The 111,800-nt window shown below is 62.8% G+C and carries 110 protein-coding genes and 1 tRNA gene (1 of these 111 cut by a window edge); 55 read left to right on the plus strand and 56 right to left on the minus strand.

Annotated features, from left to right (window positions below; translation table 11 throughout):
- The first annotated feature begins 62 nt into the window (after window positions 1-62).
- Both BLS48_RS04795 and BLS48_RS04805 read left to right on the plus strand, forming a co-directional pair.
- The gene (locus BLS48_RS04795) at window positions 63-335 is read left to right on the plus strand and encodes a DUF4242 domain-containing protein (RefSeq protein WP_091575858.1); all 273 of its coding nucleotides are present in this window, start codon (window positions 63-65) and stop codon (window positions 333-335) included.
- Between the two features lie 343 nt (window positions 336-678).
- Window positions 679-1,182, plus strand: coding sequence for a hypothetical protein (locus BLS48_RS04805; protein ID WP_091575860.1), 504 nt, complete (start codon window positions 679-681; stop codon window positions 1,180-1,182).
- Between the two features lie 191 nt (window positions 1,183-1,373).
- Here the strand turns inward: BLS48_RS04805 and msrA are convergent, their stop codons facing one another.
- From msrA to BLS48_RS04830, 5 genes are all read right to left on the minus strand, one after another.
- Window positions 1,374-2,111 (minus strand): peptide-methionine (S)-S-oxide reductase MsrA, encoded by a 738-nt coding sequence (msrA, locus tag BLS48_RS04810; protein ID WP_091575861.1) that lies wholly within the window; start codon window positions 2,109-2,111, stop codon window positions 1,374-1,376.
- 191 nt (window positions 2,112-2,302) lie between these two features.
- Window positions 2,303-2,617, minus strand: coding sequence for a hypothetical protein (locus tag BLS48_RS04815; RefSeq protein ID WP_091576214.1), 315 nt, complete (start codon window positions 2,615-2,617; stop codon window positions 2,303-2,305).
- Between the two features lie 99 nt (window positions 2,618-2,716).
- On the minus strand, window positions 2,717-3,424 hold the full coding sequence (locus BLS48_RS04820) for a DUF1223 domain-containing protein (protein ID WP_167364948.1): 708 nt from the start codon (window positions 3,422-3,424) through the stop codon (window positions 2,717-2,719).
- A gap of 257 nt (window positions 3,425-3,681) precedes the next feature.
- Window positions 3,682-4,071, minus strand: coding sequence for an endonuclease domain-containing protein (locus BLS48_RS04825; RefSeq protein ID WP_244529513.1), 390 nt, complete (start codon window positions 4,069-4,071; stop codon window positions 3,682-3,684).
- A gap of 120 nt (window positions 4,072-4,191) precedes the next feature.
- Entirely contained in the window at window positions 4,192-5,250 is a 1,059-nt protein-coding gene (locus BLS48_RS04830; protein ID WP_091575863.1) for a TadE/TadG family type IV pilus assembly protein, read from the minus strand.
- 277 nt (window positions 5,251-5,527) lie between these two features.
- Here BLS48_RS04830 and lepA point away from each other — a divergent pair, with 277 nt between their 5' ends.
- The gene (lepA, locus tag BLS48_RS04835) at window positions 5,528-7,333 is read left to right on the plus strand and encodes a translation elongation factor 4 (RefSeq protein WP_091575864.1); all 1,806 of its coding nucleotides are present in this window, start codon (window positions 5,528-5,530) and stop codon (window positions 7,331-7,333) included.
- Between the two features lie 167 nt (window positions 7,334-7,500).
- On the opposite strand, the gene BLS48_RS04840 is transcribed toward lepA, so the two are convergent.
- Entirely contained in the window at window positions 7,501-8,505 is a 1,005-nt protein-coding gene (locus BLS48_RS04840) for a P63C domain-containing protein (RefSeq protein ID WP_091575865.1), read from the minus strand.
- Between the two features lie 646 nt (window positions 8,506-9,151).
- On the opposite strand from BLS48_RS04840, the gene BLS48_RS35560 reads away from it, so the two are divergent.
- Complete coding sequence (locus tag BLS48_RS35560; protein WP_167364949.1) at window positions 9,152-9,667, plus strand: hypothetical protein; 516 nt, start codon at window positions 9,152-9,154, stop codon at window positions 9,665-9,667.
- 284 nt (window positions 9,668-9,951) lie between these two features.
- Here BLS48_RS35560 and BLS48_RS04855 read toward each other — a convergent pair whose 3' ends face one another.
- From BLS48_RS04855 to BLS48_RS04905, 10 genes are all read right to left on the minus strand, one after another.
- The gene (locus BLS48_RS04855) at window positions 9,952-11,592 is read right to left on the minus strand and encodes an ABC transporter substrate-binding protein (protein ID WP_091575866.1); all 1,641 of its coding nucleotides are present in this window, start codon (window positions 11,590-11,592) and stop codon (window positions 9,952-9,954) included.
- Window positions 11,593-12,050: 458 nt separating this feature from the next.
- Window positions 12,051-13,013 carry an alpha/beta hydrolase gene (locus tag BLS48_RS04860; protein WP_091575867.1) on the minus strand — a complete coding sequence of 321 codons (963 nt, stop codon included), beginning with the start codon at window positions 13,011-13,013 and terminating at the stop codon, window positions 12,051-12,053.
- A complete protein-coding gene (locus tag BLS48_RS04865) occupies window positions 13,010-13,690 on the minus strand; it encodes an isochorismatase family protein (RefSeq protein ID WP_091575868.1) in 681 nt (226 codons plus the stop codon). Before BLS48_RS04865 ends, BLS48_RS04860 begins: the two co-directional genes overlap by 4 nt.
- Window positions 13,687-14,982, minus strand: a complete 1,296-nt coding sequence (locus tag BLS48_RS04870; protein WP_091575869.1) for a M24 family metallopeptidase — start codon at window positions 14,980-14,982, stop codon at window positions 13,687-13,689. The genes BLS48_RS04865 and BLS48_RS04870 overlap by 4 nt, the downstream gene beginning before the upstream one ends.
- 244 nt (window positions 14,983-15,226) lie before the next feature.
- A complete protein-coding gene (locus tag BLS48_RS04875; protein ID WP_208604583.1) occupies window positions 15,227-15,580 on the minus strand; it encodes a hypothetical protein in 354 nt (117 codons plus the stop codon).
- Window positions 15,581-15,665: 85 nt separating this feature from the next.
- Window positions 15,666-16,634, minus strand: a complete 969-nt coding sequence (locus tag BLS48_RS04880; RefSeq protein WP_091575870.1) for a GlxA family transcriptional regulator — start codon at window positions 16,632-16,634, stop codon at window positions 15,666-15,668.
- A gap of 292 nt (window positions 16,635-16,926) precedes the next feature.
- On the minus strand, window positions 16,927-18,120 hold the full coding sequence (locus tag BLS48_RS04890) for a trans-sulfuration enzyme family protein (RefSeq protein ID WP_091575871.1): 1,194 nt from the start codon (window positions 18,118-18,120) through the stop codon (window positions 16,927-16,929).
- Complete coding sequence (locus BLS48_RS04895; RefSeq protein WP_091575872.1) at window positions 18,117-19,541, minus strand: pyridoxal-phosphate dependent enzyme; 1,425 nt, start codon at window positions 19,539-19,541, stop codon at window positions 18,117-18,119. Before BLS48_RS04895 ends, BLS48_RS04890 begins: the two co-directional genes overlap by 4 nt.
- 191 nt (window positions 19,542-19,732) lie before the next feature.
- The gene (locus tag BLS48_RS04900) at window positions 19,733-21,067 is read right to left on the minus strand and encodes an FAD/NAD(P)-binding protein (RefSeq protein ID WP_091575873.1); all 1,335 of its coding nucleotides are present in this window, start codon (window positions 21,065-21,067) and stop codon (window positions 19,733-19,735) included.
- Window positions 21,068-21,098: 31 nt separating this feature from the next.
- Window positions 21,099-21,602 carry an RrF2 family transcriptional regulator gene (locus BLS48_RS04905; protein ID WP_091575874.1) on the minus strand — a complete coding sequence of 168 codons (504 nt, stop codon included), beginning with the start codon at window positions 21,600-21,602 and terminating at the stop codon, window positions 21,099-21,101.
- Between the two features lie 130 nt (window positions 21,603-21,732).
- On the opposite strand from BLS48_RS04905, the gene BLS48_RS04910 reads away from it, so the two are divergent.
- On the plus strand, window positions 21,733-22,047 hold the full coding sequence (locus BLS48_RS04910; protein WP_091575875.1) for a hypothetical protein: 315 nt from the start codon (window positions 21,733-21,735) through the stop codon (window positions 22,045-22,047).
- A 160-nt stretch (window positions 22,048-22,207) separates the two neighbouring features.
- Here the strand turns inward: BLS48_RS04910 and BLS48_RS04915 are convergent, their stop codons facing one another.
- A complete protein-coding gene (locus tag BLS48_RS04915) occupies window positions 22,208-22,687 on the minus strand; it encodes a hypothetical protein (protein WP_143019388.1) in 480 nt (159 codons plus the stop codon).
- Between the two features lie 115 nt (window positions 22,688-22,802).
- Between BLS48_RS04915 and BLS48_RS04920 the strand changes: the two genes are divergently transcribed.
- On the plus strand, window positions 22,803-23,405 hold the full coding sequence (locus BLS48_RS04920; RefSeq protein ID WP_167364950.1) for a Crp/Fnr family transcriptional regulator: 603 nt from the start codon (window positions 22,803-22,805) through the stop codon (window positions 23,403-23,405).
- A 146-nt stretch (window positions 23,406-23,551) separates the two neighbouring features.
- Here BLS48_RS04920 and BLS48_RS35565 read toward each other — a convergent pair whose 3' ends face one another.
- Entirely contained in the window at window positions 23,552-23,737 is a 186-nt protein-coding gene (locus BLS48_RS35565) for a hypothetical protein (protein WP_091575878.1), read from the minus strand.
- A gap of 309 nt (window positions 23,738-24,046) precedes the next feature.
- Between BLS48_RS35565 and BLS48_RS04930 the strand changes: the two genes are divergently transcribed.
- From BLS48_RS04930 to BLS48_RS04945, 4 genes are all read left to right on the plus strand, one after another.
- A complete protein-coding gene (locus BLS48_RS04930; RefSeq protein WP_091575879.1) occupies window positions 24,047-24,415 on the plus strand; it encodes a septal ring lytic transglycosylase RlpA family protein in 369 nt (122 codons plus the stop codon).
- 231 nt (window positions 24,416-24,646) lie between these two features.
- Window positions 24,647-25,924, plus strand: coding sequence for a polyhydroxyalkanoate depolymerase (locus BLS48_RS04935; RefSeq protein ID WP_091575880.1), 1,278 nt, complete (start codon window positions 24,647-24,649; stop codon window positions 25,922-25,924).
- A gap of 305 nt (window positions 25,925-26,229) precedes the next feature.
- Window positions 26,230-26,847, plus strand: a complete 618-nt coding sequence (locus BLS48_RS04940) for a transglutaminase-like cysteine peptidase (protein ID WP_091575881.1) — start codon at window positions 26,230-26,232, stop codon at window positions 26,845-26,847.
- Window positions 26,848-27,161: 314 nt separating this feature from the next.
- A complete protein-coding gene (locus tag BLS48_RS04945; RefSeq protein ID WP_091575882.1) occupies window positions 27,162-27,416 on the plus strand; it encodes a hypothetical protein in 255 nt (84 codons plus the stop codon).
- A 92-nt stretch (window positions 27,417-27,508) separates the two neighbouring features.
- Here the strand turns inward: BLS48_RS04945 and BLS48_RS04950 are convergent, their stop codons facing one another.
- The 4 genes from BLS48_RS04950 to BLS48_RS04965 all read right to left on the minus strand — a co-directional run bounded on the left by BLS48_RS04950 (window position 27,509) and on the right by BLS48_RS04965 (window position 30,354).
- A complete protein-coding gene (locus BLS48_RS04950) occupies window positions 27,509-27,877 on the minus strand; it encodes a helix-turn-helix domain-containing protein (RefSeq protein ID WP_091575883.1) in 369 nt (122 codons plus the stop codon).
- Window positions 27,874-28,419: a Smr/MutS family protein gene (locus BLS48_RS04955; protein WP_091575884.1), complete on the minus strand. Its 546-nt coding sequence runs from the start codon at window positions 28,417-28,419 to the stop codon at window positions 27,874-27,876. The genes BLS48_RS04950 and BLS48_RS04955 overlap by 4 nt, the downstream gene beginning before the upstream one ends.
- Window positions 28,416-29,522 carry a murein transglycosylase A gene (gene mltA, locus BLS48_RS04960; protein ID WP_091575885.1) on the minus strand — a complete coding sequence of 369 codons (1,107 nt, stop codon included), beginning with the start codon at window positions 29,520-29,522 and terminating at the stop codon, window positions 28,416-28,418. The genes BLS48_RS04955 and mltA overlap by 4 nt, the downstream gene beginning before the upstream one ends.
- 127 nt (window positions 29,523-29,649) lie before the next feature.
- Entirely contained in the window at window positions 29,650-30,354 is a 705-nt protein-coding gene (locus BLS48_RS04965) for a Tim44/TimA family putative adaptor protein (RefSeq protein ID WP_091575886.1), read from the minus strand.
- Window positions 30,355-30,568: 214 nt separating this feature from the next.
- Between BLS48_RS04965 and BLS48_RS04970 the strand changes: the two genes are divergently transcribed.
- Together BLS48_RS04970 and secB are read left to right on the plus strand one after the other, a co-directional pair.
- On the plus strand, window positions 30,569-31,069 hold the full coding sequence (locus tag BLS48_RS04970) for an FxsA family protein (protein WP_091575887.1): 501 nt from the start codon (window positions 30,569-30,571) through the stop codon (window positions 31,067-31,069).
- Between the two features lie 124 nt (window positions 31,070-31,193).
- The gene (gene secB / locus BLS48_RS04975) at window positions 31,194-31,694 is read left to right on the plus strand and encodes a protein-export chaperone SecB (RefSeq protein WP_091575888.1); all 501 of its coding nucleotides are present in this window, start codon (window positions 31,194-31,196) and stop codon (window positions 31,692-31,694) included.
- Window positions 31,695-31,777: 83 nt separating this feature from the next.
- On the opposite strand, the gene dnaQ is transcribed toward secB, so the two are convergent.
- The 5 genes from dnaQ to BLS48_RS05000 all read right to left on the minus strand — a co-directional run bounded on the left by dnaQ (window position 31,778) and on the right by BLS48_RS05000 (window position 35,892).
- The gene (gene dnaQ, locus BLS48_RS04980; protein ID WP_091575889.1) at window positions 31,778-32,482 is read right to left on the minus strand and encodes a DNA polymerase III subunit epsilon; all 705 of its coding nucleotides are present in this window, start codon (window positions 32,480-32,482) and stop codon (window positions 31,778-31,780) included.
- 326 nt (window positions 32,483-32,808) lie between these two features.
- The gene (gene coaE, locus BLS48_RS04985) at window positions 32,809-33,402 is read right to left on the minus strand and encodes a dephospho-CoA kinase (RefSeq protein ID WP_091575890.1); all 594 of its coding nucleotides are present in this window, start codon (window positions 33,400-33,402) and stop codon (window positions 32,809-32,811) included.
- Entirely contained in the window at window positions 33,399-34,241 is an 843-nt protein-coding gene (locus BLS48_RS04990) for a shikimate dehydrogenase (protein ID WP_091575891.1), read from the minus strand. The genes coaE and BLS48_RS04990 overlap by 4 nt, the downstream gene beginning before the upstream one ends.
- Complete coding sequence (locus tag BLS48_RS04995) at window positions 34,234-34,833, minus strand: Maf-like protein (RefSeq protein ID WP_091575892.1); 600 nt, start codon at window positions 34,831-34,833, stop codon at window positions 34,234-34,236. Before BLS48_RS04995 ends, BLS48_RS04990 begins: the two co-directional genes overlap by 8 nt.
- A 237-nt stretch (window positions 34,834-35,070) precedes the next feature.
- Window positions 35,071-35,892, minus strand: coding sequence for a pyruvate, water dikinase regulatory protein (locus BLS48_RS05000; RefSeq protein WP_091575893.1), 822 nt, complete (start codon window positions 35,890-35,892; stop codon window positions 35,071-35,073).
- Between the two features lie 404 nt (window positions 35,893-36,296).
- On the opposite strand from BLS48_RS05000, the gene hemE reads away from it, so the two are divergent.
- The 3 genes from hemE (at window position 36,297) to rho (ending at window position 39,291) form a co-directional block, all read left to right on the plus strand.
- Window positions 36,297-37,328 carry a uroporphyrinogen decarboxylase gene (gene hemE / locus BLS48_RS05005; protein ID WP_091575894.1) on the plus strand — a complete coding sequence of 344 codons (1,032 nt, stop codon included), beginning with the start codon at window positions 36,297-36,299 and terminating at the stop codon, window positions 37,326-37,328.
- The gene (hemJ, locus tag BLS48_RS05010) at window positions 37,328-37,864 is read left to right on the plus strand and encodes a protoporphyrinogen oxidase HemJ (protein WP_091575895.1); all 537 of its coding nucleotides are present in this window, start codon (window positions 37,328-37,330) and stop codon (window positions 37,862-37,864) included. The genes hemE and hemJ overlap by 1 nt, the downstream gene beginning before the upstream one ends.
- Window positions 37,865-38,025: 161 nt before the next feature.
- Window positions 38,026-39,291, plus strand: a complete 1,266-nt coding sequence (gene rho / locus BLS48_RS05015) for a transcription termination factor Rho (RefSeq protein ID WP_082525387.1) — start codon at window positions 38,026-38,028, stop codon at window positions 39,289-39,291.
- Window positions 39,292-39,462: 171 nt separating this feature from the next.
- Here the strand turns inward: rho and BLS48_RS05020 are convergent, their stop codons facing one another.
- On the minus strand, window positions 39,463-41,481 hold the full coding sequence (locus BLS48_RS05020; RefSeq protein WP_091575896.1) for a thioredoxin domain-containing protein: 2,019 nt from the start codon (window positions 41,479-41,481) through the stop codon (window positions 39,463-39,465).
- Between the two features lie 57 nt (window positions 41,482-41,538).
- Between BLS48_RS05020 and mnmE the strand changes: the two genes are divergently transcribed.
- The 7 genes from mnmE to BLS48_RS05055 all read left to right on the plus strand — a co-directional run bounded on the left by mnmE (window position 41,539) and on the right by BLS48_RS05055 (window position 49,198).
- Window positions 41,539-42,870 (plus strand): tRNA uridine-5-carboxymethylaminomethyl(34) synthesis GTPase MnmE, encoded by a 1,332-nt coding sequence (gene mnmE / locus BLS48_RS05025; protein WP_091575897.1) that lies wholly within the window; start codon window positions 41,539-41,541, stop codon window positions 42,868-42,870.
- A gap of 195 nt (window positions 42,871-43,065) precedes the next feature.
- Window positions 43,066-44,937: a tRNA uridine-5-carboxymethylaminomethyl(34) synthesis enzyme MnmG gene (gene mnmG, locus BLS48_RS05030; RefSeq protein WP_091575898.1), complete on the plus strand. Its 1,872-nt coding sequence runs from the start codon at window positions 43,066-43,068 to the stop codon at window positions 44,935-44,937.
- Entirely contained in the window at window positions 44,934-45,566 is a 633-nt protein-coding gene (gene rsmG, locus BLS48_RS05035) for a 16S rRNA (guanine(527)-N(7))-methyltransferase RsmG (RefSeq protein ID WP_091575899.1), read from the plus strand. The genes mnmG and rsmG overlap by 4 nt, the downstream gene beginning before the upstream one ends.
- A 42-nt stretch (window positions 45,567-45,608) precedes the next feature.
- Complete coding sequence (locus BLS48_RS05040) at window positions 45,609-46,409, plus strand: ParA family protein (RefSeq protein ID WP_091575900.1); 801 nt, start codon at window positions 45,609-45,611, stop codon at window positions 46,407-46,409.
- A 65-nt stretch (window positions 46,410-46,474) separates the two neighbouring features.
- Window positions 46,475-47,362, plus strand: coding sequence for a ParB/RepB/Spo0J family partition protein (locus BLS48_RS05045; RefSeq protein ID WP_091575901.1), 888 nt, complete (start codon window positions 46,475-46,477; stop codon window positions 47,360-47,362).
- Between the two features lie 388 nt (window positions 47,363-47,750).
- Complete coding sequence (locus tag BLS48_RS05050) at window positions 47,751-48,377, plus strand: DUF1326 domain-containing protein (RefSeq protein ID WP_091575902.1); 627 nt, start codon at window positions 47,751-47,753, stop codon at window positions 48,375-48,377.
- Window positions 48,378-48,409: 32 nt separating this feature from the next.
- Window positions 48,410-49,198 carry a DUF2182 domain-containing protein gene (locus tag BLS48_RS05055; protein WP_091575903.1) on the plus strand — a complete coding sequence of 263 codons (789 nt, stop codon included), beginning with the start codon at window positions 48,410-48,412 and terminating at the stop codon, window positions 49,196-49,198.
- A gap of 45 nt (window positions 49,199-49,243) precedes the next feature.
- Here the strand turns inward: BLS48_RS05055 and holA are convergent, their stop codons facing one another.
- Window positions 49,244-50,287 (minus strand): DNA polymerase III subunit delta, encoded by a 1,044-nt coding sequence (holA, locus tag BLS48_RS05060; RefSeq protein WP_091575904.1) that lies wholly within the window; start codon window positions 50,285-50,287, stop codon window positions 49,244-49,246.
- A 390-nt stretch (window positions 50,288-50,677) separates the two neighbouring features.
- Here holA and BLS48_RS05065 point away from each other — a divergent pair, with 390 nt between their 5' ends.
- The 4 genes from BLS48_RS05065 (at window position 50,678) to lpdA (ending at window position 55,905) form a co-directional block, all read left to right on the plus strand.
- Window positions 50,678-51,910, plus strand: coding sequence for a 3-methyl-2-oxobutanoate dehydrogenase (2-methylpropanoyl-transferring) subunit alpha (locus BLS48_RS05065; protein ID WP_091576217.1), 1,233 nt, complete (start codon window positions 50,678-50,680; stop codon window positions 51,908-51,910).
- Between the two features lie 3 nt (window positions 51,911-51,913).
- The gene (locus tag BLS48_RS05070; protein WP_091575905.1) at window positions 51,914-52,927 is read left to right on the plus strand and encodes an alpha-ketoacid dehydrogenase subunit beta; all 1,014 of its coding nucleotides are present in this window, start codon (window positions 51,914-51,916) and stop codon (window positions 52,925-52,927) included.
- Between the two features lies 1 nt (window position 52,928).
- Window positions 52,929-54,257, plus strand: a complete 1,329-nt coding sequence (locus BLS48_RS05075; protein ID WP_091575906.1) for a dihydrolipoamide acetyltransferase family protein — start codon at window positions 52,929-52,931, stop codon at window positions 54,255-54,257.
- A gap of 238 nt (window positions 54,258-54,495) precedes the next feature.
- Window positions 54,496-55,905, plus strand: coding sequence for a dihydrolipoyl dehydrogenase (lpdA, locus tag BLS48_RS05085; protein ID WP_091575908.1), 1,410 nt, complete (start codon window positions 54,496-54,498; stop codon window positions 55,903-55,905).
- A 165-nt stretch (window positions 55,906-56,070) separates the two neighbouring features.
- Here lpdA and BLS48_RS05090 read toward each other — a convergent pair whose 3' ends face one another.
- Entirely contained in the window at window positions 56,071-57,174 is a 1,104-nt protein-coding gene (locus BLS48_RS05090; protein WP_091575909.1) for a saccharopine dehydrogenase family protein, read from the minus strand.
- Window positions 57,175-57,377: 203 nt separating this feature from the next.
- Here BLS48_RS05090 and BLS48_RS05095 point away from each other — a divergent pair, with 203 nt between their 5' ends.
- Complete coding sequence (locus tag BLS48_RS05095) at window positions 57,378-57,806, plus strand: Lrp/AsnC family transcriptional regulator (RefSeq protein WP_091576218.1); 429 nt, start codon at window positions 57,378-57,380, stop codon at window positions 57,804-57,806.
- 429 nt (window positions 57,807-58,235) lie between these two features.
- Here the strand turns inward: BLS48_RS05095 and BLS48_RS05100 are convergent, their stop codons facing one another.
- From BLS48_RS05100 to BLS48_RS05110, 3 genes are all read right to left on the minus strand, one after another.
- Complete coding sequence (locus BLS48_RS05100; RefSeq protein WP_091575910.1) at window positions 58,236-59,606, minus strand: HAMP domain-containing sensor histidine kinase; 1,371 nt, start codon at window positions 59,604-59,606, stop codon at window positions 58,236-58,238.
- Window positions 59,603-60,286 (minus strand): winged helix-turn-helix domain-containing protein, encoded by a 684-nt coding sequence (locus BLS48_RS05105; RefSeq protein WP_091575911.1) that lies wholly within the window; start codon window positions 60,284-60,286, stop codon window positions 59,603-59,605. Before BLS48_RS05105 ends, BLS48_RS05100 begins: the two co-directional genes overlap by 4 nt.
- Window positions 60,287-60,419: 133 nt before the next feature.
- Window positions 60,420-61,214: a COG4705 family protein gene (locus tag BLS48_RS05110; protein WP_091575912.1), complete on the minus strand. Its 795-nt coding sequence runs from the start codon at window positions 61,212-61,214 to the stop codon at window positions 60,420-60,422.
- Between the two features lie 296 nt (window positions 61,215-61,510).
- Here BLS48_RS05110 and BLS48_RS05115 point away from each other — a divergent pair, with 296 nt between their 5' ends.
- Entirely contained in the window at window positions 61,511-62,146 is a 636-nt protein-coding gene (locus BLS48_RS05115) for a methyltransferase family protein (protein WP_091575913.1), read from the plus strand.
- Window positions 62,147-62,157: 11 nt separating this feature from the next.
- On the opposite strand, the gene BLS48_RS05120 is transcribed toward BLS48_RS05115, so the two are convergent.
- The 3 genes from BLS48_RS05120 to BLS48_RS05130 all read right to left on the minus strand — a co-directional run bounded on the left by BLS48_RS05120 (window position 62,158) and on the right by BLS48_RS05130 (window position 63,770).
- Window positions 62,158-62,370: a hypothetical protein gene (locus BLS48_RS05120; RefSeq protein ID WP_091575914.1), complete on the minus strand. Its 213-nt coding sequence runs from the start codon at window positions 62,368-62,370 to the stop codon at window positions 62,158-62,160.
- Window positions 62,367-63,122, minus strand: a complete 756-nt coding sequence (locus BLS48_RS05125) for a COG4280 domain-containing protein (RefSeq protein WP_091575915.1) — start codon at window positions 63,120-63,122, stop codon at window positions 62,367-62,369. Before BLS48_RS05125 ends, BLS48_RS05120 begins: the two co-directional genes overlap by 4 nt.
- Window positions 63,123-63,284: 162 nt before the next feature.
- Complete coding sequence (locus BLS48_RS05130) at window positions 63,285-63,770, minus strand: hypothetical protein (RefSeq protein WP_091575916.1); 486 nt, start codon at window positions 63,768-63,770, stop codon at window positions 63,285-63,287.
- A 183-nt stretch (window positions 63,771-63,953) separates the two neighbouring features.
- On the opposite strand from BLS48_RS05130, the gene BLS48_RS05135 reads away from it, so the two are divergent.
- Complete coding sequence (locus BLS48_RS05135; protein ID WP_208604584.1) at window positions 63,954-64,355, plus strand: RidA family protein; 402 nt, start codon at window positions 63,954-63,956, stop codon at window positions 64,353-64,355.
- Between the two features lie 28 nt (window positions 64,356-64,383).
- Window positions 64,384-65,619 (plus strand): amidohydrolase/deacetylase family metallohydrolase, encoded by a 1,236-nt coding sequence (locus BLS48_RS05140; RefSeq protein WP_091576219.1) that lies wholly within the window; start codon window positions 64,384-64,386, stop codon window positions 65,617-65,619.
- Between the two features lie 17 nt (window positions 65,620-65,636).
- On the opposite strand, the gene BLS48_RS05145 is transcribed toward BLS48_RS05140, so the two are convergent.
- The 4 genes from BLS48_RS05145 to BLS48_RS05160 form a co-directional block, all read right to left on the minus strand.
- Entirely contained in the window at window positions 65,637-66,074 is a 438-nt protein-coding gene (locus tag BLS48_RS05145; RefSeq protein ID WP_167364951.1) for a CatB-related O-acetyltransferase, read from the minus strand.
- A gap of 445 nt (window positions 66,075-66,519) precedes the next feature.
- Window positions 66,520-68,340, minus strand: coding sequence for a flavin-containing monooxygenase (locus tag BLS48_RS05150; protein ID WP_091575919.1), 1,821 nt, complete (start codon window positions 68,338-68,340; stop codon window positions 66,520-66,522).
- 112 nt (window positions 68,341-68,452) lie between these two features.
- Window positions 68,453-69,397 (minus strand): MurR/RpiR family transcriptional regulator, encoded by a 945-nt coding sequence (locus BLS48_RS05155; protein ID WP_091575920.1) that lies wholly within the window; start codon window positions 69,395-69,397, stop codon window positions 68,453-68,455.
- A gap of 167 nt (window positions 69,398-69,564) precedes the next feature.
- Window positions 69,565-70,809, minus strand: a complete 1,245-nt coding sequence (locus BLS48_RS05160; RefSeq protein WP_091575921.1) for a M24 family metallopeptidase — start codon at window positions 70,807-70,809, stop codon at window positions 69,565-69,567.
- Window positions 70,810-71,003: 194 nt separating this feature from the next.
- Here BLS48_RS05160 and BLS48_RS05165 point away from each other — a divergent pair, with 194 nt between their 5' ends.
- A complete protein-coding gene (locus tag BLS48_RS05165) occupies window positions 71,004-71,735 on the plus strand; it encodes a class I SAM-dependent methyltransferase (RefSeq protein ID WP_091575922.1) in 732 nt (243 codons plus the stop codon).
- A 322-nt stretch (window positions 71,736-72,057) separates the two neighbouring features.
- Here the strand turns inward: BLS48_RS05165 and BLS48_RS05170 are convergent, their stop codons facing one another.
- Window positions 72,058-72,681 (minus strand): hypothetical protein, encoded by a 624-nt coding sequence (locus BLS48_RS05170; protein ID WP_091575923.1) that lies wholly within the window; start codon window positions 72,679-72,681, stop codon window positions 72,058-72,060.
- A gap of 120 nt (window positions 72,682-72,801) precedes the next feature.
- Here BLS48_RS05170 and BLS48_RS05175 point away from each other — a divergent pair, with 120 nt between their 5' ends.
- The 4 genes from BLS48_RS05175 (at window position 72,802) to BLS48_RS05190 (ending at window position 79,794) form a co-directional block, all read left to right on the plus strand.
- Window positions 72,802-73,842 carry an adenylosuccinate synthetase gene (locus BLS48_RS05175; protein WP_091575924.1) on the plus strand — a complete coding sequence of 347 codons (1,041 nt, stop codon included), beginning with the start codon at window positions 72,802-72,804 and terminating at the stop codon, window positions 73,840-73,842.
- Window positions 73,839-74,876 (plus strand): dCTP deaminase/dUTPase family protein, encoded by a 1,038-nt coding sequence (locus BLS48_RS05180; protein ID WP_091575925.1) that lies wholly within the window; start codon window positions 73,839-73,841, stop codon window positions 74,874-74,876. Before BLS48_RS05175 ends, BLS48_RS05180 begins: the two co-directional genes overlap by 4 nt.
- Window positions 74,877-74,971: 95 nt before the next feature.
- Entirely contained in the window at window positions 74,972-77,734 is a 2,763-nt protein-coding gene (locus BLS48_RS05185; RefSeq protein WP_091575926.1) for a class I SAM-dependent DNA methyltransferase, read from the plus strand.
- Window positions 77,731-79,794 carry a DEAD/DEAH box helicase gene (locus tag BLS48_RS05190; RefSeq protein ID WP_091575927.1) on the plus strand — a complete coding sequence of 688 codons (2,064 nt, stop codon included), beginning with the start codon at window positions 77,731-77,733 and terminating at the stop codon, window positions 79,792-79,794. The genes BLS48_RS05185 and BLS48_RS05190 overlap by 4 nt, the downstream gene beginning before the upstream one ends.
- Here the strand turns inward: BLS48_RS05190 and BLS48_RS36120 are convergent.
- Complete coding sequence (locus BLS48_RS36120) at window positions 79,769-79,924, minus strand: hypothetical protein (protein ID WP_244529514.1); 156 nt, start codon at window positions 79,922-79,924, stop codon at window positions 79,769-79,771. The two genes, BLS48_RS05190 and BLS48_RS36120, sit on opposite strands and share 26 nt — an antisense overlap.
- A gap of 54 nt (window positions 79,925-79,978) precedes the next feature.
- On the opposite strand from BLS48_RS36120, the gene BLS48_RS05195 reads away from it, so the two are divergent.
- The 7 genes from BLS48_RS05195 to BLS48_RS35570 all read left to right on the plus strand — a co-directional run bounded on the left by BLS48_RS05195 (window position 79,979) and on the right by BLS48_RS35570 (window position 86,155).
- Complete coding sequence (locus BLS48_RS05195; RefSeq protein ID WP_244529515.1) at window positions 79,979-80,974, plus strand: GIY-YIG nuclease family protein; 996 nt, start codon at window positions 79,979-79,981, stop codon at window positions 80,972-80,974.
- A gap of 466 nt (window positions 80,975-81,440) precedes the next feature.
- A complete protein-coding gene (locus BLS48_RS34840; protein ID WP_143019390.1) occupies window positions 81,441-81,674 on the plus strand; it encodes a MerR family transcriptional regulator in 234 nt (77 codons plus the stop codon).
- A complete protein-coding gene (locus BLS48_RS05200; RefSeq protein ID WP_091575929.1) occupies window positions 81,671-81,871 on the plus strand; it encodes a hypothetical protein in 201 nt (66 codons plus the stop codon). The genes BLS48_RS34840 and BLS48_RS05200 overlap by 4 nt, the downstream gene beginning before the upstream one ends.
- Complete coding sequence (locus BLS48_RS05205) at window positions 81,871-82,398, plus strand: bifunctional DNA primase/polymerase (RefSeq protein WP_091575930.1); 528 nt, start codon at window positions 81,871-81,873, stop codon at window positions 82,396-82,398. The genes BLS48_RS05200 and BLS48_RS05205 overlap by 1 nt, the downstream gene beginning before the upstream one ends.
- Window positions 82,399-82,400: 2 nt before the next feature.
- Window positions 82,401-84,149: a hypothetical protein gene (locus BLS48_RS05210; RefSeq protein ID WP_091575931.1), complete on the plus strand. Its 1,749-nt coding sequence runs from the start codon at window positions 82,401-82,403 to the stop codon at window positions 84,147-84,149.
- Between the two features lie 346 nt (window positions 84,150-84,495).
- Window positions 84,496-85,776: a tyrosine-type recombinase/integrase gene (locus tag BLS48_RS05215; protein ID WP_091575932.1), complete on the plus strand. Its 1,281-nt coding sequence runs from the start codon at window positions 84,496-84,498 to the stop codon at window positions 85,774-85,776.
- Between the two features lie 217 nt (window positions 85,777-85,993).
- Window positions 85,994-86,155 carry a hypothetical protein gene (locus BLS48_RS35570; protein WP_167364952.1) on the plus strand — a complete coding sequence of 54 codons (162 nt, stop codon included), beginning with the start codon at window positions 85,994-85,996 and terminating at the stop codon, window positions 86,153-86,155.
- A 197-nt stretch (window positions 86,156-86,352) separates the two neighbouring features.
- Here BLS48_RS35570 and BLS48_RS05220 read toward each other — a convergent pair whose 3' ends face one another.
- The gene (locus BLS48_RS05220) at window positions 86,353-86,916 is read right to left on the minus strand and encodes a hypothetical protein (RefSeq protein WP_143019391.1); all 564 of its coding nucleotides are present in this window, start codon (window positions 86,914-86,916) and stop codon (window positions 86,353-86,355) included.
- A gap of 40 nt (window positions 86,917-86,956) precedes the next feature.
- Complete coding sequence (locus tag BLS48_RS05225) at window positions 86,957-87,709, minus strand: hypothetical protein (RefSeq protein WP_143019392.1); 753 nt, start codon at window positions 87,707-87,709, stop codon at window positions 86,957-86,959.
- Window positions 87,710-87,789: 80 nt separating this feature from the next.
- Here BLS48_RS05225 and BLS48_RS05230 point away from each other — a divergent pair, with 80 nt between their 5' ends.
- Both BLS48_RS05230 and BLS48_RS05235 read left to right on the plus strand, forming a co-directional pair.
- Entirely contained in the window at window positions 87,790-88,116 is a 327-nt protein-coding gene (locus BLS48_RS05230) for a helix-turn-helix domain-containing protein (protein ID WP_091575935.1), read from the plus strand.
- 88 nt (window positions 88,117-88,204) lie between these two features.
- Entirely contained in the window at window positions 88,205-90,493 is a 2,289-nt protein-coding gene (locus BLS48_RS05235) for an ATP-binding protein (protein ID WP_091575936.1), read from the plus strand.
- Between the two features lie 177 nt (window positions 90,494-90,670).
- On the opposite strand, the gene BLS48_RS05240 is transcribed toward BLS48_RS05235, so the two are convergent.
- Window positions 90,671-90,745: transfer RNA gene (locus tag BLS48_RS05240), tRNA-Gly, on the minus strand.
- A gap of 220 nt (window positions 90,746-90,965) precedes the next feature.
- Here BLS48_RS05240 and BLS48_RS05245 point away from each other — a divergent pair.
- The 4 genes from BLS48_RS05245 to BLS48_RS05260 all read left to right on the plus strand — a co-directional run bounded on the left by BLS48_RS05245 (window position 90,966) and on the right by BLS48_RS05260 (window position 93,666).
- Window positions 90,966-91,463 carry a prolyl-tRNA synthetase associated domain-containing protein gene (locus BLS48_RS05245; protein ID WP_091575937.1) on the plus strand — a complete coding sequence of 166 codons (498 nt, stop codon included), beginning with the start codon at window positions 90,966-90,968 and terminating at the stop codon, window positions 91,461-91,463.
- Between the two features lie 84 nt (window positions 91,464-91,547).
- Window positions 91,548-92,549, plus strand: a complete 1,002-nt coding sequence (gene trxA, locus BLS48_RS05250) for a thioredoxin (protein WP_091576220.1) — start codon at window positions 91,548-91,550, stop codon at window positions 92,547-92,549.
- A gap of 96 nt (window positions 92,550-92,645) precedes the next feature.
- Window positions 92,646-93,317, plus strand: coding sequence for an LON peptidase substrate-binding domain-containing protein (locus tag BLS48_RS05255; RefSeq protein ID WP_091575938.1), 672 nt, complete (start codon window positions 92,646-92,648; stop codon window positions 93,315-93,317).
- Window positions 93,318-93,423: 106 nt separating this feature from the next.
- A complete protein-coding gene (locus BLS48_RS05260) occupies window positions 93,424-93,666 on the plus strand; it encodes a Trm112 family protein (RefSeq protein ID WP_091575939.1) in 243 nt (80 codons plus the stop codon).
- A 319-nt stretch (window positions 93,667-93,985) separates the two neighbouring features.
- Here BLS48_RS05260 and BLS48_RS05265 read toward each other — a convergent pair whose 3' ends face one another.
- From BLS48_RS05265 to BLS48_RS36125, 3 genes are read right to left on the minus strand one after another with little or no spacing between them, the layout of a single operon-like run.
- Window positions 93,986-97,336, minus strand: a complete 3,351-nt coding sequence (locus BLS48_RS05265) for an error-prone DNA polymerase (RefSeq protein WP_091575940.1) — start codon at window positions 97,334-97,336, stop codon at window positions 93,986-93,988.
- A complete protein-coding gene (locus tag BLS48_RS05270; RefSeq protein WP_244529516.1) occupies window positions 97,333-98,808 on the minus strand; it encodes a DUF6504 family protein in 1,476 nt (491 codons plus the stop codon). Before BLS48_RS05270 ends, BLS48_RS05265 begins: the two co-directional genes overlap by 4 nt.
- A complete protein-coding gene (locus BLS48_RS36125; RefSeq protein WP_091575941.1) occupies window positions 98,750-99,802 on the minus strand; it encodes an ImuA family protein in 1,053 nt (350 codons plus the stop codon). Before BLS48_RS36125 ends, BLS48_RS05270 begins: the two co-directional genes overlap by 59 nt.
- Window positions 99,803-99,984: 182 nt before the next feature.
- On the opposite strand from BLS48_RS36125, the gene BLS48_RS05280 reads away from it, so the two are divergent.
- Entirely contained in the window at window positions 99,985-100,407 is a 423-nt protein-coding gene (locus tag BLS48_RS05280; protein WP_091575942.1) for a metallopeptidase family protein, read from the plus strand.
- A 35-nt stretch (window positions 100,408-100,442) separates the two neighbouring features.
- Here BLS48_RS05280 and BLS48_RS05285 read toward each other — a convergent pair whose 3' ends face one another.
- Window positions 100,443-100,649, minus strand: a complete 207-nt coding sequence (locus BLS48_RS05285; RefSeq protein ID WP_091575943.1) for a DUF1737 domain-containing protein — start codon at window positions 100,647-100,649, stop codon at window positions 100,443-100,445.
- 100 nt (window positions 100,650-100,749) lie between these two features.
- Window positions 100,750-101,640 (minus strand): HpcH/HpaI aldolase/citrate lyase family protein, encoded by an 891-nt coding sequence (locus BLS48_RS05290; RefSeq protein ID WP_167364954.1) that lies wholly within the window; start codon window positions 101,638-101,640, stop codon window positions 100,750-100,752.
- A gap of 542 nt (window positions 101,641-102,182) precedes the next feature.
- On the opposite strand from BLS48_RS05290, the gene BLS48_RS05295 reads away from it, so the two are divergent.
- The 4 genes from BLS48_RS05295 (at window position 102,183) to BLS48_RS05310 (ending at window position 107,270) form a co-directional block, all read left to right on the plus strand.
- Entirely contained in the window at window positions 102,183-103,733 is a 1,551-nt protein-coding gene (locus BLS48_RS05295; RefSeq protein ID WP_091575945.1) for a DUF4153 domain-containing protein, read from the plus strand.
- 3 nt (window positions 103,734-103,736) lie between these two features.
- Window positions 103,737-104,429, plus strand: a complete 693-nt coding sequence (locus tag BLS48_RS05300) for a response regulator transcription factor (protein ID WP_091575946.1) — start codon at window positions 103,737-103,739, stop codon at window positions 104,427-104,429.
- Window positions 104,420-106,033 carry an ATP-binding protein gene (locus BLS48_RS05305; RefSeq protein ID WP_091575947.1) on the plus strand — a complete coding sequence of 538 codons (1,614 nt, stop codon included), beginning with the start codon at window positions 104,420-104,422 and terminating at the stop codon, window positions 106,031-106,033. The genes BLS48_RS05300 and BLS48_RS05305 overlap by 10 nt, the downstream gene beginning before the upstream one ends.
- Before the next feature lie 70 nt (window positions 106,034-106,103).
- Window positions 106,104-107,270 carry an NAD(P)/FAD-dependent oxidoreductase gene (locus BLS48_RS05310; protein WP_091576222.1) on the plus strand — a complete coding sequence of 389 codons (1,167 nt, stop codon included), beginning with the start codon at window positions 106,104-106,106 and terminating at the stop codon, window positions 107,268-107,270.
- A gap of 168 nt (window positions 107,271-107,438) precedes the next feature.
- On the opposite strand, the gene BLS48_RS05315 is transcribed toward BLS48_RS05310, so the two are convergent.
- The 6 genes from BLS48_RS05315 to BLS48_RS05340 all read right to left on the minus strand — a co-directional run bounded on the left by BLS48_RS05315 (window position 107,439) and on the right by BLS48_RS05340 (window position 110,549).
- A complete protein-coding gene (locus BLS48_RS05315) occupies window positions 107,439-108,170 on the minus strand; it encodes a DUF72 domain-containing protein (protein WP_091575948.1) in 732 nt (243 codons plus the stop codon).
- An 84-nt stretch (window positions 108,171-108,254) separates the two neighbouring features.
- A complete protein-coding gene (locus BLS48_RS05320; RefSeq protein ID WP_091575949.1) occupies window positions 108,255-108,689 on the minus strand; it encodes an SRPBCC family protein in 435 nt (144 codons plus the stop codon).
- 38 nt (window positions 108,690-108,727) lie between these two features.
- Window positions 108,728-109,219 carry an SRPBCC family protein gene (locus BLS48_RS05325; RefSeq protein WP_091575950.1) on the minus strand — a complete coding sequence of 164 codons (492 nt, stop codon included), beginning with the start codon at window positions 109,217-109,219 and terminating at the stop codon, window positions 108,728-108,730.
- A 44-nt stretch (window positions 109,220-109,263) separates the two neighbouring features.
- Entirely contained in the window at window positions 109,264-109,710 is a 447-nt protein-coding gene (locus tag BLS48_RS05330) for an SRPBCC family protein (RefSeq protein ID WP_091575951.1), read from the minus strand.
- Window positions 109,710-110,021 carry an ArsR/SmtB family transcription factor gene (locus BLS48_RS05335; RefSeq protein ID WP_208604591.1) on the minus strand — a complete coding sequence of 104 codons (312 nt, stop codon included), beginning with the start codon at window positions 110,019-110,021 and terminating at the stop codon, window positions 109,710-109,712. Before BLS48_RS05335 ends, BLS48_RS05330 begins: the two co-directional genes overlap by 1 nt.
- A gap of 102 nt (window positions 110,022-110,123) precedes the next feature.
- Window positions 110,124-110,549, minus strand: coding sequence for a GNAT family N-acetyltransferase (locus tag BLS48_RS05340; protein WP_091576223.1), 426 nt, complete (start codon window positions 110,547-110,549; stop codon window positions 110,124-110,126).
- A gap of 153 nt (window positions 110,550-110,702) precedes the next feature.
- Here BLS48_RS05340 and leuD point away from each other — a divergent pair, with 153 nt between their 5' ends.
- Both leuD and BLS48_RS05350 read left to right on the plus strand, forming a co-directional pair.
- Window positions 110,703-111,308, plus strand: a complete 606-nt coding sequence (gene leuD / locus BLS48_RS05345; protein WP_091575953.1) for a 3-isopropylmalate dehydratase small subunit — start codon at window positions 110,703-110,705, stop codon at window positions 111,306-111,308.
- A gap of 72 nt (window positions 111,309-111,380) precedes the next feature.
- Window positions 111,381-111,800: the 5' portion of a hypothetical protein gene (locus BLS48_RS05350; protein WP_091575954.1), read on the plus strand. The gene runs 504 nt beyond the window's last position; only the first 420 of its 924 coding nucleotides appear in the window; it begins with the start codon at window positions 111,381-111,383; the stop codon falls past the right edge of the window.

Here is a 111,800-nt window from a genome sequence, read left to right on the forward strand (position 1 = left end):
CGTGATCTTTGTCCGGCCGCGCTCGGATCGAGCGTGAATCACTGGAAAAAGGAGACCGACTCATGCCCCGTTACCTGGTTGAACGCACATTTCCGGATGGCCTCGTCGTTCCGATCAACGATGCCGGCGTCGATGCGATGAACGGCGTCATCACGCGCAATGCCGAGAAGGGAGTGACCTGGGTGCAGTCCTTCGTGTCGCCCGACAAGAAGCACAGTTTCTGCATCTACGATGGGCCCTCGCCCGAAGCCATCCGCAGCACCGCCCAGAAAAACTCGCTGCCTGTCGACAAGATCACGGAGGTGCGGGTCCTTGACCCTTACTTTTATCGTTGATGCCCTCCATGACCATCAAACGGTCCTTGGCGGCGATGGCGGCTTTTCTGACGACCCGTCCAGCGAGGTGCTGGCGGCTTCGAGACCAGTCGGACGAGGCCCGTTACTGGGCCGGGTTCTCCGGCGAATTGCCTCTGTGCTGTTCCCATCATTGCGCAAGAGCCGGCGCCGGTTGCCTCCGCAGGACGACTATCTGAGACGCGACGTCGGCCTGCCGGAGCTCGAGGAGCTGCCGCAATACTGGGACTTCACCCGGTCGGGCCGCTGATGCGTGCGGCCCAGGTCCGACTTCGCGGCGGGGCGGCTCGCCGCTCCCGCGCGCCATCAACAACGAGGAGAGAACATGAACATCCATCTGTGGACCAAGCACCTTATCAACCTGTCGATCTTGTCGATGGCGGCGACGGCCGCCAATGCCGGTGATGCCGGCTCGCTGGATGCGAAGGTGCGTGCCGCCAACGGCCGCTTCGAGAACGTGGCGATGGCCACGGCCGAGGGCTATGCACCGATCCCTTGCGCCAGCGGCATCACCGGCGGCGCCATGGGCATCCACTATGTCAACGCCGGCTATCTCAAGGACGATGCGGTCGACCTCGCCAAGCCCGAGGCTGTCATGTACGAGCCGATGGCCGACGGAAAGCTCAAGCTGGTGGCGGTCGAATACATCACGTCGAAAGGCCCGGCGTCGCTGGAAGGGCAGCTGTTCAACTTCAACAGCGCCCCCAACCGCTACGGCCTCGGCCCGTTCTATGAACTGCATGTCTGGGCCTGGAAGAAGAACCCGACCGGCACCTTCGCCGACATGAACCCGAACGTGTCGTGCGACGCGATGACGATGGGCGACTGATCCCGATTGCCGGCACTGCGCCGGCCTTCGCTCTGGTGTGCGGCGACCCCGAACGTCTTCACACCAGACCCCGCGGCCGATAGGCGCCAGTTCATCTACTGGGCTGGGGCGGGCTGGATGCCGGTCGGTACCGGGGCGCGCGCGGGGAGCTTCGGCTCTCCGCGCAAACATCCAGATCCAGGGTCTGGACCCTAGTTGCTGGCCGACAGCACCAGGACCGGCTTCTCGCTGTAGAGCTTGGGGAAGAGCTGCTTCAGGTTCGCCACCTTGGGCAGGTCGTTGTAGACGATGTAGGGATAGGTCGGGTTCAGGGTCAGGAAATCCTGATGGTAATCCTCGGCCGGATAGAAGGTCTTGCCGGTCTCGAGCGTGGTGACGATCGGCTTCGGGAACACCCTGGCCTGGTCGAGCTGGGCGATGTAGCTCTGCGCAATCTTCTTCTGCGCGTCGTTTTCGGCAAAGATCGTCGAACGGTACTGGGTGCCGCTGTCCGGCCCCTGGTAGTTCAGCTGCGTCGGATTGTGGGCGACCGAGAAATAGACCTGCAGCAGCTGGCCATAGGTGACAACGGACGGGTCGTAGGTGATCTCGACGGATTCGGCGTGCCCGGTGCGGCCGCTGCCGACCGTCTCGTAGACGGCGGTGTCCTTGGCTCCGCCGGTATAGCCGGAAACGGCCTTGCTGACGCCCTTGACGTGCTGGAAGACGCCCTGCACGCCCCAGAAGCAGCCGCCGGCGAAGATCGCCTTTTCGCTGCCCGGGGTTGCCTTCTCGTCCATCGCCGGCGGCGGGATGACCACCGCGTCCTCGGCCGAGATCGCCGGCGTCTGCCAGAAGGCGGCGCCAGCGGCGGCCAGCACGAACGCGGCGAGCGCGCCTTTGAAAAAGTTCGACGACTGTCTGACGGCTGGTTGTTGTATGTCGGTCATGGCTGAACTCCTGTGACGTCCATCGTGTGGAGTCTATTGGATGAGATAGGATTGTGCGACAGGCGAGTTGCGGCCGACGCCTCAATTTCACGTGCGCCCGTCAATCGGTCCAGACTTGCCGGCCTGGGCCGGAAGGGACTGTCCCCGGCTGGACAGGGAGCCCGCCAGGGACAGCCGGCCACGGACCAATCTCAGTTGGCCGGGGCCATCGCGTCAGCCGCCGGCTTCATCGCATCAGCCGCAGGCTTCATGGCGTCCGCCGCGGGCTTCATGGCGTCAGCGGCCGGCTTCATGGCGTCGGCGGCCGGGGCCATCGCGTTTGTGGCCATCGGGTCGGCGGGCTTCATGGCGTCGGTGGCGGGCTTCATCGCATCGGTCGCCATGGCGTCCGCCGGCTTCATCGCATCGGTGGCGTCGTCGGCGCGGGCGATGCCGCCGGCAAACAGCGCCGTCGAGCACAGAGCGAAAGCGAGCGCCGGCAGCGTCAGGCGGGAAAGAACGGTCATGATGGTCTCCTGGTGGGTTGATGGCGCGCCTTCCAGGCGGCCGGGTGCTTGCGGCGCCGCTCGTGCGGCGTTGCGCAATCTCTTGTCGAAGCGTGATTTCTAGTTGGTGGCGGCGGCCAGGATCGGCCCGCCGCCGGGCGACTGGACGAGCACCGCGGTGCTGAGGCCATCCGAAGCCGCCGGCAGGTTCAGCGCCATGGCGTCGCCGGTCCAGCTGCCGAGCTTCTTCAGCGAATGGACGACATTGGCATGCGGCAGCGTGCGGCCGGTGTTTTCGCCGCGCGCCACCGGCACCTGGACGACGCCCTTGGTGTAGCGCACCAGCCAGACATCGGCCTTGCCGCCCGGGGCCGAGCCGGCGCCGATGCTGATCTTGCCGCTGTCGAGCGACAGCGATGGGCCCTTGGCGCGGCCGGCGCTCGAGATCAGATGCTGGATTTCGCCGGGCGCGGCGCCGACGGCATCGGCATGACCGTTGACCACCACTTGTGGGGTGAACGGTCCGTCATGACCGAGCGATGGCTCGTAGCTCACCTGGCGCTGGGTGAATTCCTGCTTGCCGAACGTGTCCTTCCAGCCGAGGTAATCCCAGTAGGTGACGTTGAAGGACAGCGCCAGCACGCCGGGCTGGTCCTTGACCTTGATCAGGTTGGCATTGGCGGGCGGGCAGGACGAGCAGCCCTGGCTGGTGAACAGCTCGACCACGGTGAGCGGCTGGGCGGCGGCGGCACCGAGCGACGCGGCGAGCGCTCCCAGGCCGAACATTGCGATGAGAAGCTTGCTGCGCTTGGCTTGATATCCCGACATTGGCTGGCTCCGTGGGCGGCGCCTGGATGCGCCGGTCATGTCCCCACTTCGTCGTCGCCACGGAGTTCGTTACAGCGCTCACCGGTTTGTGATCGTCGCCTTCCCTTCTCCCCTTGTGGGAGAAGGTGTCGCCGAAGGCGACGGATGAGGGGTGTTCCAGGGAACGCTAACGCCTCATTCCTTCCAGCACCCCTCATCCGTCTTGGCGCTGCGCGCCAATCCACCTTCTCCCACAAGGGGAGAAGGGAAGGGCGCCCCTATCGCCAAGGCTGCAGATTTGTATCCCGTACATAGGCGATGATCGTGTCGCAGACGGCGTTCAAGTCTTTCAGGACATCATCATTCCAAAAACGCAGAACGCGAAAGCCCTTCGCCTCCAGCTCGGCCTTGCGGATTCGATCGGACTCGGACCCCGCATGCTGGCTGCCATCAATCTCGATGATCAGCCCAGCTTCGAGACAAACGAAATCGGCAATGTATTTTCCGAAGGGAATCTGGCGCCGAAATTTTGTCCGGTCGAGCCTGCGATCACGCAGTTCATGCCAAAGCTTGTTTTCCGCTTCCGTCATTTCACGCCGGAGCGAACGGGCAAAGCTACGTTTGACTGGGGGGAACGGGTTGATGCGGCATGGCGTCAGATTAGCCAACCGTTTGTGCTCCGTCCAGCACCCCTCATCCGCCGAGCTTCGCTCGCCCACCGCCCTGGGCGAGTCACGGGCCTCGCCCACCCTTCTGGCCTCACAAGGGCGAGAAGAAGCGGGCTGCGCTTACTGCGTCAGCACCGTGTTGGAAGGCCGCTGGTTGAAGTCGCACTTGCCGTTCACGGTGTAGAAGAAGTCGGCATTGGAGACCGGCGCCGGCACCGGATTGCCGCCGTCTTCCCAGGCCTGATAGCTCGGGATGCCACAGGGCACGATGCTGAAGATGTCGACGATCTGGCCGGTCGCGGTCTCGGTCAGGCTGTTCGCGCTCACCCCGTTATAGAGCCTGTTGGAGGTGGCCGGGTCATTCGACATGAGCTTTTTAGGATTGCCTGATGGCACGTCCATCTGCAGATAGAGGCCGTTCATCTGACTGACGTCTATGACCGCGCCGGTGCCATTGGACGGATACATAGTATCGACACAGTAATATTTCGTGCCACTCGCATCGGTCTTGAGCGTCACCCCATTGGGCGGATTTTTACCGACGGTGCAGACCTGCTTCTGGACCATCGTGGTGACGTCTTGGCCGCCCGAATTGGTGATGGTGTTCACGATGGTGGTGCCGTAGCCTTTGGGATCTTTAGTGTTGCCATATGTATAGTCGATCGTCATCAGCGGCTTGGCCACGCTCGCTCCGAATTGCGTGCCGTAGAGCGTCATCTTCTTGTTCCAGTAACCTGACACCCCGGTGACCTTGAAGGTGGTCTGCACCAGCGCCGGCGTCTTGGTCACCGCCGACGCGACGGCGACTGGCACGTTGTCGATCCTGGCGATCTTCATGAAAACGGTCGGCATGGCGAAGCTTGCCGTGGCTTGCGCGGTGGCGGTGCCGTTGGCGCTGACCACGAAGCTTTTCAGCGTCGCGGTGCCCTCTCCACCGTTGGCGACGAAGGCATTCTGCAGCGTCACCTGGCGCTGCGGCAGCGTCGAGCTCGTGTCCATCGTGGTGATCGCCAGGATCCCGGCATCGAGCGCCGCCTGCATGTTCGACCTGGTCTGGACCGCCGACGTATAGTCGACCGAGAAACCGACGGCGGTGAGCAGCGGGATCATGCTGAGAATGAGTATCGGCGCGAGCGAGCCGCTCCGCGAGCGCAGAAAATCGCTTGCAAACCTTGGCATCTATGTTCCTCGACAGCGTAACATTAGGCTAAATTAGCATACCGGAGGCAAACTATGCCCTAAAGGGATGGATCAAAGTTTAAGAACTTCCAAGTTTGTCGGGCCGATCCTTGCCTGATGTCGTCGGGCTTTGAAAAATGTGCCGGCCGCCTGAAGCCAGCGGCTTGTGGGCCGTGCCGGGACCCGCACCGCTTACCCAGGCAGCGGGCTACGCCGCTTGCCCCGGTGGCGGCTGTGCCGCTTGCCGCAGCAACCCGCCCCTGCTAAAGCGCGCGACATGAGCACGCCCCTCGACCACATCCGAAATTTCTCCATCGTCGCCCATATCGACCATGGCAAATCCACGCTTGCCGACCGGCTGATCCAGTCCACCGGCGGGCTGGAGCTGCGCGACATGAAGGAGCAGGTGCTGGACTCGATGGACATCGAGCGCGAGCGCGGCATCACCATCAAGGCGCAGACGGTGCGGCTGAAGTACCACGCCAACAATGGCGAGGACTATATCCTCAACCTCATCGACACGCCCGGACACGTCGACTTCGCCTATGAAGTGTCGCGCTCGCTGGCCGCCTGCGAGGGCTCGCTGCTGGTCGTCGACGCGAGCCAGGGCGTCGAGGCGCAGACGCTGGCCAATGTCTACCAGGCCATCGACAACAACCACGAGATCGTCGTGGTGCTGAACAAGGTCGACCTGCCGGCGGCCGAGCCCGAGCGTATCCGCGAACAGGTCGAGGAGGTGATCGGCATCGACGCCTCCAACGCCGTGCTGATCTCGGCCAAGACCGGACTTGGCATTCCCGACGTGCTGGAGGCGATCGTCCACCAATTGCCGCCGCCGCGCGAAGGCGACGCGACCGCGCCCTTGAAGGCGATGCTGGTCGACAGCTGGTACGACGCCTATCTCGGCGTCATCGTGCTGGTGCGCATCATCGACGGCGTGCTGAAGAAGGGCCAGACCATCCGCATGATGGGCACCGGCGCCAAATACCTGGTCGAGCGCACCGGCGTGTTCACGCCCGCCCGCATCAATGTCGACGAACTCGGCCCCGGCGAGTTCGGCTTCTTCACCGGCTCGATCAAGGAAGTGGCCGACACCCGCGTCGGCGACACCATCACCGAGGACAGGCGCCCGACCGCCAAGGCGCTGCCCGGCTTCAAGCCGGCGCAGCCTGTGGTGTTCTGCGGCCTGTTCCCGGTCGACGCCGCCGATTTCGAGGATCTGCGCGCCGCCGTCGGCAAATTGCGCCTCAACGACGCTTCCTTCTCCTATGAAATGGAAACAAGTGCGGCGCTCGGCTTCGGCTATCGCTGCGGCTTCCTCGGCCTGCTGCATCTCGAAATCATCCAGGAGCGGCTGGAGCGCGAGTTCAACCTCGACCTGATCGCCACCGCGCCATCGGTCGTCTACCGTCTGCTGCTCACTGACGGCTCGATGAAGGAGCTGCACAACCCGGCCGACATGCCCGACGTGGTCAAGATCTCCGCCATCGAGGAGCCGTGGATCCGCGCCACGATCCTGACCCCCGACGACTATCTCGGCGGCATATTGAAACTCTGCCAGGACCGGCGCGGCATCCAGGCCGACCTCTCCTATGTCGGCAAGCGTGCCATGCTGACCTACGATTTGCCGCTCAACGAGGTCGTGTTCGACTTCTACGACCGGCTGAAGTCGATCTCCAAGGGCTACGCCTCGTTCGACTACCATTTGACCGACTACAAGGAAGGCGACCTGGTGAAGATGTCGATCCTGGTCAACGAGGAGCCGGTCGACGCGCTGTCGATGCTGGTGCACCGCACGGCGGCGGAAAAGCGCGGCCGGCAGATGTGCGAGAAGCTGAAGGAGCTGATCCCGCACCATCTGTTCAAGATCCCGATCCAGGCCGCGATCGGCGGCAAGGTCATCGCCCGCGAAACCATCTCGGCGCTGCGCAAGGATGTCACCGCCAAATGCTACGGCGGCGACGTCTCGCGCAAGCGCAAGCTGCTGGACAAGCAGAAAGAAGGCAAGAAGCGGATGAGGCAATTCGGCAAGGTGGATATCCCGCAGGAGGCGTTTATCCAGGCGCTTAAGATGGGGGATTGAGAAGCCGGTCGGGCGTCCGCGCGCAGCGCGGCGCCGAGACATCGATCCGGTGGATCGATGTCAGGCTTCGAAAGCGGGGGAGCTGCCGGAGGCAGCGGGCCCCCCGCCAGCGCGGCGCTGAAGCTGCGCGGTGAAGACCGGTTGCCAGAAAAGCGGTGGAGTAACCGCTAAAGTCCCTCGCTGCCAAAATCCATCGCTATCGTCTCGCCATAGCGAGGATGGATTTTATCCAAGTTTCTTTTGAACTCCTCGTAATTCGAGCTTAGGCGCATAATTGTCGTCACAGATGCCAGATGCTCGCGCAACTTCGGGTGGCCCATATCCGGGGTTAGCTTCCTATGCATGTGATGCTTGCGACGCCCGGACGGCAGCTTAGGGGTTGTGTTGCGCAGTTCTTCCCTAATGCCCGGCGCTAGACGGTCGTAGATAATGTCATTTGTCAGGTGGCCGAAATACTGTGGGCGCTTAACCGTCTCGCGCGGGAAATCCAAATTGCGAAGGCGGAAAAGCTGCTCATAGAACACGTTGGGGAACGTGGGAACCCAAGGCTGCAATTCCTTCGCAATGAACTTTTCCAGAATTTTTGCAAGGGCATCGGCAGCGCGATCTCGCTGATACCCGGTAGCCTCATCAACGAGCGCGACGATGCCGATCGTGGCGAGGCCACGCATCAGAATGTCGGCCTGGGTGGCGATATGTTTCTGGTTGCCGGTCAATTCGTCCGCATCTCTGGCTTTCAGGTAGACTTCACAGACTTGCGGCAGCATCTCTGCTCGGTAACCGAACGCCTTTTGACCAGACGGAAGTCTGAATTCAATCTGACTAGACGTCACGTACAAGTCATTGGGAATAAATGGCTTTAAGTTCTTGGCGGTCAAAAAAGCAGGCAAGTTGACGTCGGCATCATAGAAGCCACGTCCCTTAGCCTGCCTCGATCTGCCAAGCGCTCGCATCATATCGCTTTGAGTGAGTACCCGGATGCCGTTTTCAAGAACGGCGCATGACAGGTGGGCATCGCCTACCTCGATTTCGCCGGTGTAGGTGGCCGCTGGGAGGTCTTTGTTCCATCGGTTATCGGCTGCGCGCTTCGCAATCTCGCTTCTCTCCGTAGGAGTCAGAGAATTGGCCCGCGCTCTGGCAGCTTCTGCTTTCTTGGGGTCTTTGTCGGTCACTGAAAATCCTCGTGCTTGCATGTCGGTTGTGCAAGCATATGCTTGCACCTGTGATTCTGCAAGCATGGATAATTCATATGACAACCTCCTTGACATTCCCACGAGAAGCGCCGCGCATTGACATCGCGCTCATACCTGCGCCATTGAACCCCGGCCATTGGGGGCCAAGGGGAACATCCATGAAAAAGATCTATGCAAAGCCGACGCTGAACAGGCGCGAGAAGCTTTCGGCCGTGACGGCTATTGCGTGTCCAGTGTCGCAGCCCTGCGATTAAGGGCATGCACTGCGAGGCCCGCCCCGGCGGGGCGGGCTTTTTCGTTGCTACAATGCGAGAGCGCCTTCTGCAACTCTTGCAAGACCAGTCCGCACCCAACCCTGAGTTGGTTGATCGTGCGGCATCCGAGCGGTAGAAAAGTCGTGCGGCGGACCTTAATCAGTTCGCCAGTGGCCGGCGCGGGCTCAGGCAACTGCCCTCACCGGCATTCGCGCCGGCCATTTCCCCGCACCCCTGAGTTGCCGGATCGGCCCGGGAGGGCGGATCGCCCGAGGCGACCCTCCGCCGCTTGCCGCCTCGCGCTTTCGACACCGGCTTTGAGAACACCCCGCCGTGGAGTATCCTCCGCTCCGGCTTTGGGGGGATTTCAAATGCGTTCCAATCCTCTGGACATCGTCGCCGCGACCGGCCTCGCCATCGGCGGCGCTTTCGGGCTTGCCGGCACCTTCGTGGGCAGCGACGCGCTGCGCGAAACGCTGTGGACGATCGACGGCGTGGCGCTGGTGGTGGCGACCGCGCTGCTGACGATGAAGTACCAGCGGCTGGGCAATGACGGCATAGCTGCCGGGTTCCTGACCTTCCTGGCGGGCGAAAGCCTGCTGCTCGCCGGCAATGCGGCGGGGCTCGAGGCCAGCGTGCCCTCCTATGTCGGCGGCATCTCGCTATGGGCGGCGGCGCTGGTCCTAGTCAGCGCGCCAAAAACCTTCGCTATGTGGATGCGGCTCACCGCGCTCATCGCCGCCCTGCTGTTTGTCGTCTCGGCTTGCATGATCCTGTGGGGCGCGCCCTTGCTGCCGACCTCGTCGCCGCTGCCCGCCGCCGGCTATCCGTTCCTGGTGCTGACCTTCATCGGCTGGATCTGGACGCTGTTGAGGCCTGGGCGGTGAGCGGGTCGAAATTTGCAACAGGAAGACCAGCGTTGGCGCTGCCCCTCACCTGCCTGCCGGCATCCTCTCCCCGTATAGTGACGGGGAGAGGGGCGCTGTCTTCGATGGGTTCGCCAGTTGTCGACGTCGCAAGGTAGGCATGGGCGTTGCGGCCAGCCCTTTCTCCCCGTCACCATACGGGGAGAAATGCCCGGCAGGGCAATGAGGGGCGGCGCTGACCTACGATAGGTCGGCGTCGTCGAGCTTGTATTCTCAATCCTCACCCGGCTTTGGACGGAGAAGCCTCAGCTCTCGATCCACACCTTCTCGAAATGCTGCTCGAGCGCCTGGTGCTGTTCGCAGCCTTCGATGCCCTTGCGGTAGGTGCGGAAGACCGAGCGCCAGTAGGGCTGGATGATGATGCCGCTATCGCGCAAATTCTGTTCGATCTTGGCCATGATCTCCTTGCGCGCCTTGGCGTCGGGCATGGCCAGCGCCTTGTCGAGCAGTTCGTCGAACTCCTTGTTGGCGTAGGCGCTCTCGTTCCAGGCGGCGCCCGACTTGTAGGCGAGCGCCAGCACCTGGACGCCGAGCGGGCGGCCGAGCCATTCGGTGCAGGAGAAGGGGTATTTGCTCCAGTCGTTCCAGAAGGTGGCGGCCGGCAGCACGGTGCGCTTGATCTTCAGCCCGGCCTCGCGCATCTGCGCGGCAATCGCGTCGCCGGTGCTCTTCTGCCATTCGACATCGACCGAGATGAGGTCGAATTCGTGGTCGGCCTTGCCGGCCTCGCCGATCAGTTTCTTCGCCGCATCCACGTCGCGCCTGGCCGGGCCGATATCGGCATATTCGGGGTGCATGGGGCCGACATGGTGGTTGTCGGCGGGCTTGCCGCGGCCATCGAGGCCGAGCTTCAGCACGGCGGCATTGTCGACGGCGAGCTGGGCGGCACGGCGCACCTTGACGTCGTCATAGGGCGCGTTGCCGACATTGAAGCGGGCGACGATGGTGGAGCCGGTGGCGATCTCGGAATTGATCAGCCCCATCTTGTCGGTCTGCGAGACGGCGTCGGAGGCGGTCTCGTGGTCGGTGTCGATCTCGCCGGATTCGAAGGCCGACAGCATGGCGTTGGGGTCGGAGCCGTAATCGACCCATTTGATGCCGTCGAGCCAGAATTCGCCCTTCCACCACGGTCTGTCCTTGCGCTTCACCTCGGCGCCGGTCTCGGCATCCCAGCTGACCAGCTCGCAAGGGCCGGTGGTGATGGCCAGCGCCTTCTTGGGGTCCGCCTCGCCGTCATAGGAGCGGTGCATGATCAGCGCCGGATAGTCGGCCATGCCGGCGATCAGCGAAATGTCGGGTTTGGGCAGATTGAGCTTGATGGTGAAGTCGTCGACCTTCTGGATGCCGCCGTCGACCACCTTCTTGGTGTCGGCATTGACCAGCGCGCCCATGCGCGCGGCGACCGAATTGCCGGCGACGCCGGCCTCGCACCAGCGGGTGAGGTTGTGGATGACATCGTCGGCGTTGAAGGCATCGCCGTTCGACCAGGTGATGCCCTTGCGCACATGCAGGGTGAGTGTCCTGGCGTCGTCGCTGGGTTCCCAGCTTTCGAGCAGCCAGGGCTCGAAGGAGAAGTCGGTGTTCCAGCGCACCAGATATTCGTTGCAGTGGCGGGCGACGTTGGACATTTCGACGCCGTCGAAGGTGCGCGGATCCTTGAAGCCCTTGACGTTCATGGCGACGCGCAAGGTGCCGCCGCGCTTGGGCTCGGCGGCGCGGGCAGGGGTGGTGCCGAGGCCGCCCAGCGCCAGCGCGCCGGCGGCGCTGACGCCGAGGCCGGCCATCAGAGCGAGATATTCGCGGCGGCTGATGCCGCCCTTCCTGAAATCATCGGCGACGGGCCTGGCTTTCGGGTGCAGTTTCCGGTCGGTCAGCATGAACTTCATCGTCGTTCCCTCTTGTTGGTGCATGCCGCCCAAAAGTGCGCAGCGGTTTTGGGACAACGGCATGCACGAAAAAAGTCTCGCCCCGGCCAATCGACGAATGCAGGGCGGACGCGACCGCCGGGGCGCCATTGCCTGAGGCGATGATAGGGCGGGGTGCCGCAGCGGAGTGTTCGGTTTTCCGCAGTTCTTGTGCGGTGCTCCGCAGGGGGGTTCCACTCAGCAAACATCGGGAAAATGGCGAAGGCGGAAGCGACAGCCAATCTCCCCCCAAGTGGGGGAGATGTCCGGCAGGACAGAAGGGGGCGCTGTCCCGCCGACCTCTCAGTCAATTCCAGCTGCGGTCTCAAACGGATTTTCGGGTGATCAGAGGATCGAAGGTCGGCAATCCGTCACGCCCCCCTCTGCCCTGCCGGGCATCTCCCCCACAAGGGGGGAGATTGGCGCTCCCTCGTTGGCCCTCAATAAGGCCACTCACCCTTGCCCAGCGCTCCAACCGCCGCCACGATCCGCGCGAAAGCCTCCGCCGCGGCCGGCACCGTGGCGCGGGCGCGCAGGAAGCTGTGCACGAGGCGGGGTTGCTCGTGCCACCATGCCTTGCCGCCGGCGGCAACAATGCGGTCGCGATAGGTCTCGCCATCCGACGACAGCGGGTCGCATTCGGCCGTGATGATCACCGTTGGCGGCAGGCCGGAGAAATCGGTGTCGCGCAACGGCAAGAAGGTCGGATCGTCCGGCGACTGCCGCCTGGCCGACCGCACGTCGCGGTAGAAGGCGATGTCGCCGACGGAGAGCAGCGGGGCTTCGGCGTGCTCGATGTACGAGCCGGTGGTCTCGTCGCCGCCGAGTTCGGGATAGATCAGCACCTGGCCGATCGCTGCACGGGGATGATGGCGTGTCGCCTGCGCCACCGCCGCGGCGAGGTTGCCGCCGGCGCTTTCGCCGCACAGCACGAGCGGCAGGCCGGTGGTCGCCGCCGCCCACTCGAAGGCGGCCAGCGCGTCGTCGAAGGCGGCGGGGTGGAGATGTTCCGGAGCCAGCCGGTAGTCGACCGACAGCACGTCGAAACCGGTGCCGGCGCAGAGCTCGGCGCAGATGTCGTCATGGCTGTCGAGCCCGCCGAGGATGAAGCCGCCACCGTGGAAATAGACCACCAGCGCCGGCGCAGCCTTGCCGGCGCGCTGGTAGCGGCGGACCGGGATGCCGTGATCCGAGGCGGCAATCAGGCCGTCGCTGGCCGTGACCCCGGGCGGGCGGCCCTGATGGAAGGCCCGGCACATCCTGTCGTAGACTTCGCGCTGCCTGTCGATAGGCAGGGCGGTGATTTCGGGCGGATACCAGGCATTGACCGCGTCGATATAGGCCCACAGAGCGGGGTCGAGCCGGGTTTCGTATTTGCCGCGAGTCCTGCTTTCGGCCGTCATAGATCAGCGTAGAGCGCGGCCGCGTTGTCGAAGGTGAAGCGCAGCGGCACCGAGCCCTCGACCTGCCAGGCGGTGACGGTCTCGCCGGCCAGCAGCCGGCAGGCGCCGTCGGTGTCGGTGACGGCGCCGCCATAGAGCCGGTTGGCGAGGTTGAGGATGCCGGTCTGGTGCATGGCCGCGCTGCCGCTGCCGCAGGCGTCCTTGACCAGCAGCACGCGAAAGCCCCTGCCTACGGCATCCTTGACCGACGCGTCGATGCAGGCCTCGGTCCAGACGCCGGCGATGACCAGCCATTCGATCCCCCGCGCCTTGAGCTGATCGGCCGCCGGACCGGTGCGGAAAGCGCTGGCCTCGGCCTTGATCAGCAGCGCCTCGCCATCGACTGGCGCCACCTCATGGCAGATCCGCGTCAACGGATCGCTCTTGTCGGAGAAGGCCGACTTGCCGTCGGCACCCACCGGATGAAAAGGCCGGTCCTGGCTGTCGAGATCGACGATGTAGGCCCAGTGACAGAGCGGCACATGGTTTTGCCGCGCCGCCGCCTGCAGGCGCTGGACGTTGGCGAGGATGCCGGCAAAGCCCTCGACCAGATAGCGCTTGTCCTGCCGGTGTTCCTCCTGCAGGTCGATGAACACCCCGGCCACCGTGCCGCGCTTGATGGAGATGGGGGCCTTCATGCAAGAAACTCATCCTCATAGGGAAAGCGCGACAGAAGCTCTGTACCCGTCTCGGTGATCAGGATCTCGTCCTCCAGCTTGACGCCCTCGCGGCCACCCTTCTCGCCGATATAGCTTTCGACGCTCACCACCATGCCTGGCACGATATGGCCGTCGCGGCCATAGGTCTCGTAGTCCATGGCATGCGCGATGAACGGTGTCTCGCCATGCATGCCGACGCCGTGCATCACCGACGTGTAGCGCTGGTCGACGAAGCGGTCCGGGATCTTCCACGCCTTTTCGGCGATCTCGCGGAAGGCCATGCCGGGTTTGACGATTCCGATGTTGTGCTGAACCTGGTCGTGCGCCATGCGGTAGAGCGACTTCTGGTAGGGCGTCGGCTTGCCCGGCCCGCAGCGGAAGGTGCGCGAGAAATCCGAATAATAGCCGTAGCAGCCGATGGTGTCGGTATCGAGCGCCAGCAATTCGCCGGGCCGGATCTTGCGGCCGCTGGCCTCGTTGAACCACGGATTGGTGCGCTGGCCGGAGGTCAGCAGCCGCGTCTCGATGAACTCGCCGCCCTGGCGGATGACCTCGCCATACATGATGGCGAACAGGTCGTTTTCGGAAACGCCGGGCTTGATCGCCTCGCGCACCGCATAGACGGCGGCTTCAGCGCCGGCCATCGACACCTGCAGGCATTTGACCTCTTCGGGCGTCTTCACCGCCCGCACCGCCAGGATCTCGCCCTGGCAATCCCGCACCTCGCAGCCGCGCTTTTCCAAGGCGAGCGCCTGCAGATGGCTGCAGCGGTCGAGCCCGAGCTTCATCGAGCCGCCGCCATGCTGCTTCAAAAGTTCGGCGATCTCGTCGGCGAAGGGGCCGGCGGTCTCGTCGTCGCGCCCTGAGACCGACGACCAGACCAGCTTGGAAGGCCGCGCCTCGTCGATCGTGTCGAGCACCATCGAGACATGGTAGCTCTGCGGATATTCGAACAGAACGATCGGGCCGACAGTGGGGATGAAGAAATAGCGGGTCGAGTTGCGCAGGAAATAGCCGAACATGTTGCGCGAGCCGGTGGCGTAGCGCTGGTTGTAAGGGTCGAACAGCACGACGCCGCCATAGCCGGCCTCGCGCATCCAGCCGCGCAGTTTGGCCAGCCGTCCCTTGCGCAAGGCATCCGCATCAATGAAGGACGGCTCGGTGTCCGACAGCCACATGCCGCCGGCCGGATCGGCCGCCGCGGGGTGGCGCATGCGGTCCTTGAAGTCGACATCTTCGGTGCTGTCGGGGTCGAATACGACGATGCTCATGGGTGCTTGGCCTTGGGTCTGGTTGCGAGGTCGGAGCATGGCGCAGGAGGGACGGCAGCATTGTGCGGAAAACCGCGTGTGTTGTGCCGGATGCCGCTGCACCCTAGGCCAGAGCCCATCAGCCGAACGATCGGTTCGGCCCATGGCAGACAGTCATCGGAACTGCCTCGCATGAAGGTAGAGCGATAGTTCGCGCGCGTGCCGACCCCAATGAAAGAAGTGAAGCCGGAAGAACCAATGCGCGTCATGAGGCCCTATGGTCCGCCAGCCAGACCACCTGACGCATCTCCAAGGTCAGGTCCGCTAGGTCATCGATTGCGTCGCCCATCATCGCTGCATCCTCTCGTGATGCAGTCGGGTCGGAAACTGGATAGTGGCCGTGATCCGGAAAGCGGCGCGCCACTTCCTCATAAAGCGTTGCTCCGTCGAACCTGGGCGCCTTCAAATCCGTGTCCGAGGGGCCTGCGTCAGGCGTGTGATGGTAAGCGAACACAAGCCGGTCCAATGCCTCGAGGAGCGCCTCGTCGCTCGGAGCCTCCCCGCCCCAGACAACGGTGAGAAAGTGCCGGGCTGCTTCTATCGCTGGTGACTTGTCCATCAACGAACGCTTGCATGGTGCGCTAGTTCATTCAATGTCTGCTTTCCACCCATCTCAGCCGTCGGGGGCAAACAGCTAGATTGTCCTAATGCCTTCGCGCCAGTTTCGGCGGATGGCCATGCTCCTCGCGAAAAGCCCGGGCAAAGCTCGACATCGAGGCAAAGCCGCAGGCCAGCGCCACGTCGCGCACGGCAAGCGTCGAATGCGCCAGCAGATCGGCGGCGCGTTTCAGCCGCAGCCGCCGGTAATAGCCATTGGGCGAGATGGCGAGTTCGGAGCGGAAGGAGCGTTCGAGCTTGTCGGACGACACGCCGAGCCGCGCCGTCAGCTCGGCCATGCCGAGCCGCTCCTCGACCGCATCCTCCATGATGGCGATGGCCGACAGCACCAGCTCGTTCTGGACGCCGGTGCGCAGGCGCAGCGGCATCAGCTTGCGGTCCACGCTCGATCGCAGCGGGCTGTGCACGAACCATTCGGCGACGCCGGCGGCAAGCTCGGCGCCGTAATCATTGGTGATGATCTCCAGCATCATGTCGAGGCTGCCGACGCCGCCGGCCGAGGTGAAGCGCTTGCGGTCGATGACATAGAGGTCGCGCCGCAGTTCGATGTTGGGGAAGGCCTCGGTGAAGGCGGCCTGGCTGGTCCAGTGCAAGGTGCAGGCATGGCCGTCGAGCAGGCCAGCGCGGGCGAGGAAGAAGGCGGCATCGGCCACCGCGCCGATATGGGCGCCATTGCGCAGGCTGCGGCGGATCCAGCTTGCCGCGTCCTCGGCGACGAGATGATCGGCATCGCCGCCCGAGCAGACGACGATGCGGTCGACCTTCGGCGCGTCCTCGGCATAGAAGCCCGGCTGGATGACGACGCCGTTCGATGCCTCGACCGGACCCTGGGTCGCGCCGACGATGATCCAGCGGTAGCACTGCCGCTTCGCCAGGACATTGGCGGCGCGCAGCGGCTCGATGACGGAACTGAACGCCATCATCGGAAAGCCGGGGAACACCAGCACCGCGAAGGTGAGGGGCTCGGTGGGCTTTGGGGGTTCGCGCGTGGCCATGGCGCTACAATTCGGGCGAATGGGGTTTGGGGTCAATTGGGCCGGTGATCCATATCACCAGATGTCAGCGCTGCCCCTCACCTGCCTGCCGGCATCCTCTCCCCGTATAGGGACGGGGAGAGGGGTGCTGTTGTCGACGCTTTCGCCAATCGCAAGCGTTGCAAGAAAAGCGGCGAGGCCACGGCCAGCTACTTTCTCCCCGTCCCTATACGGGGAGAAATGCCCGGCAGGGGAATGAGGGGCGGCGCCAGCTTCGGCGATTGCCAATATCGGCGGGAGCGATACCGTCCCCTCAACCCCCCAGCGCCTGCTCCAGATCGGCGATCAGGTCATCGCCATCCTCGATCCCCGCCGACAACCGCACCAGCGAATCGGAAATGCCGATCTCGGCGCGCTTCTCGGCCGGAATGGAGCCATGCGTCATCAGCGCCGGATGCTCGATCAGGCTCTCCACACCGCCGAGGCTTTCGGCGAGCGTGAACAGCTGCGTGCGTTCGAGGAAGCGTTTTGTCCCGGCAAGGTCGCGGTCGAGCACGGCGGTGATCATGCCGCCGAAGGCATGCATCTGCTGGACGGCGATGGCGTGCTGCGGGTGGCTGGCGAGGCCGGGATAGATGACGCGGCGCACATCCTTGCGGCCTTCCAGCCATTGCGCGATTTTCAGCCCATTGGCGGAATGGCGCTCCATCCTGAGCGCCAGCGTCTTCAGGCCGCGCAGGGCGAGAAAACTGTCGAACGGGCCCGAGATGGCGCCGATGGCGTTCTGCAGGAATTTCAGCTGGGCGGCCAAATCCTTGTTGTCGCCGACCACGGCGACGCCGCCGACCATGTCGGAATGGCCGTTGAGGTACTTGGTCGTCGAATGGACGACGATGTCGATGCCAAGCTCCAGCGGCCGCTGCAGGTAGGGGCTGCAGAACGTGTTGTCGGCGACCGTGAGCACACCCTTGCGCCTGGCCAGGGCGGCGACGCCTTCAAGGTCGACGATGCGCAGCAGCGGGTTGGTCGGCGTCTCGACCCAGAGCAGTTTCGTCTCCGGCCGGATCGCCGCCTCGACGGCGGCAAGGTCGGTGAAGTCGACAAAGCTGACCTGGAGGCCCGCCGAGCGTTTGCGCACCCGCTCCATCAGCCGGAAGGAGCCGCCATAGATGTCGTCGGTGGCGACGATGTGGGCGCCGGAATCGAGCAGCTCGAGCACGGTGGCGATCGACGCCAGGCCGGAAGCAAAGGCAAAGGCGGCCGAGCCGCTTTCGAGGTCGGCCACGGCGCGCTCGAAGGCAAAGCGGGTCGGGTTCTGGCTGCGGGCATATTCGAAACCCTTGTGCACGCCGGGCGACTGCTGGCCGTAGGTCGAGGTGGCATAGATCGGCACCATCACCGCGCCGGTCAGCGGGTCGTGGCTCTGGCCGCCATGGATGGTGCGGGTCGAGAAGGCCAGGCGGTTCTTGCCTGTTGATGGGCCGGATGGCGGTGTGCTGCTGGTCATCGTGCGCGCCTCAAATGGTTGATCAGGTCGATGCGGGTTATCAGGCCGACGAACTCGTCGCCGTCGAAGATGATGGCGACCTCGTTGCGGTCGAACACCGGCAGCAGTGCGTCCAGCGTCTGGCTGGCCTGCAGCGTGTGCAAATTGGAGGTCATCGCGGTGCGCACCGGGCCGTTGAAACGCTCCCAGCGGCCGTCATAGGGACCGTCGACCTTGGCCAGGATATCGCTTTCGTCGACGATGCCGACCAGCTTGCCATTGTCGAGCACCGGCAGCTGCGAAACATCGGAGCGGCGCATGCGGCCATAGGCATTGAGCAGGCTTTCGTCAGGCCCGACAAAAACGGTGTCGCCGGTACGGTGCGAGCGCATCACCAGGTCGCGCAGATCGCCATGCTGTTCGTGCTCGGCCAGTCCCTGCTCGGCCAGCCAGAAATCATCGAACACCTTCGACAGATATTTGTTGCCGCTGTCGCAGACGAAGGTGACGACCCGCTTTGGCACGGTCTGTTCGCGGCAATAGCGCAAGGCGGCCGACAGCAGCGTGCCTGACGACGAGCCGGCGAGAATGCCTTCCTTCGACAGGAGATCGCGGACCGCCAGCATGCTCTGCTTGTCCGATATGGAATAGGCCTTCTTGACCAGCGACAGATCGGCATTGGGCGGCACGAAATCCTCGCCTATGCCTTCCACCGTCCAGCTGCCGGCCTCTTCCATCTTGCCGGTCTTGATCAACGGCGCCAGCACCGAGCCGACCGGATCGGCGAGCACCATTTCGGTCTTGGGCGATACTTTCGCGAAGTAGCGACCGAGCCCGGTCAGCGTGCCGCCGGAGCCGACGCCGACGACCACCGCGTCGACATCGCCGTCGAGCTGGGCGAAGATTTCCGGGCCGGTGGTGGTTTCATGCGCCAGCGGGTTGGCCGGATTGGCGAACTGGTTGGCATAGAAGGCGCCGGGTATTTCGGCAGCGATCTTCTCGGCCATGTCCTGGTAATATTCGGCATGGCCCTTGCCGACATCGGAGCGCGTCATGCGCACCTCGGCGCCCAGCGCGCGCAGGTGCTGGATCTTCTCGCGCGACATCTTGTCGGGCACGACGAGCACGATGCGATACCCCTTGGGGATGCCAACCTGCGCGAGGCCGAGGCCGGTATTGCCGGCGGTCGCCTCGACGATGGTGCCGCCTGGCCTGAGCTTGCCCTGTTTCTCGGCGGCGGCGATCATCGACAGCGCGATGCGGTCCTTGATCGAGCCGCCGGGGTTCTGGCTTTCGAGCTTGATGAACAGCCGGCACTTGCCGGTGTCGAACCTGGTCAGCTCGACCACCGGCGTCTGGCCGATCAGGTCGAGAACCGACTTATAGGGCGGACGCAGGCGCGACGACGCGCTCTCGGGTGCGGCGATCTTGCGCTCGCTCATATCGATGCTCCATGATCAAGCGACCGCCTCGGGGCAGAGCGGCAGCGTATCCTCTTTTCCAGTCCTTTACAGTCGGAAAGAAGATAGATCGTACCAATCAACCGGCCAGATGAGGAATGAAATTCCGGCTTGTGGCTGGGGTCTCAACCTAAACGCTACTGCCGCACTCCGTCACACCGGCATCAATGCCTTCACCCCAGCAGCTGCTTGCTCAGCCTGGCGCATTGAACGCGGATGTCGGGAATGGCGTCGATCTCGAAGAAGGTGCCGCGCGTCAGCGGGCCGACCGCCAGGAGCTTGGCCGAAGCGCTCCCGTCGCCGGCGATGATCTCGCAATTGGCTGACACATCGAGGCCGATGCGAAGGGGATCCGGCCGTGCCAGGCCGCGATCGACCAGCGAGCGCACCACGCTGTTCGACGAGGTCGAGATGTCCCTGACAATGCCGGAGCAATCATAGATGCGGGCGACGTCGAATGTCTCGAGGCGCTGCGTGTGGCGCGACTGGACCTCCACGGTGAACCCGTCAGCCGCGATGATGCCGACGACGCGCCCGGCGACCAGGCGGATGCGGCCGGACTGCACCGCCTCGGTCACGCGGGCGTAGACTTCGGGCGCCATGCGATGGCGGTGAATATCCCACCAGGCCTTGGTATGCTCGACGAAGCGGCGCTTGGCCGAGGATGGCCAGTTCTGCCAGATCTTCTGGTTGAACGGCCGCAGGCCGTCGACGACGTCGCGCCAGTCGATGCCGGCCTTCTGGTTTTCCCTGATCAGGTCGCGGAACCAGCCGACGAAATAGGAAAGCTGGGTGCCGAGCGGAATGTCGGCGACATCGAGCTTGATCGGATTGCCCTTGCGGTGCGGCGAGGGCAGCAGGCCGCGCCGGGATACCGCGATGATGTCGCCGCGATGGCCACGCTGCTCCAGGGAAAGGAATGCGTCGACCATGCTGAGACCCGTGCCCAGCACCATGACGCGGCTGTCGGGGGGCAGCGCCGTGTCGGCCTCCGAGCCCATCCGGATCGCGTGCCCTTGCGCCGACTCCTCGTCGTGGCCGGTGGCCAGCACGGCGAGATGGGCGACGACGCTGGTGCCGTTGGCGAGAGCGACTTCGACGCCCGATGCGGTGGGCGTGATGGAGAGGCTTTCCTCGCGGATCAGGCGAAGCCGACCCGTCGCTTGTTCGCGCACCTCGAGATCGTCCAGCAACTCCCCGAGATAGCGGGCGTAGACGCCGCGCGGCGCATAGACCGGCGCCTGTTCCGGGGTGGCCAGGCCGCGCTCCAGCAGCCAGCGCCAGAAATTGCCGGGATCGTCGGCATAGGCGCTCATGCCGGCCGCGCTGACATTGAGAACATGCGCCGAGAGCAGCGTCGAATAGGCGATGCCCTGGCCGAAATGCGGGCGCTTCTCGATCAGCGTGACGCGCAGATCGGGGTTGGGCGATTTCAGCAGATGCGCGGCCAGCACGACGCCGCTGGCGCCGCCGCCGACAATGATGATGGAGTTCGCGCGCCCGGTCATGCGCAGGACAGCCTTGTGCGAAACGCCGGCGTCAGGCCTGGAGTTTCACCAGGACCGGAAGGGCGTCCATGCCGCTCGCGACCGGCAGGTCGTCGATGTCCCGCGCGACCGCAAGGTCGTCGATGACGATATCGCGCATTTCGGCGAGGCTGCGCTGATCGAGCACCTCGGCGATCGCCTGCCGGACCTCGAGCATCAGATGTCGGACTTGGCATGTCGCCTCGCTGCAGTCTTCACAGCGCTGGTACTGGGTGCGGCTGGCGCAGGGAATGGGTGCCAGCGGCCCGTCGAGGACACGCACGACATGGCCGACCTTGACCTCGTCGGCCGGCCGGGCCAGGCGATAGCCGCCATCCTTGCCCTTGCGGCTCTGGACGAAGCCGGCATTGCGCAGCTCGCCCAGGATGGCGTCGAGGAATTTCTTCGGGATGTTGTTGCCCGTCGCGATGTCGTTGACGAAAGCGAGCTGGCCGGCCGGCAATTGCGCGAGGTGCACAAGCGCCTTGAGGCCGTATTTGCCCTTTTTTGTGAGCATGAAATCAAAATTTCTCTGTCATGCGACGGTGTGGAACCATCGGCGCCAAAACAGCTGGCGCTCCGGGATTTCCTCGCGATCAGGCTGTCATCATAGATAAATTCTAGCGACATTATCTACAAGCCGAGAAATGTTCATTTTTGTTTCGTTTTCAAGCCGCCGCGGCCAATTCGACACATCTCTGTGGCGTTGGGAGCACGAGGGGCCGCTGCACAAGCAGCACCGCAGCCGCGTCACCATCGGCCAGATCGAGGCCGGCGGCGACCGGGAATGCGCCGAGACGTTGTGTTCCGCAGGCAGGCCGGAGGTTGCCGACCGTGAGGTGATTCATCGTCGTTCTCACTCCCTAATGTCTATAAGAATACTATTCTTAATGCCGAACACATGGAAGCTCATTCCAATTCGTGGGCTGACAATGCACGAATTCACCGAATTTGTGAGGTGATGGAGAAAAGCCGTAGAGCGAGGATCGCTGTCGCCTATCCAGCTCTCTGCCGCACTACCTGTTGCAGAGATGGTCACTGTCAGTCGTTAAATCCGGTCTGCAAACCTCACGCACGCGACCTTTCCAGCAAACCGTTTCGACCGGGAGGGATCGGTCCGTGTCAGAGATGGGGGTTTTCGCCGCGCGCGATCATCAGGTGGTGCTGCTGGTGATGCATGCCCTGCGCCATGAGCCCAAAGAACCCAAGGCCGCGCAGTTTGGCGGCATCCTTGGCCGGCGGCCACACGGTCAGGGATGCGCCATCTTCGATATCGGAAGCCTCGAAACGCCAACCGTCGACCTCGTTCATCGCCGCCGCATGGGCCTTCACCATCCGGCGCACGGAATCCCGAACGGCTCCCGAACCTGTGACCAGGAAGCGGGTTCCGCCCGCGACCGGCTCGCTCTTCACATCGGCGGCCAACGTAACCGCGTTCATGTCGACGAGATGCGCACGCAGGGCGTCGATGTCCACTTTGGACCAGTCTGTATCGGGATCAGCCTCGAGGATGGCTACGATTTCCTGGATCGCCGCGAACGCGCCTTGACCCGGCTCCGTCGGGACCGAAGCGCCGGCGGCTTGCGCGCCCATCATCTGCATATGCTGCATCATCGTCTTGTGGTCCATTCCACCTGTCTGGGCTTGCTGGGCGCAGGCCACGGAGGGGATCAGGCAGACGGCGAGGGCGAGGGCGCGTATCATGGCAATTGCTCCGTTGGCGGAGCATGCTTGCCACAGCCCCGAGCAACGCTACATGATTGAAATCATGTCGCCCCCGCTAATTGCCCTGCTCGACCGTCTGGAAGGCCGCGAGATCGAGTTCGCGGCGGGAGCACCGGTATTTCATCTGGGTGATCCCGTCCGGTTCATTCACGTCGTGCGGTCTGGCGTTGTTCATCTGGTCAGGCATCAGGACAACGGCTCGGCCCTGATCCTTCAACGCGCGGGTCCAAATTCCATCCTGGCCGAAGCCTCGTTGCATTCAGCCTCCTACCATTGCGCGGCCCAGGCGGAGATTGCTGCCGTGACCTGGGCCATTCCACGCGCCGGCCTGCTCGCCCGGATCGAGAACGACACCGAGCTGACGATCGCTTGGGCGCGCCATCTCGCACACGAGGTCCAGCAGGCGCGGCTGCAGTCGGAGATCCTGTCACTCAAGACAGTCGCGGCCCGCCTTGACGCGTGGGTTTCCTGGCATGGGAGCTTTCCCGCCAGAGGACATTGGTCGACGCTGGCCCATGAAATAGGTGTCAGCCCCGAGGCGCTCTACCGTGAGATCGCATTGCGCCGGAGGCAGGACGCGGTGACGATCATTTGATCGCGCCATCGGTAAGATGCGGCTCATTGCATCGATCACGCCATTGAACGCCCTGCTGCTTTCGGCCTGGTCAGGTTCGTTTCTTCCTGGCTCGTGGAGGACTGGCGCGGCAACGGCAGGCAGGTCGATGTCGAACGAACGGTTCCTTACGTCCGAGAGCGGTTCGCCCACGCCAGCCCGGCAAGGCCGACCAGCATGGTGACGATGCCGATATAGAGCCATTGCGACTGGCCGGTCATGAAGCTGCCGCCGACAACGCCGATGCCTTGCAGCGACCACAGCGCGCCAATGGCAAGGACGATCAAGGCCAGCAGATTTTTGGTCAGTCTCACTGTCCGATATCCCTTCTCAAGTCGATCTTTTGCGGCGCCATGGTCGCGATGAAAGAGCCAAAGGAAGCGGCTCGCGCGCGCTGACTTCTACTTGGATATCAGCGCTCGATCTTGTCAAACAAATCTCGGATATCGGCTCGAAGATCATGATGAATTGATCATCGCGCCCCGGAATATCACTAACAGACTGTTACCCAGTGACTCCAAACGTGTGCCTTCGCCACGGAACCGCCAGATGCTTGCCGCATTTCCCGCCTTATTCGCTACCTAACGGCTGGGGTCTGTCAAAAACGGAGTCATCCCCCAAATATGAAGAACACAAAACAAACCGCGCTTGTCGCGGTAACGATCGCTGCTGGTCTGATGGTCGGCGCCTCCGCCTCTTCGGCAACCGCCGCCGCCGGCCAGTGCGGCCGCGCCTCGTGGTATGCCCTGCATTCCAGGACCGCCTCTGGGGAGCGCATGAACCCTTCGGCCTTGACCGCCGCCCACCGCACCCTGCCTTTCGGCACCAAGCTTCGGGTGACCAACCAGAACAACGGCCGCAGCGTCATCGTGCGCATCAACGACCGCGGCCCGTTCATCAAGGGGCGCGTGCTCGACCTGTCGAAGGGTGCCGCCGGCCAACTCGGCTTCATCGGCTCCGGCCACACCGCCGTCTGCATGGCGCGCGTTTGATGTCCCGTGTGTCCGGCGCGAAGGTCGGACACATTTGTTACACACTTCGCAACGCACATTGAGCCGGCTGCGCCGTTCGAGGCGGTTTTTCAACGCTTTGGACGAAAGAACCATTGGTCACGCGACGTGACGTATTGCGTCGCAGCAATTAGTTGTTAACCTCGCCGCGAGAGATTCAAGGCTCGGCGCTGCCCGTCGTCCCTTCGGTCGCAGGCAGCAGCGGGGTTCTCGATGTTCTACCAGCTCTATGAAATGAACCACGCCGCCATGCAGCCCGCGCGCCTCTACGCCGACGCGGTGCGGATGTTCTACTCCAATCCGCTCAATCCGGTTTCCCATACGGCCTGGGGTCGTTCGATCGCAGCGACCGCCGAATTGTTCGAGCGCACGACGCGCCGCTACGGCAAGCCGACGTTCGGCCTCGACAAGACGGTGGTCGACTGGAAGAGCGTCGAGGTCACCGAAAAGACCGTCTGGTCGCGGCCGTTCTGCAATCTCGTCCGCTTCGAACGCGCAGTGCCCGCCGGGCGCCGACCGGATCCGAAGCTGCTGATCGTGGCGCCGATGTCGGGCCACTACGCGACGCTGCTGCGCGGCACGGCCGAGGCGATGCTGCCCCATGCCGACGTGCACATCACCGACTGGGTCGATGCCCGCATGGTGCCGCTGGCGGACGGCAGTTTCGATCTCGACGACTATATCGACTACATCATCGACATGCTGCACACGCTGGGGCCCGACACGCATGTGATGGCCGTGTGCCAGCCTTCCGTGCCGGTGCTTGCCGCCGTTGCGCTGATGGAAACGCGCGGCGACCCCTTCGTTCCCTCGACGATGACCTTGATGGGCGGACCGATCGACACCCGCCGCAACCCGACCGCCGTGAACCTCTTGGCCGAGGAAAAGGGCATCGACTGGTTCCGCGACAACGTCATCATGAACGCGCCCTGGCCGGTGCCTGGTTTCGGCCGCGAGGTCTATCCGGGCTTCCTGCAGCTTTCCGGCTTCATGAGCATGAATCTCGACCGCCACATCATCGCCCACAAGGACTTCTTCATGCACCTGGTGAAGCATGATGGCGACAATGCCGTGAAGCACCGCGATTTCTACGACGAATACCTCGCGGTGATGGATCTGACGGCGGAATTCTACCTGCAGACCGTCGACACCGTCTTCGTGCGCCATGCCTTGCCGAAGGGCGAGATGACGCATCGCGGCACCAGGATCGACCCGTCGGAGATCCGCAATGTCGCGCTGTTCACGGTCGAGGGCGAGAACGATGACATATCAGGCCTTGGCCAGACCAAGGCGGCACATGATTTGTGCCCCAACATCCCCGCCGACAGGCACGCCCACTACATGCAGCCGGCGGTCGGCCACTACGGCGTGTTCAACGGCTCGCGCTTCCGCTCCGAGATCGTGCCGCGCATCGTCGACTTCATCACCAGCTATGGCCGACAGAACCGCGTTGCGGTGAAACCGAAGCTGGTCCGCACCGCCAAAAAATAATGCGTCGCCCAGAGCAGGACCAAGGTCCCGACCCGATGGTTCGCGGCGGTTCGGGACAAGACTGCGTAATACAAAAGGCTTAAACCGCGTCGACCGACGCGGTTCCAAAGCGACGCGTTCTAAGTAGGACGGCGGCAATCCGACCCATTTGGCCGCCAGAATGAGGGTGGCGGCCGATTCTGTTGCACAATAGACGCTATCCTGCCCCTCGGGTAACCATGCTCGCAATCCGCCCGTCGTCGTAATTGACACGGACTGTCAATCGCCCTTAACCTTTCGTTAATAACAAAGGGCGAGCGGGGACAATGATTTCCTCACCAATGGCACGAAGGCTGCGCCTGTGCGTGGTAGCCGGGCTGGTAGCAACGGGAGGCTGGGTGGCACCAGCTTTGGCGGCTGACGCAATGGCGACGGGGGGGCTGACCTCGCAGCCGATTGGCCACTATGATTTCTGCAAGCTCAATCCGGGCGAATGCTCGATCCGCCCGACCAATCTCGCGCCCACCCCGATGACCGATGGGCTGATGCGCAAGCTGATCAGCATCACCGCCAAGGTCAACGCCGCCGTCAAGCCGATGAGCGACATGGAAATCTACGGCAAGGACGAGGTCTGGGCCTATCCCGACAAGGGCGTCGGCGACTGCGAAGACTATGTGCTGGAAAAGCGGCGCGAGCTTTCGCACATGAGCATCTCGCTTGCCGATCTGCTGATCACCGTGGTGCGCAAGCCCGACGGCGAGGGCCACGCGGTGCTGACGGTGCGCACCGACAAGGGCGACTATGTGCTCGATAATCTGACCGACAAGGTCAAGCCGTGGGACCAGACCGGTTATCGCTTCCTCAAGCGGCAGGCGATCGACAACACCGGTCGCTGGGTTTCGATCCGAGGCGGCCAGCAAGTGCTGGTCGGCGCGGTACAGTAAACACAGGCGCGACGTATTCGAAGCACGATCACGCGTCGTCAGCTACTTTCGATAGATACCGGAACTCGGCGCTGCCCTTCATTGTCCTGCCGGACATCTCTCCCCGTTTAACGGGGAGAACTGTTACCCATGTATCCGGTTCAAAGTATTACCCACCTATCGGCTGAACACCGGCAGGCGGATGAGGGGCAGCGCGACGCCGCGAGCTCCGTACTTCGTGCCTTCCAACAATTTCGCGCCCCTCCATGAACCATTTCCGTTCGCCCGGCGACACACAGCCGTGGACGACAGAAACCCAACCATGGAGACTTCAGATGACTGCTTTTCTGCGAAATGCCCTTCTCGCCGCCGCGGCCGTGTCGGCCCTGACCGGATCCGCTCTGGCTGACCAGACCGTCACGAGCTGCGCCAAGACCACGCTCAATGATCTGTGGAGCGGCCGCTGCTGCAGCGCAGCCGGCGCATCGGACTGCCTGGGCGGTGGAAACGGTGGCCGCGACCATCACGACAATGGCGGCCCGAGCACCAACGGCGGCGGAAACAATGGCGGCACGGCCGGCAAGCCGTGATCTCATTGCTGCTGACCGCCGGCGGGCTCTTCAGGTGAGGTGAACGCCGGCGCCAGCAGGATAACTCGCGCCGTCTGGCGCAGACCGCCAGATTACGGCCGGCTGGCCAGCGCCGCGCGGATCGACGCGGTGATGCGGCGAAGCTCCGCCTCGTCGAGTTTTTCGATGTTCTCGGCCAGGAGATTGGCAAGCTCGGTGGCGGCGGGATTCAGACCCGACGTGTCGAGCTTAACGCGGGGGTGCGAGGCCTCGGCCAGCCGCGCCAGTTCCTCGGCGTCATCCCAGATGATGTTGAAATAGCCGATGATCTTCTGAATCAGCGTCCAGGTCGGCGCACCGCGCCGGCCATGTTCCAGCGCCGACAGATAGGCGGCGCTGACGCCGATCGCCGCCGCCATGTCCTTCTGGTTGACACCGCGCTCGCTGCGTAGCGCGCGCAGCTTCTCGCCGAAGGGGGTCATGACCGCACCCGCCGCAAGCGGACATAGAGCGCGCCCGAGCCACCATGGTTGCGCGCGGCATGGTCATGGCTGGAGACCAGCGGCCGGAAGGCGGGCGTCGACAGCCAGGCCGGGACCGCGCGCCGCAGCACCCCGTCGCCGCCCGAGGACGAGCCCTTGCCGGTGATGACCAGCACATAGCGGATGCCGCCGGCATGGGCGCGGTGCAGGAACGAAAACAGCAGCGAATAGGCTTCGTCCTGGGTCAGGCCGTGCAGATCGACGCGGCCCTCGATCGGCAGCCGGCCTTTCGACAGTTTGTCCAGGGTCGGCTCGTCGAGCGCGTGCGCGACATGCTGCGCCTTCGGCTTCGCCGCTCCGGCCGGAGCGCCGGCGAGCGGCGCTGGTTGCGGCGGCGTGTGCCTGGTCTCGGCGCCGATGTCGGGAATATCGACGGCTGTCCTGCCCTTCAGCGGCTTGGCCGTGCGCGCCACCAGGTTCCACAGAACCCGGTCGTCCTCGCTTAGCTTGGCTTCGCTCGGCCTGTCTTGGCGCCAGGTCATCGATTCGAACCCGAAACGAGCGCGCGCGGCACCAGCGCGTGAAAGCCCGCCGCATTGCGCACCACGCCGGCGATCTCTCCGGCCGCGTCGCCCGAACCGGCGAACAGGTCGCCACGCGCCGGCCCGGTAATGGCCGAGCCGGTGTCCTGCGCGATCATCAGGCGCCGGAACGGTTTTCCGTCGAAAGCGGTCAGCGACGGAGCGTCGATATGGAACGGCGTACCGAATGTGTGCAGCAGGCGGTCGACGGCGATGGAGCGGCCCGGCGTCAGCGGCACCTTGGCGGCGGCTATCGGGCCAAGGGTCGCATCGTCGACATCCGCCTCGCGGAAGAAGATATAGGAGCGGTTCTGCCAGAGGATTTCATCGACGCGGCCGGGATGCGCCTTGAACCAGGCGCGGATCGACTGCATCGTCACCCTTTCGAGCGGAATCTCGCCAATCTCGCTCAGGATCTTGCCGGGCCCGGTGAAGCGCTGGCCGGATTTGGCCGCGTAGGTGACGCGGCGAAGCCGGCCATCGGTCATGTTCAGCCGCGCCGCGCCCTGCACGTGAATGAAGAAGGCATCGACCTTGTCTGCCAACCAGGCGATCTCCAGCCCCTTACCCGCAAGCGCGCCGCGCTCGATCTCGCCACGGTCGGGATATTCGACCGGCCCGTCCGGCGTCTGGCGCGCAAAAGCGAGATAGGGATCCATTCCATGCGGCCGGTTGGTGTCGTCGATATCGACGAGATCGGCCGGACGCGACAGCAGCGGCACGCAGAAGTGCAGGGTTTGCACCGGCGACGCCTCGATTTCGGGTTCGTAGAAGCCGGTGACGAGGCCGGCGCCACCGTTCTCGGCGCGGACATGCACGGGCAGGAAGTGGCGCTCGAAGAAGGCACGGGCCTGCGACCGATTCGCCAGCGAAACAATGCGGGCCTCGGTGTAGGCGTCGGCGAAGGCGTTGAAATCGATACCGAGCGAACCGCTGCGATAGGGTTTGGTCAGGACATGAAAGGCGGAGCGGCGGAAGGCCACGAAGGCCGCGAGATGGTCGTCATCGCCCCACCCCGGGAGCTCCTCAAACGATTTTCCGACAAGGAGAGGCGATAGCGACACTGGAGCCGGCCTTTACCTAAAGCGCGTCGTGCTTGAAGAGAGTCATGCGACGCGCTTCGGATCCTGGGTTTGATGCCTGTCGTTGTCCCAAAACTGCTTCGCACTTTTGGGCGACATGCATCGGGGCTCAGTCTTCTTCCTCGGTGGCGACCAGCTTCCAGTTCGGATCGCGCGAGCGCGTGTCGCGGGCGAAGGTCCAGACATCCTTGACCTCGGCGACGGTTTCCGGGTCGCCGTCGATGACGGCGCCGGCCTTGTCGCGGGTCGCCGAGATCAGCTCGCTGATGATGCGCAGCGTGACATGCGCCTCGCCACCCTTCATCTCGGCCGAGACGATGTCGGCCTTGTCGATGCCGACGAAGGAGGACTGGATCTTTTCCGCCTTGGCCTCGCGTTCGCCGATGGCGGCGACGAAGCCGTCATAGACCTCGCGCGACAACAGGTTCTTCAGCGTCTTGCGATCGCCGTCGGCATAGGCCATGACGATCATCTCATAGGCCATCTTGGCGCCATCGACGAAGCCCTTGGGATCGAAGGACGGATCGTTGTCCTTGATCGTGCGCAGGCCCTTGTTGAGATCGCTGTCGGGCTTGGCGAAGGCGTCGATCGCCGCATAGGTGTCGGCCGCCGGCTCGCCCGGCAACCGCTTGCGCGGCAGCGAAACGACATTTTCGGATTTCTGAGCGGCGTCCTTGTCGCCGCGGGCCGCGGTATAGGGGTCGAAGGGCGGCCGTTCACTGCCGGTACGACGGCCCAGCACATTGCGCAGCTGGAAAAAGATGACCACCGCCGCAATCAGGAAGAAAATCGTGCCGAAGTCGAAGAATCCCATATCTTCCGCCAATCAATCCCTGCCTTTTGGCCGGACCGTCCGGCCAAGGAGCCGCGGTCGCATAGCGTTCAACATTCAAAGCATATAGAACGCAAGGCGCAATCATTCAAATCAAAGGCAGGCATACCTATCTAACAGGCCCAGTGCCAGCGGCGATTGCTCGCCGGCGGCCAAAACATCGAAACGGCCAAACGATCGGAAGGGTTGGCAAGACTTGCGTATTTCATTCCTTCCTCTTTTTCTCCTCGCGCTTCCGCTCCTGGAAATCGCCGGCTTCGTGGTTGTCGGTCGCGAGATCGGCGCGCTGGCGACAGTCGGGCTGGTGCTGGCGTCTGGCATCGCCGGCACGATGCTGCTCAGGCACCAGGGTTTAAGCGTCATGACGCGAATCCGCGCCGAGATGGATGCCGGCCGCGATCCCAGCCGCCAGCTTGCCCATGGCGCCATGATCGTGGTCGCGTCGATCCTTTTGATCATCCCCGGCTTCATCACGGATATTATCGGCCTGCTCTTGTTCCTGCCGCCGGTGCGCGACCTTGCCTGGCGCACGTTCAAGGGCCGCATCGTCGTGGCCACCAATTTCACCACCGGGGGCTTTAGCGGCCGGCGGCGCGACAGGGTCATCGATCTCGAGGACGGCGATTATTCGCGCGAGGACGATTTGAAGCGCGGTCCCGACCACAACTCGCCCTGGCGGCGCCTGAAGGACGATTGAGGCAGCGGCTTTCTCGGGCCCCACAAGCAAGGCGGCAAACCTTGTCTTGTCATGCCGGCCATGGTAGCGAACGCCCGATTTCAATTCGGTCAGCGATGCTGCCCAGGTAAAAGGACAACGGCTCATGGCCAGCAAAGATGACGCGCCGGACGGCGCAGCCAACGGAAACGGCAGTGCGGCGCAGCCGTCGCTCAACGTTCTGGCCCAGTATGTGAAGGATCTTTCCTTCGAAAGCCCCGGCGCGCCGAATTCGCTGCGCGGCCGCGACAAGGCGCCCGGCATCGCCATCAACGTCAATGTCAATGCCAATCCGCTCTCCGACAAGCAGTTCGACGTCAACCTGACGCTGAACGCCAAAGCTTCCTTCGACCAGGAAGTGCTGTTCAATGTCGAGCTGGTCTATGGCGGCGTGTTCGCGATCAGCGGCTTCCCGCAGGAACACATGCTGCCGATCCTGTTCATCGAATGCCCGCGCCTGCTGTTCCCTTTCGCCAGGCAGATCATCGCCGAGGCGACGCGCAATGGCGGCTTCCCGCCGCTGATGCTCGACCCGATCGATTTCGCGCAGATGTTCCAGCAGAAGCTGGCCGAGGACCAGGCCGCCACCAAGGTCAAGGTGAGCTGATCCTGCCTTGCAGAATTCACGAAAGACCCGGCCTCGCGCCGGGTTTTTTGTTTTGAGATGTCGGCGGGACGCTGCGGCGGAAATCAGCCAGCCGTAACCTTCAACCAAAGCGCCTTTTCGCCTAGCGCTGCGACCATGCCGGCGTGAGCGTCGCGCTCGGCGTCGGTCAGGCGGGGTGGCAATGGCGCCGGGCGTTGGCTTATCGTGATTTCGATCTGGCGGACATTCTCCCTGCCCTGGGCGGGCGCGGTGGCGCTGTCGAGGACGAGCGCCGCCTGCTTGCCGCCGATCAGCTCGATATAGACCTCGGCCAGCAGTTCGGAATCGAGCAGGGCGCCATGCTTGGTGCGCCTCGTGTTGTCGATGCCGTAGCGCCGGCAGAGCGCGTCGAGCGAATTGGGGCCCATCGGATGCTTGCGGCGCGCCAGTGCCAGCGTGTCGACGACAAGACCGTTGTCGATGACCGGGTGGCCCAGCCGGCCGAATTCGACATTGAGGAAGCCGATGTCGAAGGTGGCGTTGTGGGCGACCAGCTTGGCGCCGTCGATGAAGGCCAGCCACTCCTCGGCAATCTCGGCAAAGGTCGGCTTGCCGACGAGGTCCGCCGCGCTGATGCCGTGCACGGCCTGCGCTTCAGCGTGGATCGGGCGGCCTTGCGGATTGATATAGTGGTGGAAGGTGCGGCCGGTCGGGAAGCGGTTGACCAGCTCGACGCCGCCAAGCTCGATCACGCGGTCGTCGCGCGAATCGAGGCCGGTGGTTTCGGTATCGAAGATGATCTCGCGCATCGAATCAGTCTGCTCCTGGGAGCAGAATCATGAGACCGGAACAAAATGGCAATGGAAAACGACGATGGCCAGGGCAATCACTACAGGTTTGCGCTGCCCCTCATCGCCCTGCCGGGCACTTCTCCCCGTATAGTGACGGGGAGAAGGGAGCTGGCCGCAACTTCGGCGCTCTCTCTGCAACGCTGGAGATTAGCGAAATCCTTTGCGAAGTCGTCCTTCTCCCCGTCACTATACGGGGAGAAGATGCCGGTAGGCAGATGAGGGGCAGCGCCAGCGGCAACAGTTGGCCGATTAGCATTGCCTAAAGCGAAGGCCTGCCGACAGTGTTAGTGGCCCGGCTTGCCTATCAGTTCCGCAACGATGGCTTTGACGGCAGCGCGAGCGGCCTCGAGACCTTGTCCGGTGTCGATGATGAAATCGGCAAGCCTGCGCTTTTCGGCGTCCGGAACCTGCTTGGCCAGGATCGATGCCAGTTTTTCTTCGCTCATGCCGGGCCGGGCCAGCACGCGGGTGCGCTGGATCTCGGCCGAAGCGGTGACGACGACGACCTTGTCGACGCGGTCGCGGCCGCCGGTTTCGAACAGCAACGGGATGTCGAGGACCGCCAATGGTGCGCCGGCGGCGCGATGCCTGGCCAGAAAGGCATCAGCATCGGCGCGCACCAGTGGATGGATGATGGCCTCGAGCCGCTTCAGCGCGGCGGCATCGCCGAGCACCCGCCGGGCCAGCTCCGTGCGGTCGACCACACCGGAAACGGTCGTGCCGGGAAAGGCCGCCTCGACCAGCGGCGCGGCCTTGCCGGCATAGAGGCGGTGCACCGTCTCGTCGGAATCGTGGACAGGCACGCCGGCCTCGGCGAACATCTTCGCCGTCGTCGACTTGCCCATGCCGATCGAGCCGGTGAGACCAAGCACGATCATGCCTTCGGCACCAGATCGGCGACGATGATCGCGCGGAGTTCAGCCGTAACCTGCGGCCTGATGCCGAACCAGCGCTCGAAACCGGGCACGGCCTGATGGAGCAGCATGCCGAGACCGTCGACCGTCTTCAGGCCGCGCGCTCGGGCCGCGGCAAGCAACGGCGTCTCCAGGGGTACGTAGACAATGTCGGTGACGATCGCCTGGTCGGGCAGTCTGGAGGGATCGGCGGACAGGCCTTCATTGCCATACATGCCGAGCGCCGTGGCGTTGACCAGCAAGCCGGCGCCCGTCAAGAGTTCGTTCGTCGCCTCCGGGCCATGGGCGGTAACACCGGCGCCGAAGCGATCGCACAATTCCTGTGCCCGCGCGAGGGTCCGATTGACGATGCGGATATCGCCAACGCCACGCTGCTTCAGCGCATGGATGATCGCGCGGGACGCGCCGCCGGCGCCAAGCACCACGGCTGGACCATTGGTCGCCCAGCCCGGTGCGTGGTCATCCAGATTGGCGGCGAAGCCGTGAGCGTCGGTGTTGCCGCCCCACAAGGTGCCGTCCTCGAACCAAAGCGTGTTGACGGCGCCGATCTGCTCGGCGGCGTCATCACGGCGGGCGACCTGAGCGAAGGCGGCCTCCTTGTGGGGAATGGTGACATTGCCGCCTCGATAGCCATTTTTCCAAAGCGTCGCCAGGAATTCGGGAAAATCTTGCGGCGCCACGTCGATCGCCTCATAGCTGCCGTCAATGCCATGTTTCGCCAGCCAGTGGCCGTGGATCTTCGGCGATCGGGAATGCTTGATCGGGTGGCCAGTGACGAAGGCCTTTTTCGTCGCTTCAGCCATCGATCGCTCCCAGCGTGCGCAGTTCGGCCAGCAGCGGCAGCAATGGCAGGCCGACAATGGTGAAATGATCGCCTTCGATCTTGTCGAACAGCTGGATACCTTCGCCCTCGACCTGATAGGCGCCAACGCTGGACAGCGCCTTGGCGCCGACGCGGGCCAGATGGCGGCCGATGAAAGCGGGGTCGAGCTTGCGCATGGTCAGGCTGGCGATGCCGACATGCCGCCACAGCACCGCGCCGTCGCGGACCAGCACGGCAGCGCTGTTCAGCTGATGGGTCTTTCCCGACAGCGCCAAGAGATGACGGCGCGCACCCTCCATGTCGGCCGGCTTGTGGAACACTTCGTCGCCGAGCGACAGCGTCTGGTCGCAGCCGAGTACCAGCGCGCCAGGCTTGCGCGCGCTCACTTCAGTGGCCTTGGCCTCGGCCAACACCAGGGCGACGTCCTCGGGGGAGACGCCGCTGCCCTGCAAGGGCGCCTCGAGCGCGCGCTCGTCGACTTCGGCCGGAACCGCCTCGACGTCGACGCCGGCATTGGCGAGCATCGCCTTGCGGAACGGGCTGCCCGAAGCGAGGATGATTTTCTCTGTCATGTTTTTCGCACCCGATTCCGACACGCACCAGGGTGTGCCGGATTCAACCACCCTGTAGGCGGTCGTAGCCAAGTTCCGATCTCAGTGCTGCCCCTCATCTGCCTGCCGGCATCTTCTCCCCGTGAAGAACGGGGAGAAGGGACTGGCTGCTACGTTGGCGCCCCCCTCTCCCCGTTTTTACGGGGAGAGGGTAAGGGTGAGGGGCAGCGCCGACGCCCAATACGATTTGTTCGGCATCTATCTCGTCTTCCCCCTCAGGGCAACGATCGCCGCCGCCGTTTCCTCGATCGACCGGCGGCTGACATCGATCATCGGCCAGCCATGCCGCGTGCAGATCTGGCGGGCATAGGCGAGCTCTTCGGCGATGGCGGCGCGGTCCACATAATCGGTTGCCTCGTAGGAACTGCTGTTGCCGAGGACACGGTTCTGGCGGACATGCGAGATGCGCTCGGCGGTGGCGATCAGCCCGACGATCAACGGCCGCTTGGCGTTGACGAGGCTTTCCGGCACCGGCACGCCGAGCACGATCGGAATGTTGGCGGTCTTGATGCCGCGATTGGCGAGGTAGATGCTGGTCGGCGTCTTCGACGTGCGCGAGATGCCGACCAGCACGATATCGGCATCCTCCATGTTGGCCGGCAGCTGACCGTCATCGTGTTCCATGGTGAAGTTGAGCGCATCGATGCGGCGAAAATATTCGGCGTCGAGAACATGCTGGGCGCCGACGCGCCGGCCGGCCGGCGTGCCGAGATAGGACTGAAACACGGTCAGCACCGGCTCCAGCACGGACACACAGGGCAGGCCCATGGTGGCGCAGCGCTCGTCGATGCCGCGCGCCAGCTTCTGGTCGACGACCGTATAGAGGATGATGCCCGGCTCCTCCTCGATGTCCTCGAACACCTTCGCCACCTGCTTTTCGGTGCGGATGAGCGGGTAGATGTGCTCGATGGCGCGCGCGTCCTTGTACTGCGCGGAAGCCGCCCGGCCAGCGGCGAGCAGCGTCTCGCCGGTCGCATCCGAAATCAGGTGCAGGTGGAAGAAGCTCTGGGGTTTGTTCACAGGGGGTCACTCCAGGCTGTGGGCTTGTGTGGATAAGGTCGGACAAAAAGACGGGTCGGTCGGAGGCGACTGTATCAGATGGCAGTTTGTCCACAATTCGATGTGCTGCTGGCTTCGTCGAGCGGCTGGGGACAAGTCTGGGGACGGCTTGTCTTGCCTTTCGGATGTCCACAGGGGGATCTTTCCCCGGCGCGTCCTAACGCCTTGACTCCAGTGGTGGATTCCCAGCCTTCCCCAGAACCCTACAATCCGGCGAGCGAAGCGCGCGACAATATGCTTGCTGGCATTTTTCGGGTTAAAGCGGGACAGGTGACAACCACCACAACCAACAGACTCTTAGAATCAGAAGAATCTTAGATATAAGAATATTTGATTATAGAGAGGCTTGGAGAAGCGAGCGCTCGATGCCCCAGAACCGGATCATGTTGGACGTCCTGAAGGGCAAGACGGTGTTTCCGCCTCCGCTCTGGATGATGCGTCAGGCGGGACGCTATCTGCCGGAGTATCGTGAGACGCGCAGGCGGGCCGGTTCGTTCCTCGACCTCTGCTACGATCCCGACCTTGCCGTCGAAGTGACGCTGCAGCCAATCGATCGCTTCGGCTTCGATGCGTCGATCCTGTTCTCGGATATCCTCGTCGTTCCGCATGCGCTTGGCCGCGACGTGCGCTTCGAGGAGGGGCGCGGGCCCCTGTTGACGCCGATCACGGTGGCCGAGATTATGGCTCTGGAGAGCAAAACGTTTCACGTGAATCTCGAACCTGTCTACGAGACGGTTCGGCGATTGCGGGTAAAACTTCCCGACGAAACAACACTCATCGGCTTCTGCGGCGCGCCATGGACGGTGGCGACCTACATGATCGCTGGCCATGGCACGCCTGACCAGGCGCCGGCGCGGCTGTTCGCCTATCGCGAGCCGGCGGCGTTTCAACATCTCTTGAAGGTGCTCGCCGATCATTCGGCTGCCTATCTGATTCGTCAGATCGAGGCCGGGGCCGATGTGGTGCAGATTTTCGATTCCTGGGCCGGCGTGCTCGACGATGCGTCGTTCGACCAGTTTTGCGTTTGGCCGGTGGCCGAGATCGTCAGGCAAGTGCGCGCCATCCATCCCGATGTTCCGATCATCGGTTTTCCCAAGGGTGCCGGCGCTCGCTACCGGACCTATCGCCAGAAGACCGGGGTAACGGCCCTGGGGATCGACTGGACGGTGCCCCTGACGGCGGCGAAGGATTTGCAGCGCTCGGGTGCGGTCCAGGGCAACCTCGATCCCTTGCGGCTCGTGGCTGGCGGCAAAGCCCTGTCAGACGGTGTCGAGGCGATCCTGAAGGTGTTGGGAGATGGGCCGCTAATTTTCAATCTTGGTCACGGCATCACCCCGGAAACGCCGATCGCGCATGTCGAGGCAATGGTGAAACTGGTGCGGAGCGCGACACGCTGATGACCGAGATGAACAATACGAACAGCACCGGCCAGGCGATGATGCGCATGACGGTCAGCCTCGCCGTCCTGGTTGCCCTCACAGCACTTTTGTTTTTCGCCGCGCCCGACAGTTTCTATCCATGGGCGAAGGCGATCCATATCCTGGCCGTCATCTCGTGGATGGCGGGCATGCTCTATCTGCCACGGTTGCTGGTCTACCACGCCGATGCCCAGAAGGGTTCGGTGCAGTCGGAGACCTTCAAGGTGATGGAGCGGCGCCTGCTGCGCGGCATCATCAATCCGGCGATGATCGTCACCTGGATGTTCGGGCTGTGGCTTGCCTGGAAAGGCTTTGGTTTCCAGGGCGGTTGGCTGCACGCCAAGATAGGTGCCGTGCTTCTGCTGTCGGCCGTCCACGGCTATCTGGCCGGCGCGGTGCGCAAATTCGCCGAGGACCGGAACGAAAAACCGGCACGGCACTGGCGAATCGTCAACGAGATCCCCACATTGCTGATGATTGCCATTGTGATCCTGGTTGTGGTCAAGCCGTTCTAAGCCTTTGTCAGGCTCGTAAAACGCAGCTTGCTCTTTCACCCGACCGACGATAAAAGACGGGTCTTCCTTCCCGTCATGCGCCGCCCGTCATTGCTTTCGGCCGCGCCCGGCATTTGTCGCATCCCGCCGATATTTCCCCAAAGCTTACTCAGAGTCCGTCTATGCAAGAAATGAAACTCGCCGAGTTCAAGAACAAGAAACCACCAGAGCTGATCGCTTATGCCGAATCGCTCGAGGTCGAAAACGCCAGCGTCATGCGCAAGCAGGAGCTGATGTTCGCGATCCTGAAGAAGCTGGCCGCCCAGGATGTCGAGATCATCGGTGACGGCGTGGTCGAAGTGCTTCAGGACGGTTTTGGCTTCCTGCGCTCGGCCAACGCCAACTACCTGCCGGGTCCCGACGACATCTATATTTCGCCGTCGCAGATCAGGCGCTTTTCGCTGAAGACCGGCGACACGGTCGAAGGGCCGATCCGTAGCCCGAAAGAGGGCGAGCGCTATTTCGCGCTGCTCAAGGTCAACACGATCAATTTCGACGATCCGGAAAAGATCCGCCACAAGATCCATTTCGACAATCTGACGCCGCTCTATCCAACGTCGCGGCTGAAGATGGAAATGGAGGTTCCGACCTCCAAGGACATCTCGGCCCGCGTCATCGACCTGGTGGCGCCGCTCGGCAAGGGCCAGCGCGCCTTGATCGTGGCGCAGCCGCGCACCGGCAAGACGGTGCTGCTGCAGAACATCGCCCACTCGATCACCACCAACCACCCCGAATGCTATCTGATCGTGCTTTTGATCGACGAGCGGCCGGAGGAAGTGACCGACATGCAGCGCTCCGTGAAGGGCGAGGTCGTCTCCTCGACCTTCGACGAACCGGCGGTGCGCCACGTGCAAGTCGCTGAAATGGTCATCGAGAAGGCCAAGCGCCTGGTCGAACATGGCCGCGACGTCGTCATCCTGCTCGATTCGATCACCCGCCTCGGCCGTGCCTACAACACCGTGGTGCCGTCATCCGGCAAGGTGCTGACCGGCGGTGTCGACGCCAACGCGCTGCAGCGGCCGAAGCGCTTCTTCGGTGCTGCCCGCAACATCGAGGAAGGCGGCTCGCTGACCATCATCGCCACGGCGCTGATCGATACCGGCAGCCGCATGGACGAAGTCATCTTCGAAGAGTTCAAGGGCACCGGCAATTCGGAAATCGTGCTCGACCGCAAGGTGGCCGACAAGCGCATCTACCCGGCCATGGACATATTGAAGTCCGGTACCCGCAAGGAGGACCTGCTGGTGCCGCGTCAGGACCTGCAGAAGATCTTCGTGCTGCGCCGTATCCTGGCGCCGATGGGAACAACCGATGCGATCGAGTTCCTGATCGACAAGCTCAAGCAGACCAAGACCAACGCCGACTTCTTCGATTCCATGAACACGTAACGGTTTGTCCGGGACGTTCCGGTCTATGCATTGAACCCCATTCCGGGAAACCGGGGTGGGGTTTTTCGTTGCCTGGGATCAGGTCGCATTCTCGATGCCAGGCGGACGGGGACTATTTCTTCAAACAGCGTTGCCTTCGGAATCGCCTGCGGAAGCCGAAGCAACCTGACGCTATTGGCGGCGCAGAAGGCGGTCGAGCTCTTCGGGATCCGTCACGACGGGCAGGCAGACCTGACCAGTGCATAGCCAGGCGCCGGCCTTGTCGGTCGGCGGCAGGATACCGCCGGGCAGCAAGGGTCGATTCGCTTCCGAACCGATCGATACAACGATGTCGATACGCCGGGGGTCCGGGCTTCGATTCGCAACCGGAACAAGTATCGACTGCGTCGGATCATCTATCAGCACAAGCTTCAGCGGCTCGATTACCAAAGCGCAGGCGTTGACGATGCCGGCTTGACCATAGCTCTGCTGCGCCGCGCGACCAGCCGCGTGCTCGGCGACTTTCCAGGCTCTTTCCTGCAGGTCAAGATTGCCGGTGATTGACGCCAGCCGGACCATTGCCTCGATGATCTGGCTGGTTGCCGAGGAGATAGCCTCGTCGACATCGCCCCGGATGCGGATCGGCACGTCGGTGCTGTCTGAAGCCGTCAGATAATAACCGGTCTTCTCGGCGTCGGCGTGCCATTGGTCGAGCTGCTCGATGAACTGGCCAGCCTGATCGACATAGCTCCAATCGCCGGTGGCTTCGAACAGCGAGATCGCCGCGTTGGTCATGGCAGCGTAGTCACTGGACAAAGCAGGGAACAATTTCCTGGCGCCGAGCATCGAATGCGGCAAGCGGTCGCCTCGCTTGGCGGCGCTGATATGGGCGAAGGCCTTTGCTGCCGCGTCGATCCAGTCGCGCCGCGCCAGCGACCGACCGGCCTCGGCAAGGGCCGCGATCATCAGGCCGTTCCAGTCGGTCAGGGTCTTGGCGTCGCGGCCTGGCCTGACCCGTTGTTCTCTCACCGCGAGAAGCTTGGCCTTGAGCGGCATGAGCCGTTCACCTTCGGCCACACTTTGTGTTTGCTGGGACCGGCTTTGATGGACAATCGGCTTGCCTTCCCAGCCATGCGGGCTGGAGAGGGTGAAGTATTTGAAAAACAAGACAGAATCGTCACCAAGGACAGCTTCGATCTCCTGGCTGTCCCAGGTGTAGAAAAGTCCCTCCTCGCCATCGCTATCGGCGTCGAGGCTGGCGGCAAAGGCGCCGCCGTCGACGCGCATTTCACGCAGCAGCCATTCAACCGTCTCTTCGATTCGTATCCGGAACAAATCATTGCCTCTTGCGGCATAGGCCCAGTTGCACAAACGGATGAGCTGGGCGTTGTCGTAGAGCATCTTCTCGAAATGCGGCACCAGCCACTCGGCGTCGGTCGAGTAGCGGCTGAGCCCGCCGCCAATGTGGTCGTAGATGCCGCCGCTCAGCATCTGTTCGAGGCTGATGAGGACGTCGTCGCGATGCGTGGCGTTGCCGTCCCGCAGCCAGGACAGCCAAAGTGTGAGCATGAATGGCGCGTTCGGGAATTTCGGCGCGCCGCGCAGGCCGCCGAGATCGCGATCGACCATGCCGTCGATCCCACTGGCCAGCTTTGCCAGCGTATCGCGATCAAGCTCCGTCGCTGCATGCGCGCCGGCGAGCCGCGCCCCAACATGCGTGGTCAGCCCGTCGGCGCTCTGGTTCAGACTGGCTCTCTTCTCGCGCCAGGCCTTGTCGACTGCTTCCATCACCTGGACAAAGCCCGGGCGGCCGTAGCGCGGGTCGCGCGGAAAGTAGGTTCCACCCCAGAACGGCTTGCCGTCCGGCGTCAGGAACATGGTCAGCGGCCAGCCGCCTTGCTCGCCCATCGAGGTGAGCGCCGCCATGTAGATCTGGTCGATGTCGGGGCGCTCTTCGCGATCCACCTTGATATTGACGAACAGGCGGTTCATGACGGCGGCGACGTCGTCATTCTCGAAGCTCTCGTGCGCCATGACGTGGCACCAATGGCAGGCGGCATAGCCGACGGAGAGCAGGATCGGCCTGTCCAGGGCCTTTGCCTCCTCGAGCGAAGCCGGCGACCAGGCCCGCCAGTGCACGGGGTTGCCGCTGTGCTGCTGCAAATAGGGGCTGGCCTCGTCGGCAAGCAGGTTTTGTGCGGGCAATGTCACATCGGCAACTCGGTTCGCAATGGGGCGGAAGCTAGGGCGGTTCGATAGAGCGGGCAAATGATTTCAAGGGATTCGATCGTTGCGCTGTCGAGCGGCCGGCTACCCGCCGGCGTTGCCGTCATTCGCATTTCCGGCCCGCAGACTCGATTCGTAGTCGAAACGATCTGTGGCGGCATGGTTAAGGACCGCGCGGCGGTTCTGCGCAGACTGCGGGCGCCCGACGGAACCGTGCTCGACAGTGGCCTGGTTGTCTTCTTCCCTGGCCCCGCGAGTTTCACCGGCGAGGATGTGGCGGAGTTCCATGTCCATGGCGGGCGGGCCGTGGTGGCCAGGATGCTGGAGACGATCGCCGGTTTTGACGGCGTCAGGCACGCGGAACCCGGCGAATTCACGCGTCGCGCCTTCCTCAACGGCAAGGTTGACCTGGTTGAAACGGAAGCGCTGGCGGATCTCGTCAACGCCGAAACCGAGGCGCAGCGGCGCTTCGCGATCCAGAATGCCGAGGGCGCCCAGAGCGAGCTCTATCTCGGCTGGCGGCGGCGGCTGATCCATGCCCGCGCGATGATCGAGGCTGAGATCGATTTTGCCGACGAGGACGATGTTCCGGGTTCCGTTTCGGATACGGTCTGGTCTGACGTCCGGATGATGATCGCCGAGATTGACCGCCACATCGCCGGATTTCGAGCTGCCGAAATCATCCGCGACGGGTTCGAGGTGGTTATTCTGGGAGCGCCCAATGCCGGCAAGTCGAGTCTGTTCAACACTTTGGCGCGGCGGGATGCAGCTATAGTAACGGATGAGCCAGGCACGACGCGGGATTTGCTCGAGGTGACGCTGGATCTCCAGGGCCTGCGCGTCCGGCTGACGGACACGGCCGGGCTGCGCGATGCGCCGGGCAGGATCGAGGCGATTGGTATCGAGAAGGCGAGAGCCAAGGCGGATCGTGCCGATCTTTTGCTGTTGCTCCAAGACTTGGCGGATCCCAGGGATGTCGGTCCCATGCCGGCCGCTATACCGGCCTTGCGGGTTGGCACCAAGCTCGACCTGTTGGAGGGGCAGGCGGCCGCGGATGCGGCTGGAAACTATGATCTTGTCATTTCAGTCTTAGGGGGGATTGGCGTCGAGGCACTGCTCGCGGAGATCGGCCAACGCGCCGCCGGCGCGGCGGGCAGCGCCGGCGATATTCTGCCGTCGCGCCTGCGCCATATTGAATTGCTCGGCGAAACGAACCGCCATCTGCTTCGCGCGACCAGCGACCAGGCCGTCGGGCAAGAACTGCGCGCCGAGGAGTTGCGGCTCGCCGCCGACCGTCTTGGCCGGATCGTTGGCGCCGTCGATGTCGAGGACCTCCTCGACGTCATCTTCTCGCAGTTCTGTATCGGGAAATGACTCACGTGAAACATCCGCTCGCCCGAAGACGCGTTTGGATGACTCACGTGAAACATTGGGGCGGATCGCGACTCACGTGAAACATAGAGACGAGCCACGACGCTGTTTCACGTGAAACGATGCGCCGAGTTTTCTTGACAGCACGGTCTCGCGAGGACATGTGTCGATCGAATCTTTGAGTCCGGGATATTTGGAATGACCGATCACTATGATGTGGTTGTGGTGGGCGGCGGCCACGCGGGTTGCGAGGCGGCCAGTGCCGCCGCGCGCGCTGGCGCGAGGACCGCGCTGGTGACGCTGCGCTTCGACACGATCGGTGTGATGTCCTGCAATCCGGCGATCGGTGGGCTCGGCAAGGGCCATCTGGTTCGCGAGATCGACGCCATGGACGGCCTGATGGGCCGGGTGGCGGATGCCGCCGGCATCCAGTTCCGCTTGCTGAACCGCCGCAAGGGGCCTGCGGTGCGCGGCCCCCGCACGCAGGCCGACAGGAAGCTCTATCGCCTTGCCATGCAAGCAGCGATTCGGCAGCAGAACGATCTCGACGTTGTTGAAGGCGAGGTTCTCGATTTTGAAATCGACGAGGGCCGAATCGCTGCTGTTCTGCTTGCCGGTGGCCGCAGGTTGGCCTGCGGTGCGGTGGTCCTGACCACCGGAACCTTCCTGCGCGGGCTCATTCATATTGGCGAGAAGAAGATTGTCGCCGGCCGCATGAATGAGCAAGCCAGCGTTGGCCTGTCGGCAACGATGACACGGGTCGGTTTCAAGCTCGGTCGGTTGAAGACCGGCACACCGCCCCGGCTCGACGGGCGCACCATCGATTGGGCATCGCTGGAGAGCCAGGCGGCGGATGAGGATCCGGTGCCGTTCTCGCTGATGACTGATCGTATCGAGACGCCGCAGATCGATTGCGGCATCACCCGCACCACTGCGGCCACGCATGACCTGATCCGCGCCAATCTTAACCGGTCGGCCATGTATTCCGGCTCGATCGAGGGCGTGGGACCGCGCTATTGCCCGTCGATCGAGGACAAGATCGTCAAATTCGGCGACAGGGACGGGCACCAGATCTTCCTGGAGCCGGAAGGGCTGGATGACGACACCGTCTACCCCAACGGCATCTCGACCTCGCTGCCCGAGGATGTGCAGCTCGGTATCCTGAAAACCATTCCCGGACTTGAACGCGCTGTCATGCTGCAGCCCGGCTATGCCATCGAGTATGATCATGTCGATCCGCGCGAACTGCATCAGACGCTCGAGACGAAGCGCGTTGGTGGCCTCTTTCTTGCCGGACAGATCAACGGCACGACTGGCTACGAGGAAGCGGCTGGGCAGGGCTTGCTTGCCGGCCTCAATGCGGCGCGGCGTGCGTCAGGCGGCGAGCAGGTCGTGCTCAGCCGCACCGAGGCCTATATCGGCGTGATGGTCGACGACCTGACCAGCCGTGGCATCAGCGAGCCCTACCGGATGTTCACCTCGCGGGCCGAGTTCCGGCTGTCGCTGCGCGCCGACAATGCGGACGAGCGGCTGACGCCTCTCGCCGCGAAGCTGGGAATTGCGTCGGCGCAACGAATGCAGCGCTACGGCGACATGATGCAGCGGCTCGACGCAGCGCGGGAGCTGTCCCTGGCGCTGGCCATGACCCCCAATGAGGCGGCACGTCACGGGTTGGAAATCAACCGCGACGGCGTTCGCCGCTCGGGCTACGAATTGCTGGCCTATCCCAATGTCGACGTCGCCTGGCTGGCCAGCGTGGACCCGAAATTCGCGGCGATCGACCCCAAGACGGCGGAGCGCCTCGAAACGGAAGCGAAATATTCGGTCTATCTCGATCGACAGAAGACGGACGTCGCACAGATCCGGCATGAAGAGAGCCGGTTGATTCCCGAGACCGTCGACTTTGCCGGTGTGCCGGGGCTGTCTAACGAGCTGAAGCAGAAGATGCAGGCGCGGCGGCCGCGCTCCATCGCCGATGCCCAGCGCATGGAGGGCATGACGCCAGCGGCGCTGGCGATCATTGTCGCGCATGTCCGACATCAGGAGAATGCACAGAGGGACGTTGCGTGAGCTCTTTCTCCTGGAAGAGCCTGCAGGACGTGGCAGGCCCGGTTTCACGTGAAACATTCGATCGCCTGGTGGCGTTCGAGCAGATGTTCCAGAAGTGGAACCGCAGCATCAATCTCGTCGCGCAGTCGACATCCGGAGATGTCTGGCAGCGCCACATCCTGGACAGTGCGCAGCTCGGGCGCATAGAGCCTTCCGCCACGCGCTGGGTCGATCTGGGTTCGGGCGGCGGATTTCCGGGCCTTGTCATGGCCTTCCTGCTGGCCGAACGTGACGACGCCAGCATCGATCTGGTTGAAAGCAACCGCAAGAAGGCATCCTTCCTGCAGGCCGTCGTCGGCCAGTTCAACCTGCCGGCGCGGGTCGTGGCGCGTCGCATCGATGATAGCCATGAGCTTGTTTCGACACCACAAATCGTCACAGCGCGGGCGTTGGCCCCACTTTCGACCTTGCTGGACCTGTCGGCGCCATGGCTGACATCAGGCGCGCGCGGGCTGTTCCACAAAGGCCGGGATTACCGCGCCGAAGTGCAAGAAAGCGTTCACCGATGGTCCTTCGATCTGGTAGAACATCCAAGCGTGACCGACGCTGGCGGCGTCATCCTTGAGCTGTCCAACTTGCGGCCTGTCTGATTTTTGCTTGGCGACCTCGATATGAATTTCTGGCATAGACCCATGATGAAAAATGGCCCCCGAATCATCACCGTAGCCAACCAGAAAGGTGGCGTCGGCAAGACGACCACCGCCATCAATCTGGCCACGGCGCTGGCGGCAATCGGCGAAAAGGTGCTGATCGTCGATCTCGATCCGCAAGGCAATGCCAGCACCGGCCTCGGCATCGACCGCAAGGATCGGACGGTCTCGTCCTATGACGTGCTGACGGGTGAGCTGGAGCTGGAAGCGGCAGCCATCCCGACCGCCGTGCCGGGTCTGTCGATCGTGCCATCGACGCTCGACCTGCTCGGCATCGAAATGGAGATCGCGTCGGCGCCGGACCGGGTCCTGCGGTTGCGCAACGCCTTGCGTGCCGCTTCGGCGCGTTCGGCCGGCTTCGGCTATGTGCTGATCGACTGCCCGCCGTCGCTCAACCTTCTGACGCTTAATTCGATGGCCGCGGCCGATTCTGTGCTGGTGCCGCTGCAATGCGAGTTCTTCGCGCTCGAAGGCCTCTCCCAGTTGCTGGAAACCGTCGAGCAGGTTCGCCGTTCGATCAATCCGGATCTCACCATCCAGGGCATCGTGCTGACCATGTATGACGGCCGCAACAATCTCGCCAACCAGGTGGTGCAGGATGTCCGCGCCCATATGGGCGACAAGGTCTACGAGACCATCATTCCGCGCAATGTGCGGGTGTCCGAGGCGCCGTCCTACGGCAAGCCGGCGATCCTGTACGACCTCAAATGCTCGGGCAGCCAGGCCTATCTGCAACTGGCATCGGAAGTGATCCGTCGCGAGCGTAAATTGCGCGCAGCTTGATTAGGCTGGATGCATAGACCAAAAAGCCGATTCGATACCGAAACGATCCGGGACCTGGAATAAAGATGAGCGAAGACCCTTCGAGAAAAAGACTGGGCCGCGGGCTGGCAGCGCTGATCGGCGAGATCGATCGCCCGATGGCACCGGAAAAGCCTGGTATGAGCGCCGACGGCAAGGTGCCGATCGAGTTCCTGAGCCCCAATCCGAAAAATCCGCGCCGGCATTTCGGCGACGCCGAACTGACCGATCTGGCGCAGTCGATCCGCGAACACGGCATCGTGCAGCCGGTGGTGGCGCGGCCATCGCCGACCCAGGCCGGCCGCTATGAGATCATTGCCGGCGAGCGGCGCTGGCGGGCGGCGCAGCGCGCCGGGCTGAGCGAGATCCCGGTCATCATCCGCGAGGTTAACGACCGCACGGCGCTCGAGCTGGCGATCATCGAGAACGTCCAGCGCACCGACCTCAACGCGGTCGAGGAAGCGCTCGGCTACCAGCAGCTGATCGACGAGCACGGCTACACCCAGGCCGATCTCGGCCAGGTGATCGGCAAGAGCCGCAGCCATGTCGCCAACACGCTGCGGCTGCTGAAGCTGCCGGACGTGATCCGCGACATGCTGGTCGACGGTGCGCTGTCGGCGGGCCATGCCCGCACACTGGTGACGGCGGAGGATCCGGCCGGACTTGCCAAGCGCATCGTCGAAGAAGGACTTTCGGTGCGCCAGGCCGAGGCGCTGGCACAGATGCCGGCCGGCCCGACGCCCGCCAAGGCCAAGTCCGCGCCGAGCGCGCCGGACAAGGATGCCGATACACTGGCGCTGGAAAAGCTGATGACCGACACGCTCGGCATGATCGTGACGATCGAGCACAAGGATCGCGGCGGCGTGCTGCGGGTGAGCTACCGGACGCTGGACCAGCTCGACGAGCTCTGCCGGCGGCTGAAGGACGAGCAGTAGGCAATGTATTTAGCCGGCAAATTATCTCTGGACTTGAGATCAAGTATGACCGATTGAAGCTGTTTGGCATTCGCATGAGAACACGATAGAGGGCTGGCTTGCTGCCGGCCCTTCTGCTTTTCCGGCGCTGGCGACAGGCGAAAACGGTCGAGCTTCCAATCTCCCCAAAAGCACCCAAAGGGCGGGATCGCTCATCACCGCCGCTTTCGACTGTCGCCAGGCCCTGGCGCTCGCGACTTGACAGTACCGGGCAACGGCGTAACCTAAATTAGATATGGCTTAAATTCTCTGCCCAGCGTGCCGATCAGTCGCGGCGAGGGCTATTTGCCAATGGCACCGCCTCGCCAAAGCGATATGCCGACGCGCCTGACGCAAGTGGGAGGTGCAAATGGCAGTCCGTTGGCAATTGTCCGGAAGTTACTTCGAAAATTGTAGCTGCGATGTCGTATGTCCTTGCCTGCTGTCCACCAACGCGCAGTTGACATCGAAACCGACGAAAGGCGTTTGCGACGTCGGATTGGTCTTTCATGTCGATAATGGCAATTACGGCGACGTTCGATTGGATGGGCTCAGTGTCGTGATGGTTGCTCACACGCCGGGTCCGATGGCGAACGGCAATTGGACGGCCGCAGCCTATATCGACGAACGGGCCGATGACGGGCAAACAGAGGCGCTAGGTGCCATCTTCACTGGCGCCGCGGGAGGCCCCATGGCGGTGTTGGCACCGATGATTGGCACGAATCTCGGTGCCAGGAAGGTACCGATAAGCTACCGGATAGACGGCAAGAAACGTTCGGCGGAGATTGCGGGCGTCATGCAGATGGCGGTCGAGCCGCTGCCGACAATGCGCGAGGACGGGCAGATGTGGGCGGCCACCGGCCATCCTGTCAATCCCGACTGGCTCGCCCTGGCAATGGGGGCGGAAGGAAGTACATTCAGCGACCATGGCATGAGCTGGGACAATTCCCGCCGAAACGGACATTACGCGCCGATCAATTGGTCCGGCCAGCACTAGCCGTTGGCCGTACAGTGGGAACGTAGTCGTCCATGGCGCCGACGTTGCAGCGAAACATCATTCTCGCGCTGCTGATCGCTATCGCCGCGGCGGCGTGGACCCTGCTTATCTGGCAGCAGATGGGCATGGACGCGGACATGCGCATGGAAATGTACTCACTCACCATGGGCATGAAGGCGCCGATGTTTCTTGCCGTCTGGTTGATCATGATGATTGCCATGATGTTTCCGACGGCCGCGCCCATGATCCTGACGTTTCACCAGGTCCAGGCCGGCAAACAGGGCCGGGGCGAGACCTTTGTCTCGAGCTGGGTGTTCGTAGCCGGCTACATGCTGGTTTGGGGCGTGACGGGCGTTGTCGCCTTTGCCGGTGCGGCGGGTGCGGAGACGCTTGCCGGGCATGTGGGATTGTCCATGGCGACGGCCGCGCGCATTGGCGGCGCACTGCTGATGATTGGGGGCGCCTATCAACTCTCCCCACTGAAAGATCTGTGTCTGGCCAAATGCCGCACGCCGATTGGCTTCATCCTGACCTCATGGCGCGATGGTTACTGGGGCGCGGTTCGCATGGGCCTGGAGCATGGACTTTTTTGCCTGGGCTGCTGCTGGCTTTTGTTTCTCGCCCTCTTTCCACTCGGGATCATGAACGTCGCCGCAATGGCCGTGGTCACCTTGCTAATCTTTGCGGAAAAGACCCTCCCGTCAGGAGAGGGGATCGCAAAGGCCTCGGGTGTCGCTCTGCTCCTCTATGGCGCGGCGGTGCTGGTCTTTCCACGGGCGCTGCCAACCTTCCAGCCGGTGGGCGCCATGATCATGAATTGACCAATGGAGGCAGCGCCCGGCGCCGAAAAGGGAAGGATCGCTCTCCTACCGCTGCGCCAGCCGGCTGCTTTCCACCGCAATACCGAGCAGCGCCTGCCTTGCCAGTGCCACCGAAAGGTCCGGCCGTCGCCGCGTCTGCAGCACGGCGGTCTGCAAACGAGTCAGGGCGCGGCCGAGCGCTTCGCTGCTCCAGCGCTCCAGCGCTTTCTCCACCAGCTTACGCCGCGAGAAGAACACCGGCGGACGGGCGGCGGCGACGACGGATGCCGCGTTGCGGCCACCCGAATCCATTTGGCCGCGCATGGCCTGGACTTGCTGCAGCTGCCGCATCGCGGATGAAAGGACCAGGAAGGGCGGGCCACCGGACTGGCAATGGCGGGTGAAGGCGGCGTCGAAGTCGCCGACCTTGCCTTCGAGAAGCGCGTCGACCGCGTCGTCGAAGGACGCGCCGGACACGTCACCCGACATGGCCTTGACCTCTTCCAGCCCGATATCCTTCTGGCCATGGGCATAGAGGATGAGCTTCTCGATTTCGCCGCGCGAGGCCAGCCGGTCGCCGCCCAGATTGCGGCGCAGCGCCTGTCGCGCCTCCATGGTCATCGACATGCCGGCCTTGCGCAGTTCATCGTCGATGACCGCGTCGATATCCCTGGCTTCATCGGCATAGCAAGGCAGGGCCATGGCGTTGTCCGCCGCTTCGACGACAGCGCGCAGCCCGACGCCCTTCTTGAGATCGCCGGCCTCGATCACGATGATGGCGTCGCGCGGCGGTTCGGCGGTGAGCGCCTTGACGTCGTCGGCCAGCGCCTTCTGGCCGCTGGCGTTACGCACCCACAGCAGGCGCCGCTCCGAAAACATCGGCACGGTGCGCGCCTCGTCGAGCAGGCGGCCCTCGTCGCGGTCAACCTCCGAGCCTTCCAGCCGGACCACCGAGAACGGATCGTCGAGCGGCAGGCCGGTTTTTTCGGCAAAGGCCTTTGCGCGCTCGGCGACCAGCCCGCGGTCGGGGCCGTAGAGCAGGACGATCGAGATGCGTGTGTCAGGCTTCGCGAGCCACGAATCGACCTCGAAAGCTTTCTTCTGTGCCATGGCTGCTGGTTAGCATGACGCGGGGTTGGAGTGAACGGCTTCCATCCTGCGTTCCTCTTCCCCGATCGACGGGAGAGGAAAGGCGCGAATTCGCCAACCTTGGCGCCCTTCCTCTCCTTCCGGAGGTGTGAAAGTGAGGGCGAGGAACCCAGGCCTTGCAACCAATCACCTTATCTGACCGGAAACCTTGCTCAACCTTGCGCCTAATTGCGCGCCTCCCGCCAACATCGACAAGAAATTTCGCGGACATATCTTCATCTTGTGCACGGGAGGCTGCATCGGCCGGTGCGGCCGGGACCGAAGCCCGAAGGCTTGCCCGACGAATTCGCACTGGTCTGGCCGCGCGGATATGCAAATATCCGCCCCAGGCAACATTGGAGGACAAAGGTCATGACCGATGCTGGAATGTTGCGTTTTCACGTTCCGGAACCGGAGGTGCGGCCGGGCGGAACGCCTGACTTTTCCAATGTGACCGTCCCGAAGGCCGGCTCGGTGCCGCGCCCGGAGATCGATGTCGATCCGCGCACGATCCGCGACCTCGCCTTCTCGATCATCCGGGTGCTGAACCGCAACGGCGAAGCCGTCGGCCCGTGGGCGGGGTTGCTTTCCGATGACGAGTTGTTGGCTGGCCTTCGCCACATGATGACGCTCAGAACCTTCGACGCCCGCATGCAGATGGCGCAGCGCCAGGGCAAGACGTCGTTCTACATGCAGCATCTGGGCGAAGAGGCGGTGAGCTGCGCCTTCCGCAAGGCGCTTAGCCCGGGCGACATGAACTTCCCCACCTACCGCCAAGCCGGCCTGCTCATCGCCGACGACTATCCGATGGTCACGATGATGAACCAGATCTATTCGAACGAGGCCGACCCGCTGAAGGGCAGGCAATTGCCGGTCATGTACTCGTCGAAGGAGCACGGCTTCTTCTCGATCTCCGGCAATCTGGCGACGCAGTACATCCAGGCGGTCGGCTGGGCGATGGCTTCGGCGATCTCGAACGATTCGCGCATCGCCGCCGGCTGGATCGGCGACGGCTCGACCGCCGAGTCCGACTTCCATTCGGCGCTGGTGTTTGCCTCCACCTACAAGGCGCCCGTGGTGCTCAATGTCGTCAACAACCAGTGGGCGATCTCGACCTTCCAGGGCATCGCGCGCGGCGGCTCCGGCACCTTCGCCGCGCGAGGGCTCGGCTTCGGCATCCCGTCGCTGCGCGTCGACGGCAACGATTATCTTGCCGTCCATGCGGTGGCCAAATGGGCGGTGACCAGGGCGCGCAGCAATCTCGGGCCGACGCTGGTCGAATATGTCACCTATCGCGCCGGCGCGCATTCGAGTTCGGATGATCCTTCGGCCTACCGGCCGAAAACCGAATCCGACGCATGGCCGCTCGGCGATCCGATCGTGCGGCTGAAGAACCATCTCATCCGGCTCGGCGTCTGGTCGGACGAGCGCCACGCGCAGGCCGAGGCGGAAATCCTCGACACGGTGATCGCGGCGCAGAAGGAAGCCGAAAGCCACGGCACGCTGCATGCCGGCGGCAAGCCGTCGACGCGCGACATGTTCGAGGGCCTCTATGCCGAGATGCCGCCGCATCTGCGGCGCCAGCGCCAGCAGGCGGGAGTCTGAGCCATGCCAAGACGGACCATGATCGAGGCAATCCGCGACGCCATGGATGTGTCGATGGGACGTGACGACAAAGTCGTCGTGTACGGCGAGGATGTCGGCTTCTTCGGCGGCGTCTTCCGCTGCACGCAGGGACTGCAGGCCAAATACGGCAAGAGCCGTTGCTTCGATGCGCCGATCAACGAATCCGGCATTGTCGGCTCGGCCATCGGCATGGCCGCCTACGGGCTGAAGCCCTGCGTGGAAATACAGTTTGCCGACTACATGTATCCGGCCTACGACCAGCTGACCCAGGAAGCGGCCCGGCTGCGCTACCGCTCGAACGGCGATTTCACCTGTCCGATCGTGGTGCGGATGCCGACCGGCGGTGGCATCTTCGGCGGCCAGACGCACAGCCAGAGTCCGGAAGCGCTGTTCACCCATGTGTCGGGGTTGAAGACCGTGGTGCCGTCCAACCCACATGATGCCAAGGGGTTGCTCATCGCCGCGATCGAGGATCCGGACCCGGTGATCTTCCTCGAGCCCAAGCGGCTCTACAACGGCCCCTTCGACGGCCATCACGACCGGCCGGTGACGCCATGGTCGAAGCATGAGCTCGGCGAGGTCGCCGACGGCCACTACACGATACCGCTCGGCAAGGCCGCGATCCGCAGGACGGGCTCTGCCATCACCGTGCTCGCCTATGGCACCATGGTCTATGTCGCGCAGGCCGCCGTCGAGGAGACCGGTATCGATGCCGAGATCATCGATCTGAGAACCCTGCTGCCCCTCGATCTCGATACCATCGTGGCGTCGGTCAAGAAGACCGGGCGCTGCGTCATCGTGCACGAGGCGACGCTGACCTCCGGCTTCGGCGCCGAGCTGTCGGCGCTGGTGCAAGAGAACTGTTTCTACCATCTGGAGGCGCCGGTGGCGCGGGTCGCCGGCTGGGACACACCTTATCCGCATGCGCAGGAGTGGGACTATTTCCCCGGTCCCGCCCGGGTTGGCCGCGCTCTGCTTGAAACCATGGAGGCCTGAGATGGGCGAGCACGTCATCAAGCTGCCCGATGTCGGCGAAGGCGTCGCCGAAGCGGAGCTCGTCGAGTGGCATGTCAAGGTCGGCGATATCGTGCGCGAGGACACCGTGCTCGCCGCCGTCATGACCGACAAGGCAACAGTCGAAATTCCATCGCCCGTCGATGGCCAAATCCTGTGGCTGGGCGCCGAGATCGGCGACACGGTGTCGATCGGCTCGCCCATCGTGCGGTTGAAGGTGGCGGGCGAGGGCAATGCGAAGCCGCAGAGCGGCGGCGAGGTGGAAGCGGTGGCCGCCGAAGCTACGGCGAGACTCCCGACGCCGAAGCCCGAAGCCGTTGCGCCAACCGCGAGGACTGCGCCAAAAACCAGCGCAACGGACGTGAAGCCGGCTGCGGCCGTTGTGAAAAACGCGCAGCAGCCTTCCGTCTCCGGCGCGCCGCGTCTGGAGGGTGAGAAACCGCTGGCGTCGCCGGCTGTGCGCCTGCGCGCAAAAGAGGCTGGCATCGATCTCAGGCAGGTTGCAGGGACCGGCCCAGCCGGCCGCATAAGCCACGAGGACATCGAGGCCTATCTGGCCCGCGGTCCGCAAGTCGCCAAGGCCCCCGGCCTTGCCCGCAACGACACGGTAGAGGACATCAAGGTGGTCGGGCTCCGGCGCAAGATCGCCGAGAGGATGACGCTGTCCAAATCGCGCATCCCGCACATCACCTATGTCGAGGAGATCGACGTTACCGCGCTGGAAGACCTGCGCGCCGCGCTCAACAAGGAAAAGCGCGCGGACAAGGGGGCGGAAAGACCGAAGCTGACGTTGCTGCCGTTCCTGATGCGGGCGATGGTCAAGGCAATCGCTGACCAGCCCAATCTCAATTCGCTGTTCGACGACGAGGCCGGCATCATCCACCAGCATGGCGGCATCCATATCGGCATTGCCGCGCAGACGCCGTCGGGGCTGGTGGTGCCGGTGGTCAAGCATGCCGAGGCGCGCGACATCTGGGACTGCGGCGCCGAGGTTATCAGGCTTGCCGAGGCGGCCAAGTCCGGCACGGCGACCCGCGACGAGCTGTCCGGCTCGACCATCACCATCACTTCGCTTGGTGCCATGGGCGGCGTGGCGACGACACCGGTAATCAATCATCCGGAAGTGGCGATCATCGGTGTCAACAAGATGATGGTACGGCCGGTGTGGGACGGCACGCAGTTCATCCCACGCAAGATGATGAACCTGTCCTCCAGCTTCGACCATCGCGTCATCGACGGCTGGAACGCTGCCGTCTTCATCCAGCGCATCAAGACGCTGCTGGAAACGCCAGCGCTGATTTTCGTGGATTGAGGGTGATGGAGTTGATCAAGAGGAAGTTGCCGGCGCTGGTGTGTGGGCTCCCCCTTCTCCCCTTGTGGGAGAAGGTGTCGCCGGAGGCGACGGATGAGGGGTGTTCCAGGGAATGCCAACGCCTCACTTCGGTGGAACACCCCTCATCCGTCTCGGCGCTATCGCCCCGATCCACCTTCCCCCACAAGGGGGAAAGGAAAAGGCGCGTCGCGGCCTTCGCCGAAGGGGAGCAGTCGTCATGAAAGAAATCTCCTGCAAGCTGCTCGTCATCGGCGCCGGTCCCGGCGGCTATGTCTGCGCCATCCGTGCCGGCCAGCTCGGCATCGACACGGTGATCGTCGAGGCCGGCAAGCCTGGCGGCACCTGCCTCAATGTCGGCTGCATTCCGTCCAAGGCCCTGATCCACGCGGCGGAAGAGTTCGAGAAGGTATCGCACATGGCCGGCGGCAACAGCCCGCTCGGCATCTCGGTCTCGGCACCCGTGCTCGACCTTGCCAGAACCGTGGCCTGGAAGGATGGCATCGTCAGCCGGCTCAACAGCGGCGTGGCGGGCCTGCTCAAGAAGGCCAGGGTGAAGACCGTTCAGGGCTGGGCGACGTTCCGCGATGGCAAGACCGTCGAGGTCGAGACCGAGATCGGCATGCAAGTGATCCGCGCCGAGACGATCGTGATCGCCACCGGTTCGGCGCCGGTCGAACTGCCGTCCCTGCCGTTTGGCGGACCGGTGATTTCATCCACCGAGACCCTGGCGCTTAGCGAGGTGCCGAAAAGGCTCGCCGTCGTCGGCGGTGGCTATATCGGCCTCGAACTCGGCATGGCCTTCGCAAAAATGGGTGCCAAGGTGACCGTGGTCGAGGCCTTGCCGCGGGTGCTGGCGCAGTACGACGCCGAGCTTACCCGGCCTGTGGTCAAGCGCCTGGCCGAACTCGGCATCGAGGTGATGCTAGGTGCCAAGGCCAAGGGCCTGTCGACCCAGGGACAAGCGGGCAAAGGCGACGCGCTGCTGGTCGAGACATCGGACGGCAAGAGCGCCAAGGTGGCCGCCGACAAGATCCTGGTGACGGTCGGCCGCAAACCGGTGACCGAAGGCTGGGGGCTCGACCAGATCGACCTCGACAGGGCCGGCAAATTCATCCGCATCGACGACCAGTGCCGCACTTCGATGCGCGGCGTCTTCGCTATCGGCGATGTCACTGGCGAGCCGATGCTGGCGCACCGGGCGATGGCGCAAGGTGAGATGGTCGCCGAGATCGTGGCCGGCCACAAGCGCAGCTGGGACAAACGCTGCATTCCAGCCGTGTGCTTCACCGATCCCGAGCTGGTGACGGCTGGTCTGTCGCCGGAAGAGGCCAAGAGCCAGGGTGAGATCAAGATCGGGATGTTCCCCTTTACCGCCAACGGCCGGGCGATGACGAGGCTGGGCGAGGACGGTTTCGTCCGCGTTGTCGCCCGCGCGGACAACCATCTGGTACTCGGCATCCAGGCGGTCGGACAGGGCGTGTCGGAGCTATCGACGGCGTTCGGCCTGGCGCTTGAGATGGGGGCGAGGCTGGAGGATATCGCCGGAACGATCCACGCGCATCCAACGCAAGGCGAAGGGTTCCAGGAAGCGGCGCTGAAGGCGCTCGGGCACGCGCTGCATATTTAGAGCTCCCCCCTTCTCCCTCTGTGGGAGAAGGTGTCGCCGAAGGCGACGGATGAGGGGTGCTCCAACTTGGCACCGACCGCTCTCCGTCCAACACCCCTCATCCGTCTCGGCGCTGCGCGCCGATCCACCTTCCCCCACATGGGGGGGAAGGGAAGGCCACGCTGCTCAGCTCGCGAGCCGGCTCTCCATCTCGTGCTGCGCGTAGGCGCGGCCGAAGCGGTTGGCGAGGAAGGCGTCGAGCGCGATGTCTTCTTGTCTGACGAACCCGGTCGCGGGCAAGGTCCCATCGGCGAGCATGTCGAGCACGGCGCAGATGCCGGACGCGGTGGTGATCTGGATGGCGCTGCGCACCGTCTGGCCGATGCGCCTGGAGTAGATCTTGTTGGCGTAGGTCTCCTGCAGCAGGCGGCCGTTCTTGCGGCCCGAGACAGTGACGAAGACGATGACCACGTCCTGCAGCGTCGCCGGCAGGGCGCTCTCGAAGATGTCTTTCAGCACCTCGCGGCGGTGGCGCAGCCCAAGATCGTTGAGCAGCGCCTTCATGATCGCGGCGTGGCCGGGATAGCGGATCGTGCGGTAGTTCAGTGTTCGCACCTTGCCCTTCAACGTCTCCGCCAAGGTGCCCAGCCCGCCGGACGTGTTGAACGCCTCGTAGGTGACGCCGTCGAGCGAGAATTCCTCGCGCTCCTCCAGCGGCGGCACCTCGACCAGCTCGCCCTCGACGATCGCCTCGCAAGGCTCGCAATATTCGTTGATGACGCCGTCGGTGCTCCAGGTCAAATTGTAGTTCAACGCGTTGGAGGGATATTGCGGCAGGGCGCCAACCCGCATGCGCACGCTCTCCAGCGTGTCGAAGCGGCTGGCCAGATCATTGGCGACGATCGAGATGAAGCCCGGCGCAAGGCCGCATTGCGGGATGAAGGCGCTCCTGGCCGAGCGGGCCAGTTCCTTGACCCGCCGCGTGCTGACGACATCCTCGGTGAGATCGAGATAGTGCACGCCGGCGCTGGCCGCCGCTTCGGCGATGCGCGTCGTCAGATGGAACGGGGCGGCGCTGAGCACCGCGAACTTGTCGGCCAATGCCGCTTCGAGCGTGCCGGATGCCTCAATGTCGAGTTCCAGCGTGGCGACCGCAGCAGGCAGTTCCGCCGCGGCGAGTTGCGTCGCGGAGCGGTCGACCAGGGTGACTTGATAATCACCCGTACCGGCAAGCATCCCGGCAATGGTCGAGCCGATCTTGCCGGCGCCGACAACAACAATTTTCTTCATGACCGATCCCTCGCGCGAAACTGATTTTGCTGTTTTTGTTTATGCAGGTCGTTGTCCCAAAACCGCTGCACACCCCCGGGTCGGGCCCGTGGGTGTACTTTTGGGCGACATGCACAAGGATCGCAGCTTGCCCGTCGAAAGGAAGCGTGGAATTGTTCGAAACGAAACTCTGATTGTGCGATCTGCCGACAGGAATCGTCGAAATGCTGAGCGATGCCGAACAAGCCCTGCTTTCCCTGCTGCGCGAGAATGCGCGCGCCTCGACCGCCGAACTCGCGCGGAAGCTTGGCGTGTCACGGACAACGGTGCAAAGCCGGATCGAGCGGCTGGAGCAGCGCGGCATCATCACCGGCTATGGCGTCAGGCTGGGGCCGGACTACGAGCAGGGTCTGGTGCGGGCGCATGTGCTGCTCACCGTGACGCCCAAGCTCGCCGACAAGGTGGTGCGCGGCCTGCGCGCGCTGGCGCCGGTCAGGACGCTGCATTCCGTCAGCGGCAATTTCGATATGATTGTCATCGTCGATGCGCCGTCGATCCGGGATCTCGATCTGCTGCTCGACCAGATCGGCGCCATGGAAGGGGTCGAGCGGACCCTGTCGTCGATCATCCTGTCGACGCGCATCGACCGCTGATCAATCCGGTGGTGATTGCGGGGACGGCACCGTCGCGGCACTTTCCCCGTCGACACGTGCGGACCTGATCGACGCGAACGTTCAGCGCTTTTCGCTTACCGATTTGTAAGAACCCGGCAAATCTCCTGTATGTTTGACAGCGTATATCGACGCCTGATCTGCGGTAGAATATATTCGGCAAAAGTCGAAAACCCGTAGATAGAAATTACAATGACGTTCTGGGTTCGGGTCTCGCACATGTTGTACAGAAGTGACTCCAGCGGAACCAGCAAAGAGATATGGATAACCACCTCCCTGGTGCTTTTTATCATCATTCTTCTGCTGATTGTTATGTCCGGAAATGGATCCTCTCCGCATGAGCACTGGCAGACGCTGTGGATGTGGTAGTCGCGATGCGGCCCGGGTTCTCGCCAGCTGGGGCGGGTACGTCTATGCGGCCGATGGTTTGGCTCTCGGGAAACTCACGGTTACCGCCAGCCCGGGTCGGCAGTCTTCGAGGACGACTGTCGCCCCATGCAGGTCGACGATGGCTCGCACCAGGCTGAGGCCAAGGCCACTGCCGGGCGTCGACCGGCTATTGTCCAGCCGATACAGCCGCTGAAACACCTTGTCGCGCTCGTCGGCCGGAATACCGGGCCCGTTGTCACTGACCTTCGCAAGAATATGGTCGGCCTGCGGGGTCACCGACAATTCGATGGCGGTCCCTGCGGGGCAGTGCCGCAAGGCATTTTCCACGAGATTGGCGAACAGCTGCGTCAGCAGCTCGCGGTCTCCATGGATCTGGCTTCCATGGAGCACCGTCGCCGACAAGGACTTTCCATCGTCCTCGGCGACGTCGGCGTAGATTTCGGCGATGGTTTCCACCACCTCGCCGAGATCGACATCGGTAAACCGCGCCTTGCGCGCGCCAGCCTCGATCTGGGCGATCCGCAACAGCGCGTCGAAGGTCGCGTTGATCTGCAGGCTCTCCGCATGCGCCTCCGCCAGTTCGTCGGAGACCTCCTGGCCCGACAGGTTCCTTTCCGACGCGGTGTCGAGGATCATCTGCAGGCGGTTGAGTGGTGTCTTCAGGTCGTGCGCGATGTTGGCGCTGACCAGCCTCATGCCTTCGACCAGCCCCGACAGGCGGTCGAGCGCCGCATTGACCTGGGTGGACACGACGTCGATATCGTCGGCATTGCCGGTCAGCGGGATGCGGGCATCCAGCCGACCATGCGAGACGTCCACCATCGTGGCGGCAATGCCGTCGAGACGGCGCTGGACGCGCGTGGCAAGCAGGGCGCCGCCGGCAACCGCCAGCCCGGTGATGATCAGCGTTCCCCAGCCGAAGCTCATCAGCACCACCGTCTCCAGCTCCTCCGTTTCCGAAAGGCTGAAAGCGACCGTCAAACTGTTTCCGCCGATTGAGCCGGAATAGGCGCGGTACTCGGTGCCGGGAGGCACGCCGGGCAGGACGGCGTCGAACATCGAGAATCCGTCGGGAAGGCCCGCCGCTGTGAAATTGCCGGCCACGTGGTTTCCGGCAGGGTTGGTGAGCGAAAAGAGCTGCTCCTTCTTCGGGCTGAGCTGCGAATGGCTCTCGACCGTTGCGATCAGGTCCTCGGGATCGGTCTCATAGGTCGCCGCCACGACCGAGTAGGTTTCCTTGATGGCTTCATCGAGCCGTTCGGCAAGATCGGCGCTCATCATCTGGTAGACGATTGCGCCCGACAGCACGAAGGCCAGCACGAACAGGAAGGCGAATGTCAGGGCAAGCCGGAAGGGCGTGCTGCGCAGCAGACGGGCTCTTGTACCCGTCATGGCGCAAGCGGTGCGTGCAGACTGTAACCGGTGTTGCGGACCGTGTGGATGAGCTGGGCTTCGAACGGCTTGTCGATCTTTGTCCGCAGCCGGCTGATATGGGTCTCGACCACGCTGGTCTTGGGATCGAAGTGAAAATCCCAGACGCGCTCCAGCAGCATGGTGCGGGTGACGACGCGTCCTTCGCCGCGCATCAGCACTTCCAGCAGGCTGAATTCCCTCGGTTGCAGGTCGATCGGATGGCCCTGCCGGGTGACGCGCCGCATGATCAGATCCATCTCGAGATCGGCAACCCGCAAAACGGTCTTCTGCTCCTGCGCGGCCGGCCGGCGGCCAAGCGCGTTGATGCGGGCAAGCAGCTCTGAAAAGGCGAAGGGCTTGACCAGATAGTCGTCGCCACCCGCCTCGAGACCCTCGACGCGGTCGTCGATGCCGCCGACGGAGGTGAGAAAGATCGCCGGGGTCCGCACGCCTGCCGCGCGGATCGCCTTGACCATCGACAGGCCGTCGAGACCGGGGATCATTCGATCGGCCACGATCACGTCATAGCCGCCGCTGGCCGCCGCGAAAAGCGCGTCGTGTCCGTTGCGCAGCAAGTCGCAGACATGACCGGCCTCGGTCAATCCCTTGACGATGTAGTCGGCCGTCTTGAGGTCGTCCTCGACAAGAAGAAGTCGCATGGCTGTTCCGGGTGGTTGCCGAGATCGGGGATAGGCTAGCACCGGCATGGATCCGTTCCTAGGATATCACGAGCCTGAAACCCGCGGCGGCTCGCAGCGGGTTCATGGTCCGGTTTTCTGGCGAAGTTTTGTCCTAATCCGACTCCAGCAGGATTTCCTCGGCCTCGTCGACCGCCTCCCGCAGCGTCATGGAGAGGACAAGGGCAATGATGCAGCCAAGGAAGATCAGGCTGGTGAAGATGGTGCCGAAACCGAGGCCGCCATATTCGACCGGCTGCGACATCAGGTCGCCGAGGGAGGCGCCAAGCGGCCGCGTCAGGATATAGGCGAGCCAGAAGGCCAGGATGCCGTCCAGATCGAGCAAGTAGTAGGCAAGCGCGATGAGCGCGACGATGCCGCCGAACAGCAGGCCGGTGGCCAGATAGCCCAACTCGAAGGTCTCGATGACGAGATCACCGGCGGCTGTGCCGAGCGAGAAGGTGAAGAGGATCGCCAGCCAGTAGAAGATCTCGCGCCTGGTGGTGAAGATGGTGTGGATCGATAGCGTTCGCTCGCTGGCGTACCAGACCGCGAATGTCGCGGCGAGCACGACCGAGAAAGCAATCGCCGTCGTCTGCAGGTGGGCGCCGAAATCGTCGACGAGGTTGTCCGTGATCAGCGTTCCGACGACGCTGATCAGCACCACTGTCAGCCAGTAGGTCCAGGGCACGTAGCGTTTCCGTGCGAACTGCAGCACAAGGGCGACGGCCAGGACGGCGGTCATGATCAGCGAGGTGACGGTCAGTCCAAGCCCGAGGTTGACGGCAAGAAGGTCGATCGCCGTTTCGCCCATGGTCACCGCCATCAGCTTGATCAGCCAGAAATCGAGGGTGACGTCCGGAACCCTGTTGTGGCTCGGTTCGGCGGGGTGCGTGTTGGGCGAGAGCATGGCGGGCGTCCTGGGACTGATGGTTCGCGGAATTGTCTGCCCATGACCGTCCATCGAGCGAAAAGCCGTCGCCGCGCCGCTCGAACCCGGCCAGCGGAAACGAGCCGGCATCCTAGGCAAGGAAAATCACACTCGCCTGTCCGGCAGCTTACAATTTCGTAAGAATGGCTGCAGGCCGCGCAAAAGGCCTTTACGAACGCCTCGCCGTGCGCCGATAGAAGGCCATTGCCTTGCATCCGCCATCAATGTCGTGCCCCAGTGCACACTGGGTTTGTCAGGACCCCAAGGAAAACGCGATGACCTACGCTTCCCTCAAGCCGGTTTCAGAAGCCTTCGTCCAGCGCAAGCGGCTGATCTTCGTGCGAGCCGCGGCGGTGCTCGCGGTGCTGCTTCTGTTGGTTGCCAAACCAGCCCTGATCGAGGGTTCGAACGGACATGAAACGCTCGAACTCTTCGGCTTTTGCCTGGTGCTCGTCTGCGTTGCGGGGCGGCTTTGGAGCATCCTTTATGTCGGCGCCAAGAAGAACCAGGAACTGGTGTCGGCGGGACCGTTCTCGATAATGCAGAACCCGCTCTATTTCTTCTCGACGGTCGGGGCAGTCGGTGTCGGGTTGATCTACGGCTCCCTGCTGGCCGCCGTGGCGCTCGGCCTTGCCAGCTTTTTCATCTTCCGGGTCACGGCGCGCAAGGAAGCCGAATTCCTGCTGGGCAAGTTCGGCCCCGCCTACGTTGCCTACGCCCGCAGCACGCCTCGGTTCTGGCCGAACCCGTTGCTATACCATGACCTCGACGAGCTGCAGTTCTCAACGCGGGCCCTGAAGCGCACGTTCTACGACGGGCTCTATTTCCTTGCCATTTTCCCGGCCATTGAACTGGTCGAGCATTTCAGGGCGACCGGCCTGCTGTTCCAGCCCTTTGTCACGCTCTATTGATCATCGGCTGATCATGGGGGCCGCGAAGCGGCCCGCCGCACGCTCCGCACGAGAATAGCCAGACAGCCAATCAGCAGCAGGATGCCGCCGGGAAGCGGCGGCAGCGCCAGCAGCTTCACCGCCGCGGTGACCCCGGCAATCAGGATCAGCGCCAGCAGCGCCAGGCTGCCATCGTCGATGAACATGCCGGCGAGCTCTTTCAGGACAATACGCACGATGTTCATCGAGGACGTTCTCCGGCCGGAGCGGGATGGGCGTCGCGCAACCAGCGGACGATGGCAAGGGATGCGAGCGCAACGACCGCGAAGATCGCCAGCAAGGCGAGATCGGCGCCGGGCCAGTCGGCGCCGATACCTTCACCGGTCCAGAAAATGCCAAAGCTGGTCAGCATCAGGCCGACAACGAACTTCAAGGCATTTTCGGGAACGCGCGCCAATGGGCGATGCACGGCGAGGCCGATGACCATCACCAGGACAAACGCTGCCAGCGCTCCGAGGCTGGCATTGAGTGTCTGTCCATGCGTCCCGCCAACCGCGATGACGATGAACACCACCTCGACACCCTCCAGCAGCACCGCCTTGAATGCCGCCAACCCGGCCAGGTAGTCCGCCCGGCGATCGCCGGCCTGCCGGCGAAGCGCCGCGGTCTCCTTCGAGAAGGCCGCCTCCTCGTCATGCAACGGGACAATTCCGACGCTGCGCAGGATGGCCTTGCGTAGCCACCGCATGCCGAACAGGATGAGCAGCACGCCGACCGCGAATTGCAGGATGGTGATGGGAACAAGCGCCAGCAATGGCCCGAAAGCCAGCACGAGCGCGGTCAGGACCGCCAGTGCCAGTACAGCGCCGGTCAATGCCGGCCGCAAGCCCCGGGTCAGGCCGACCGCGAGCACGATCGTGAAGGCTTCGACCATCTCGACGAACGAGCCGAGAAAGGCCGCGCTTATGGTCGAAACCAACGGTGCAAAATTGGTCATGGCTCCTGTCCTGTGGGAAGGCACGCTTCCCAGCATAGACATCGCCACGGCGCCCGACAGTGAATTCTTGCAGATTCTTGTGCAATTGGGTGCGGAAGGACGAGGACCCGGGCAATATCATAGCCGGCTAATGAGGGTCGCGCCGCCGCCTTTCCCGGACCTCTAGCTGCCGAGCGGGTGCGGCATGTAGCCGACGAAGCCCGCGATCTTCCAGCTGCCCCCGACCTTGGTGCAGAAATACAGCGTCTGCCATTTCAGCCTGTCGACGCCACCGCCCGCCTTGGCGACGGAGCCGTCGAATTTCTTGTGCAGCACGGCGCGGTCGCCATCGACATCGATGTCGCGCATGTTGGTGACGCGAAACAGCGCCTCGCGCAGCGGCTCGGCGAATTTCGTCGCCGCGGTCTCCTTGGCCTGGCGCAGCCACTCGTCGCGATAGACTTCCAGCCGGGGAAACTGCAGCCGCCAGGCGTCGGCATTGCTGAGGAAATGCGCGTGCATGCCAAAGAAGCTCGAGGCCACGAAATCATCCTCGACCATCGACCAGTCCTGGCTGATGAAAGCATCGATGTCGCGCCGCACCAGCATTTCCCAAAGCGCGTGGCGATCGGCATCGCCGGCCGGAAACGGGTTCTTGTCGTAGGTCATTGCTGTTTTCTCCGGGTCTGGAAACGCGTCTGTCCGTCGCGGCTTGAAGCCTGCCTGTCAATGGGCACGATGCAAGCGCCTCTGTAATAAAGCAACATGGATTTCGAAGAATGTTGCTTTCCAACAAGGCCTCTATGAGGATCGGCCCGATCGGGGTAAATGTTGATCGAAGCGGGAGCCGCCATGGTGTCCCGTCGCGTCATCAGAGGAGGCTGTCCCTTGCCGAAGCAATGTTTTGGAACGTCCCATGTGCCGTTGTCGCCGGCCGTGCGGGCCGGCGATTTGGTCTATATCTCCGGTCAGGTTCCGGTCGGCAGCGACGGCATCGTGGTCAAAGGCGGTATATCCGAACAGACCGAGCAGGTGCTGTCGAACGTCAAGGCGGCGTTGGCGCTCGCCGGCTGCACCATGGACGATGTGGTCAAGACGACGGTATGGCTGGAAGACGCGCGCGATTTTGGCGCCTTCAACGCCGTCTATGCCAGGCATTTTCCCAAAAACCCGCCGGCCCGCACCACCGTCGAATCGCGGTTGATGATCGACATCAAGATCGAAGTCGAGGCCGTCGCCTATCGGCCGGTCTGACGGCAAGAGACGACGGAGGCAGGTGCCGATGCGATTTGATCTGCTGATAAAGGGCGGCCGCGTCATCGACCCGGCCACGGGTCTTGACGGGCAGCGCGATGTTGGCATCGCCAATGGCCGTGTTGCGGCGATCGAAGCCGCGATCGATGCCGAACACGCCACGCAGGTCATCGATGCGAGAGACTGCATCGTCACGCCTGGCCTGGTCGACCTGCACAGCCACGTCTACTGGGGCGGCACCTCGCTTGGCGTCGACGCCGACCGCCTTGCCGCCAAGAGCGGCACCACCACCTTCATCGATGCGGGCAGTGCGGGCGCGGGCAATTTCCTCGGCTTTCGCCGCCATGTCATCGAGCGCTCGAAGGTGCGCATCCTCGCCTATGTCAACATTTCCTTTGCCGGCATCTTCGGCTTCTCGCAGACGGTGTCGGTCGGCGAGTGCAGCGATCTGAGGCTCTGCGATCCGCGCGAGGTCGTCGCCGCGGTGCGCGAGCACGCCGACGTGGTCGTCGGCGTGAAAGTTCGCTCCGGGCGCCATGCCGGCGGCACCAGCGGCATCGCCCCCGTCGATCTCGCGCTGGAGGCGGCGGACAAGGCCGGCTTGCCGTTGATGGCGCATATCGACGAGCCGCCGCCGGGCCGCTCGGAAGTGTTGCCGCGCCTGCGCAAGGGCGACATTCTCACCCACTGCTTTCGCCCCTTTCCCAACGCGCCGGTGTTTGCCTCCGGCGCGGTCAGGCCCGACATGCGGCTGGCGCGCGAACGCGGCGTCATCTTCGACCTCGGCCATGGCATGGGTTCGTTCGATTTCGCGGTCGCCCGGGCGATGCTCGAGGAAGGGCTGGCGCCCGACGTGATCAGCAGCGACGTGCATCTCTACTGCGTCGACGGGCCGGCCTTTGACATCCTGGTCTGCATGTCGAAACTGCTGGCGCTCGGCATGCCGCTGGTCGAGGTCCTGCGTGCGGCGACGCAGCGTCCGGCGCAGGCGATCGCCCGGCCTGATTTGGGCACGCTGGCGGTCGGCACGGTTGGCGACGTCGCCGTGCTTCGGCAGCGCCCGGGCCGCTTCACCTTTGTCGACGCGGTCGGCGCATCGCTGGTCGCCGACCAGAGGCTGGTCTCGGAAGGCATCGTCATCGGCGGCACCTGGTGGCCGAACGAGGCGGTGAACGACGTCAGCGAGACCGAGCGTTTCGAGGCGCCAGCCCGGCACACGCATGTCGATATCGCGGCCAGGCACTTTGGCCACAGCCACGATTGAGCCGCGAGGCCGGTTGGTCAGTGAGCGGTTGAAGGACTATCGGGCGGGCACGCCGCATCCAGCGCGTTGACGAAACTCTCGGCGTCCACAGTCGTCAAAACCCCGACGCGCTCGCGGATCAGATCGTCGCTCCAGTTCCACCACTGCAAGGCCTGCAGGCGCTCGATGACCTCGGGCGCGAATCTGTATCGGATGACACGAGCGGGATTGCCGACCGCGATGGCATAAGGCGGGATGTCCCTGGTGACGATGCTGCCCGCCCCGATGACCGCGCCGTTGCCGATCGTGACACCGCTAAGGACAATGCAGCGGGCACCAAACCATACGTCATGGCCGACCGTGATTGGCCCCTTGCTGAAGGTTTCAGCGCCATTGCGAATCTTTCCGTCGACGATTCGAAGCGGATAAGTGGTCGCCGTATCGACGCGGTGCTCGGCCGCGCCGACAAAAAGCACGTCCGGGCCAATCGAGCAGAACGAACCAATGCGTATTGGCGATCTCTTGCGCGGACCCCAAAACGAGCTCTTCCCAAGGCCATAGGTATGGCGACCAACCTCGACGCCAGGCAGTGGCGGTAAAGGGTTCTTTTTCAGCCCCAGTTTTATGCGAAGCCCTCTAAGTAGTCCCATCTGGTTCGATTCCCCCCGTTGCCACGCAAGCAACAGATACTCATTGCACCCCAATAGTTCTCAAGCAACTTCGATCTCTGGTCTGGCCCAAGATGATGCCACTGACTGACAATGGTAAAGAAGGTGGGCTCGGAAACTTCGACAAACGGCTCATGTATTCGACGGAAGCCGATTGGCCGGGAAAGCGACCGCGTCGCGCGCTACCCCATGGAATCCGGGTCTGGTCTGCCTCCGGCGTTGTCCCCGCTACTCGGTTTGGACTTCAAGGCCGTCAAATCTGGCGTGGTGAGGCGCGAGATGTCTCGGTGCTGGAATTGCTCGGCTTCCCGTAAACCGGCGTTGCGATGCCTTCCATCCGCGCTTTGATCTGCAGCGCCACATATTTCGAATAGAAGCGCGACAGCGCCAGATTGCCGCCGTGGAACCACAACGCTTCCTGCGCTGTCGGCTTCCACATGTTGCGCAGTTCGCCTTGCCATGGTCCGGGGTCGCCTTTCACGCCCGAGCCGAGGCCCCAGCACGGGCCGACCTTGTCGGCGACCTCGCGCGAGACGATTTGCGCCACCGTCTCGTTCATAGACTGATAGCCGGTGCAGGCGATGATCGCGTCGGCGGCCAGTTCGCTGCCGTCCTCGAAAAGGATGCCTGTCGGCGTCAGCGACTTGATGGCGACGCCGCTGCGGACGCCGATCTCGCCGTCGATGATCAGATCGGAAGCGCCGACATCGATGTAGTAGCCCGAGCCTGTGCGATAGGCCTTCATCAAGAGGCCGGTCTCGTCGTCGCCGAAATCGATGGCGAAGCCGGCGGCGCGCAAGCGATCATAGAAAGCGGCGTCGCGCTTCTTGATCACCTCGTAAAGCGCCCGCTGACCCTTGGGTACCAGCGCGAAGGGGGTCGAGGCGACGATCATGTCGGCCTTCTCGGTGGTGATGCCGCGCGCCAGCGCGTTTTCCGAAAAAATCTCGAAGCCGACTTCCATCAGCGTGTCGGACTTGACCACCGTGGTCGGCGAGCGCTGGATCATCGTCACCTTCGCGCCGCTTTCCCACAGGTCGACGCAGACGTCATGCCCCGAACTTGCCGCGCCGATGACGGCAACGCGTTTGTCGCGAAATTTCTCGCCGCTGGAATACTGGCTGGAATGCAGCAACTCGCCCTTGAACGTTTCGGCGCCGGCCAAGTCGATCCGCCGCGGCGGGCCATAGGCGCCGGTGGCAAAGACAATGTGCTTCGGCTTCAGCGTGATGTGCCGACCAACGCGGTCGACGACCACGGTCCAGACCTTCTCGGTCTCGTCATAGGAAGCGCTGAGGCATTTGGTGGCGACCCAGTAGTTGAGCTCCATGACGCGCGTGTACATTTCCAGCCAGTCGCCCATCTTGTCCTTGGGCGTGAACACCGGCCAGTTTTCCGGAAACGGAATGTAGGGTAGATGGTCGTACCAGACCGGGTCGTGCAGAACGAGCGAGCGGTAGCGGTTGCGCCAGGAATCGCCCGGGCGCGCATTCTTCTCGATGATGATGGTGGGCACGCCGAGTTGCCGGAGCCGGGCGCCGAGCATGATGCCGCCCTGGCCGCCGCCGATGACGAGGCAATAGGGTTGCTCGCCGGCGCCGAGTTCGCGCGTCTCGCGCGCCCGCGCTTCAGACCAGGTCTCGCGCTCGGGGTCGGCCTTGTGGCGCACGCCGAGCGGCCGCGCCGGGCCCTTGCGCTCCTCGAACCCCTTGAGCTCGGTCATCGCCGTGAACAGCGTCTGACAGCGTCCGTCGCGCAGCCGCATGACGCCCTGCCCTGTAGCCACCGCGGTTTCGAAGCTGAACCAGGCTTCGATGGTGCCCTCGTCCGAGGTCGCCTCGCCGGTCAGCCGCCATGCAGTCGGTTTCGTCGTCGGCAGCGTCGTCCGCAGCATGTCGGCGATCGCCTCGCGGCCTTCCATCGTCTTGACGTTCCAGGTGAAGGCCAGAAGGTCACGCCAGTAGCAGTCATCGACGAACAGGTTGCCCGCCGCGGCGAAGTCGCCGGCCGCGAGTGCCTGCGCCAGGGAGTCGAACCATGCGGCGGCTTGTTTCGTCGGTGCTATTTCGAGCATTTCTTCCCTCTTGCTGCGTGCGCCCAATCTGAATTGGGATGGTAATTGTCGAAACCCGGCGCTGCCCCTCATCCGCCTGCCGGCACCTTCTCCCGTGAACGGGGAGAAGAGGCTAATCCCCGAGCGGCTCCATCTCCTTGCCGGTGCGGTGGATCTGGGCGTTGTACTTGATGCGGCGCACTGTCTCGCGCGCCGAGCCGTCGAGCCTGTAGGCGGAAGCCACCGCCATAAGGTCGATCGCGGCCAGGAAGGCGAAGCGCGACGCCGTCGGCTTCAGCGTGTCTGGATATTCGGGCACCGCCACCGTCAGCCTGACGTCGCAGACACGCGCGAGTTCGGTGTCGGGCGTCGTCACGCCGATCGCATTGGCGCGGTAGTGCTTGGCGAGTTCCACCGCCTCGATCACCTCGCGCGTGCGCCCCGTCGCCGAAATGGCGATCACCAGGTCGCCGGGTTTCAGGGTCGATGCGGTCATCCGCATCAGATAGGGGTCGCACTGGGCGCTGACGGTGATGCCGTAGCGAAACAGCCGGTACTGGGTTTCCTGCGCCAGCGCAGAGGAGCTGCCGCCGAGGCCGAAAACGGTGACCTGGCGTGCCTTGGCGATCAGCTCGGCCGCCTTCTGCAGCTGTCCCGGGTCGAGCTGGCGTTCGGCCTCCTGCAGGGCCCGGCGCGCTTCGCCGAACACGGCATTCCAGAACGGCATACCGTTGTCGCCGCTGGTGACGGGTGGCTTGCTGAGGTAGAGCGCGCCGACGACCAGACTCTGCGCCAGCTTCAGCTTGAAGTCGCGCACGCCCTCACAGCCGATGGCGCGGCAGAACCGGGTCACCGTCGGCTCGCTGACCCCGGCGCGCTGGGCAAGTGCGGCATTGGAAGCGTCGACCGCGTATTTGACATCGTCGAGCACGACATCGGCGACGCGGCGCTCAGCCGGGCGCAAGTCGCTGTAGGAATCCTTGACCAGCGAGATGATGTCGGGAATGCGCCGGACAGGCTCGCGTTCCTCGGCATCGCCACTCGAGAGCCGCCGGTCCTGGCTGTCAGCTTCGGTCATGAAGTCAAGTCTTTCCCTGGGTTGCGAAGCTGACTTCTTACCATGGTTGCACGCTGTCGTTCCATGCGTTCGGGCACGCCACAACTGCCGTGTGTCGCCTATGCATATCGCCCTCGCCGCTTGTCTCTCACGCCTGCAAGGTCTCGTCCCACCGCTGAGTGCGTAGGCTATCCGATCGTTTCCAGCCGCCTCGGCAGGCGGTTCATGGCAATGGGCCCATCCGGCGTGATCAGGAACTGGTCCTCCAGATTGAAGCTGGCGAGACCGTCGATGTAGAGCGGGATCTCGAAGGCCAGCACCATTCCGGCCTCGGCCACGACCTCGCTGTCGGCCGAGATGAAAGGCCATTGCTCGGAGAATACCGATTGGCCGACGCCGTGGCCGAAATGACCGCGGCGATACGAACGCAGGCCCTGCCGTGCCAGGCTCTCGGTCGCCACGCGATGCACATGGGCGAGCGAGGTTCCGGGGACGAGCGTGGCCAATCCGTCCTCGAAGGCCCGTTCGGCGATCGCATGCAGTTCCGCCTGCTCGGCGGATGGCGGCCCGAAGGTGAAGTTGCGCGACATGTCGGAAGCGTAGCCGCCGACGGTGCAGACCATGTCGCACTTCAGCGGATCTCCGGGCATTGCCTTGGCATCGGCGCCCTTGGCCGGGGCGCCGAGCGTTACATATTCAGCGGTGACCACCGGATGCGAAAGCCCGGCCGCGGCGGTGGCGACGCCTTCGCGGTAGAGGGCAATGAGATCGGCCTGGCGCATGCCGGCCATGGCATCCACCTGCAGCCGCTCCAATCCGGCTTCCGACAGGATGATGCCTTGCTGCAGCAGGTCGATCTCGCCTTGCGACTTGATCGCCCGCAACCTGTCGAGGACCGGCGAGCCGTCGACCATCGGGCAGGCCGGCAACATCGCCTGCATGACCGGAAAATCCGCGGCGGCAATGAAATCGAGATCGACGCCGATCGTCGCGCGGTCGAGCCCGAACCCGGCAAGGATCTGCTTCAGCTGGTGGACGGAATTGGCGAGCTCGAACGTCGCCGGCCGGGAAAAGTCCGGCGCGCGGCCGGACGAGGCCAGACCGGCCTCTATGCGTTGCGCCAGCCCTTGTCCGGATGTCGAGGCGTCGAGCGTCGCAGATTCGATCCAGATCGGGTGGCCACGAACGACAGCGTCCGGCAGGGCTCGCTGCAGCTGCGTCGCGTTGAAATCCGCCGCCACGACACCGATCGGCAGGTCTTGCCGGGCCGGGATGACGACGAAGCCGGCGCCCGCGCGCCGGAACAGGCCCGCCGGGCCGATCGACACGCCGGTCGCATAGTGGAATGCCTCGGGCGCGCACAGCACCAGCGCATCGATGTTGGCGCGTTCCATCAAATGCGTCGCGCGCTGGCGGTCGACAAAGCCCGTCATGGATCTCTCCGGATGTCCGAAGCGGCAACGGAGCATTCCGGGGATCGACGATCAAGTGGCAAATACCGGCAAGCGGTAACCTGCCGGCGCGCAGTGATTTCACAGGGCCCGAGCGGCGAAGGAAAGGCTCCAAGTCTTTGCCAGGTCATGGAGCATGCTATGCATGGAAGGCTCCCAAGGATCGCGATCTGCTAATGCCCTCACTCAAGCAACTTATCAAAAAGCCGATTTATGCACTCAGTTCGCGCTTGGCGACCAGCAAGCTGGAACGGGTGGTTCGAGAAATTGAAAATGCGAAAAGGGAGGAGCTTTCACGCAGCACGTTTCTCGAGGCGAAAATCCGCCAGATCGGCCTGCGCTACGACCGGCGCGGGCTGTATGGCGAGGATGTCAAGGACATGAATTTCCACGCGCCCGGTTTGTGGCAGATTCCGAGGCAACTGGCGGAGGCCATGGTGCTCGTGGCCAGCCAACCGATCGACAGCTTTCTTGAAGTGGGAACTTGCGACGGATTTACCTTTTCATTCATGGCGGCATGTCTGTCGAGGCTCAATCCCGGCCTGAAAGCGACGACCGTTGACATTGCTTCCACCCTTCCGACCTCCGCGCGCATCGCCTTCAAGGCACCCGTCGCGTTTCTTGCCGGCAAGACGTCGGACGCGTTCGCCGATGAAGTATTTGATCTCGTTCTTATCGATGGACACCACTCCTACGAATGGGTTGCCCGCGACTACCAGAATGTCGGTCGGCAGGCGCGCCTCTGCATGTTTCACGATATCAACGATCGATTTTGTGGAGACGATGCGGTCCCGAAATTCTGGAGGGAGCTAAAGATCGAGGAATTGGGACGCGCCGATTTCCACGAATTTTTGTTCCACTCCAATTCCGACAGAGTCATGGGAATCGGCATTCGGATCAAACGCTGAACAACCGCACCACGCGGCTGGGCGACAAGGCAGCGCCATCGCCTCAAAGCAAAACGGCCGCCCGAAGGCGGCCGATTTCGATGCTTGATTCCCTAGAGGAAACTGGAGCGGGTGAAGCGATTCGAACGCTCGACCCCAACCTTGGCAAGGGACAGATTATGCCGTCTAAGGGGTTCACTGCAGTACGCTCTATGCCCACCCAATGCGCGTCAGAACGCGATCTCTGGCCATTGCCGTTTTCAACTCGGAACAAATCCGATGGACCCTGACGAAATTTCGTGCACGCTAGAAACCGTAACCGTGAGGTGACCTCGAAGCATTGCTAGAGCCGTGTCAAGCTGGTTTGTGTGCTCTCACGGTCGCGTATGCTACGAGGTGCGATCTGGTTGAATCGCGCCAAAAAAGATTCCGCTGCGTCGTAGGGGCCCAGGGGGACGATTTCTAAGTCAAATGGTTGTGCGTCATCGTCTTCGGCCCAGCGCCGGCCGTCCCAATTCATGAGATCACGGCGCTCGGTTGCCCATAGTCGTACATCGTAGGCTTTGATAAGTGCGTGGTCGACGTCCACCACCCCGAACGCCGTCATTATGGCGTTGGAGCAGCGCTTTTCGATCTGACGGTAGTCGGATAGTTTGGACTTGAGCGGCGTGTTCAAGTCACCACAGACGGTCTCGCCACTTTCATGCATTAGCGCAGCATAAGCCTGCGACTCCGGAACGAGCCGGCTCATTATCTCGCAGTGTTGAGCAACTGAGTAGAAAACTCGCTTGCCGGTCCGCCTACTTACGCATTGACCTGAAAATCTTGTGGTGAATGCCAGACTGTACGCGAAATCTGAGAGGGTGACGCGGCTGTTTTCCGGGTCGTCGTAGTCGAAAAAATTGCCTGAACCCAGCAGGATGGTGGGCCCGATTGAGGTTCGGATGCTGTTACCTTTTGTCGCCATGCTGCAAGTGTATAGCAACGAGCCGATCCCTAGTAACCTCCTGTGGCTTCTAAAATCCGGCCGGCCTTTCCGGTGGCTGGCGATTCAGCTAGAACCCGGCGAGAGCAAGTGGAGAATCCTATGCCAGTTACAGTAGTAGTCGGCGGGCAGTACGGCTCGGAAGGCAAGGGCAAGGTTTCCGCTTACGTTACCAGGACAAGTGGCGCCGCTGCAGTGGTGCGCGTAGGTGGCCCAAACTCGGGCCACAGTGCGGTCAACGACCAAGGTGAACTCATCACGTTACGTCAACTACCTGCGGGCGCGGTAAGCTCAGATGTGCAAATGGTCCTGCCTGCGGGTAGCCTGATCGACCTCCACATACTGCAAAGCGAAATTGCCAGGCTGAAGGTGAGGCCAGACCGATTACGAATTGATGGCAATGCTTCCATCATCACTAGTGAGCATATCAATAGGGAAGCCGATCTGGCGCTCATGAGTTCGATTGGCTCCACCGCATCAGGCACCGGCGCAGCCTTGATGGAGCGCCTGTCCCGCACTCCTGCACACCGCCTGGCACGTGATGTAAAAGAACTGCAGAACTTCATTGAAAAGGACTCGGCCGCCTATTTGAGGGGCCTGCTAGATCGGAATGCACGCGTCGTCATAGAGGGCACGCAAGGATTTGCCCTTTCCATCTGGCATTCTCACGAGTTCCCTTACGCGACTAGCCGCGATACTACGGCGGCTGGATTTGTTTCCGAAGCTGGTTTGGCCCCCCATGACGTCGATGACGTAGTTTTGGTGCTTAGAACCTTTCCAATCCGCGTTGGCGGGAACTCGGGTCCGCTGCCTAACGAAATCTCTTGGCCAGAGTTAGCGAGGGAGGCCCATTTGCCTCCCGATTTCGTGGAGTTGACCTCGGCAACTCATCGCGTGCGCCGAGTCGGACGATTTGATCCAGGTATTGTGAAGCGAGCGATCAACAGCAACAGGCCGCATCGGGTCGTAATGAACCACATGGACTATGTCGATCCAACGAGCGCTAAGGACGGCCCAACCATGCGAAGCCAAGAATTCCTAATCCAGGTTGAGCATGAGGTCGGGCGGCGGGTTGACCTCCTCGGTTTCGGGCCTGCGTCATTAGAAGCCCGTTCAAACCTAAACCTCAGGCATGCAGGATGAAGGTTTCTCTGGAGGATTTTCGGAACAAAGTTGCGAGGCTTGCGGACGCTGTCGACGCGTCACAATTGTCGGCCGAAGCTCGTCACGCCCTTTTCGACGAGTTCGATCCATACGCCGGCAAAATCGAACCAGCACTACTGAATGCTGGCCACTTGGCAACCTATGCGACGGTGACGGGTATGATCGAACCCTTCCATCCGTCGGACCTAGAAAAGCCAGCGACCTACTTGGTCGCAGCTGAAGGACAAGTGAGGTACAGGAACGAAAAAGGCCACGTAGAGCGGTTCTATCTGTCGGCTGACCCGAAGAAGCGCGACACCGAATCCTGTGTGCGAGATTCTGTTCGGCTTGCACCAAATTCGGTCTGTTTTCTTACTCTAGAGCCGACGTTTCGGATGCCGTCGTACATCGCGGCGAGGTTCAATCTGCTGATCCGCGACGTCTATCGCGGCCTGCTCGTGGGGACGGGTCCTCTCGTGGACCCTGGGTTCAGCGGCAGGCTATCGATTCCAATCCACAATTTCACGGCACAGCCATATGATATTCGCGCCGGTGAGGGCCTCGTCTATTTCGAATTTACCAAACTGACTTGGAGTAATCCCGCCGAAACGCCGGCCGAAATTGCCTGGGTTCCGGCTCCGTTGAATGATCAGCCGCCTTTCCCGTCTTCCAAGAACAGACGAAAGACTCTGGATGACTATTTGGATTTGGCCACAGGAGGTGGACCGCCGCAGCATGCGATCGAACTTACCGTAGCCGAAATCCGGACGCAGGCTGAACGTACGCGAAACCTTTTGAGTTTCGCCACTATCGCGGGTGCGATTGGCGTGGCGGGACTGGTGATTACCTGTTGGCAGCTTTTTGCCGGTGCTCAACAATTTACGGCAGATGCACAGACAGAACTAAGAGGTTCGCGCTACCAACTTGCTCAGGAAGTTCAAGATATCAAAGATCGGGTTGCAGACCTCAAGCGGCAATTGGATTCGGCAACCAGAGCGAATTCGTCACCGCCAAACGCCACCTCCAACAAATAACGATTTGTTCGCGCAGGTAGGCAATTGTCCTAGGTGCGCCAACTGACCCAGTGAGGGTTCATGTTGGACAAAGTAATCAACAATGGCCTAATCAAATGAACGCCGTCGAAATTGAGGAAGCCATATCGGCACTTGCCGCGCAGCCGTTCGACGGCAGCGAGTTCCCGTTCGCCTTTCTGGAGGCGTTCGGGAACAAAGAGACGACGATCAAGAAGCTGCGGGCGGGCGCGTCGAACAAATCCGATCTGGGCGGCGTGCTTCAGACCAGCAACATCCATATCGCCGTGGCCGCTCCTGGCGGAGTCACGGCGACGCTTGGCATGCTAAAAGCCAGCCCGGCGACGGCTAGGGCCAAGGCGAAATTCGTACTGGCGACAGACGGAGACACCTTTGAGGCCGAAGACCTAGCGAGCGGCGAAACCGTTGCCTGTGCCTACGACGACTTCCCGAACCATTTCGGCTTCTTCCTGCCGCTCGCCGGTATCACGACCGTCAAGCAAATCCGCGAAAGCTCCTTCGATATACGGGCCACTGGCCGTTTGAACCGGCTCTACCGCACACTACTGGAAGAAAACCCCGATTGGGATGCCACCGAACGCCGCCCGGAAATGAACCATTTCATGGCGCGGCTGATCTTCTGCTTCTTCGCCGAGGATACCGACATCTTCAACGGCACCGGCCTGTTCACGGCCACCGTCGAGCAGATGAGCGCTCGCGATTCTTCGAACACGCACGAGGTCATCGGCACGCTTTTCCGTGCGATGAACACCAAGATCGCCGAGCGGAAGTCGGCTAATCTGCCGCGATGGGCCGACGCCTTTCCATATGTGAACGGTGAGCTTTTCTCAGGCAGCGTGGATGTACCACGCTTCAGCAAGATAGCCCGTTCCTACCTGATCCACATCGGCAATTTGGACTGGACGAAGATCAACCCGGACATCTTCGGGTCGATGATCCAGGCCGTCGCTGAGGATGAAGAACGTGGCGCGCTTGGCATGCACTACACTAGCGTCCCGAACATTCTGAAAGTGCTCAACCCGCTGTTCCTCGATGACCTGCGAGCGCAGCTTGAGGAAGCGGGCGACAATGCCCGCATGCTGCTCAACCTGCGCAAGCGCATGGCGAAGATCAGGGTCTTCGATCCGGCTTGCGGCTCGGGCAATTTCCTTGTCATTGCCTACAAGGCGATGCGGGAAATAGAGGCCGAGATCAACAGGCGGCGCGGCGAGCCGGACCGGCGCACCGAGATTCCGCTGACCAACTTCCGGGGCATCGAGTTGCGCGACTTCCCGGCCGAGGTCGCGCGCCTTGCACTCATCATCGCGGAATTTCAGTGTGATGTGCTCTATCGCGGGCAGAAGGAGGCCTTGGCCGAGTTTCTGCCGCTCGACGCGCAGAACTGGATCACCTGCGGCAACGCCCTGCGGCTTGATTGGCTGAGTGTTTGCCCGCCGACAGGGACGGGTGTGAAGTTTCAGACGGATGACCTTTTTCATACACCGCTCGACCAGGCGCAGATCGATTTCGAGAATGAGAATGGTGAAACATACATATGCAGCAATCCGCCTTATCAAGGTAGTGTAAATCAGACTGCCGAACAGAAGCTTGATAAAGACCGGGTCCTGGGGGCAGAGCTTAAATCATACAAAGATTTGGACTACGTGGCGTGTTGGCTTATCAAGTCAGCAAATTTTATTAAGTCAACAAGTTCAAAAGCGAGTCTAGTCTCAACTAATTCGCTTTGCCAGGGCGAACAAGTTGCGATGCTCTGGCCGTGGGTATTCTCCCAAGGCGTTCGAATAAATTTCGCGCATACGTCCTTTCGATGGAGTAATAATGCCGCGAAAAATGCGGGGGTCAGCTGCGTCATAATAGGCCTTGGTCTGGATCAAGGAGGACTGATTTACGATCAAGACACGAAGCGAGCAGTCAGTTCTATTAGCCCGTATCTCGTGGCCGGCGAGCCGGTGATAGTTGAAAAGCAATCAAGGCCTATCAGCAGCGTTCCGAACATGGCCACAGGAAACTCTGCCTCTGACGGGGGTCATCTGATTCTATCGCTTCAAGAGAAGACCTTATTGGAGCGGGCCGAGCCGTTGGTAGCTGATAGGTTCCTGAGGCGATTCGTGGGTTCGGAGGAGTTGATCAACGGCAAGCTTAGGTTCTGTCTTTGGATAGATTCCGACGGTCTGGCCGAAGCGAAAGCCAGCCCATCCATAAGGGAAAGGTTGGCTCTAGTCCGGGGGGTCAGGCTGGAAAGCCGAGGCATGCAATCGCGTGCAGTTATTGATAGCCCACATCTTTTTGCTTTTCGGTCGCATAAAGATGGGCTAGCTATCGCCGTGCCGAAGGTATTCTCCGAGAAGCGAGAATATATAACTTGCAATATATTTGATGAAACGACAGTATTATCCGACTTAATACGTGTCATTTACGAAGCCGATCTGTGGAACGTGTCCGTAGTCTCGTCTACGCTTCACCGCGTTTGGATCGCAAACGTATGTGGTAAATTAGAGAACAGAACTCGCTATTCCAATACCCTCGGCTGGAACACCTTTCCGGTCCCTATGCTCACCGAGAAGAATAAGGCCGATCTGACCCGCTGCGCAGAGGACATCCTGCTCGCGCGCGAGGCCCATTTCCCGGCGACGATTGCCGATCTCTATGATCCCGACAATATGCCCGCCGACCTGCGCGACGCGCATGAGCGCAACGACGAGGTGCTCGAACGCATATACATCGGCCGGCGCTTCCGTAACGATACCGAGCGGTTGGAAAAGCTATTCGAGCTTTACACAAAAATGATCGCGTCACCGGGCATGGCGACGAAGAAGAGAAGAGCGGGGGCAAGCGCGTGACCGACAAACTGAAATCCGTTCCCTCCGTTTCGGTTTCCTACGCCAGCAACGGGAACTCGACCAAGGCCAATGCCCTCGGCATGCGACCGATGCAGGAGCGCGCTTACGAGCGCCGAGGTGAGCAGTATCTTCTCATCAAGTCGCCGCCCGCCTCGGGCAAGAGCCGGGCGCTCATGTTCGTCGCGCTCGACAAGCTCTACAATCAGGGACTCAAGCAGGCGATTATCGTGGTGCCTGAAAAATCCATCGGCGCGAGCTTCAACGACGAGCCTCTAACCAAGTATGGCTTCTGGGCGGACTGGACCGTCCAGCCGAAATGGAATCTCTGCAACGCGCCTGGCGAGGACGGCGGCAAGGTCAATTCCGTCGGCGCTTTCCTTGAAAGCAACGACAAGGTGCTGGTCTGCACCCATGCGACCTTCCGCTTCGCCGTAGAGAGGTTCGGCATCGAGAAATTCGACGACCGGCTGATCGCTGTGGACGAGTTCCACCACGTTTCGGCCGATCCCAACAGCAGGCTTGGCCAGCATCTCGGTCAGATCATTGCCCGCGAGAGCGCGCATATCGTAGCCATGACCGGTTCCTATTTTCGGGGCGATGCCGTGCCGGTGCTGGCGCCGCAGGATGAGGCGAAGTTCGACACTGTCACCTACACCTACTATGAGCAGCTCAACGGCTACGAATATCTTAAGCAGCTCGACATCGGATACTTCTTCTATTCCGGGCCATATTCCGATGACATCCTGAAGGTGCTGGACCCTGCCGAGAAAACCATCGTCCATATCCCGAGCGTCAACTCGCGCGAAAGCACAAAGGACAAAATCAGGGAAGTTGAGCACATAATCGAGGAGCTGGGTGAATGGCAGGGGATAGACCCGGCCACCGGATTCCAACTGGTCAAGGTGGCGGACGGCCGCATTCTCAGGATTGCTGATCTGGTCGATGACGACGCGTCCAGGCGCGACCGCGTTTCGGCTGCGCTGAAAGACCCGGCCCAGAAGAACAACCGGGACCATGTGGACATCATCATCGCGCTTGGGATGGCGAAGGAAGGCTTCGATTGGATTTGGTGCGAACACGCGCTGACGGTCGGCTATCGGTCCAGCCTTACCGAGATCGTGCAGATCATTGGCCGCGCCACCCGCGATGCGCCGGGCAAGACCCGCGCCCGCTTTACCAATCTGATCGCCGAGCCGGATGCCTCGGAAGAGTCTGTCACCGAAGCCGTGAACGACACGCTAAAAGCCATCGCTGCCAGCCTTCTCATGGAGCAGGTGTTAGCCCCGCGCTTCAACTTTACCCCGAAGAATCCGAACAGCGGGCCGGTCGAAGGCTTCAACTATGGCGAGGGCGGTTACGACCCCAGAAAGACCAATGTCGGCTTCAATGAGCAAACGGGCCAGTTCCAGATCGAGATCAAGGGCCTTGCAGAACCCAGGAGCAAGGAAGCCGCGCGCATCTGCACCGAGGACTTGAACGAGGTGATCGCCGCCTTCGTTCAGGACAAGACGACCATCGAACGCGGCATCTTTGACGAGGAACTGGTTCCCGAGGAACTGACCCAGGTCCGCCTCGGAAAGATCATCAAGGACAAGTATCCCGAACTCGACGAAGAAGATCAGGAGGCGGTGCGCCAGCACGCCATTGCCGCCCTTACGCTGACGCAACAGGCCAAGCAGATTGCGCTTGGCGGCGGGATAGTTGGCGACGGCGAGCAGAGCGGCAATACGGCGTTGATCGACGGCGTGCGCAAATTCGCAATGGACGTGCGTGAACTCGACATCGACCTCATCGACCGGATCAATCCGTTCGGCGAGGCTTATTCGATCCTCGCCAAGACCATGAGCGAGGAGAGCCTGAAACAGGTTGCCGCCGCGATCGCCGCCAAACGCACGAGCCTGACGCTGGAGGAGGCAAAGGAACTCGCCGTGCGCGCCGTCAGGTTCAAGAAGGAACGGGGCCGCCTCCCGTCGATCGGCTCGACGGATGCCTGGGAAAAGCGAATGGCCGAAGGCGCGGCCGCCTTTGTCCGCTTCAAGGACGAGGGGCGCTATGAGTGACCTCGACCTCGACGAACTGCGTTCCGAACTCGACGACTTCGCGCAACCGGAGAAGAAAGGCGGGCGCTCCGCGCAAGAGGAGCGCATCATCGCCGGCTTCGACGAGATACAGCGATTTGTCGAGCAGCACGGCCACGCTCCACAGCATGGGGAAGACCGCGACATTTTCGAGCGACTCTATGCCGTGCGCCTCGACCGGTTGCGGGCGCTTGAAGAATGCCGTTCGCTTCTTACGCCACTTGACTATCAGGGGCTTCTAACCGGCGCGGATGTTGTCTCCGCCGCGCCCGTCGATGCGATGGACGATGACGAGTTGCTTGCCGAACTGGAAGGCGCGGCAGGCGCGTCCGACATAACGGAACTTCGGCATGTCCGCACTAGCGCCGACAAGCGCGCGGCCGAGGAAATCGCAAATCGCACGAAGTGCGAGGACTTTGAGATTTTCAAGCCGCTCTTCGTTCAGGTGAAGAAAGACCTCGACGCCGGCATACGCCAGACGCGGCCGTTCCAGACGATGGCCGAGATCAAGAAGGGCGAGTTCTTCATCGTCGGCGGCCAGATCGCCTATGTCGCGGAAGTGGGCGAAGAGTTCACGACCGAGTATGACCGGCGCGACAGCCGGTTGCGCGTTATCTACGACAACGGGACCGAAAGCGATGTGCTGTTGCGCTCACTCCAGCGCGCGCTTCACCGGGACGATGCGGGGCGGCGGATCACCGACCCCGCCGCCGGTCCGCTGTTCGCTGGCGAGAGCGCCGAGGGCGACCTTGCCAGCGGCACAGTTTACGTGCTGCGCAGCAAGTCCGACCATCCGGTGGTGGCGGCCAATCGCGACGTTCTGCACAAGATCGGCGTAACGGGCGGCGATGTCGTCAAACGCATTGTGAACGCCAAACTCGACCCGACTTTCCTGCTGTCCGACGTGGAGATCATTGCAACCTACGAGCTCTACAACATCAACCGCACCCGACTTGAAAACCTCATCCATCGCATCTTCAACGCGGCGCGGCTTGACATCGAAATCAAAGATCGCTTCGGCCACCCGGTGATCCCGCGCGAATGGTTCCTTGTGCCGCTCTTCGTGATCGACGAAGCGGTTGAGAAGATCAAAGATGGCACCATAACTGGCTTTGTCTACGATCCGAACGTCGCCGCACTGGTGCGCATTTCGCGGGCCTGACTCTAAATTTGAACTTAGGTACCCCGTACCATGCCGCGCCAGCGCTACGCACATACCGCACCTTTCAGCAGCGGCGCAGCTACGTGTGTGCGCGACCCCTCCCGGGCACTGGCCCGGTCACCGCGCCGCCGCCACTCGGGACCGCTGACTACATTGTGCGCGTGAAGATCCCCAAAACACTAGGGCTTGCGTTCCTCACAAAAATCGGCGATCCTAAAATGCGTGATACGGGGAGACGTTGCGTCGAAACATTCTAGGTAGTTTCAATGACGCACTGCATCAGGGCTGCGAAGCCTGAGATGTTTAGCTCAGCAAACCGAGCAGTTTCCTAGGAACTGCAATCAAGACCCTAAAGCTATTCTTTACGGCTGATCACGCTTTCAAACCCGAATGAAGTCGGGAGCGAGAGCGTGAATCGATGCTGGTTTCATTGGTTCACCTCGCTTCCTTAGATGTGAGAGAATCGATGGATGCGCTTTTCCAAAAGCCCGGGCCGTACCACGCGCCAGGCACTTCTTCAGAACATCTCCTTACTCTTCATAAGGCGGCCGAGCTCCTCGGCCTGCCCTATTGGCAAATTCAACGTGCTGTGAAGCGCCGCGAGATTCCCTCGTATCGGCCGTTTAACTCGCGTCCTTTGCTGAAACTCTCCGAGGTTGTCGCCTTTATCGACGCATCCCGTCAGGGAGGGGTCGAATGATGCGCAAGCCCTATTCCGGACCGAACTACGACGATCCGATCGAGTGGCTGGCGCCGCCAGAATACTATCATGCGCCGTTGCGGGCCGGGGATCATTCCATTCCTGTCGCAGCGAACGCGTCCATTGTGACGTTCACCGTGGACGCTGGTCCGAACGGCCAAACAATCATCGTGATCGTCCGGTCGGGAGGTGCGTGATGGTCGATCCGAAACATATTTTCGGTGACTTTGCGCCACTCTATCGCACGGCCGGCTTCTGGCCCCGGCCTGTCCGCCTCGGCTCAAAAGCCTGCCCAATCAAGAAGTGGAATCTTCCGGATCCCGAGTGGAAGCTCGGGGAGCTGGATGACTGGTTGGAACAGTTTGGCCATTGTGGCATCGGCTTAGTCTTGGGCTCGCCCTTCTCGGATGGGACGAAGCTGGCGGCGGTGGATATCGACCGCGACGACTATGTGCGGGTTACGCAGGCACTCCTGCGGAACCCAGTCTGCGGACGCATCGGCGCAAAGGGTATCGCCTACCTAGTCCGCTTGAGGGGCGACGGAAAGTATCGCGCCCTGAAGGTGAAGGGCGAGGGCGGAGCCAAGATCGGCGAGATCTTATGTGACAACCGGTTCCTTGTACTGCCCCATTCGATCCACCCCGACACGAACAAGCCGTACCGCTGGGTCGGCCGGCCGCTGCTTGAGGTCGATTACCGCGAACTCCCCACTATCGAGGCATAGGAATGGAAGACACAGCACCTCAAATACCGATTGGCTTGGTTGAAGCTGTCCTGAACACTCCTCAAGGCGCCGGCCTCATGGCCGGCGGCGATACACATTTGCCGGCGTTGCATTTCGTGGGTGAGGTCGTCCCTTTCACCCAGGACGTACAGTGGATCAAGGAGATCGCGGCCGGCTATCTGCCGTCCAATTATGCCGGCAACACCCTCGACGAGATCCCGAAAATGGTCTCCGACAGCGTGAAGAAAGGATACGACGCGCCATCGAAAGGAAGGGGTAGAAGCGACGGTCCGTCCGCCGCTCAATTGGCAACGATGATCATCAGCACGTCTGAGATGGCGATATTTCACACCCCTCAGGGTCTCGCATACGTCGCAATCACAACGCCGGATGGCGGGACCATTTGTCATCCCGTGCGATCAGAAGCCATGAAAGGGTGGGTCCGGCTTCGATATTATCTTGCTACAGGAAAAACCCTTGGTCGCGATGCGCTGACGGAAGCTCTCGATTTACTAGAGGCGAAGGCGGTCTATACCGCGCCCGAGGACAACGTGTATCTGCGACTCGGGGGTCGTGACGGCAACATCTACTTCGACCTCGGCCAGGCTGATGGCGCGCAGGTGAAGATCACGCCGACCGGCTGGTCGATTGTGCTCGACGGCCTACCGCGATTCCATCGGCCGAACGGCTTCGGTATGCAGGTGAGGCCCGAACGTAGCGGCAACCTCCTGGAATTGCGTGACCTGCTCCAGCTTGATGACAAGAATTGGGTACTCGTCCTCGCCTTCTTGCTCATATCACTGAAGCCCGCCCACCCTTACATGGTGCTGCTGCTCAGCGGTGGACATGGCAGCGGCAAGAGCAAGATCAGCGAGTTGGTCAAGCGGATCATTGACCCCAACGCGCTGGAAAAGTTCCGACTACCCAAGGACGAGCATACCTTGGCGATCCAGGCTGCCATGGCTTGGATGCTGGTCTATGACAATACCTCGGCCGTACGGTGGGACTTGTCGGACGCCATCTGTGCCATGCTGACGGGCGGCGGGTTCAGCACTCGCAAATACTATACCGACGATGAGCAGCGCATGTTTAAGAACGCTCGCCCGGCAATCATCAATGGTATCGGGGAGTTTGCCAGCCAGCATGACCTGCTGGACCGAGCGATTGCGATCAAGTTGCCGCCCATGCCCGCCGGAACCCGGCTTACGGAGAAGGCGATTAATGCCCGCTTCGAAGCAATCTTGCCCGGCGTGCTCGGCAGCCTATTCGACATCGTAAGCGTGGCGCTGCGCCGTTTCGACGAGGTGGAGCCGCCAACGACGGTCCGGATGGCGGACGCCGCCCAATGGCTTATCGCGGCCGAGCCCGCCACAGGATTGCCGGAAGGCACGTTCCTTCGCGCCCTTGAGGCCAGCGTTAAGGAGGTCACGATCGAGAACACGATCAATCATCCTCTCGTGCTGGCACTGTTCCGACTGCTCGATACCCTCGGACCTGGGCGAACCTACGAGGGCACGATGGGCGACCTCCATGACAAGTTGCGGAACGAACATGGCAGACTCGATCCGCAGCTGCCGCAGACGGCCTCACACCTGTCGAACGCGTTGCAGCGTCTCGCGCACGGCATGGCGGAAATCGGCCTCAAGGTTGAATTACTAAATCGGACCAATAGCGCCCGTCCGCTGCGCATCTGGATCGAGCCGACCGAGCACACGCCCGAGCCCGATAAGATTAAGAAGCGGCTCTGGTGAGGCGCGGCGATGCGAGTGGCGCTGGTGGTGCCGGTGGCGCTGCCCTGCACCCCTAGGGGGGTGTAGTGGGGGCTGGGGCGGCGCGTGGGTCGGGCCAGCGGTGGCCCGCACGGGGCGGCTGCCCAGCCACACTAGCTACACTAGCGCCACTTGCCGTTGCTGTCGCCAAGGTTCCCGCCACTGCGATTTCAACCTCGGTGGCCGAGGAATCCGAGATATCCGGGGCCGCGTCGTTTCGCGGCTTCGACCTTTCCCAACATGCCGAGGTTACGCGGCTGGTTACAGCTCTGGCCGTTTCACGGGTTCGCTGGCCGCTCCGGCGATTACTTGTGCTGGTTACCGACGCGTGTTTTCGTTCCCGCTTTTTTCCTTTTTGACGAGCAACGCTATGACTGACTTCAACGTCTCCATCACGACTGCAACGCGTCGCCGCAAGCTGCGTGACGGCAAGGTCGCACTCTATCCACAATATTACTGTGAGTATCGCGAGCCCCTGACCAAGAAGCGCCGCCGCCGCGCCTTCAACCGCAAGAAGGACGCCGAGGCATTCCGGAACTCGCTGCTGCTGAAGGTCGCGGAAGGCAGCTACATGGATGAGCGTAAGGCTCCAACTGTTGCACAGGCCATCGAGCATTGGCTCCAGACCAAGGAGGGCAACGTCAAGTCATCGACGCTGATGGGTTACAAGGTGGTGGTGTATGGCGCAATCCGGGGGCCGTTGCTGATCGGGACCAGCCAGGAACGTGCCGACTTCACCGAAACCGGTACTCCTCCCAAGAATGCCCGCTTCATCAAATTGCTCGGACATATCAAGCTGTCGGATCTGACAACCGCCATGATCCGCGTCTGGCACAAGACCGTCACGGAGCAGTGCGGCAGCTACACCGCAAATCGGGCCAAGTCGCATCTGAAGTCGATCCTGGCACTAGCCGAAGAAGACTTCTCCATCCGCGCACCCTCAATGCCGACCGGGCTCGCGAGGGCGCGCCACAAGGTCAAGAAGTCGATCCTGTCCACCGAGCATATCGCCAAGCTCATTGCGGCGGCCAAGAACGATCTGGAGCAAGGCATCTACTACGCCTTCGCTTTCCTCGCCGGCACCCGCCCGTCCGAGCAGCTGGGCCTACTATGGAGCGAGGTGGACTTCGACCGCAACGTGATCCGCATCCGGCGCATCCAGGAGCGGGACGGCTCGTTGACGGAGATGACCAAGACCGAGGCCGGCACCCGCGAGATCCCAATGAGCGCCGCGCTCCGCGAGATGCTGCTGGCATGGCGGGTTCGCTGTCCAAGGGCGGGTAAGGAACTGCATCGAGTCTTCCCCGGCCCCGGCCGCCTACAGGAATGGCCGAAGCCCCGCATCGGCGGCGGCGGTCCGCTGCTCTACCAGAATTTTCGGAAGCGCTATTGGGCACCGGTGTTCGCCGCGCTTGGCCTGCCCTATGTCACGCCGCACTCTGCCCGCCACTCTTTCATCTCGATGCTCCAGGCCCAGGGCATCGAGATTGGCCTTGTGGCGCAGATCGCTGGCCACGCGAATCCGACAGTCACGCTCGGCCACTACACCCACGCCGTTCGTGACGGTAGCGCCGCCATCGCGGCACTGGACCGGGCCTACAGCGGGTAGCCTATGCCGGCACCTGCCACGCCGCGCCACGGGGACCGTACGCTCGGCGCTGTGGGTACGGCAGCCGGCCAGCCGGGCCGCACCGCCGCTGGTGGTGCACGGCTGCGGTCCAGGCTTGTAACATAGCGGTAGTCTCTAACATACTGATATCGCTCATATAATTGCGCCTGAGTTCTCGCTGTGTTTTACTGTCCTGTTGGACAGTAGGGGGAGATCGATGCACATCCTGATCAGGGACAAGCGAACCGGCAATGAGGAATGGATGCCGCTCGAAGCTGCTGCGGAAGTCATGGAACTGGACGCGACCGAGATCGAATGGGCACTGGAAGAGTTCGGCGAGTGCGAGTCGGTCGATCACATTGCCATCGAGCCGGAATAAGCCTCCACCACCACGCAGCTGCGCCCACCCGATGCGGCGGTCGTTCCTCGATCGCCGCATTTTCGTATGTAGGTTTCCTCGTCGGCCGCGCGCCTCGACCCTCCCCCCTTCAATGCAGCGGTAACGCAATGGGCAAGGGACCCGTTTGGCCCTGGAAACAATATCAAGCGGATACGCGGTACCCCATCACGCGGCTGTCATTCGATCCGATAGTCGACAGAGGTCGGCGATACGCGGATAACTCTCAACGTTCTGCCCTCGACCCTTACGCTTTGGCCTTTGCCTAGTTCGATCTGGATCGGCTGCGCCGCAGTTGCATATTGGGATGAACCACGCGGCGGAATGTATTGGAAGGAGGTTGATGTCGCGGTCGCCGAGACAGGATTTCCACCGATCGTACCGTTCACATCGGTGTTGGTGGTGTTGGGAAGAATGAGTGGCGTCTCGCTCATCGTGGTTGCGTTGCTCTCGACAGTTACGTCCGAGCGTTCGAACACAGCCTGTGCTCCACGCGTGCCAAGATACCTGACCGTCGTGTGGCCGGCATCAGTTGTGCGGCCAAACAGGTCGGCCTTGCCGACGATGTTAGGCAGCGAGCGTCTCGACTGGAAGTTCATCACGATGTCGCCGGGTCCAGCGGACCGTATTTGGTTGGTCGCGGGGGTAAGCAGCGAGGTTTTAGTCTCAACTGGTGTGCAGGCGGCGAGGGCCAGCGCTGACAAGAATGCTGTAGTGGAAGCGAATGGCGTCTTCGGGTGCATGACAACTTAACCTATTGAAAGAATGGTATTATTCGAAAAATCACACTCGAATTTCGCTGTCAATTATCGTAGCTCCAATGCGCGGCGCGCCCACATATCGGCCCGCGATGAAGCCATCGTCCCACCGCCCACAGGCCTCAGTCGCGGCGATAGCGAGCCGCGCCGGGCTCTCAGGATGGAGCACAAGAAAGAAGACCACATGGGCGGTCGTGAAGGTCCAGACCAAGGCGTCCGAGGCGACACGGCGCAGCCTCTCGATACACGATGCCAGGAAGGCTCGACGCTCGATCCGAGGGAAATGTTGGTAGACCAGCACTGCCGTTCTCGACGCGTAGAACACACCTACCTCGTCCAGGTAGAGGTATTTGGACGAATTCTTGCGGCCCTTTAGGAGCGATGTCTCCAAACCGTTATCCGGATCGAAAAAGACGAGGTCGGCGCTCCGGAACGCCGACGCACAGCGCTCAATAAAAGCAGAGCGGGCCGCCGCTTGGTCGGGCAACAACTCGCTGAAGTAGGTTGCGCCTGCAATGGCGCTGCTGTCCTCAATGGTTTGAAGCCGTCGGCGATCCGGCTCATCTGCGGCGTGCGCCAAGATGTCGAACAATTCCGGGTCGAAGTGCCGATACCGATCTGGTTGCTTAAGATAGGCAAGCTTGCCGCCATCGGAGCTCCCGTCTGAAGGCGTCAGCATCCAGTTCACGCCAATGCGATTAGCGCCGCCCCACGACAACGCCCGCAACAATGCATATTTCCGATAGTCGCTGACGTCCCCGACGTACTGATGCTTCAAATTCAACCCACAAAACGGCGTGCATCGCCACGCCATAACGTACATAGACCCGTGGGGTATGTCATGAACATTTCGTTCGGATGCAGTTGTTTGCGACAAACCTTAGGAAGCGTGCGGAGGAACTCGGCATTTCCAATGCGGAGGTCGCACGACGCGCTGGGTTGAGCGAGAGGCGATACGGCAACTACGTTAGTGGGCGGCGTGAACCGGACCTTACGACGCTAGTAAGAATTGCCGCAGTTCTGGCGACGACGCCAAACGACCTTCTGAGCGGTGATAATGCGCCTATAGGGCGCCAGGACAACGTTGCCCGGCAACGGGCAATAGCAGCGCTCGCGGTATTGCCTGACGACGACCTTGAGCGTGTTGCGGTTATGGTTGAGGCGCTGGCAACGCGCCGGATATAGTCCTCTAATCTGTCTTGCACCGAAGCTTTCGATAACTCCACTTTTCCTCTGACCGGTAAAACGGCATAGTCGGTGTTTAGGGGGAAAAATGGATTCGGAACCAAGGATTAGAGCGATAGCGCTGGCGATTTACTTGGCTGCGCTTCTCGCCGTGCAGTATGAATGCGTAAATACAGGGTTGTCGCCCAACGAGAACGCAATTTGGCTCTACGGCGGAATCGCGAGTCTTCTATTCGGCAGCAGGCTCCTAAACCCATACTTCACCGCACCTGCAGATGCAGCCACCAACGGCTTTGTTGCCCTGATGGCGATCCTACCGGCCTTTCCAATCATCAAGGCGGGGACAACGGACGCATACGTCCTTGGGGCAATCACCGCATTCTGCGGGTTCGTGTCCGCAGGCTCCGTCGTCGTAATCATCGCTCGACGCTCACAAGGCGCTTGGCAGGGGAGATGGGTTAGCGGCCTTGATCGTGCTGTAAAAGGATTAGGCAGCCCGAACATCATTTTCAGTGCGCTGATCATTGCCGCCGTCTGGTTGTTCCACAGAGACAGGCCGCATGAGGTGTTCGCTATCATGACAGCTCTCGCCGCGATCGTAATCTTCAGGCCGTTCGAGTCAGCCGTCGCTTTTTTTGTTTGGCTTGCGAACCTTCCCTATCCGATTGCCAAGACGGACATAGTCGGCTCGATTGCTGCTTACCAATCGCCAGGCATCGTCCTGATCCGGCAGAACGATGCGAGGCGCATCCCGAGAGGAACACCAATGGTGATTTCGGATCAACACGGGCCGCCTCAACTGGGAGTCGCTTTGAACTATGTGGGGCGCGACGAGGGCAATCTGCTGCGTGCCGTTACTGCACCATTGCCGGCCAGCATCGCCTCTCGGGTCTCGATAGCTGGGGGTGGAGAAGATGGTATTGCGGTCCTAGCGGCTATCGAGCCGGGAGAAGCAGAGGCAATTCCAGCACTACAGTGGGTCGAGCGGCTCTGCGGAATTGTCGATAGCGACACCACACTCGAGTACATGCAGTTTGAGGTTGTCGATGAAAGCGGGTTATCAGAGGGATGCCTCGTGGAGGCTCGGATCGGAGATCAGCGCAGCGTCATTTATCAAATCATCGAGGGTTTAACTCGTGAGGAAATTGTCCAACAAAAAAATAAGTATGGCTATGCTCGCGCGAAGGCCCGCAAGATTGGAGCGTGGAATCATGAAGATAGCAAGTTCGCGCCGGTTCCATGGCTTCCTAGGATAAATGCTCCTGTCTTCCTCATGAAGTCGGAAGGGCATGAACCAGAAGCTGCCTCTATCGGCCACTTTCCTAATACCCCCTACGGTGTACGGGTGGACATCTCGCCTGCTGTTAGCCACAACACCGCTATCCTCGGCATTCTCGGTGTTGGTAAGAGCTATCTGGCAATCGAGCTGGTGGAGCGTATGATCGCTGAGGGGATCAAGGTGTTCTGCCTTGATCTCACCAACCAATACGAGGTGATGCTCAGCGACTTCATCAGTCCTGTGCACGAGGCAGCGAAGCGAGATGAACTTATCGCGGCGGGCCGGGGAGGCAAGCCGGATAAGAACCGCCAGCTTGGTGGATCAATCAACGACTTCAAAAAGGCGGTGCTGGCGCAATTGAAAGAGTTTGCGTCTGGCGTGGATGACCACTTCCTTCGGATAGTAAACCCCGCTCAATTTGTGGTGACGAAGCAACCATCCTTCATGAAGGATGGTGACGCCGAACTTATGCGCCTATCCCCTTCCGAGATAACAGCCGTTTTTTCAGAGGCTGCGCTCATAGTCTGCCAGGAATTAGGGATGACAGATAAGGCTCGCATGTGCCTGGTGTATGAAGAAGCGCACACTCTTGTTCCCGAATGGAACTCGGTCGCTCAGGAGGGAGATCGAACCGCGACCGCGAGCAGTGCACGCGCGATTTTGCAAGGTCGTAAATATGGGCTGGGTTGCCTGTTGATCACCCAACGTACGGCGAACGTGACGAAAACTATCTTGAATCAGTGTAATACGATTTTCGCGATGCGGACCTTTGATGACACCGGACGCGAGTTCCTCGGCAACTACATAGGGTCAGACTACGCAAGTGTGCTTCCGTCGCTTCAACCGCGTTATGCAGTGATATTCGGAAAAGCATCATCCTGCGAAAACCCTGTCCTCGTGCGCCTAAACGACAACGATGATTTTCGAAATGTCTTTCGACCAATTCATCCCCCGAAGAAGCCACAAGACCAAGATAAGGGTCCGGACGCTGAAGCGGCCGCAGCGGAAGGCGCTCAGATCGTCGATGCCGGCGCTTTGTCGGCAGATGAAGAAGAAGGATTTTTTCTGGAGGAGGCTGTGACAGTCGCTAGTGATTGAGACAGAAGTCGTCTCGGCAACCGCCTGCATTCGATATTTGTATGCTGGGGACTGGTAACCGCGTGGTAACCCCGGCCTTCCGAGCCGTTTTCAGTAGCTGTGGTTCCAGTGACCCCAAAATGCGAAAAAGCCGCGGATGTCCGCGGCTTTTCGATGCTTGATTCCCTGGGAGGAAATTGGAGCGGGTGAAGCGATTCGAACGCTCGACCCCAACCTTGGCAAGGTTGTGCTCTACCCCTGAGCTACACCCGCTCACACGGCGTCTTGGCCGCAAGCCGGGCCTATATGGCTGAAGAGCGCGGCGATTGCAACAGGGAAATATCAGGCTTTTTTGCAACGCGGCGGGCGACGCCGGCAGGCCGCCGGCACTATGTGGCGGGTGCGTTGACCATCATGTCGCATGACGGTCTTGTGTCGGCCGCACCATTGGCCGTAAACGGCATGGCAGGAAACGGGACGAAGAAGAAAATCGATGCCGAAGACCGAAGCCGAATTGATGAGCTTTCTTGCCGACCTCGGGATTGCCGCCTCGACGCGCCGCCATCCGCCGCTGTTCACAGTTGCCGATTCGCAGGCGCTGCGCGGTGAAATCGCCGGTGGGCACACCAAAAACCTGTTCCTGAAGGACAAGAAGGACAATTTTTTCCTGGTCACCGTTGGCGAGGACGCGGCCGTCGACCTCAAGCAGATCCACCACGAGATCGGCGCCGCCGGGCGTGTCTCCTTCGGCAGGCCGGAGATGCTGATGGAGCTGCTCGGCGTCGTGCCGGGCGCCGTCACGGTCTTTGGCCTGATCAACGACACGGCGGGCAGGGTCAAGGTCGTGCTCGACAGGGCGCTGATGGAGAATACGGTGATCAACGCGCATCCGCTGACCAATGAGGCGACGACATCGATCGCGGCGGCGGACCTGATCAAATTCGTCGAGGCAACCGGGCACGATGCTGCTATCTTGAAAGTCTCCGCATGATCGCCACATGGATGGCTTGAAATCGATGCTTCAAGGGATATGGCGCTGGGCCGCCGGCCGGCCGTGCCATGGAAGGGTAAAGAGATGAGCGACAACAAACCGTTTGGCGGCCCCTTTGGTGGCAATGGCGGCCAGTACGCCACCACCGTGCAGTATGGTGGAACCGCGCCCGCGCCGGCGAAAGTCGCGCTCGGCGGCGCGCCCGCCCCCGCCGGCGATGTCATCAAGGACACGACGACCGCCGCCTTTGCCGCCGACGTCATCCAGGAATCGCGCCGCCAGCCGGTGCTGGTCGATTTCTGGGCGCCGTGGTGCGGGCCTTGCAAGCAATTGACCCCGCAATTGGAGAAGGCCGTCAGGGCCGCAGGCGGCAAGGTCAAGCTGGTCAAGATGAACATCGACGACCACCCGTCGATCGCCGGCCAGCTGGGCATCCAGTCGATCCCGGCGGTCATCGCCTTCAAGGACGGCCAGCCGGTCGACGGCTTCATGGGCGCCATTCCCGAGAGCCAGATCGCCGAATTCATCACCAAAGTGGGCGGCAAGGGCAATGGCGCGCCGCCGGTGGCCGAAGCCCTGGCAGCGGCAACCGAGGCGCGCGACGCCGGCGACATGCAGACGGCTGCCGATATCTACGACGCCATCCTGGCTCAGGCGCCGGAGACGATCGAGGCGATCGCCGGGCTGGGCGACCTGTTGTTCGAGGCGGGCGACACCGAGGGCGCCGAGGCGTTGCTGGCTGGAGCGCCGGAGGCCAAGAAGGACGCGCCGCCGCTGGCAGCCCTGCGCGCCAAGATCGCGCTGGCGGCGCAGGCGGCAGCGCTTGGCAATCCGGCCGAATTCGAGCGGCGCCTGGCCGAAAACCCTGGCGATCACCAGGCGCGTTTCGATCTCGCCATGATCCAGAACGCCAGGGGTGAGCGCACGGCGGCGGCCGACAATCTGCTGGCCATCATCAAGGCCGACCGGGCGTGGAACGACGATGGCGCCAAGACGCAATTGCTGCAACTGTTCGAGGCATGGGGCATGACCGACGAGGCGACGCTGGCGGCGCGGCGCAAATTGTCGTCGCTGCTGTTCTCCTGAGCGGCGGTTGTTTTGCCGCACGGGCTTGCGGTCGGCGATGACCGCGCCAGATAAGACAGGAATTGGCGCTTCTCGATGAAGCGATCGGAGGAATAGGTGCAAGCGGGAAACGCGCACTACCGGCTGGATACGGATTTGCCGTCGACGATTCCGATCTTTCCGCTTGCCGGAGCGCTGCTCTTGCCGGGCGGCCGCATGCCGCTCAACATCTTCGAGCCGCGCTATCTGCAGATGGTGGACGAGGCGATTGCCGGCTCGCGCCTCATCGGCATCATCCAGCCCAGCCTCGATGGCGCGCTGCGCGCCGATGGCGAGCCGGAGCTCTGCAATGTCGGCTGCGCCGGCCGCATCATCGCCTTTTCCGAGACCGGCGACGGCCGCTACCTGATTTCGCTGCAGGGCGTGTGCCGGTTCCGCATCGCCCATGAATTGACGGTCAAGACACCGTTTCGCCAGTGCAAGCCGGCTCCTTTTCTCGCCGATCTCCATGAAGACCAGGCGGCGAGCGAGATCGACCGGCCGTCGTTGCTCCGGGCATTTCGCGCCTATCTGCAGGCCAATGACCTGGAAGCCGACTGGGAAAGTGTCAGCCGCGCCGAAAACGCCATGCTGGTCAACGCGCTGTCAATGATGGCGCCCTATGGGCCGGCCGAGAAACAGGCGTTGCTCGAAGCGGCGGACCTGAAGACGCGGGCCGAGACGCTGATCGCCATCACCGAAATGGCGCTGGCGCGCGAGAATGAGGATTTCGGCTCGAGCCTGCAGTAAGATGCGCCGATATTCAGCCGGCCTGCAAACGGCGATTTTCCACGCTTCTGGCCTGACCTGAACCTCAACACATCTCGGGTCTGCAGTTGACTGAGAAGAGGACACGATGGCAGCGGACGGACGGGACGGGAAGAAGGTCAATGTCGACCCCAAGCTGCTGGAGCTGCTGGCGTGCCCGCTGACCAAGGGGCCGTTGACCTGGGATCCCGAGCGCGGCGAGCTGATATCGAGGATCGCCAAGCTCGCCTATCCGGTGCGCGACGGCATCCCGATCATGCTGCCTTCGGAAGCGCGGACGTTGTCAGTGGAGGACGTACTGTCCCCGCCGCGTTTGAGTGGGCCTTCGTAATTGGCAGAGCCATCCTTCACTTCGTCATCTCAGGGCGGAGCAGCCGCGCAGCGGCGTCGCGGAGACCCTGGGATCCATGCCGTGACGCATGTGACACACGAAGGCGGGCCAAAATCGAGGGCTTCTTCCCTTCGGTGTGGAGCGCGACACGTGGCACGGTGAGAGGTGGCTGCCACAGGCGTGGGATGAAGTTACCATTCAGGACCGTGGCATTCTTTGGTCGATGTCGCGGCATGGATCCTCGGGTCTCCGCGACGTCGCTTCGCTCCTGCTCCGCCCGTGGATGACGAAGGTTGGGTGCCGAAAGCGTGGGCTGCGTCTACTGAAAATTCCGCCCCTTGGGCATGACCCTCTCCGCTTCTTCCGACAGCGTTGCGAGATCCTTTCCGATCGGCGCGTTCCGCAGCGCGGGTCGGCCATCGCGATCCGGTCCCTCCTTGGCGGCCGGGGGGCCGGCGATCAACGGTCTGGCCTCGCTGACCTTCTCCAGAAGCACGGTCAGCCAGGGCGTCAGATCCTCGATCTTCTCGGCGACGATGTGGATCACACCCGATTCCGACTGTAATTTCCCGGTGACCCGGACGAACCGCGCGCCCATGACAATGGGCCGATAGCGGGTGAAGGTTCTCTCCCAGAAGATGACATTGGCGACGGCCTTGTCGTCCTCCAGCGTCAGGAAGATCGCGTTGCCCTTGCCGGGCCGCTGCCGCACCAGGACAAGCCCGGCGACGGAGACCCGCCTGCCGTCGCGCACTGAAGGCAGGTTGGCATTGGGCGTGACGCCGGCCCGGTCGAGCCGCTCGCGCAGGAAGGCAACCGGATGCGCCTTCAGCGACAGGCCGAGCGAGCGGTAGTCGTGGATGACATGCTCGCCGAGCGGCATTTTCGGCAGCTTCGTCTCGGGCTCCAGCTCGCGCAGGCGGATCGCCGGCTGGTCGAACAGCGGCAGCCTTTCGGCGGCACTCTTGCCGTCGAGCGCGCGCACCGCCCACAGCGCCTCGCGGCGATCGAGGCCAAGCGAACGGAAGGCGTCGGCTTGCGCCAGCCTTTCGATCTCGTCGACATCGAGGCCGGAGCGCAGCCAGACATCCCTGACGGATTCGTAGCCGTCGCCACGCCTGGCGACGAAAATCTTCATGCGCTCCTCCGACAGGCCCTTGATCTGACGGAAGCCGAGCCGCAGCGCGTGATTTGTCTCGATGATGCCACGCATTTCGGCATGGCGCGCGAGGATGCGGGCCGGGTCGAAAGGCGCTTTTTCCAAAGTGCAGTCCCAGACGGAGAAATTGACGTCGACGTCGCGGATGTCGACGCCATGGTCGCGCGCGTCGCGGACGAGCTGGGCCGGCTGGTAAAACCCCATCGGCTGCGAATTCAGGATCGCGGCGCAGAAGACGTCGGGATAGAAGGTCTTGAACCAGCAGGAGGCATAGACGAGCAGGGCGAAGGAGGCGGCATGGCTTTCGGGAAAGCCGTACTCGCCAAAGCCTTCGATCTGCTTGAAGCAGCGCTCGGCAAAGTCCTTCGTGTAACCTTTGCCGACCATGCCGTCGATCATGCGCTGGCGGTAATTGCCGATGGTGCCGGTGCGCTTGAAGGTGGCCATGGCGCGGCGCAATTCGTCGGCCTCGCCCGGCCTGAAGCCGCCGGCGACGATGGCGATCTTCATCGCCTGCTCCTGGAACAGCGGGACACCCAGCGTCTTGCCGAGGATCTCTTCCAGCTCCGGCTTTGGGTACTCGGGTTTTTCCTTGCCTTGCCGGCGGCGCAGGTAGGGATGAACCATGTCGCCCTGGATCGGACCCGGTCGCACGATCGCCACCTCGATGACGAGGTCGTAGAAGGTGCGCGGCCTGAGCCGTGGCAGCATCGACATCTGGGCACGCGATTCGATCTGGAAGACGCCGAGCGTGTCGGCGCGGCAGATCATGTCGTAGACGTCGTCATCCTCCGGCGGCAGGGTGGCCAGCACATAGGGTCGGCCATATCTGTCCCGTGCCTTGGGATAATGATCTTCAAGCAGGGTGAAGGCGCGCTTCAGGCAGGTCAGCATGCCGAGCGCCAGCACATCCACCTTGAGAATCTTCACCGCGTCGAGATCGTCCTTGTCCCATTCGACCATCTTGCGCTCGTCCATCGCCGTCTTGACGATGGGGACGATCTCGTCGAGCCGGTCCCTGGTGATGACGAAGCCGCCGACATGCTGGGAGAGGTGACGGGGGAAGCCCATGATCTCGTTGGCGCGTTCGATCACGTGTCGCGACACCGGGTCGGTCCGGTCGAGGCCGCCGGCCCTGGCTTCCTTTTCGCCGAGCTCCGAGGTCGACCAGCCCCAGATCGAGCCGGACAACGACCCCCTTACATCTTCCGACAGGCCCATCGCCTTGGATACTTCGCGCAGCGCCGAGCGGCCGCGATAGCTGATGACGGCGGCGGCAAGCGCGGTGCGCTTGGCGCTGTATTTCTCGTAGATGTACTGGATGACGGTTTCGCGCTTCTCATGCTCGAAGTCGACGTCGATGTCCGGTGGTTCGTTCCTCTCCTCGGAAATGAAGCGCTCGAAAAGCGTGTCGATCCTGTCCGGCCCGACCTCGGTGATGCCGATGCAGAAGCAGACGATCGAATTGGCGGCCGAACCACGGCCCTGGCAGAGGATGTCCTGGCTGCGGGCGTATTTGACGATGTCATAAACCGTCAGGAAATAGCGGGCGTAGTTGAGACGTTCGATGAGAGCGAGCTCTTCCTCGATGCGCTTGGTCACGGACGCAGGCACGCCCGCCGGATAACGGTTGGCCGCCCCCTCCCGCGCCAGTCTTTCCAGCTCGGCCTGCGGCCCGAGCCCCGATTCCGTCGGTTCATCGGGGTAGTTGTACTGAAGGTCGCTGAGCGAGAAGGTCAGCTCCTGTGCGAAGCGCAAGGTCTCGGCCAGTGCCTGGGGATGTCGGCGGAACAGGCGCGCCATCTCCATCGGCGGCTTCAAATGGCGCTCGGCATTGGCGGCCAGCTGCAGCCCGACCTCGGCGACGGGCGTGTTGAGGCGGATCGCGGTCAGCACGTCCTGCAACGGGCGTCGTTCCGCTGTGTGGTAGAGGACGTCGTTGGTCGCCATCAGCGGGATGCCGGCGATCTCCGCCAGTGCTGCCGCCTGCTCGATCCGGAAGCGGTCATTGCCGGCATAGCAAGGCGAGACACCGAGCCGCAGGTTCCTGCCGAAGCGGTCCTTGAGCTGGCGAAGCAAAGCGAGACTGTCCTGCGCGCCCGTCGACAGATCGGGCAGGACCGCCAGCGACATCAGGCCTCCCCATTCGAGGAGGTCGCCGCGCTGAAGAAGGGTGGCGCCCTTTTCGGTTTCATCGCGCAGATTGGCTTGGGTGAGCATGCGGCAGAGATGCCCCCAGCCCTTGCGGTCCTGCGGATAGGCGAGAATGTCCGGCGTGCCGTCGCCAAAAACCAGCCGGCAACCGGGGTGATAAGAAAGCGTCTCGACCTTGGCCTGCTGCCAGGCGCGCACCACGCCAGCCACCGTGTTGCGGTCGGCAAGCCCGATCGCCGAGAAGCCCAGAAGCTTGGCCGCGACCACCAGCTCCTCGGGCTTGGAGGCGCCGCGCAGGAAGGAGAAATTCGACTGGATGCCGAACTCGGCATAGGGAATGACGGTCAGCGCGTTCATGCGAAGACACCATGCATGAACCAGCGCGGCGGCACCTGCGAGCCGCCGTAGAGGCCCTGCCGGTAGAGCCAGTAGCGGCGGCCGTCGGCATCCTCGATGCGGAAATAGTCGCGCGTCGATGCCGCCTCGTCGCTTGCGGCTTCATGCCACCATTCGGCCGCGATGCGTTCCGGCCCCTCGGCGCGCGTGACCCGGTAGAGCGCGCGCCGCCAGCGGAAATTCAGCGGCGGGCCCTCAGGCATTTCGGTGGCCGGCACATCGATGGGTTCGGGTGAGCGGAAAAGCCGGATCGGCCGTTCCGGCGGGAAGACCGTCACCGGAGCCTGCATCCTGTCGGGCTTCTTCGGCGGCGTGGTCCGGCGCGGGGCTTCGGTGAAGGGGATCGTGGCGACGGCGCGTTCCGGCAGATGGCTTTCGACGGTGACCGGTCGCAAAACCGCGCCGTCGCCGAGCCGGGCGCGGATGCGGTCTGCGAACAGCGCGATATCGGCGCCGTCGTCGGTCGTCTCGCCGGCAAGGTCGGCCTGCTGCATGTCGAAGGCGGCCGCCGCCAGCACCGAGAGCCGGACGAGATCGAAGCCATAGCCGGCATCGATATCCTGCTCGAGGGCGGCCAGCCGTTCATGGAACAATTTCTGGATCAGCATCGGCTCGCGCATCGGCCGCGAGGTGCCGAGCGCGATGCGGCTGACGGCGCCGTCGACGCGAAAGAGCAGCAGCGCCAGCGTCCTGGCGCCCTCGCCGCGACGCTCGAGGTCGGTCTTCAATGTCGTCGCCAGCATGCCCACCAGCCGCTCGATATCCTCGGTCAGGGTGACGGGTTCGGCCAGATGGCGTTCGACCGAAAGCGGCGCGACGGAAAGGCGCGGCGAGACGGCCTCGTCGAGACGGCCAAGCGCCTGGTCGAGGCGCAGCAGCAAGGAGGCGCCGAAGCGGCGGGCGAGCGGCGCGCGCGGTGCGGCCATGACGGCGCCCGCCGTGCGCAGGCCGACGCTTTCCAGGCTGGCGCGGGTTTCCGGCGCTATACGCAATGCGGCCAGGGGCAAGGGCGCGAGCAGCGCCTCCTCCTCGCCGCCATCGACTATGCGGTCGCTGCAAAACCGTGCCGCCGCCCAGGCCGCGCCCGGCGTGGCGGCAAGCCCGGCGCGGACATCGAAACCCTGATGGAAGAAGCGCGACAGGATGTCGTCCAGCATGGCGCGTTCGCCGCCGAACAGATGGGTGCAGCCGGTGATGTCGAGAAACAGGCCGTCGGCACTGTCCAGCGCCACCAGCGGGGTGTAGCGGTCGCACCAGTCGGCAAGACCTTCGAGCAGGCGGCGGTCGGCCTCCGGATCGGCTTCGACGATGTCGATCGACGGATACATGGCGCGCGCATCGGCGATGCCCATGTCGCGCTTCAGGTGCAGCGCCTCAGCCCGCTCGTCGAGGGCCGAGATGCGCTGCGCGTTGCCTTGGCGGTGGCTGATCACGAGCGGTGGGTGCGGCAGGTGATCCGACGGCCGGGAACGCCAAGACCGCCCCAGACGCTGCCGCAGGATCCTTTCCGCTGCCAGATAGGGAAACCACAGGGACAGGATTCTTTGTCCGTCTTTCCTCGTCCCTTCTTTCGTCGCCCGCTCTTTCGTCGAATACGCGTTCATCGGGGTTCCACTCCAGTGTGAATTGTCCAGGCAGGGCCGTGCGGCTCTTGCCGATGGTGACGGTGAAGGCCGGGCGGCCGATCGAGCCGGCGAGCGGCCCGGCGATGGTGTCGCGCGGTGTTGCCGGCGCCGAAGCGACGATGAGGCGGACGGGTGCCGCCGTCGGCTCGGGCTCCGCCGCCTGCCGCAGCAGGAACACCGGCCGGCCGGCACCTAGCGCCCTTGCATGCAGCCGGCGCGTCGCGGTCAGGTCCAGCCGCTGCGGATTGCCGCGGATTTCAAGGATGACGGCGGCGAGCGCCGTCATCCGGGCGGCCTCCTCGGCGACCCACAGCGCATCGACAAGTTTTGGCGCCTCGGAAAACAGCAATTGTTCGGGCTCGATGCCGAACGAGGCCCGAAGCCCCCTGGCATAGGGAAAGCCGGCCTCGCGGAAAATCTCCGACGTGCCGATCCACAGCACCGGCAGCCCCTGCGCCTGCTTGAGGATCAGGCTTGTGAGCGACAGCGCGAAGCCGGCGACGGCTCCGGCATCGCGGGTTTGCGTGCCATGGATTTCGCTCAGGGCGGCTTTCGGCAGGCCGCCGCTCAGGGCGGCATCGAGCCGTTCGACGCCGGTGGGCAGGAAGGCATCCGGCAACGCCGCGGCAATGCCGCGCCGGACGATTGTAAGATCGGTGTTGGAGGCGAGATCCGCGCTGACATCGGCATCAAGGGGCGCGCCAGCCGGCGCCTGCAGGCGCTCGGGCAGCGTTCCCTCGATCTTCGCGATCTGGCGGCGCAGGGCAAAAACAGTCTCCCGCGCCACGGCGGTCATCGCCATGACGGTCAGCTTCCACTCACAATTGTTCCTGTTATGTTCCTATAGATTCCAGAGGCGGTCGGAAGAGTCAAGCAGAGTCACAAGGAATTTATTCCTTCCTGGCTCGATGGGGCTGGAGCAGCCGCCGCGTCATTTGCCGATTCCAGTGCGAAAGCCTATATGCCGGGTTCAAAGGACAAAGCATGGCCCGCATCTACAAGACCCGCACCTGGCACGACCAGTTCTCGCCATCCATGGAGGAATTGGAGTTCCTGGCGCTGGAGTCCTACGCCCACCTGCCGGAGGAGTTCCGCAAGCTGACCGGCGAGATCATCATCCAGATCGCCGAATTCCCGACCGACGAGATCATGGACGATTTGTCGCTGGAAACGCCGTTCGACCTGCTCGGCCTGTTCGAAGGACGCGGTATCGCCGAACGCTGGAATCCGCAAACCGGCGAAGGGCCGAACCGCATCACGCTCTACCGCCGCGCCATGCTCGACTACTGGGCCGAAAACGAGGAAACGCTGGGCGACATCGTCACCCACGTGCTGATCCACGAGATCGGCCATCATTTCGGCCTGTCGGACGATGATATGGAGCGGATCGAGGAAGCGGCGGAATAAACCCTACGAAGAGAGGAGGGCCTCGGCGCTTTCCTCTACCAGTCGCTGAGCTTGGTATCCGGCCCGTATTCCTGACCGTCGACATCCTTGACCACGGCCTGGCCGCAGCGCATGGCCTTGGCCTTCTTGTCATAGCCATAGGTCGGCGAGCCGAACAGGTGCCAGCCCTTGTTCAGCGCCGCCGTCACCTTGTGGCAGAAGCTGGCGTCGTCCGGGCCAGTCAGAAAGCGGTAGAGTTTCATTTTTCAGTCCTGTCGTGAGTGCTCTGTCTTCTTTGTTTCGAGCATGATCTTTTTCGAAAACCGGTTCCCGCTTCTTGCTTCGCGGACCTTCGGTTCGGGATCATGCGCCGATGGCGGCTGCCTTCGCCAGCAGTTTTTCAGCCTGCGCCAGATGCAGCCGCTCGACCATCTTGCCATTCAGCGCGATCACGCCCTTGCCGGTGTTCTCCGCAAGCGCGAAGGCCTGGCTGACCAGGCGCGCCTCGGCCACGGCTTGAGTGGTCGGCGCAAAGGCGTGGTTCGCCGCCTCGATCTGGGCCGGATGGATGAGGGTCTTGCCGTCGCATCCCATGGCGGCCGCTTCCACACATTCTCGGGCGAAGGCGTCGAGGTCGCGAAAATCGTTGGAGACGCCATCGAGCATGTCGAGACCGCCGGCACGCGCGGCCAGCACCATCTGCATCAGCCACGGCACGAGATAGCGTCGGTCAGGTGTTGCCAGCACGCCGGTATCCTTGACCAAATCATTCGTTCCGGCAACGAAACAAGCCAGTCGTGAGGCCGGATCCCGACCAAGTTCGGCTATAGTGCCGATGTTGAGCAGTGCCTTGGGCGTCTCGATCATCGCCCATAGTTTCACGCTGTCGGGGGCAAAATTATCGTCGAGCACATCGCCGGCTTCGAGCAGGTCGCGCGGCGTGTCGACCTTGGGCAAGAGGATGCCATCCGGCTCGCAGCCTGCCGCGGCCAGCAGGTCGGCGGCGCCCCATTCGCTGGCCAGCGCGTTGACGCGCACGACCATCTCGCAGCGGTGGCCGAAGTGGTTGGCAACCGGGCGGTTGGCGAAAATTCCCGCCAGCTTTTCGCGCGCGGCAACCTTGTCGGCCGGGGCGACGGCATCCTCGAGGTCGATGATGACGGCGTCGCAGGAAAGCTGCGCGATCTTGGCCAAGGCCTTGTCGTTGGAGGCCGGGACGTAGAGCACCGAACGGCGCGGGCGATAGGTATCCATGTTCGATCTATGCCGCGTGCGGCTGGTGGAGGCAAGCGTCCGACCGGTACCTGATACGAGCTGACCGCGAAAGCTTGCGCTGCCCCTCATTGCCCTGCCGGGCATTTCTCCCCGTAAACGGGGCGAAAGAGGCTGGCCGCAACCTCGGCTCCCTTCCTGTAACACCGAGGATTGGCGAAAGCGGCGACGAGCGTCCCTCGCCCCGTTTACGGGGAGAGGATGCCGGCAGGCAGGTGAGAGGCAGCGCCAACGCTCGGAAAGAAGGGCGGGCAGTACACCAGCAGTAAAGCGTGCCCCTGCACGAAAACTGCACACGCTTACGGAAAACCTCCTCGCATTCGCCCCGCCATCTCCCTGTCGGCCTGCGAGACAGGCGGCATGGAAAAGCGAGCAAAACCCCGTTGGTCCCTGCCCTATCGGCTGCGTTGCGAAGGCTGGTGGCTGGTCGATCCGCCGCGCGCGAATCCCACGGCGATCCTCATTCCCTTCGTCCGCAGGAGCCCGCCGACGACCAGGCTCAACGCCATTGGGAAGGCCAGGTCATGACATCGTTGTTCACCGCCGCGCCGAGCTACTGCAGCCGCTTCGGCGTTGCCGTGCTGCTGGCAGCACTGGCGGATTTCCTGTTCTACGGTCAGCCCGTCGGCATCACGGTTTTCCTGTTCGCCATCCTGATTGCCGCTGCCGTCGTGGCCATGCATCCCGCGGCCTTCAACGACGGCAGGCTGTGGATCAAGCCTGCCGCTCTGCTTGTCGCGCTGCTGCCGCTCACGGAAAATGTCAGCGCCTTGTCCGTGTCGGTCGCGCTTGCGGCCATGATCGTCTTCGCGCTTTCGCTCAGCGGCCGTCTGCGACACAGCATCGCTCGCATTGCCGGCCAGATCGGGCTGTTCCTGCTGGCGGCGCCGTTTCGGTTCATTCGGGATTTCATCCGCTGGCGCAAGACGGCACGACGGTTCGGCCGGCGCCGCATCCGGCTGGCGGCGCTCGCTGTCTGGGTCATGCCGCTGACCTTGGGCGCGGTCTTCCTGACGCTGTTCGGCGCCGCCAACCCGGTCATCGACTACTGGCTGTCGCTGATCGACCTTCTGAAGCTGCTCGATCTCATCCAGCTGGCGCGGATTGCCTTCTGGCTGTTCGTGCTCGCCGGCGTCTGGGCCTTCCTGCGGCCACGCCTGCCGCGCCTGTTCCGTCGTCTCCCGCGCGCGGCGCCGGTGGCTGACGTCAGCGCTCGATCCGAGGGAACCGTCACCAACATCGAGGACATCCTGTTCGGCAAGGCGGCCATTCTTCGCGCGCTTGTCATCTTCAACATGCTGTTTGCGCTGCAGACCGGACTCGACGCCGCCTATCTGTGGGGCGGGGCCGCCCTTCCCGACGGACTGAGCTACGCCGCCTATGCGCATCGCGGCGCCTATCCCCTGATCGTCACCGCGCTGCTTGCCGCCGGCTTCGTGCTGGCGGCGCTGCGGCCCGGCAGCGCGACATCAGCCGACCCGGTCATCCGCCGGCTGGTCTATGCCTGGGTGGCGCAGAACATCATGCTGGTCATCTCGTCGATCCTGCGCCTCGACCTCTATATCGGCATCTATGCGCTGACCTATTGGCGCGTCGCCGCTTTTGTCTGGATGGGGCTGGTGGCGGCCGGCCTTGCCCTGATCATCGCCCGCATCGCGCTTGGAAAATCCAACGAATGGCTGCTGTCCGCCAATCTTCTGACGTTATCGGCGACGCTTTATGCCTGCTGTTACATCAACTTCGCAGCAACGATCGCCAATTACAATGTCGACCATTCCCTCGAAATGACCGGCCGGGGCATCACCCTCGACACCTGGTATCTGCGTTCGCTCGGTCCGGACGCGTTTCCGGCGCTTGATCGTTTCCTCGAGCATCAGAGCCGGACTGCTGCCGCCAATGATCCGAACTTCCGCGAGCTGGCGGGAGTGCGCGGCAGCGACGAAGGCTGGTATCGCACCCTGCAGCAGAACTGGCGGGCCTGGAGCTTTCGCGACTGGCGGCTCAATCGTTATCTCGACAGGAGAGGCCCGCTCGTGATTCCCTCTGCCACCGAACCTTACGTTCCGGGCCGCTGATCCATGCCGCATCACATCCTCGTCGCCGACGATGATCCACACATCCGCGAAGTGATCTGCTTCGCGCTGGAAAAGGCCGGCATGCGGACGCAAGCGGTGGCCGATGGCGCCGCCGCCCTGCAAGCGATCGGACGCCGGGCACCCGATCTCGTCGTGCTCGACATCGGCATGCCGGAGATGGATGGGCTGGAGGTCTGCCGGCGGCTGCGGCACACATCCGATGTGCCGGTGCTGTTCCTGTCGGCGCGTGACGAGGAGATCGACCGCATCCTCGGGCTCGAAATGGGTGGCGACGACTATGTGACAAAACCGTTCAGCCCGCGCGAGCTGGTCGCCCGCGTCAACGTCATCCTGCGGCGCGCCCGCCCGGCGCCGGCCGAACCGGCCGACGACAGGCAGTTCGCGCACGGCAAGCTTGCCCTGGCGCCGGCCAGCCATGCCGCCAGCTTCGATGGCAAACCGCTTGCCCTGACGGGGATAGAGTTCTCGATCCTGAAGGGATTTCTGGCGCGGCCCACGCATGTGCTCGATCGCGACGCGGTGATGGCCAGTGCCTATGCCGGCAAGGTCCATGTCGCCGACCGCACCGTCGACAGCCATATCCGCAACATCCGCGCCAAGCTGGCGGCGTTGGGTTGCCCGGATGTCATCGAGACCGTGCACGGCGTCGGCTTCCGGCTCGGCCGATGCGGCTGACAACCTCGCGCAAATGGATTGGCCGCAAGTGGCGGCCGCGTCTCGCCACGGTCGTCGTCGCCATCCTGATCATGGTGATGGCCTTGCCGCTGGTCGGCCTGTTCTTCTTCCGGCTCTACGAGAACCAGCTGATCCGCCAGACCGAAGCGGAGCTGATCGCGCAAGGTGCCGCCATCGCCGCCATCTATGCGCAGGATGTGCGTGACGCCGGCATTGCGCCGGACAAGCTCGGCGCACCGATGCCGCAGGCAAACGTAGGCGCGAGCCGGAGCGCCAATCCGGGCCGAAGTATCGACCCGGACTACCGCCCGATCGAGCCGCGTCTCGATCTCGCTTCGGATTATGTGCTTCCGACCCGGCCGGCGGCGGAGGCCGCGACTGCCGATCCTGCCTTCGCCGCGATCGGCGCGCGCCTGTCCGGCATTCTCGACGCCACGCAGAAAACCACGCTGGCCGGCTTCCGGCTGCTCGACCCCAAAGGCGTCGTCATTGCCGGCCGTAACGAGGTGGGGCAGTCGCTTGGCGAGGTCGAGGAGGTGCGCGAGGCGCTCGCCGGGCGCTATGCCAGCGCACTCAGGCTGCGCATCCCCGACCAGCCCACGCCGCCGCTCTATTCGGTCAGCCGTGGCACCAAGGTGCGTGTCTTCGTCGCCCTGCCGGTGGCCGTCGACGGCCGGGTCGTCGGCGTGGTCTATGTCTCGCGGACGCCCAACAACATTGTAAAACATCTCTATGGCGAGCGCGGCAAGGTGACCCTGGCGGCGATCGCCATCCTTGGCGGCACGCTGCTCATCGGCCTGGTCTTCCTGCGTACCGTCAGCCGCCCGATCTATGCGCTGATCGACCGCACCCAGCGCATTGCCGCCGGCGATCGCGACGCCATCCGGCCGCTCGATCATCACGGCACATACGAGATGGCGGAGCTTTCCGCCGCCTTCCTCGACATGGCCGAAAAACTGCAGGCACGATCGGACAGCATCCAGACTTTCGCCACCCATGTCTCGCACGAGCTCAAATCGCCGCTGACGGCGATCCAGGGCGCGGCCGAGCTGCTGCGCGATTCCGGCTCGGCGATGGACGATGCCGAGCGGCGGCGATTCTCCAACAATATCGTCACCGATGCGGGGCGGCTCAATCTGCTGGTGCGGCGCCTGCTCGAGCTGGCGCGCGCCGAAAACCGGGGGCCGAGCGGCGAAAGCACCTCGATTGCTGCGGTGCTGGCGCTGCTCCCGGTCGACAACAGGCTGGCGGTCCGCGTCGAGGCCGGCGGCGATCTGACCTTGCGCATATCGGCCGAGAATGGGGCCATCGTGCTTGCCAATCTCTTCGACAATTCGGCCCGGCATGGCGCGACGCAGGTTTCGGTCACGGCGGCGAACGCCCAGGGCAGAGCGACCATCCTGGTCGATGACGACGGCGCCGGCATTTCGCCGAGCAACCGGGCGCGCATCTTCGAGCCGTTTTTCACCACGCGGCGCGATTCGGGCGGCACCGGCATGGGCCTCGGCATCGTGCTGGCCCTCCTGAAAGCGCATGATGGTACGATCAGGCTGGTTGACTCCGAACGCGGCACGCGCTTCGAGATCAATCTGCCGGTTGTATGAAATTGGAGCCTGATTCCGAAACCGGTACCCACTTTTCGGGATCATGCACCAGGCTTGGAAAGGCAAAAGCGTGCGCTACGACATCGTCATCATCGGCGGGGCCATCGTCGGATCCTCGATCGCCTACTATCTGCGCGAGGAAGGGTTTTCCGGCTCGATCGCGCTGATCGAGCGCGATCCGCAATTCGCCCACGCGGCAACGACGCTGTCCATGGCCTCGATCCGTCAGCAATTCTCCATTCCCGAAAACATCCGGCTGTCGCAATTCACGCTGAAACTGTTCCGGCGGCTCAAGGAAGAGTTCGGTGCCGACGCCGATATCGGTTTCCGCGAGGGCGGCTATCTCATTCTCGCCGGTGAGAATGGCTTACCGATCCTCAAGGCCAATCACGAGGCGCAGATCGCCGAGGGCGCCGACATCGTGTTCGAGGACGCCGAGCAGCTGACGCGGCGCTTCGCGTGGCTGTCGACCGAGGGCATTTCCGCCGGCGCCTATGGCCGGACCGGCGAAGGCTGGTTCGACGCGCATGCGATGCTGATGCTGTTCCGCAAGGCGCTGCGCGACAAGAAAATCGATTTCATCACCGCTTCGGTCACTGCTATTGCGCGTGACGGCAACCGCATAACCGGTGTCTCCCTCGACAATGGTCAGACGCTGGAGGCCGGCATCGTCGTCAACGCCGCCGGGCCGAATGCCGGCAAGGTCGCGGCTTTTGCCGGGCTCGCGCTGCCCGTCGAGCCGCGCAAGCGCAACGTCTTCGTCTTCGAGGCGCGCGAGAAATATTCTGACATGCCGCTGCTGGTCGATCCCTCCGGAATTTATGTCAGGCCGGAAGGCTCGGTCTACCTCACCGGCGGCGCCGAGCCGGAAGAGGGCGACGGCCCCGCTGATCCCAAGGATTTCGACGTCGACTGGCCGCTGTTCGAAGAGGTGATCTGGCCGGTGCTGGCGACCCGCATCCCCGCCTTCGAGGCGATCAAGCCGACGCGCGCCTGGGCCGGCCATTACGACTACAACACGCTCGACCAGAACGCGGTGATCGGGCCGCATCCGCAGGTCGGCAATTTCCTGTTCGCCAACGGATTCTCAGGCCACGGCCTGCAGCAGGCGCCGGCGGTCGGCAAGGCGCTGGCCGAGCTGATCGTGCATGGCGGCTACCGCACGGTGGATTGCTCGGCGTTTGGTTACAGCCGGGTCGCCGAGGGGCGGGCGTTCCGGGAATTGAATGTGATTTGAGTGAGGCCGCGCTCTGCCTTCTCCCCCTGTGGCAGAAGGTGAATCGGCGCGCAGCGCCGAGACGGATGAGAGGTGCGCGAAGGATCGCCGTTCTTGCCAAGCTGGAACACCCTCATCCGTCGCCTTCGGCGACACCTTCTCCCACAGGGGGAGAAGGGAAGACCGCGGTTAGGTAACCATCGCGTCGACAGCGAGGGCGTTGCCGAGTGCATGGCCTGACGCCGTATTGTCGAAAATGCCCCAGACCTCCGCGCCCGTAGCGGCCGCTGCATTCACCTGCCGACCGATCCGGTCGAGACGCTCGGCATCGTAGTCGGAATAGTAGACGCGCGGCGCGCCGTGCCAGCGAAAATAGGCAAGGCCGGACCAGCCGCCCGGCACCGCCGCGGCGGGAACCGGAGCCGGATCGGCCGCAACACGTGCGACGTGGCAACCGGCCAGAAGCGCCTCCGCCTCCGCGTCGAACCAACTCGGATGACGCGGTTCGCATGCCAGCCTGGTCTGGGTTCGCTTTCCCAACATGTCGAAGAAACCGCGAGCCATGTCGGGCTCGAACGGCAAGCTCGGCGGCAGTTGCACCAAAAGCACGCTCAGCGTTTCGCCGAGCCCCTCAACCTGCTGTAGAAAAGCCCCGGCAAGCGCCTCGCAGCCGACGAGACGCTGCTCATGGGTGATGGTCCTGGGCATCTTGACGGCAAAGCGGAAGTGCTCCGGCACGGCGCGTGCCCAGCGCTCATAGGTCTCACGGCGATGCGGCTTGTAGAAGGACGTGTCGATTTCGACGACCGGAAGGCGCTGGGCATATCGTTCAAGATGCCAACCGGGTTGTGGGAAGTCTTCCTTGTATCGCGTCGGAATGCCCCAACCGGCCGTGCCTATGAAACATCCGCGCTTTCCCATGCCGAGGATGTGGACCAGATGCGGTGCGGGTCAAGGCGGAGGTGCAGCCAAGTGCACGGGTCAAGGTTCCGGATCGACTTTGCCTTACTGGTGGATCCAGCGGTTTGGAAACGGGAATCCCTCGCCGTCCTCGACGAGTTGCTTGAGGCTGAGCAGGAAGACCGCCCAGCTCATCGAGTAGTAGGGATAGCGCTCGGCATTGCCGCGAAATCCCGAATGCCGGAACTGGACAGTACACTGACCGTCGACGGGAACAACGGTGAACTGGACCTGCGTTCCGGCCCAGTCCGAATCGTCCTCTTCCGTCGGCTGCCAGCACACCAGCCGGTCCGGTTCGAGGGCGGACACCCGCATGAGCTGACAGCCCTCTCCAAAGCGAAACTCCAGTATGTTGCCGGGTTTGGACTCGCCCCGCGTGTCGGGAATCCACCATTGCGCAAGCTTGTCCGCTTGCGTCAACGCCTGGTAGATCGTGCTCGGAGGGCTCTTGATACTGATCTCGTGCATGATTTCCTTCATGGTATCCTCCTTCTCCCGTTGGACAACAAGAAGCTTCGTCAGGCTGCAGCCCGGCAGTCCGAACTCGCATAAGCCTGCAGCCAGGCCAGCACCCGTCCCCAGCCTTCGGCATGTTCGGCCGCCGCTTCCCTCAGCCCGGCAAAGCCGCCATGGCAGATGGTGACGCGGGTGCCGGTGGCGACCGGCTGCAGCAGCCAGGCGACCGTCGTTTGCCGCCGGCCAAGCGTGGGATGATCCCACTGATAGGCGCGCGTCTGCACGATCCGGCGCGGCGCCTCGATCTCGAGGAATTCACCGCTGGCCGGCAGGTGCTTGCCGTCAGCCCCACGCACAGTGACGTTCCAATGGCCGCCGACATGAAGGTCAGCCGACCAATCTGTCATCCGGTAGGTGTCGGCTGAACCCCACCATTGCTCGACTTCCTTGCTGACCAGCGCCCTGAAGATGCGCTCCGGGGGCGCTTCGATCTCGGCAGATGCCATGATTGTCTCGTCATTGGTCATGCTCCGCACGGTGGGAATGGGCATCATGGATGTCTCCACATCAAAGTTGTTTCGGCATCGAAACGAGGCTTTCAGCCTTTTGATGGCGGGCGCTCAAAACCCTTGCCGGTCTCAAGCAGGCTCTTCAGGCTGGCCAGCACCAGCGGCCAGCCCTTGGCGACGTTGCCGATCAGGCTGTGCGGCCCGTCCGCCTCGTGGGTGACGGCAAGCTTCATCAACTCGCCGTCCTGCTCGATGGTGAAGGTGCAGCGCGTGTAGCCGTCGGCCTTCACCTCTGGCATCCATTCATTGCGCCATTTGATCACCAGGCGTCGCGGCGGGTCGATCTCGAGAATTTCGCCGCTGTCGGCAAGGCGCCCGTCGGGGAACATCAGCTTCCAGCTGGAGCCCACCTTCCAATCGCTCTCCTGATAGGAGCAGAGGAAGAACTGCCGGTTGAACTCCGGGTCGGTCAGCGCCTCCCAGAGCTTTTCGGGCGTGGTGCGGATGTAGGTCACGTAAACGAAGCTGTTGCTCATCAGTCTTCCCTTTCGAGGCGTTTCTTCAAGTCGCTGAGGGCGGTCAGCCGTCCCCGTTCGAACTTGCCGATCCAGCGGTCGGCGATCTCGTTGATGGGAACGGGGTTGAGGTAGTGCTCCTTCTCGCGCCCCTTGCGGATGGTGGTGACGAGGTTCGCCTCCTCCAGGATCGCCAGGTGCTTGGTCACCGCCTGGCGCGTCATGTCCATCTCCGCGCACAGCGCGTTCAACGTCTGCCCGTTCCTGGCATGGAGGCTGTCCAGCAATTGCCGGCGTGTCGGGTCGGCCAGTGCGCGAAAGACGGCATCCATGCTCATGACTCTAATATGCAACCATTTGATTGCATGTCAAGGCTGCTTGCGGATCACGAAAAGTTGCCTGTCCTGTCAGGCAGGCGATCATGGTGGAAAGCGTCAGCGCTTGCGGGAGAACCAGAAGGCCTCGGCCATGCGCTTCATGCCGATGCGCTCGTAAAAGCCGACGGCGTCGGGCATGGAGATCAGGCTGATGGCAACGGACGGCCCAAGCTGGCGCCGCGCCTCGTCCATCAGGCCCTTGCCGATGCCAAGCCCTTGCGCCGATTGGGAGACGGCGAGCTCGGAAATGTAGCAGACCCAGGAAAAGTCGGTGACGGCCCTGACAACGCCGATCAGCGGCCTCCCCTCCACATCGAGACGCGCCGTCAGCACCAGATTGGCGCCCGACAGCATCGCCCTCAGTCGCGCTTCATCATCGACGGGGCGCGTCTCGCCGAGACCGGATTCCACCAGCACGCGGCGGAATTCGGCGACGTCGAGCTCTGGTTCGCTTGCGTAGAGGATTTGGGAGTTTTCCACCATGACCGCAGACTGCACCATCGGGAGGGCAATTCGAAGTCGTTTGCCTGACACCCTTGTGCCATCACGCACAAACAGTTGGCTTTTATTTGCCCGCGGCTTTGTGTAAACCGGGCCTCAGCAAATCCCCCCGCAACGAAGACACGGGCAAAAGCCATGGAAAAATTCACCAAGCTCACCGGCGTCGCCGCTCCGATGCCGATCGTCAATGTCGACACCGACATGATCATCCCGAAGGATTATCTGAAGACGATCAAGCGCACCGGGCTTGGCACCGGGCTGTTCGCCGAAATGCGCTACAATGAAGACGGTTCGGAAAATCCGGATTTCGTGCTCAACAAGCCGGCCTACCGCAAGGCGCAGATCCTGGTCACCGGCGACAATTTCGGCTGCGGCTCGAGCCGCGAGCATGCGCCGTGGGCGCTGCTCGACTTCGGCATCCGTTGCGTCATCTCGACCTCGTTCGCCGACATTTTCTACAACAACTGCTTCAAGAACGGCGTGCTGCCGATCACCGTCAGCCCCGAGGACCTCGAGAAGCTGATGGACGATGCTTCGCGCGGCTCCAACGCCACTCTGTCGATCGACCTCGAAGCCAAGGAAATCCGCGGGCCGGATGGCGGCGTGGTCAAGTTCGACCTCGACGATTTCAAGCGGCACTGCATGCTCAACGGGCTCGACGACATCGGCCTGACCATGGAGAAGGCCGGCGCCATCGCCTCGTTCGAGAAGCGCAACGCCGAACTGCGCCCCTGGGCCTGAGCGGCACCCTGTCCGACGGATAGGCCCGGCCCTTTCAGGCCGGGTTCGTGGCGACTGAAGGGAGGGACAGTCATGACACGTTCTCTTTTTGCCGGCGTTTGCGCGGTGGCCTTGTTGCTGGTCCCCGCCGCGTTTGCCCAGACGCAGACGCCTGCTGCGCAGCCGGCGCCAGCGGCTGAAAAGCCTGCCGCCGATCAGGGCACGGACGCCGCTGACGCTTCCGACGACGACAAGCAGGCACCCGTGCCGTTCGAGGGTGGCCAGCTGACCATCACCCAGCCGGAGCAGGACGGTGAGAAGGTGCTTGCCTATGACGGCAAGGAACTGGCCAGCAACTATGACGTCTTCTTCGACAGGATCGTCGAGGTCGGCGGCGTCAAGGTGGCGCTGTTCGATGTCGGCGATGGCGGCAATCAATGCGGGCCGGCAACGGTGATCGTCTGGAAGCCGGAAGGCGGCACCATCCAGAGCACGACGGTCGAACAGGACGAG

Origin of the sequence: Mesorhizobium qingshengii (assembly GCF_900103325.1) — a bacterium.
GTDB lineage: Bacteria > Pseudomonadota > Alphaproteobacteria > Rhizobiales > Rhizobiaceae > Mesorhizobium > Mesorhizobium qingshengii.

What these genes read in the sequence shown, in the direction of transcription:
- rho (WP_082525387.1), top strand. Translation starts at nt 38,026, where the DNA reads ATGCAAGAAATGAAACTCGCCGAGTTCAAGAACAAGAAACCACCAGAG.
- hemJ (WP_091575895.1), top strand. Translation starts at nt 37,328, where the DNA reads ATGACCGAGATGAACAATACGAACAGCACCGGCCAGGCGATGATGCGC.
- BLS48_RS05120 (WP_091575914.1), bottom strand. Translation starts at nt 62,370, where the DNA reads ATGAACATCGTGCGTATTGTCCTGAAAGAGCTCGCCGGCATGTTCATC.
- BLS48_RS04900 (WP_091575873.1), bottom strand. Translation starts at nt 21,067, where the DNA reads ATGACCGGGCGCGCGAACTCCATCATCATTGTCGGCGGCGGCGCCAGC.
- holA (WP_091575904.1), bottom strand. Translation starts at nt 50,287, where the DNA reads ATGGCACAGAAGAAAGCTTTCGAGGTCGATTCGTGGCTCGCGAAGCCT.
- BLS48_RS05170 (WP_091575923.1), bottom strand. Translation starts at nt 72,681, where the DNA reads ATGGCGACAAAAGGTAACAGCATCCGAACCTCAATCGGGCCCACCATC.
- BLS48_RS05045 (WP_091575901.1), top strand. Translation starts at nt 46,475, where the DNA reads ATGAGCGAAGACCCTTCGAGAAAAAGACTGGGCCGCGGGCTGGCAGCG.
- BLS48_RS05220 (WP_143019391.1), bottom strand. Translation starts at nt 86,916, where the DNA reads ATGCACCCGAAGACGCCATTCGCTTCCACTACAGCATTCTTGTCAGCG.
- BLS48_RS05115 (WP_091575913.1), top strand. Translation starts at nt 61,511, where the DNA reads ATGACCTACGCTTCCCTCAAGCCGGTTTCAGAAGCCTTCGTCCAGCGC.
- BLS48_RS05320 (WP_091575949.1), bottom strand. Translation starts at nt 108,689, where the DNA reads ATGAAGGAAATCATGCACGAGATCAGTATCAAGAGCCCTCCGAGCACG.
- BLS48_RS05325 (WP_091575950.1), bottom strand. Translation starts at nt 109,219, where the DNA reads ATGATGCCCATTCCCACCGTGCGGAGCATGACCAATGACGAGACAATC.
- BLS48_RS05265 (WP_091575940.1), bottom strand. Translation starts at nt 97,336, where the DNA reads ATGAACGCGCTGACCGTCATTCCCTATGCCGAGTTCGGCATCCAGTCG.
- BLS48_RS05160 (WP_091575921.1), bottom strand. Translation starts at nt 70,809, where the DNA reads ATGACGGGCTTTGTCGACCGCCAGCGCGCGACGCATTTGATGGAACGC.
- BLS48_RS05055 (WP_091575903.1), top strand. Translation starts at nt 48,410, where the DNA reads ATGGCGCCGACGTTGCAGCGAAACATCATTCTCGCGCTGCTGATCGCT.
- BLS48_RS05280 (WP_091575942.1), top strand. Translation starts at nt 99,985, where the DNA reads ATGGCCCGCATCTACAAGACCCGCACCTGGCACGACCAGTTCTCGCCA.
- BLS48_RS05175 (WP_091575924.1), top strand. Translation starts at nt 72,802, where the DNA reads ATGCCAGTTACAGTAGTAGTCGGCGGGCAGTACGGCTCGGAAGGCAAG.
- BLS48_RS04940 (WP_091575881.1), top strand. Translation starts at nt 26,230, where the DNA reads ATGATTTCCTCACCAATGGCACGAAGGCTGCGCCTGTGCGTGGTAGCC.
- BLS48_RS05050 (WP_091575902.1), top strand. Translation starts at nt 47,751, where the DNA reads ATGGCAGTCCGTTGGCAATTGTCCGGAAGTTACTTCGAAAATTGTAGC.
- BLS48_RS04870 (WP_091575869.1), bottom strand. Translation starts at nt 14,982, where the DNA reads ATGAGCATCGTCGTATTCGACCCCGACAGCACCGAAGATGTCGACTTC.
- BLS48_RS04910 (WP_091575875.1), top strand. Translation starts at nt 21,733, where the DNA reads ATGTTCATTTTTGTTTCGTTTTCAAGCCGCCGCGGCCAATTCGACACA.
- BLS48_RS05180 (WP_091575925.1), top strand. Translation starts at nt 73,839, where the DNA reads ATGAAGGTTTCTCTGGAGGATTTTCGGAACAAAGTTGCGAGGCTTGCG.
- BLS48_RS05105 (WP_091575911.1), bottom strand. Translation starts at nt 60,286, where the DNA reads ATGCGACTTCTTCTTGTCGAGGACGACCTCAAGACGGCCGACTACATC.
- BLS48_RS04820 (WP_167364948.1), bottom strand. Translation starts at nt 3,424, where the DNA reads ATGTCGGGATATCAAGCCAAGCGCAGCAAGCTTCTCATCGCAATGTTC.
- BLS48_RS05290 (WP_167364954.1), bottom strand. Translation starts at nt 101,640, where the DNA reads ATGGATACCTATCGCCCGCGCCGTTCGGTGCTCTACGTCCCGGCCTCC.
- BLS48_RS05210 (WP_091575931.1), top strand. Translation starts at nt 82,401, where the DNA reads ATGGAAGACACAGCACCTCAAATACCGATTGGCTTGGTTGAAGCTGTC.
- coaE (WP_091575890.1), bottom strand. Translation starts at nt 33,402, where the DNA reads ATGATCGTGCTTGGTCTCACCGGCTCGATCGGCATGGGCAAGTCGACG.
- BLS48_RS04950 (WP_091575883.1), bottom strand. Translation starts at nt 27,877, where the DNA reads ATGACCCCCTTCGGCGAGAAGCTGCGCGCGCTACGCAGCGAGCGCGGT.
- BLS48_RS05295 (WP_091575945.1), top strand. Translation starts at nt 102,183, where the DNA reads ATGACATCGTTGTTCACCGCCGCGCCGAGCTACTGCAGCCGCTTCGGC.
- BLS48_RS05075 (WP_091575906.1), top strand. Translation starts at nt 52,929, where the DNA reads ATGGGCGAGCACGTCATCAAGCTGCCCGATGTCGGCGAAGGCGTCGCC.
- mnmG (WP_091575898.1), top strand. Translation starts at nt 43,066, where the DNA reads ATGACCGATCACTATGATGTGGTTGTGGTGGGCGGCGGCCACGCGGGT.
- mnmE (WP_091575897.1), top strand. Translation starts at nt 41,539, where the DNA reads ATGATTTCAAGGGATTCGATCGTTGCGCTGTCGAGCGGCCGGCTACCC.
- BLS48_RS35560 (WP_167364949.1), top strand. Translation starts at nt 9,152, where the DNA reads ATGCGTTCCAATCCTCTGGACATCGTCGCCGCGACCGGCCTCGCCATC.
- lepA (WP_091575864.1), top strand. Translation starts at nt 5,528, where the DNA reads ATGAGCACGCCCCTCGACCACATCCGAAATTTCTCCATCGTCGCCCAT.
- BLS48_RS04795 (WP_091575858.1), top strand. Translation starts at nt 63, where the DNA reads ATGCCCCGTTACCTGGTTGAACGCACATTTCCGGATGGCCTCGTCGTT.
- BLS48_RS05330 (WP_091575951.1), bottom strand. Translation starts at nt 109,710, where the DNA reads ATGAGCAACAGCTTCGTTTACGTGACCTACATCCGCACCACGCCCGAA.
- BLS48_RS34840 (WP_143019390.1), top strand. Translation starts at nt 81,441, where the DNA reads ATGGATGCGCTTTTCCAAAAGCCCGGGCCGTACCACGCGCCAGGCACT.
- BLS48_RS05205 (WP_091575930.1), top strand. Translation starts at nt 81,871, where the DNA reads ATGGTCGATCCGAAACATATTTTCGGTGACTTTGCGCCACTCTATCGC.
- BLS48_RS05070 (WP_091575905.1), top strand. Translation starts at nt 51,914, where the DNA reads ATGCCAAGACGGACCATGATCGAGGCAATCCGCGACGCCATGGATGTG.
- BLS48_RS05090 (WP_091575909.1), bottom strand. Translation starts at nt 57,174, where the DNA reads ATGAAGAAAATTGTTGTTGTCGGCGCCGGCAAGATCGGCTCGACCATT.
- BLS48_RS04815 (WP_091576214.1), bottom strand. Translation starts at nt 2,617, where the DNA reads ATGACCGTTCTTTCCCGCCTGACGCTGCCGGCGCTCGCTTTCGCTCTG.
- BLS48_RS05315 (WP_091575948.1), bottom strand. Translation starts at nt 108,170, where the DNA reads ATGGGAAAGCGCGGATGTTTCATAGGCACGGCCGGTTGGGGCATTCCG.
- dnaQ (WP_091575889.1), bottom strand. Translation starts at nt 32,482, where the DNA reads ATGCGCGAGATCATCTTCGATACCGAAACCACCGGCCTCGATTCGCGC.
- BLS48_RS04905 (WP_091575874.1), bottom strand. Translation starts at nt 21,602, where the DNA reads ATGCTCACAAAAAAGGGCAAATACGGCCTCAAGGCGCTTGTGCACCTC.
- BLS48_RS05285 (WP_091575943.1), bottom strand. Translation starts at nt 100,649, where the DNA reads ATGAAACTCTACCGCTTTCTGACTGGCCCGGACGACGCCAGCTTCTGC.
- BLS48_RS04880 (WP_091575870.1), bottom strand. Translation starts at nt 16,634, where the DNA reads ATGGCCACGCGCGAACCCCCAAAGCCCACCGAGCCCCTCACCTTCGCG.
- BLS48_RS05235 (WP_091575936.1), top strand. Translation starts at nt 88,205, where the DNA reads ATGGATTCGGAACCAAGGATTAGAGCGATAGCGCTGGCGATTTACTTG.
- BLS48_RS05065 (WP_091576217.1), top strand. Translation starts at nt 50,678, where the DNA reads ATGACCGATGCTGGAATGTTGCGTTTTCACGTTCCGGAACCGGAGGTG.
- BLS48_RS04830 (WP_091575863.1), bottom strand. Translation starts at nt 5,250, where the DNA reads ATGCCAAGGTTTGCAAGCGATTTTCTGCGCTCGCGGAGCGGCTCGCTC.
- BLS48_RS05150 (WP_091575919.1), bottom strand. Translation starts at nt 68,340, where the DNA reads ATGCTCGAAATAGCACCGACGAAACAAGCCGCCGCATGGTTCGACTCC.
- BLS48_RS05300 (WP_091575946.1), top strand. Translation starts at nt 103,737, where the DNA reads ATGCCGCATCACATCCTCGTCGCCGACGATGATCCACACATCCGCGAA.
- BLS48_RS05125 (WP_091575915.1), bottom strand. Translation starts at nt 63,122, where the DNA reads ATGACCAATTTTGCACCGTTGGTTTCGACCATAAGCGCGGCCTTTCTC.
- BLS48_RS05230 (WP_091575935.1), top strand. Translation starts at nt 87,790, where the DNA reads ATGCAGTTGTTTGCGACAAACCTTAGGAAGCGTGCGGAGGAACTCGGC.
- BLS48_RS04995 (WP_091575892.1), bottom strand. Translation starts at nt 34,833, where the DNA reads ATGACAGAGAAAATCATCCTCGCTTCGGGCAGCCCGTTCCGCAAGGCG.
- trxA (WP_091576220.1), top strand. Translation starts at nt 91,548, where the DNA reads ATGAGCGACAACAAACCGTTTGGCGGCCCCTTTGGTGGCAATGGCGGC.
- lpdA (WP_091575908.1), top strand. Translation starts at nt 54,496, where the DNA reads ATGAAAGAAATCTCCTGCAAGCTGCTCGTCATCGGCGCCGGTCCCGGC.
- BLS48_RS04855 (WP_091575866.1), bottom strand. Translation starts at nt 11,592, where the DNA reads ATGAAGTTCATGCTGACCGACCGGAAACTGCACCCGAAAGCCAGGCCC.
- BLS48_RS04860 (WP_091575867.1), bottom strand. Translation starts at nt 13,013, where the DNA reads ATGACGGCCGAAAGCAGGACTCGCGGCAAATACGAAACCCGGCTCGAC.
- BLS48_RS05110 (WP_091575912.1), bottom strand. Translation starts at nt 61,214, where the DNA reads ATGCTCTCGCCCAACACGCACCCCGCCGAACCGAGCCACAACAGGGTT.
- BLS48_RS05140 (WP_091576219.1), top strand. Translation starts at nt 64,384, where the DNA reads ATGCGATTTGATCTGCTGATAAAGGGCGGCCGCGTCATCGACCCGGCC.
- BLS48_RS05335 (WP_208604591.1), bottom strand. Translation starts at nt 110,021, where the DNA reads ATGGATGCCGTCTTTCGCGCACTGGCCGACCCGACACGCCGGCAATTG.
- BLS48_RS04935 (WP_091575880.1), top strand. Translation starts at nt 24,647, where the DNA reads ATGTTCTACCAGCTCTATGAAATGAACCACGCCGCCATGCAGCCCGCG.
- BLS48_RS04915 (WP_143019388.1), bottom strand. Translation starts at nt 22,687, where the DNA reads ATGCAGATGATGGGCGCGCAAGCCGCCGGCGCTTCGGTCCCGACGGAG.
- BLS48_RS05245 (WP_091575937.1), top strand. Translation starts at nt 90,966, where the DNA reads ATGCCGAAGACCGAAGCCGAATTGATGAGCTTTCTTGCCGACCTCGGG.
- BLS48_RS05340 (WP_091576223.1), bottom strand. Translation starts at nt 110,549, where the DNA reads ATGGTGGAAAACTCCCAAATCCTCTACGCAAGCGAACCAGAGCTCGAC.
- BLS48_RS05095 (WP_091576218.1), top strand. Translation starts at nt 57,378, where the DNA reads ATGCTGAGCGATGCCGAACAAGCCCTGCTTTCCCTGCTGCGCGAGAAT.
- msrA (WP_091575861.1), bottom strand. Translation starts at nt 2,111, where the DNA reads ATGACCGACATACAACAACCAGCCGTCAGACAGTCGTCGAACTTTTTC.
- BLS48_RS04890 (WP_091575871.1), bottom strand. Translation starts at nt 18,120, where the DNA reads ATGACCAGCAGCACACCGCCATCCGGCCCATCAACAGGCAAGAACCGC.
- leuD (WP_091575953.1), top strand. Translation starts at nt 110,703, where the DNA reads ATGGAAAAATTCACCAAGCTCACCGGCGTCGCCGCTCCGATGCCGATC.
- BLS48_RS04945 (WP_091575882.1), top strand. Translation starts at nt 27,162, where the DNA reads ATGACTGCTTTTCTGCGAAATGCCCTTCTCGCCGCCGCGGCCGTGTCG.
- BLS48_RS05260 (WP_091575939.1), top strand. Translation starts at nt 93,424, where the DNA reads ATGGCAGCGGACGGACGGGACGGGAAGAAGGTCAATGTCGACCCCAAG.
- hemE (WP_091575894.1), top strand. Translation starts at nt 36,297, where the DNA reads ATGCCCCAGAACCGGATCATGTTGGACGTCCTGAAGGGCAAGACGGTG.
- BLS48_RS05185 (WP_091575926.1), top strand. Translation starts at nt 74,972, where the DNA reads ATGAACGCCGTCGAAATTGAGGAAGCCATATCGGCACTTGCCGCGCAG.
- BLS48_RS04955 (WP_091575884.1), bottom strand. Translation starts at nt 28,419, where the DNA reads ATGACCTGGCGCCAAGACAGGCCGAGCGAAGCCAAGCTAAGCGAGGAC.
- BLS48_RS05305 (WP_091575947.1), top strand. Translation starts at nt 104,420, where the DNA reads ATGCGGCTGACAACCTCGCGCAAATGGATTGGCCGCAAGTGGCGGCCG.
- BLS48_RS05040 (WP_091575900.1), top strand. Translation starts at nt 45,609, where the DNA reads ATGATGAAAAATGGCCCCCGAATCATCACCGTAGCCAACCAGAAAGGT.
- BLS48_RS04930 (WP_091575879.1), top strand. Translation starts at nt 24,047, where the DNA reads ATGAAGAACACAAAACAAACCGCGCTTGTCGCGGTAACGATCGCTGCT.
- BLS48_RS05155 (WP_091575920.1), bottom strand. Translation starts at nt 69,397, where the DNA reads ATGACCGAAGCTGACAGCCAGGACCGGCGGCTCTCGAGTGGCGATGCC.
- BLS48_RS04805 (WP_091575860.1), top strand. Translation starts at nt 679, where the DNA reads ATGAACATCCATCTGTGGACCAAGCACCTTATCAACCTGTCGATCTTG.
- BLS48_RS04895 (WP_091575872.1), bottom strand. Translation starts at nt 19,541, where the DNA reads ATGAGCGAGCGCAAGATCGCCGCACCCGAGAGCGCGTCGTCGCGCCTG.
- secB (WP_091575888.1), top strand. Translation starts at nt 31,194, where the DNA reads ATGGCCAGCAAAGATGACGCGCCGGACGGCGCAGCCAACGGAAACGGC.
- BLS48_RS05200 (WP_091575929.1), top strand. Translation starts at nt 81,671, where the DNA reads ATGATGCGCAAGCCCTATTCCGGACCGAACTACGACGATCCGATCGAG.
- BLS48_RS05135 (WP_208604584.1), top strand. Translation starts at nt 63,954, where the DNA reads ATGGTGTCCCGTCGCGTCATCAGAGGAGGCTGTCCCTTGCCGAAGCAA.
- BLS48_RS04865 (WP_091575868.1), bottom strand. Translation starts at nt 13,690, where the DNA reads ATGAAGGCCCCCATCTCCATCAAGCGCGGCACGGTGGCCGGGGTGTTC.
- BLS48_RS04875 (WP_208604583.1), bottom strand. Translation starts at nt 15,580, where the DNA reads ATGGACAAGTCACCAGCGATAGAAGCAGCCCGGCACTTTCTCACCGTT.
- BLS48_RS04990 (WP_091575891.1), bottom strand. Translation starts at nt 34,241, where the DNA reads ATGGCTGAAGCGACGAAAAAGGCCTTCGTCACTGGCCACCCGATCAAG.
- BLS48_RS36125 (WP_091575941.1), bottom strand. Translation starts at nt 99,802, where the DNA reads ATGGCGATGACCGCCGTGGCGCGGGAGACTGTTTTTGCCCTGCGCCGC.
- BLS48_RS04965 (WP_091575886.1), bottom strand. Translation starts at nt 30,354, where the DNA reads ATGGGATTCTTCGACTTCGGCACGATTTTCTTCCTGATTGCGGCGGTG.
- BLS48_RS35570 (WP_167364952.1), top strand. Translation starts at nt 85,994, where the DNA reads ATGCACATCCTGATCAGGGACAAGCGAACCGGCAATGAGGAATGGATG.
- BLS48_RS05100 (WP_091575910.1), bottom strand. Translation starts at nt 59,606, where the DNA reads ATGACGGGTACAAGAGCCCGTCTGCTGCGCAGCACGCCCTTCCGGCTT.
- BLS48_RS05130 (WP_091575916.1), bottom strand. Translation starts at nt 63,770, where the DNA reads ATGACCTACGACAAGAACCCGTTTCCGGCCGGCGATGCCGATCGCCAC.
- BLS48_RS05165 (WP_091575922.1), top strand. Translation starts at nt 71,004, where the DNA reads ATGCCCTCACTCAAGCAACTTATCAAAAAGCCGATTTATGCACTCAGT.